At 59.1% G+C, this 113,776-nt stretch carries 107 protein-coding genes and 8 pseudogenes (2 of these 115 cut by a window edge); 64 read left to right on the top strand and 51 right to left on the bottom strand.

Going from position 1 to position 113,776, the window contains the following annotated elements:
* The 5 genes and pseudogenes from ACZ9DP_RS04215 to ACZ9DP_RS04195 all read left to right on the top strand — a co-directional run.
* Positions 1-468: the 3' portion of a LysR family transcriptional regulator gene (locus tag ACZ9DP_RS04215; protein ID WP_476200408.1), read on the top strand. Its footprint begins 465 nt before the window's first position; 468 of the gene's 933 nt are visible here — the last part of the coding sequence; the start codon falls outside the window, past its left edge; it ends in the stop codon at positions 466-468.
* Positions 469-612: 144 nt separating this feature from the next.
* Positions 613-1,326 (top strand): SDR family NAD(P)-dependent oxidoreductase, encoded by a 714-nt coding sequence (locus tag ACZ9DP_RS04210; RefSeq protein ID WP_476200407.1) that lies wholly within the window; start codon positions 613-615, stop codon positions 1,324-1,326.
* A 21-nt stretch (positions 1,327-1,347) separates the two neighbouring features.
* Positions 1,348-1,587, top strand: coding sequence for a tautomerase family protein (locus tag ACZ9DP_RS04205; RefSeq protein WP_476200406.1), 240 nt, complete (start codon positions 1,348-1,350; stop codon positions 1,585-1,587).
* A gap of 188 nt (positions 1,588-1,775) precedes the next feature.
* Positions 1,776-2,267 (top strand): annotated as a pseudogene (locus tag ACZ9DP_RS04200) (VOC family protein); the annotation flags it as partial.
* Between the two features lie 161 nt (positions 2,268-2,428).
* A complete protein-coding gene (locus ACZ9DP_RS04195; RefSeq protein WP_476200405.1) occupies positions 2,429-2,830 on the top strand; it encodes a cupin domain-containing protein in 402 nt (133 codons plus the stop codon).
* Between the two features lie 1,178 nt (positions 2,831-4,008).
* Here the strand turns inward: ACZ9DP_RS04195 and ACZ9DP_RS04190 are convergent.
* A complete protein-coding gene (locus tag ACZ9DP_RS04190) occupies positions 4,009-4,446 on the bottom strand; it encodes a response regulator (protein ID WP_476200404.1) in 438 nt (145 codons plus the stop codon).
* 407 nt (positions 4,447-4,853) lie between these two features.
* Here ACZ9DP_RS04190 and ACZ9DP_RS04185 point away from each other — a divergent pair, with 407 nt between their 5' ends.
* The 9 genes and pseudogenes from ACZ9DP_RS04185 to ACZ9DP_RS04145 all read left to right on the top strand — a co-directional run bounded on the left by ACZ9DP_RS04185 (position 4,854) and on the right by ACZ9DP_RS04145 (position 13,855).
* Complete coding sequence (locus ACZ9DP_RS04185; protein WP_476200403.1) at positions 4,854-6,065, top strand: glycosyltransferase family 4 protein; 1,212 nt, start codon at positions 4,854-4,856, stop codon at positions 6,063-6,065.
* Between the two features lie 8 nt (positions 6,066-6,073).
* Complete coding sequence (locus ACZ9DP_RS04180; protein WP_476200402.1) at positions 6,074-7,051, top strand: NAD-dependent epimerase/dehydratase family protein; 978 nt, start codon at positions 6,074-6,076, stop codon at positions 7,049-7,051.
* A 336-nt stretch (positions 7,052-7,387) separates the two neighbouring features.
* Positions 7,388-8,269, top strand: a complete 882-nt coding sequence (locus ACZ9DP_RS04175; RefSeq protein WP_476200400.1) for a dihydrodipicolinate synthase family protein — start codon at positions 7,388-7,390, stop codon at positions 8,267-8,269.
* Between the two features lie 23 nt (positions 8,270-8,292).
* Positions 8,293-8,952: a GntR family transcriptional regulator gene (locus tag ACZ9DP_RS04170; RefSeq protein ID WP_476200399.1), complete on the top strand. Its 660-nt coding sequence runs from the start codon at positions 8,293-8,295 to the stop codon at positions 8,950-8,952.
* 51 nt (positions 8,953-9,003) lie between these two features.
* Positions 9,004-10,335, top strand: coding sequence for an ABC transporter substrate-binding protein (locus ACZ9DP_RS04165; protein ID WP_476200398.1), 1,332 nt, complete (start codon positions 9,004-9,006; stop codon positions 10,333-10,335).
* The gene (locus tag ACZ9DP_RS04160) at positions 10,335-11,270 is read left to right on the top strand and encodes a carbohydrate ABC transporter permease (protein WP_476200397.1); all 936 of its coding nucleotides are present in this window, start codon (positions 10,335-10,337) and stop codon (positions 11,268-11,270) included. Before ACZ9DP_RS04165 ends, ACZ9DP_RS04160 begins: the two co-directional genes overlap by 1 nt.
* A pseudogene (locus tag ACZ9DP_RS04155) lies at positions 11,270-12,092 on the top strand (carbohydrate ABC transporter permease). Before ACZ9DP_RS04160 ends, ACZ9DP_RS04155 begins: the two are co-directional and overlap by 1 nt.
* A 113-nt stretch (positions 12,093-12,205) precedes the next feature.
* Positions 12,206-13,070: pseudogene (locus tag ACZ9DP_RS04150) on the top strand (PfkB family carbohydrate kinase).
* A 338-nt stretch (positions 13,071-13,408) separates the two neighbouring features.
* Positions 13,409-13,855 (top strand): GNAT family N-acetyltransferase, encoded by a 447-nt coding sequence (locus ACZ9DP_RS04145; protein WP_194730613.1) that lies wholly within the window; start codon positions 13,409-13,411, stop codon positions 13,853-13,855.
* Positions 13,856-13,900: 45 nt separating this feature from the next.
* Here ACZ9DP_RS04145 and ACZ9DP_RS04140 read toward each other — a convergent pair whose 3' ends face one another.
* From ACZ9DP_RS04140 to ACZ9DP_RS04115, 6 genes are all read right to left on the bottom strand, one after another.
* Positions 13,901-14,158: a hypothetical protein gene (locus ACZ9DP_RS04140; protein WP_194730612.1), complete on the bottom strand. Its 258-nt coding sequence runs from the start codon at positions 14,156-14,158 to the stop codon at positions 13,901-13,903.
* Positions 14,159-14,262: 104 nt separating this feature from the next.
* Positions 14,263-14,961 carry a TfuA-like protein gene (locus ACZ9DP_RS04135; protein WP_476200395.1) on the bottom strand — a complete coding sequence of 233 codons (699 nt, stop codon included), beginning with the start codon at positions 14,959-14,961 and terminating at the stop codon, positions 14,263-14,265.
* Complete coding sequence (locus ACZ9DP_RS04130) at positions 14,958-16,109, bottom strand: YcaO-like family protein (protein ID WP_476200393.1); 1,152 nt, start codon at positions 16,107-16,109, stop codon at positions 14,958-14,960. Before ACZ9DP_RS04130 ends, ACZ9DP_RS04135 begins: the two co-directional genes overlap by 4 nt.
* A 51-nt stretch (positions 16,110-16,160) precedes the next feature.
* Positions 16,161-16,379: a hypothetical protein gene (locus tag ACZ9DP_RS04125; protein ID WP_194730610.1), complete on the bottom strand. Its 219-nt coding sequence runs from the start codon at positions 16,377-16,379 to the stop codon at positions 16,161-16,163.
* A 23-nt stretch (positions 16,380-16,402) separates the two neighbouring features.
* On the bottom strand, positions 16,403-18,247 hold the full coding sequence (locus ACZ9DP_RS04120) for a peptide antibiotic resistance protein (RefSeq protein ID WP_476200392.1): 1,845 nt from the start codon (positions 18,245-18,247) through the stop codon (positions 16,403-16,405).
* Positions 18,248-18,255: 8 nt separating this feature from the next.
* Complete coding sequence (locus ACZ9DP_RS04115) at positions 18,256-18,699, bottom strand: helix-turn-helix domain-containing protein (protein ID WP_476200391.1); 444 nt, start codon at positions 18,697-18,699, stop codon at positions 18,256-18,258.
* Positions 18,700-19,100: 401 nt separating this feature from the next.
* Here ACZ9DP_RS04115 and ACZ9DP_RS04110 point away from each other — a divergent pair, with 401 nt between their 5' ends.
* The gene (locus ACZ9DP_RS04110) at positions 19,101-19,298 is read left to right on the top strand and encodes a hypothetical protein (RefSeq protein ID WP_022712721.1); all 198 of its coding nucleotides are present in this window, start codon (positions 19,101-19,103) and stop codon (positions 19,296-19,298) included.
* Between the two features lie 73 nt (positions 19,299-19,371).
* Here ACZ9DP_RS04110 and ACZ9DP_RS04105 read toward each other — a convergent pair whose 3' ends face one another.
* The 5 genes from ACZ9DP_RS04105 to ACZ9DP_RS04085 all read right to left on the bottom strand — a co-directional run bounded on the left by ACZ9DP_RS04105 (position 19,372) and on the right by ACZ9DP_RS04085 (position 24,536).
* Positions 19,372-19,656: an acylphosphatase gene (locus tag ACZ9DP_RS04105; protein WP_476200390.1), complete on the bottom strand. Its 285-nt coding sequence runs from the start codon at positions 19,654-19,656 to the stop codon at positions 19,372-19,374.
* Positions 19,657-19,748: 92 nt separating this feature from the next.
* Entirely contained in the window at positions 19,749-21,491 is a 1,743-nt protein-coding gene (locus ACZ9DP_RS04100; RefSeq protein ID WP_476200388.1) for a TRAP transporter large permease, read from the bottom strand.
* Positions 21,488-22,195, bottom strand: coding sequence for a TRAP transporter small permease subunit (locus tag ACZ9DP_RS04095; protein ID WP_074072604.1), 708 nt, complete (start codon positions 22,193-22,195; stop codon positions 21,488-21,490). The genes ACZ9DP_RS04100 and ACZ9DP_RS04095 overlap by 4 nt, the downstream gene beginning before the upstream one ends.
* Before the next feature lie 37 nt (positions 22,196-22,232).
* Positions 22,233-23,375, bottom strand: a complete 1,143-nt coding sequence (locus tag ACZ9DP_RS04090; protein WP_476200386.1) for a TRAP transporter substrate-binding protein — start codon at positions 23,373-23,375, stop codon at positions 22,233-22,235.
* A 237-nt stretch (positions 23,376-23,612) separates the two neighbouring features.
* Positions 23,613-24,536 (bottom strand): DMT family transporter, encoded by a 924-nt coding sequence (locus ACZ9DP_RS04085; protein ID WP_476200384.1) that lies wholly within the window; start codon positions 24,534-24,536, stop codon positions 23,613-23,615.
* Positions 24,537-24,647: 111 nt separating this feature from the next.
* Between ACZ9DP_RS04085 and ACZ9DP_RS04080 the strand changes: the two genes are divergently transcribed.
* Positions 24,648-25,523: a LysR substrate-binding domain-containing protein gene (locus ACZ9DP_RS04080; protein WP_476200383.1), complete on the top strand. Its 876-nt coding sequence runs from the start codon at positions 24,648-24,650 to the stop codon at positions 25,521-25,523.
* Here the strand turns inward: ACZ9DP_RS04080 and ACZ9DP_RS04075 are convergent.
* Positions 25,498-26,490, bottom strand: a complete 993-nt coding sequence (locus tag ACZ9DP_RS04075) for a GlxA family transcriptional regulator (RefSeq protein ID WP_476200381.1) — start codon at positions 26,488-26,490, stop codon at positions 25,498-25,500. The genes ACZ9DP_RS04080 and ACZ9DP_RS04075 overlap by 26 nt on opposite strands.
* Before the next feature lie 101 nt (positions 26,491-26,591).
* On the opposite strand from ACZ9DP_RS04075, the gene bcoG reads away from it, so the two are divergent.
* From bcoG to ACZ9DP_RS04025, 10 genes are all read left to right on the top strand, one after another.
* On the top strand, positions 26,592-27,494 hold the full coding sequence (gene bcoG / locus ACZ9DP_RS04070) for a 3-dehydrocarnitine:acetyl-CoA trimethylamine transferase BcoG (RefSeq protein ID WP_476200380.1): 903 nt from the start codon (positions 26,592-26,594) through the stop codon (positions 27,492-27,494).
* A 7-nt stretch (positions 27,495-27,501) separates the two neighbouring features.
* Positions 27,502-29,004: a carnitine 3-dehydrogenase gene (locus ACZ9DP_RS04065; protein ID WP_476200378.1), complete on the top strand. Its 1,503-nt coding sequence runs from the start codon at positions 27,502-27,504 to the stop codon at positions 29,002-29,004.
* On the top strand, positions 29,001-30,161 hold the full coding sequence (locus ACZ9DP_RS04060; RefSeq protein WP_074072610.1) for an acyl-CoA dehydrogenase family protein: 1,161 nt from the start codon (positions 29,001-29,003) through the stop codon (positions 30,159-30,161). Before ACZ9DP_RS04065 ends, ACZ9DP_RS04060 begins: the two co-directional genes overlap by 4 nt.
* 4 nt (positions 30,162-30,165) lie before the next feature.
* Positions 30,166-32,220, top strand: coding sequence for an acetate--CoA ligase family protein (locus ACZ9DP_RS04055; protein ID WP_476200377.1), 2,055 nt, complete (start codon positions 30,166-30,168; stop codon positions 32,218-32,220).
* Positions 32,221-32,226: 6 nt separating this feature from the next.
* Positions 32,227-33,009: a carnitinyl-CoA dehydratase gene (locus ACZ9DP_RS04050; protein WP_476200375.1), complete on the top strand. Its 783-nt coding sequence runs from the start codon at positions 32,227-32,229 to the stop codon at positions 33,007-33,009.
* Between the two features lie 121 nt (positions 33,010-33,130).
* A complete protein-coding gene (locus ACZ9DP_RS04045) occupies positions 33,131-34,720 on the top strand; it encodes an ABC transporter substrate-binding protein (protein ID WP_476200374.1) in 1,590 nt (529 codons plus the stop codon).
* Positions 34,721-34,816: 96 nt separating this feature from the next.
* Positions 34,817-35,824: an ABC transporter permease gene (locus ACZ9DP_RS04040; protein WP_194731886.1), complete on the top strand. Its 1,008-nt coding sequence runs from the start codon at positions 34,817-34,819 to the stop codon at positions 35,822-35,824.
* Positions 35,821-36,648, top strand: coding sequence for an ABC transporter permease (locus ACZ9DP_RS04035; RefSeq protein ID WP_074072614.1), 828 nt, complete (start codon positions 35,821-35,823; stop codon positions 36,646-36,648). Before ACZ9DP_RS04040 ends, ACZ9DP_RS04035 begins: the two co-directional genes overlap by 4 nt.
* A complete protein-coding gene (locus tag ACZ9DP_RS04030; protein ID WP_476200373.1) occupies positions 36,641-38,272 on the top strand; it encodes an ABC transporter ATP-binding protein in 1,632 nt (543 codons plus the stop codon). The genes ACZ9DP_RS04035 and ACZ9DP_RS04030 overlap by 8 nt, the downstream gene beginning before the upstream one ends.
* Before the next feature lie 46 nt (positions 38,273-38,318).
* On the top strand, positions 38,319-40,322 hold the full coding sequence (locus ACZ9DP_RS04025) for a CocE/NonD family hydrolase (RefSeq protein WP_476200372.1): 2,004 nt from the start codon (positions 38,319-38,321) through the stop codon (positions 40,320-40,322).
* A 2-nt stretch (positions 40,323-40,324) separates the two neighbouring features.
* Here the strand turns inward: ACZ9DP_RS04025 and ACZ9DP_RS04020 are convergent, their stop codons facing one another.
* Together ACZ9DP_RS04020 and ACZ9DP_RS04015 are read right to left on the bottom strand one after the other, a co-directional pair.
* Positions 40,325-41,221: an alpha/beta hydrolase gene (locus ACZ9DP_RS04020; protein WP_074072617.1), complete on the bottom strand. Its 897-nt coding sequence runs from the start codon at positions 41,219-41,221 to the stop codon at positions 40,325-40,327.
* Positions 41,222-41,312: 91 nt separating this feature from the next.
* A complete protein-coding gene (locus ACZ9DP_RS04015) occupies positions 41,313-41,789 on the bottom strand; it encodes an Lrp/AsnC family transcriptional regulator (RefSeq protein WP_194730591.1) in 477 nt (158 codons plus the stop codon).
* Positions 41,790-41,891: 102 nt separating this feature from the next.
* Between ACZ9DP_RS04015 and ACZ9DP_RS04010 the strand changes: the two genes are divergently transcribed.
* Entirely contained in the window at positions 41,892-42,437 is a 546-nt protein-coding gene (locus ACZ9DP_RS04010; RefSeq protein ID WP_476200370.1) for an RBBP9/YdeN family alpha/beta hydrolase, read from the top strand.
* 89 nt (positions 42,438-42,526) lie between these two features.
* Here the strand turns inward: ACZ9DP_RS04010 and ACZ9DP_RS04005 are convergent, their stop codons facing one another.
* Positions 42,527-43,231, bottom strand: a complete 705-nt coding sequence (locus tag ACZ9DP_RS04005) for a transcriptional regulator NanR (protein WP_074072620.1) — start codon at positions 43,229-43,231, stop codon at positions 42,527-42,529.
* A 176-nt stretch (positions 43,232-43,407) separates the two neighbouring features.
* Between ACZ9DP_RS04005 and oiaX the strand changes: the two genes are divergently transcribed.
* The 12 genes and pseudogenes from oiaX (at position 43,408) to dhaL (ending at position 56,201) form a co-directional block, all read left to right on the top strand.
* Positions 43,408-44,664, top strand: coding sequence for a 3-oxo-isoapionate-4-phosphate decarboxylase OiaX (oiaX, locus tag ACZ9DP_RS04000; protein WP_476202197.1), 1,257 nt, complete (start codon positions 43,408-43,410; stop codon positions 44,662-44,664).
* 5 nt (positions 44,665-44,669) lie between these two features.
* Positions 44,670-46,007 (top strand): four-carbon acid sugar kinase family protein, encoded by a 1,338-nt coding sequence (locus ACZ9DP_RS03995; RefSeq protein ID WP_476200368.1) that lies wholly within the window; start codon positions 44,670-44,672, stop codon positions 46,005-46,007.
* Positions 46,008-46,016: 9 nt separating this feature from the next.
* A pseudogene (locus ACZ9DP_RS03990) lies at positions 46,017-46,253 on the top strand (triose-phosphate isomerase); the annotation flags it as partial.
* 158 nt (positions 46,254-46,411) lie between these two features.
* Positions 46,412-47,239 (top strand): phosphogluconate dehydrogenase C-terminal domain-containing protein, encoded by an 828-nt coding sequence (locus ACZ9DP_RS03985; RefSeq protein ID WP_476200366.1) that lies wholly within the window; start codon positions 46,412-46,414, stop codon positions 47,237-47,239.
* An 82-nt stretch (positions 47,240-47,321) separates the two neighbouring features.
* Positions 47,322-48,263, top strand: a complete 942-nt coding sequence (locus tag ACZ9DP_RS03980) for a D-ribose ABC transporter substrate-binding protein (protein WP_074072624.1) — start codon at positions 47,322-47,324, stop codon at positions 48,261-48,263.
* A gap of 75 nt (positions 48,264-48,338) precedes the next feature.
* On the top strand, positions 48,339-48,983 hold the full coding sequence (locus tag ACZ9DP_RS03975) for a DUF2291 family protein (RefSeq protein ID WP_476200364.1): 645 nt from the start codon (positions 48,339-48,341) through the stop codon (positions 48,981-48,983).
* Complete coding sequence (locus ACZ9DP_RS03970) at positions 48,980-50,530, top strand: sugar ABC transporter ATP-binding protein (protein ID WP_283072950.1); 1,551 nt, start codon at positions 48,980-48,982, stop codon at positions 50,528-50,530. Before ACZ9DP_RS03975 ends, ACZ9DP_RS03970 begins: the two co-directional genes overlap by 4 nt.
* Positions 50,527-51,591, top strand: a complete 1,065-nt coding sequence (locus ACZ9DP_RS03965; RefSeq protein ID WP_074072626.1) for an ABC transporter permease — start codon at positions 50,527-50,529, stop codon at positions 51,589-51,591. Before ACZ9DP_RS03970 ends, ACZ9DP_RS03965 begins: the two co-directional genes overlap by 4 nt.
* A gap of 1 nt (position 51,592) precedes the next feature.
* The gene (locus ACZ9DP_RS03960) at positions 51,593-52,627 is read left to right on the top strand and encodes a Gfo/Idh/MocA family protein (protein WP_476200363.1); all 1,035 of its coding nucleotides are present in this window, start codon (positions 51,593-51,595) and stop codon (positions 52,625-52,627) included.
* Positions 52,624-54,489, top strand: coding sequence for a D-apionate lactonase (apnL, locus tag ACZ9DP_RS03955; protein WP_476200361.1), 1,866 nt, complete (start codon positions 52,624-52,626; stop codon positions 54,487-54,489). Before ACZ9DP_RS03960 ends, apnL begins: the two co-directional genes overlap by 4 nt.
* 56 nt (positions 54,490-54,545) lie before the next feature.
* Positions 54,546-55,550: a dihydroxyacetone kinase subunit DhaK gene (locus tag ACZ9DP_RS03950; RefSeq protein ID WP_476200360.1), complete on the top strand. Its 1,005-nt coding sequence runs from the start codon at positions 54,546-54,548 to the stop codon at positions 55,548-55,550.
* A 3-nt stretch (positions 55,551-55,553) separates the two neighbouring features.
* On the top strand, positions 55,554-56,201 hold the full coding sequence (dhaL, locus tag ACZ9DP_RS03945) for a dihydroxyacetone kinase subunit DhaL (RefSeq protein WP_476200359.1): 648 nt from the start codon (positions 55,554-55,556) through the stop codon (positions 56,199-56,201).
* Between the two features lie 4 nt (positions 56,202-56,205).
* Here the strand turns inward: dhaL and ACZ9DP_RS03940 are convergent, their stop codons facing one another.
* From ACZ9DP_RS03940 to ACZ9DP_RS03925, 4 genes are all read right to left on the bottom strand, one after another.
* Positions 56,206-56,331, bottom strand: coding sequence for an ATP-binding protein (locus ACZ9DP_RS03940; protein ID WP_372416907.1), 126 nt, complete (start codon positions 56,329-56,331; stop codon positions 56,206-56,208).
* 355 nt (positions 56,332-56,686) lie between these two features.
* Complete coding sequence (locus tag ACZ9DP_RS03935) at positions 56,687-57,805, bottom strand: site-2 protease family protein (RefSeq protein WP_074072631.1); 1,119 nt, start codon at positions 57,803-57,805, stop codon at positions 56,687-56,689.
* Positions 57,806-57,808: 3 nt separating this feature from the next.
* Positions 57,809-58,594: a slipin family protein gene (locus tag ACZ9DP_RS03930; RefSeq protein ID WP_194730581.1), complete on the bottom strand. Its 786-nt coding sequence runs from the start codon at positions 58,592-58,594 to the stop codon at positions 57,809-57,811.
* A 28-nt stretch (positions 58,595-58,622) separates the two neighbouring features.
* Positions 58,623-59,981 (bottom strand): NfeD family protein, encoded by a 1,359-nt coding sequence (locus ACZ9DP_RS03925; protein WP_476200358.1) that lies wholly within the window; start codon positions 59,979-59,981, stop codon positions 58,623-58,625.
* Between the two features lie 207 nt (positions 59,982-60,188).
* On the opposite strand from ACZ9DP_RS03925, the gene ACZ9DP_RS03920 reads away from it, so the two are divergent.
* Together ACZ9DP_RS03920 and ACZ9DP_RS03915 are read left to right on the top strand one after the other, a co-directional pair.
* Positions 60,189-60,317 (top strand): hypothetical protein, encoded by a 129-nt coding sequence (locus ACZ9DP_RS03920; RefSeq protein WP_476200356.1) that lies wholly within the window; start codon positions 60,189-60,191, stop codon positions 60,315-60,317.
* A gap of 470 nt (positions 60,318-60,787) precedes the next feature.
* Complete coding sequence (locus ACZ9DP_RS03915; protein WP_476200355.1) at positions 60,788-60,916, top strand: hypothetical protein; 129 nt, start codon at positions 60,788-60,790, stop codon at positions 60,914-60,916.
* Positions 60,917-60,927: 11 nt separating this feature from the next.
* Here ACZ9DP_RS03915 and ACZ9DP_RS03910 read toward each other — a convergent pair whose 3' ends face one another.
* The gene (locus ACZ9DP_RS03910; protein WP_372430890.1) at positions 60,928-61,134 is read right to left on the bottom strand and encodes a hypothetical protein; all 207 of its coding nucleotides are present in this window, start codon (positions 61,132-61,134) and stop codon (positions 60,928-60,930) included.
* Positions 61,135-61,510: 376 nt separating this feature from the next.
* Here ACZ9DP_RS03910 and ACZ9DP_RS03905 point away from each other — a divergent pair.
* Together ACZ9DP_RS03905 and ACZ9DP_RS03900 are read left to right on the top strand one after the other, a co-directional pair.
* Positions 61,511-61,860 (top strand): annotated as a pseudogene (locus ACZ9DP_RS03905) (antitoxin Xre/MbcA/ParS toxin-binding domain-containing protein).
* Between the two features lie 9 nt (positions 61,861-61,869).
* Positions 61,870-61,967, top strand: a pseudogene (locus tag ACZ9DP_RS03900) (RES family NAD+ phosphorylase); the annotation flags it as partial.
* A 335-nt stretch (positions 61,968-62,302) separates the two neighbouring features.
* On the opposite strand, the gene ACZ9DP_RS03895 reads toward ACZ9DP_RS03900, so the two are convergent.
* Complete coding sequence (locus ACZ9DP_RS03895; protein ID WP_476200353.1) at positions 62,303-63,586, bottom strand: ABC transporter substrate-binding protein; 1,284 nt, start codon at positions 63,584-63,586, stop codon at positions 62,303-62,305.
* Positions 63,587-63,778: 192 nt separating this feature from the next.
* Here ACZ9DP_RS03895 and ACZ9DP_RS03890 point away from each other — a divergent pair, with 192 nt between their 5' ends.
* From ACZ9DP_RS03890 to ACZ9DP_RS03865, 6 genes are read left to right on the top strand one after another with little or no spacing between them, the layout of a single operon-like run.
* Positions 63,779-66,289: a hypothetical protein gene (locus ACZ9DP_RS03890; protein ID WP_476200351.1), complete on the top strand. Its 2,511-nt coding sequence runs from the start codon at positions 63,779-63,781 to the stop codon at positions 66,287-66,289.
* A gap of 14 nt (positions 66,290-66,303) precedes the next feature.
* Complete coding sequence (bglB, locus tag ACZ9DP_RS03885) at positions 66,304-67,398, top strand: beta-galactosidase BglB (RefSeq protein ID WP_476200350.1); 1,095 nt, start codon at positions 66,304-66,306, stop codon at positions 67,396-67,398.
* Positions 67,395-68,759 (top strand): polygalacturonase PglB, encoded by a 1,365-nt coding sequence (pglB, locus tag ACZ9DP_RS03880; protein ID WP_476200348.1) that lies wholly within the window; start codon positions 67,395-67,397, stop codon positions 68,757-68,759. The genes bglB and pglB overlap by 4 nt, the downstream gene beginning before the upstream one ends.
* Positions 68,747-69,853, top strand: a complete 1,107-nt coding sequence (locus ACZ9DP_RS03875; protein WP_372416876.1) for an ABC transporter ATP-binding protein — start codon at positions 68,747-68,749, stop codon at positions 69,851-69,853. The genes pglB and ACZ9DP_RS03875 overlap by 13 nt, the downstream gene beginning before the upstream one ends.
* Before the next feature lies 1 nt (position 69,854).
* Positions 69,855-70,850, top strand: coding sequence for a carbohydrate ABC transporter permease (locus ACZ9DP_RS03870; RefSeq protein WP_194730569.1), 996 nt, complete (start codon positions 69,855-69,857; stop codon positions 70,848-70,850).
* 13 nt (positions 70,851-70,863) lie between these two features.
* Complete coding sequence (locus ACZ9DP_RS03865) at positions 70,864-71,910, top strand: carbohydrate ABC transporter permease (protein ID WP_194731884.1); 1,047 nt, start codon at positions 70,864-70,866, stop codon at positions 71,908-71,910.
* Positions 71,911-71,916: 6 nt separating this feature from the next.
* Here ACZ9DP_RS03865 and ACZ9DP_RS03860 read toward each other — a convergent pair whose 3' ends face one another.
* The 7 genes from ACZ9DP_RS03860 to ACZ9DP_RS03830 all read right to left on the bottom strand — a co-directional run bounded on the left by ACZ9DP_RS03860 (position 71,917) and on the right by ACZ9DP_RS03830 (position 79,089).
* On the bottom strand, positions 71,917-72,954 hold the full coding sequence (locus tag ACZ9DP_RS03860) for a LacI family DNA-binding transcriptional regulator (protein WP_476200346.1): 1,038 nt from the start codon (positions 72,952-72,954) through the stop codon (positions 71,917-71,919).
* A 179-nt stretch (positions 72,955-73,133) separates the two neighbouring features.
* The gene (locus ACZ9DP_RS03855; RefSeq protein ID WP_476200344.1) at positions 73,134-73,964 is read right to left on the bottom strand and encodes an inositol monophosphatase family protein; all 831 of its coding nucleotides are present in this window, start codon (positions 73,962-73,964) and stop codon (positions 73,134-73,136) included.
* Positions 73,961-74,788: a glycerophosphodiester phosphodiesterase family protein gene (locus ACZ9DP_RS03850; protein ID WP_194730567.1), complete on the bottom strand. Its 828-nt coding sequence runs from the start codon at positions 74,786-74,788 to the stop codon at positions 73,961-73,963. Before ACZ9DP_RS03850 ends, ACZ9DP_RS03855 begins: the two co-directional genes overlap by 4 nt.
* A 14-nt stretch (positions 74,789-74,802) precedes the next feature.
* The gene (locus ACZ9DP_RS03845; protein ID WP_476200343.1) at positions 74,803-75,906 is read right to left on the bottom strand and encodes an ABC transporter ATP-binding protein; all 1,104 of its coding nucleotides are present in this window, start codon (positions 75,904-75,906) and stop codon (positions 74,803-74,805) included.
* 2 nt (positions 75,907-75,908) lie between these two features.
* Positions 75,909-76,826 (bottom strand): carbohydrate ABC transporter permease, encoded by a 918-nt coding sequence (locus tag ACZ9DP_RS03840; RefSeq protein WP_194730565.1) that lies wholly within the window; start codon positions 76,824-76,826, stop codon positions 75,909-75,911.
* Between the two features lie 3 nt (positions 76,827-76,829).
* A complete protein-coding gene (locus ACZ9DP_RS03835; RefSeq protein ID WP_476200342.1) occupies positions 76,830-77,720 on the bottom strand; it encodes a carbohydrate ABC transporter permease in 891 nt (296 codons plus the stop codon).
* A gap of 61 nt (positions 77,721-77,781) precedes the next feature.
* The gene (locus tag ACZ9DP_RS03830; RefSeq protein ID WP_476202195.1) at positions 77,782-79,089 is read right to left on the bottom strand and encodes an extracellular solute-binding protein; all 1,308 of its coding nucleotides are present in this window, start codon (positions 79,087-79,089) and stop codon (positions 77,782-77,784) included.
* Between the two features lie 217 nt (positions 79,090-79,306).
* On the opposite strand from ACZ9DP_RS03830, the gene ACZ9DP_RS03825 reads away from it, so the two are divergent.
* On the top strand, positions 79,307-80,461 hold the full coding sequence (locus tag ACZ9DP_RS03825) for an ROK family transcriptional regulator (RefSeq protein ID WP_194730564.1): 1,155 nt from the start codon (positions 79,307-79,309) through the stop codon (positions 80,459-80,461).
* Between the two features lie 19 nt (positions 80,462-80,480).
* On the opposite strand, the gene ACZ9DP_RS03820 is transcribed toward ACZ9DP_RS03825, so the two are convergent.
* Positions 80,481-81,560, bottom strand: coding sequence for a D-TA family PLP-dependent enzyme (locus ACZ9DP_RS03820; RefSeq protein WP_476200339.1), 1,080 nt, complete (start codon positions 81,558-81,560; stop codon positions 80,481-80,483).
* A gap of 186 nt (positions 81,561-81,746) precedes the next feature.
* On the opposite strand from ACZ9DP_RS03820, the gene ACZ9DP_RS03815 reads away from it, so the two are divergent.
* The 7 genes from ACZ9DP_RS03815 to ACZ9DP_RS03785 all read left to right on the top strand — a co-directional run bounded on the left by ACZ9DP_RS03815 (position 81,747) and on the right by ACZ9DP_RS03785 (position 86,622).
* Positions 81,747-82,589 (top strand): transporter substrate-binding domain-containing protein, encoded by an 843-nt coding sequence (locus ACZ9DP_RS03815; RefSeq protein ID WP_476200338.1) that lies wholly within the window; start codon positions 81,747-81,749, stop codon positions 82,587-82,589.
* Between the two features lie 57 nt (positions 82,590-82,646).
* Entirely contained in the window at positions 82,647-83,309 is a 663-nt protein-coding gene (locus tag ACZ9DP_RS03810; protein ID WP_476200337.1) for an amino acid ABC transporter permease, read from the top strand.
* Between the two features lie 6 nt (positions 83,310-83,315).
* Positions 83,316-83,975 carry an amino acid ABC transporter permease gene (locus ACZ9DP_RS03805; protein ID WP_074072655.1) on the top strand — a complete coding sequence of 220 codons (660 nt, stop codon included), beginning with the start codon at positions 83,316-83,318 and terminating at the stop codon, positions 83,973-83,975.
* A 13-nt stretch (positions 83,976-83,988) separates the two neighbouring features.
* Entirely contained in the window at positions 83,989-84,759 is a 771-nt protein-coding gene (locus ACZ9DP_RS03800; RefSeq protein ID WP_194730560.1) for an amino acid ABC transporter ATP-binding protein, read from the top strand.
* A gap of 12 nt (positions 84,760-84,771) precedes the next feature.
* The gene (locus ACZ9DP_RS03795) at positions 84,772-85,161 is read left to right on the top strand and encodes a RidA family protein (protein WP_074072657.1); all 390 of its coding nucleotides are present in this window, start codon (positions 84,772-84,774) and stop codon (positions 85,159-85,161) included.
* A 20-nt stretch (positions 85,162-85,181) separates the two neighbouring features.
* On the top strand, positions 85,182-85,991 hold the full coding sequence (locus ACZ9DP_RS03790) for an IclR family transcriptional regulator (protein ID WP_074072658.1): 810 nt from the start codon (positions 85,182-85,184) through the stop codon (positions 85,989-85,991).
* 229 nt (positions 85,992-86,220) lie between these two features.
* Positions 86,221-86,622 carry a hypothetical protein gene (locus ACZ9DP_RS03785; protein WP_476200335.1) on the top strand — a complete coding sequence of 134 codons (402 nt, stop codon included), beginning with the start codon at positions 86,221-86,223 and terminating at the stop codon, positions 86,620-86,622.
* 95 nt (positions 86,623-86,717) lie between these two features.
* Here the strand turns inward: ACZ9DP_RS03785 and ACZ9DP_RS03780 are convergent, their stop codons facing one another.
* The 6 genes from ACZ9DP_RS03780 to ACZ9DP_RS03755 form a co-directional block, all read right to left on the bottom strand.
* A complete protein-coding gene (locus ACZ9DP_RS03780) occupies positions 86,718-87,392 on the bottom strand; it encodes a 4-carboxy-4-hydroxy-2-oxoadipate aldolase/oxaloacetate decarboxylase (protein ID WP_476200333.1) in 675 nt (224 codons plus the stop codon).
* Positions 87,393-87,493: 101 nt separating this feature from the next.
* Positions 87,494-88,324, bottom strand: a complete 831-nt coding sequence (locus tag ACZ9DP_RS03775) for an ABC transporter substrate-binding protein (RefSeq protein ID WP_074072660.1) — start codon at positions 88,322-88,324, stop codon at positions 87,494-87,496.
* Positions 88,325-88,353: 29 nt separating this feature from the next.
* On the bottom strand, positions 88,354-89,121 hold the full coding sequence (locus ACZ9DP_RS03770; protein WP_476200331.1) for an amino acid ABC transporter ATP-binding protein: 768 nt from the start codon (positions 89,119-89,121) through the stop codon (positions 88,354-88,356).
* Positions 89,118-89,876, bottom strand: a complete 759-nt coding sequence (locus ACZ9DP_RS03765; RefSeq protein ID WP_074072662.1) for an amino acid ABC transporter permease — start codon at positions 89,874-89,876, stop codon at positions 89,118-89,120. Before ACZ9DP_RS03765 ends, ACZ9DP_RS03770 begins: the two co-directional genes overlap by 4 nt.
* Complete coding sequence (locus tag ACZ9DP_RS03760; RefSeq protein WP_283072977.1) at positions 89,873-90,580, bottom strand: amino acid ABC transporter permease; 708 nt, start codon at positions 90,578-90,580, stop codon at positions 89,873-89,875. The genes ACZ9DP_RS03765 and ACZ9DP_RS03760 overlap by 4 nt, the downstream gene beginning before the upstream one ends.
* Complete coding sequence (locus ACZ9DP_RS03755) at positions 90,577-91,359, bottom strand: SDR family oxidoreductase (RefSeq protein WP_476200330.1); 783 nt, start codon at positions 91,357-91,359, stop codon at positions 90,577-90,579. Before ACZ9DP_RS03755 ends, ACZ9DP_RS03760 begins: the two co-directional genes overlap by 4 nt.
* Before the next feature lie 240 nt (positions 91,360-91,599).
* Here ACZ9DP_RS03755 and nac point away from each other — a divergent pair, with 240 nt between their 5' ends.
* Positions 91,600-92,505 (top strand): nitrogen assimilation transcriptional regulator NAC, encoded by a 906-nt coding sequence (gene nac / locus ACZ9DP_RS03750; RefSeq protein WP_194730551.1) that lies wholly within the window; start codon positions 91,600-91,602, stop codon positions 92,503-92,505.
* A gap of 63 nt (positions 92,506-92,568) precedes the next feature.
* Here nac and ACZ9DP_RS03745 read toward each other — a convergent pair whose 3' ends face one another.
* From ACZ9DP_RS03745 to ACZ9DP_RS03715, 7 genes are read right to left on the bottom strand one after another with little or no spacing between them, the layout of a single operon-like run.
* Positions 92,569-93,780 carry a pyridoxal phosphate-dependent aminotransferase gene (locus ACZ9DP_RS03745; protein ID WP_476200329.1) on the bottom strand — a complete coding sequence of 404 codons (1,212 nt, stop codon included), beginning with the start codon at positions 93,778-93,780 and terminating at the stop codon, positions 92,569-92,571.
* A 39-nt stretch (positions 93,781-93,819) separates the two neighbouring features.
* Positions 93,820-94,587: a 5-oxoprolinase subunit PxpA gene (locus tag ACZ9DP_RS03740; protein ID WP_476200328.1), complete on the bottom strand. Its 768-nt coding sequence runs from the start codon at positions 94,585-94,587 to the stop codon at positions 93,820-93,822.
* 31 nt (positions 94,588-94,618) lie between these two features.
* Positions 94,619-95,614 carry a 5-oxoprolinase subunit C family protein gene (locus tag ACZ9DP_RS03735; protein ID WP_476200327.1) on the bottom strand — a complete coding sequence of 332 codons (996 nt, stop codon included), beginning with the start codon at positions 95,612-95,614 and terminating at the stop codon, positions 94,619-94,621.
* Positions 95,611-96,318 carry a 5-oxoprolinase subunit PxpB gene (pxpB, locus tag ACZ9DP_RS03730; protein ID WP_476200326.1) on the bottom strand — a complete coding sequence of 236 codons (708 nt, stop codon included), beginning with the start codon at positions 96,316-96,318 and terminating at the stop codon, positions 95,611-95,613. The genes ACZ9DP_RS03735 and pxpB overlap by 4 nt, the downstream gene beginning before the upstream one ends.
* On the bottom strand, positions 96,315-96,743 hold the full coding sequence (locus ACZ9DP_RS03725; protein WP_476200325.1) for an acetyl-CoA carboxylase: 429 nt from the start codon (positions 96,741-96,743) through the stop codon (positions 96,315-96,317). The genes pxpB and ACZ9DP_RS03725 overlap by 4 nt, the downstream gene beginning before the upstream one ends.
* Entirely contained in the window at positions 96,740-98,131 is a 1,392-nt protein-coding gene (gene accC, locus ACZ9DP_RS03720; protein WP_476200324.1) for an acetyl-CoA carboxylase biotin carboxylase subunit, read from the bottom strand. The genes ACZ9DP_RS03725 and accC overlap by 4 nt, the downstream gene beginning before the upstream one ends.
* On the bottom strand, positions 98,131-98,574 hold the full coding sequence (locus ACZ9DP_RS03715; protein ID WP_476200322.1) for an acetyl-CoA carboxylase biotin carboxyl carrier protein: 444 nt from the start codon (positions 98,572-98,574) through the stop codon (positions 98,131-98,133). Before ACZ9DP_RS03715 ends, accC begins: the two co-directional genes overlap by 1 nt.
* A gap of 658 nt (positions 98,575-99,232) precedes the next feature.
* Between ACZ9DP_RS03715 and ACZ9DP_RS03710 the strand changes: the two genes are divergently transcribed.
* Entirely contained in the window at positions 99,233-99,433 is a 201-nt protein-coding gene (locus ACZ9DP_RS03710; RefSeq protein WP_476200320.1) for a type II toxin-antitoxin system VapB family antitoxin, read from the top strand.
* A pseudogene (locus ACZ9DP_RS03705) lies at positions 99,430-99,600 on the top strand (type II toxin-antitoxin system VapC family toxin); the annotation flags it as partial. The gene ACZ9DP_RS03710 and the pseudogene ACZ9DP_RS03705, both read left to right, overlap by 4 nt.
* 297 nt (positions 99,601-99,897) lie before the next feature.
* Here the strand turns inward: ACZ9DP_RS03705 and ACZ9DP_RS03700 are convergent.
* From ACZ9DP_RS03700 to ACZ9DP_RS03675, 6 genes are all read right to left on the bottom strand, one after another.
* Positions 99,898-102,099: an amylo-alpha-1,6-glucosidase gene (locus ACZ9DP_RS03700; RefSeq protein ID WP_476200319.1), complete on the bottom strand. Its 2,202-nt coding sequence runs from the start codon at positions 102,097-102,099 to the stop codon at positions 99,898-99,900.
* An 11-nt stretch (positions 102,100-102,110) separates the two neighbouring features.
* Complete coding sequence (locus ACZ9DP_RS03695; protein WP_476200318.1) at positions 102,111-103,205, bottom strand: glycosyltransferase family 4 protein; 1,095 nt, start codon at positions 103,203-103,205, stop codon at positions 102,111-102,113.
* An 886-nt stretch (positions 103,206-104,091) separates the two neighbouring features.
* The gene (locus tag ACZ9DP_RS03690) at positions 104,092-105,438 is read right to left on the bottom strand and encodes a Do family serine endopeptidase (protein WP_476200316.1); all 1,347 of its coding nucleotides are present in this window, start codon (positions 105,436-105,438) and stop codon (positions 104,092-104,094) included.
* Between the two features lie 685 nt (positions 105,439-106,123).
* Positions 106,124-106,522 carry an NADH dehydrogenase ubiquinone Fe-S protein 4 gene (locus ACZ9DP_RS03685; protein ID WP_476200314.1) on the bottom strand — a complete coding sequence of 133 codons (399 nt, stop codon included), beginning with the start codon at positions 106,520-106,522 and terminating at the stop codon, positions 106,124-106,126.
* Between the two features lie 63 nt (positions 106,523-106,585).
* A complete protein-coding gene (locus ACZ9DP_RS03680; RefSeq protein ID WP_476200312.1) occupies positions 106,586-107,092 on the bottom strand; it encodes an Hsp20/alpha crystallin family protein in 507 nt (168 codons plus the stop codon).
* 86 nt (positions 107,093-107,178) lie between these two features.
* Positions 107,179-107,652, bottom strand: coding sequence for an Hsp20 family protein (locus ACZ9DP_RS03675; protein ID WP_476200310.1), 474 nt, complete (start codon positions 107,650-107,652; stop codon positions 107,179-107,181).
* A 476-nt stretch (positions 107,653-108,128) separates the two neighbouring features.
* Here ACZ9DP_RS03675 and tauA point away from each other — a divergent pair, with 476 nt between their 5' ends.
* From tauA to ACZ9DP_RS03660, 3 genes are all read left to right on the top strand, one after another.
* Positions 108,129-109,145 carry a taurine ABC transporter substrate-binding protein gene (gene tauA / locus ACZ9DP_RS03670; RefSeq protein ID WP_476200308.1) on the top strand — a complete coding sequence of 339 codons (1,017 nt, stop codon included), beginning with the start codon at positions 108,129-108,131 and terminating at the stop codon, positions 109,143-109,145.
* Between the two features lie 61 nt (positions 109,146-109,206).
* Positions 109,207-109,995 (top strand): taurine ABC transporter ATP-binding protein, encoded by a 789-nt coding sequence (locus ACZ9DP_RS03665; protein ID WP_476200306.1) that lies wholly within the window; start codon positions 109,207-109,209, stop codon positions 109,993-109,995.
* A gap of 65 nt (positions 109,996-110,060) precedes the next feature.
* Complete coding sequence (locus ACZ9DP_RS03660; protein WP_476202193.1) at positions 110,061-110,846, top strand: ABC transporter permease subunit; 786 nt, start codon at positions 110,061-110,063, stop codon at positions 110,844-110,846.
* A gap of 381 nt (positions 110,847-111,227) precedes the next feature.
* Here ACZ9DP_RS03660 and ACZ9DP_RS03655 read toward each other — a convergent pair.
* A pseudogene (locus tag ACZ9DP_RS03655) lies at positions 111,228-111,392 on the bottom strand (IS110 family transposase); the annotation flags it as partial.
* Positions 111,393-111,530: 138 nt separating this feature from the next.
* On the opposite strand from ACZ9DP_RS03655, the gene ACZ9DP_RS03650 reads away from it, so the two are divergent.
* On the top strand, positions 111,531-111,764 hold the full coding sequence (locus ACZ9DP_RS03650) for a hypothetical protein (RefSeq protein WP_476200304.1): 234 nt from the start codon (positions 111,531-111,533) through the stop codon (positions 111,762-111,764).
* Between the two features lie 1,450 nt (positions 111,765-113,214).
* Here the strand turns inward: ACZ9DP_RS03650 and ACZ9DP_RS03645 are convergent.
* Positions 113,215-113,776: the 3' portion of a BA14K family protein gene (locus tag ACZ9DP_RS03645; protein ID WP_476200302.1), read on the bottom strand. The gene runs 20 nt beyond the window's last position; the window shows 562 of its 582 coding nt (coding positions 21-582); its start codon lies beyond the right edge, outside the window; the stop codon is at positions 113,215-113,217.

Genomic DNA, 113,776 nt, shown 5'->3' with positions numbered 1-113,776 from the left:
ACCCGGCTCGGCGGCGATGTGCGGCGCGTAGTCGTTGCATCCCCTCACTATCTAGCCACTCATCCCCGCGTCGAAGAACCCGCAGATCTCACGAAGCACCAAATCGTCGCCTTTACCAATTTCGGTCTCGACTCGTGGAGCTTCACGCCGGCACAGGGCTCATCCATTCCCCGGACAGTCCAGTTCACGCCGAGGTGCATCGTCAACAGCGTGCGGGCTGCAGCCGCTTCGGCCGCTGCCGGGCGCGGTTTGACCAGGCTCTATTCGTATCATGTCGCAAACTATGTGAGGGACGGCCGGCTGACGATCGTGCTCGCAGATGCCGAGCACCCGCCGCTGCCGGTTCATCTCCTCGCACCACAGGGCCGCATGTCCGTCCCGAAGGTCCGCTCCTTTGTCGATTTCGCCACGCCGCGACTGCGCTCGGAATTTGCACGCTTGGCATCGCAGGCAGGTACGCTTGGCTAATTATGCCGATTTCCGGAGGAGTGTCACGCAAACGGCGGCAATTCTCCCGGAGCCCGGATGGATCTAAATCAATTGCACCAACGCCGAGGGCGAAGGGCCGGCGCAGATGAAGCGCCCGCTGCAATCGAAAAAGGATCCACGTCCATGAGTACTGAACGAAAAGTCGTCATCATCACCGGGGCATCACAAGGGATTGGCGCTGATTTGGTTCGCGCCTACCGCGACCGGAACTTCCGTGTCATCGCCACGTCCCGCTCGATCAAGCCCAGCACGGACCCGGATGTTCACGCCGTGCCCGGCGACATCAGTCAGCCGGCGACTGCCGAACGGATCGTGCGCGAAGGGATTGAGCGCTTTGGCCGCATCGATTCCCTGGTAAACAATGCCGGCGTCTTCCTCGCCAAGCCCTTCATCGAAATGACACAGGAAGACTATGACCACAACCTCGGTGTCAATGTGGCCGGCTTCTTTCACATTACCCAGCGCGCAGCCGCCTGGATGCTGAAGCAGGGTTCGGGCCATATCGTCAGCATCACCACGAGCCTTGCCGATCAGCCAATGGTCGGGATGCCCTCGGCGCTCGCCTCCTTGACCAAGGGCGGCCTGAACGCCGTGACCCGGTCTCTGGCGATGGAGTTCTCGAAGAGCGGCGTTCGCGTCAACGCGGTGTCTCCAGGCGTGATCAAAACGCCCATGCATCCGGTGGAGACGCACTCGGCGCTCGCCGAATTGCATCCAGTTGGCCGAATGGGTGAAATCCGCGACATCATCGATGCCGTCCTTTATCTCGAAACCGCTGGTTTCGTGACCGGCGAAATCCTCCACGTCGACGGCGGCCAGAACGCCGGTCGCTGGTGAACTTCTCGAAGGGAGATCACAATGCCTATCGTCACCGTACAGATTACCCGCGAGGGGACCACTCCTGACCGCAATTCGGTCACCGCCGAGGAAAAGGCCGCCATTATCAAGGGCGTCAGCGAGGTGCTGCTCAACGTGCTGAACAAACCCCTTGAGTCGACCTACGTTGTGATTGAGGAGGTCGATCTCGACAATTGGGGCTGGGGTGGCCTTCCGACCGTACAGTATCGCGGCATGCGTGCCGCGGCAGCAAAATCCTGAGCCGCCGGCAGGAAGCTTCGTACGCGAGGGTCGCGCTTTCGCCCAGGAACTCACGACACGATTGAGGTCGCTGCGTTCGTCAATCTGATGATCTACAAAGGGCGCGTGCTAGGCGCCGCCCTTTTTCAAACCAAAGGAAAACATGACACTCGTATCCAATAGCGAGTGGCCGCAAAAGGTCTATCTGCCTCGGCCGGAGGCTCGACGCCGACTTTGTTGTCGATGACACCTTTCGGGTCGCGCAGTTCACACCTTAAGGCTCGCCGTCCTCGATCCACTTCGGCACGGGGCTAATATCGGCTGCGCCCGGCTCGTCAAGCGGTCTCGATCTCGTCGTCTCGGGCGTCGAGGCGGCCCGCGGCCAACTCATCGGCCACGGCGTCGAGGTAAGCGAAATCTTCCACGGTGCCGGTCCGGGGCAGCCTCCGGTCAGCGGCCTGCATCCTGAGCAGCGCAGCTACTTCTCGTACGCGACGTTCAGCGATCCAGAGGTCACCGAACGATTCCGGGATTCGTCGACACGGACGTTATGTCACCGGCCGACCTCACGAGCGCCTTGCGTCGTGCGATAGGTCGCCCACGGCGCTTACGAAAAGCAGCTCGGCCACAGGCGGGGACTAGCTTACCTGTACGCCGAATACATGGTCCGGGAGCAAGCCGGCGAGCCGTTGCTGTCATGAAGAATGGCGCTGCAGTCCCTCGACATGAAAGCCCTTTATTCCTCTACATGGCGTTACAAAAGCGCAGCCCAGCGGACACATCGACGATACATGCTCTCGGTCAAATTGGCGGTGCCGTCCTCGAAGGTGACGGCTTGGTCTCAGCATGAAAGGATGACCATATGAAAACGATCAAACTCGTAGCAGCTGCCCTGCTGATCGCCGGGAGCGGAGTGACGCTGCACATGGCGCAGGCTCAACAACTGGGAATTCAGCGCACCGATCTTCTGCAGCACGATCTCGACGTGCCCGGACGCGAGCTTGTTCAGGTGCGCGTCGACTTCGAGCCTGGCGCAGTTGCCGCTAAGCATTCTCATCCAGGCGAAGAGATCGCCTATGTCCTTAAAGGCTCGCTGGAATACCAGCTCGGGGATGGGAGGCCCGTCACGCTCAAGGCCGGCGAAACTTTGTTCATTCCCGCCGGAGTGGCCCACACGGCGAAAAACGTCGGCAACGGCAAGGCCTCGGAACTCGCCACATATATCGTCACGAAAGGGACCCCACTCGTCGTACCGGTCAAGTAGATTTCAGATGCGGCTCAGCGCGCTGTCGCTGTCCGGGACGGATGCCCATTCCTCCGGGAAGCAGAACCGAGCCGCATTGGTCTCCCCGCCCCGGCTGCATCAATCACATACCGGGTCGTGGATTCAATCTGGTTTCTGCAATCAAGGCGTTCGGGCGCAGCAATCCGCCGGATTCCCCGGGTGATGCTTGACTTCGCTCCGCGTCCCCGCGGCGCCCTGCAGGACGGTAGTAGGCGAGATCGGCCAGTTGGATATTACTGGCTGTCGCCGTCACCGCAACGGCAGGCTTTTCTTGGATGGATCCGACTTCGAAGTCACTCGGCTACAAGTGAGTAAGGCCCACCGGGGCCTCGCATCCCGTTAGCCTTGCCGTGCTTCATTCTTTGAGCTGCTTGAGCAGGTCTAGTCAATGAGGAGGAGTAAGAACAAGGCCGCCTGCCCGAAGCTGCCGGCTAAGCAATCGCGGGTTGCTCAATGCTGTCTTTGGCCCTATATAGAAACAGCTGCCGCGTGTACCTATTCCTCCCGGTGCCGCCAGCTGTTCCCCTCTGGAGGTTCACCCCTTCACATCTCATGGGCCGCAACTACCAGCGGCCCATTTTTTGCGACACTCCGGCTCCATTACCGGCCAGCCTCCAGCAAGCCATCTACTCTTGAGGTGTCGTTTTTGCTCCGCGAGGAAACTGCCCGAGCGGGGTCGGCCGAGTGACGAACGGTGTTTCCGCAAGCCGAACAGGTCTTTCAAGCGAGCCGTTGTCCCCTTGCCACTCTGGCCGGTACCCAGTTCATGCGATGCGACAAGGGCTCGCCCCGGAGGGTCTGGGGGTCGAGGCGAGCCCCGTCGCATCTCGCGCCGCAGGAGGTTAATCTACGGCACGTCGGAAGCTTGAGCGGACTGCCGCTGCGGAAGCAATGGCGTATCCGTCCAAGGCAAAAAATGCCAGATAGCCGCGCCATGGCGATCTCGGAAATAAGGTGCTCCAACCACCTGCGGCAAACTCTAGTGCGACCGCGTAGAAAAATGCCCCGCAAGCGGCGGGGCATTGAGAAATGCGAAATCGCCGCAGAGTGGACGACTAAACCTAGTTTAGCTTGGAGGGGCTTGCCGTCAACTTGGACTAAGGTCCCAACCCGGCGCAAGGCACTCTGGTTGTACTTGGATTCAGCTGGCCGCGTCATCATAAACCGGTGGTCCGGTTGGTGCCCTTTTTCAACGGGAGCCGCGTAGGTCGACCCTTGCGGGCGGAGTGTTTAAACGACCCGATAGCCGCCCGCGAGAGAGCGGCGATCAGTCTGTCGGGCTCACATGGCTTATAAAGCAGCTGGCCTGCGGAGAAGGCGGGTTCGCTCTCGATCGCCGCATCTGGTTCGCCAGAATAGAGAATGAAGGGGACACTGCGCTCTGCAAGGGTCTTCACCGCAAACGAGCAGACTCCATCGCTGAGACGCGGATCGACGATGGCGATATTCGGGGTGTTGACACCCAGCCACCCGATAGCCTCGGCACAGGTCGACAGGGTGACGACCTTGTCGGCGCCGTTTTCCTGGAGAAGCTTCTCGATGTCGAGAGCGATGATCGGCTCGTCCTCAAGAAGCAGAACAGTTCCAATTGTCATCTTGCACCCTTTGCTCTCGCAATTGTGCGCTATCAAATAGCGTACATCCGACACGGCTCGGAGTCACTTCACATTGTGAAGCGTCGAATGCGGCGCGCAGTCACAACTTACGTGTCATGTCATTCAGGCTTGCGTCTACGCAACGTTGCTTTTGTCCACCGCTGGCCGCCAGCAATACCCGGTCGGCGCGTTGAAGAAACTTCCAGCGGAGGTGATTACTTTATGTGGGTCGCGCACCAGCAGATTGTTTTTAAATAGCAATCCCGCCGGCACTCTTTCCGGACTAATGCCATTGGGTGAATTGCAATCGGGCGTGATACATCGCCTCATTGAAAGCGGGGATTTTGTATTTCCTTTGCCGATGCTGGTCCCCGCTTGGCCCCTGCGTAAATTTGGGCGATTCGACCATGCGTCTCATTGTTGTGAACGACGTTTCCGTTGTCCGAGGTGGAGCCACGAAAGTCGCGATCCAGTGTCTGCAGGCTTGTGTGCAAGCCGCCGTGGATTGCACTTTCTTCGTCGGCGACGACGGGACCGGCCTGGAAGAGTCCGGTCTGCGCGTACCCGCGATCGCGCTTGGCGAGAAGCCGCTTCGAGATGGGCCTGTTATCGCCAATGTCTTCGACCGTCACTTCAACAAGCGGGCATACGAGGCGCTGGCGACGCTGTTGGGCCAATCCCGCGAAGAGACCGTCGTTCATGTGCACGGCTGGAACCAGATCCTATCGCCTTCGATCTTCCATGCATTGGCCGAGAGCCCGGCCCGCGTCATTATAACAGCCCACGACTTTTTCCTGAACTGCCCGAATGGCGGCCGCCTCAATTACAAGAGCGGCGAAATCTGCCCCGTCAAACCGATGTCATTCGAGTGCCTGGCAACCAACTGCGATAAGCGAAACTATCTGCACAAGCTCTGGCGCTTCCGCCGCATGCTGGGGCAGGTTGGCGTGGGCGACGCCTTCTGGGAGCGCATCGAGGTGATCCTCGCGCATGAGAAGATGGAAGCCTATTTGACCCCCGGGCCAATCAGGAACTTCCAGACCTTGCGCACACCCACCGAGCCTCTCACGTGGCGGCCGACGGAACCTTGGCGGCGCCAACGCATCATGTTCCTCGGCCGCATGACCTGGGAAAAGGGCGTGCGTACGCTGGGCGAAGCGCTGCGCATGACCGGTCAGGCAGCAACGCTGATCGGCCGCGGGCCGCTTCTCGAAGAAATGCAGGTGACGCTTCCCCATTGCTGGGTACCCGGCTGGCTCGATGATGCAACCGTGTCCGAGCTTGCCGACCAGGCACGGATATTCGTGATGCCGTCTCGGATGCCGGAGCCTTACGGGCTGGTGGCCGCCGAGGCGATCATGAGCGGAATCCCGGTAATCATAAGCAGCAACGCCCTCATGGCTGACGAGGTTGAGCAAAACGGCGCAGGGCTGGTGTTCAAGAGCGGCGATGCCGCCTCACTCGCCGAAGCGTTGTTGAAGGTCAAGAGCGACAGCCTTGTGCAAAAGCTCGCCGAAGGCGCCCGCGCCTTTGGCAAGAAGATTGCGCCCAGCCGCCCAGAATGGGAACGCCGGATGATCGCGATCTATACAGGGGGGCCTGCATTTCTTGCTGCTTAGGGGGGATCATGACGCGTGCACTCGTAACTGGCGGATGCGGCTTTGTCGGCCGGCATCTCTGTGACCGGCTTTTGGCCGAGGGCTTCGATGTGGTCTGCGTCGATTTGATGAAACCGGGAACGGGCGCAAGACCAGCGGTTTCAAGACAGCGCCTGCATCGTCAGTTCACCTTGAATGAACAGGATTGCCGGGCATTTTTCGAAAGCGCTGACGAGCATTTCGACTATGTGTTTCACCTCGCGGCGCTCGTCGGCGGGCGCATGACGCTCGAGAACCAGACGCTACTCGTTGCCGAAGATCTCGCCGTCGACGCAGCGCTCTGGCGGTGGGCAGGCGAATGCCGCCCCGGAACCGTCGTCTATTTCAGCTCCAGTGCGGCCTATCCCGTGGCGTTGCAGACTGAGGCGATGCAGACGAGGCTCTCCGAAGACATGATCTCTTTCGAGCGCCCGCTCGGCGTGCCTGACCTCAGCTACGGCTGGACCAAGCTCACCGGCGAGTACTTGATGAAGCTTTATGTCGAGCGCTATGGCGGCCGGGCCGTTGCCTACCGGCCATTCAGCGGCTACGGCGAGGACCAGGACCTCGCCTATCCCTTCCCCGCCATCTGCAGCAGGCTTCTCAAGGAGCGCGGCGCGCCGGAAGTCTCCGTCTGGGGGAGCGGACACCAATGCCGCGACTTCATCCACATTTCCGATTGCGTCGATTTCATCTGGGAAACGATGGACGCGCTGCCGTCAGGCGCAAGCCTCAACCTCTCGACGGGCAAGGCAACCTCTTTCATTGCGCTTGCCGAGCTTGTCAGCCGCGAGCTCGGCTGGGCACCGCAGGTGCGAGGAACGGCAAACCGTCCAGAGGGCGTATTCTTCCGCTGCGGCGACGTTGCGCTTCAAAAGTCGTTCGGACTCACGCCGAAGATCGGTATCGAAGAAGGCGTGCGGCGCTGCCTTGAGCATCACCACCGCCTCGAAGGTGCCTGCGTCTGACCCCCGAACCTTATTGCGCAGGCGGGAAACTGACCTGAACCTGCGGGCTTGGCAGAATGCAGCCGCTGTTTCGAAAAGCGCAAGACGCGGCGCAGCCTCTTGGAACTGACGGCTGCGCATCTGAACGATATCGGTCACGTCACAAGAGGCCCGGGCCGAAGCGTCGAAATCCTGGTTTTGGTAGTAGCGTTCCCGGCCTCACCCCATGACGCTGCCTTCGAAGCACACCGCTCTCTGATAGCCATAGCTCTCCAGAGGCGAGATTCCCACTTGCTCGGCTATAACTAACATGTTAGTCAATCTATACTGAATAGTCAGATCGCGGGATGTAGGTTCGTGGGGCGTTTTGGATTATCGGTCGCGCTGGCGACACCTTTCGACGGCGACGATAACATTGCAGTTTCCGCGATGATCGCTCAGGCAAAGCGCAGCCTTGCGGCCGGCTGCTCCAGCGTCACGCTGTTTGGGACGACCGGCGAAGGATCGTCGATCGGCAGCGCGGAGCGCCAGAGGGTGCTTGCGGCATTCATCGAGGCCGGTATTGATCCCTCCCAAATCGTCGTGGGCGTCCTGGTCGATGCCGCCGAGGATGCTGCCGCCCAGACGGGCTATGCCCTGTCCATGGGTGTCCGAAACATTCTCCTCGCCCCGCCTTGCTATTTCAAGAATGTCAGCGACGAAGGCATTTTCCGCTGGTTTTGTGCGGTATTCCGCATTCTCGGGGACCAGGCCCGCGACATCATCGTCTATAACATTCCCTCCGTCACGATGGTGCCCTTGAGCGTTGCGCTGATCGGCCGCCTGCGTCAGGCGTTTCCCAAAATTGTCACGGGCGTCAAGGATTCCTCCGGCGATTGGGCCTTTACCGAAAAGCTGCTCGAGGCCCATCACGATCTCATCATCCTGATCGGCGATGAGCGTCATCTGGCACAAGGCACGCGCCTGGGCGGCCAGGGCGCAATCTCCGGCATGGCGAATTTCATCGCCCCCGAGATCAAGCGCATGGCCGAAGAGGGAAAGGATGATCCGCGCGTGGTCGCTTTCGTAGCCGAGCTCCTGAAGTATCCCGTGACCCCCGCCGTAAAGGTGATGATCGCACATTTGAGCGACGATGAAATGTGGCTTGCGGTCCGCCCGCCGCTCGTTTCAATATCCGGCGAAGGATGCAACACGCTTGCCCTCGCCTTTGACGCCCTGTTTCGAAAAAAGGCCGCTTAATCGTCATGTACGAAGGGGGAACCATGGATGGACCGGACGAACAGCCGACCTTGCGGGAAAGAGCTTATGAGAGCTTTACCCGGCACTTGCTGGCGCGTGATGTCCGCCCTGGTCAGTTCGTCTCCCAACGCCGCCTCGTCGAACTGACCGGACTGACGCTCGGCGCAATTCGTGAACTCATTCCAAGGCTCGAAGCCGAAGGCCTCATCAAGACGGTGCCGCAGCGCGGCCTGCAGATTGCTCATATCGATCTCAACCTGATCCGCGAAGCCTTTCAGCTTCGCGTGTTCCTGGAGAAGGAGGCGGTTGCGCTTTTTACGCGGTCGGCCTCCGACGAAACGATCGCGGGCCTCCTGAAAATGCACCGGGACATCGCCGACGCCATCAATGGCGGCAACAATTCGCATGAACTTGAGCTTCACGCCCAGGCTGTGGACTGGGGAATGCATGACGCCTTCATCGACGCGCTCGGCAACACCATCATCTCGAATGTCTACCGGGTGAATTCAATCAAGATGCGCCTTATAAGCCAGGAACGCTTTCGTATCGACGGCCGTGTCGGGCCGGTCATGGGAGAACATCTGAAGGTTCTCGAAGCCATCGAGCGACGGTCTGCGGAAGATGCGGTCAGCGCGCTCGTCGCACATATCCATCACGCGAGGGACCGCGCACTCAGATTATAGGCAAAGCAAGCCGGCGGTGAGGAGATCTCCGGCAAGAAGAGGAGGAATGGCATGTCATCTTCAATTTGGAATCCAACTCGCCGGGGCTTTCTGGCTGGTTCTGCCGCTCTCGGCGCCGCCGGCTTTCTTGGCGTCCGGGCGGCTTCGGCCGCCCTTGACTGGAAACGGTTTTCCGGCACGACGCTCGAAGTCAATCTCGTCAAGAGCCCACGCAGTGAAATCATCCTCAAATATCTCGGCGAGTTCGAAGAGCTGACCGGTATAAAGGTCAATGCCGAGGCGACGCCCGAGCAGCAGCAGCGCCAGAAGACGACGATCGAACTCAGCTCCGGAAAGCCGAGCTTCGACGTTGTTCACATGAGCTATCATGTGCAGAAACGACAGTTCGAAAAGGGTGGCTGGCTTGCCGATATAAGCGGATTTCTCAAGGATCCGTCCCTTACCGATCCGTCTCTGGTCGAGGGCGACTTCGCCGATGCGGGCCTGCAGTTCGCCAAGGATTCCGACGGCCTCCTGCGCTCCCTGCCCTTCTCCGTCGACTACTGGATTGTCTACTGGAACAAGCAGCTCTTCGAGAAGAAAGGCCTTTCGTACCCGGCAACCTTCGAAGAGATGGCGAACGCGGCAGAGGCCCTGACCGACGCGTCGAGCAACACTTACGGCTTCGTTGCCCGCGGACTGAAAAACGCCAATGTCCCCGTCTGGACGGCCCTCATGCTCGGTTATGGCATGACCCCCCTCGGGCCCGACGGCAAACTGCGCACCACCTCCGACGAGGCCATCCAGGCGGCAACGCTCTACCAGCGTCTGATGACCAAGGCAGCGCCTGTCGGCGTCTCCGGATTCAATTGGGCAGAAGCGCAATCGGCATTCCTGCAGGGCAAGATCGGCATGTGGCTCGATGGCGTCGGCTTTGCACCGCCGATCGAAGACCCGGAAAAATCCCGCGTCGTCGGCCAGGTGGGTTACGGGATCATGCCGAAGGGCCCGAAAGCGCAGGCAGCCGCAACATTTGGCGACGGTATCGGCGTAACGGCAGCAAGCAAGAACAAGGAAGCGGCCTACCTCTTCTGCCAATGGGTGGTTTCCCATGACATGGGTGCCCGGCTTCTGCAGGCCGGTGCCGGCGTTCCCTTCCGCCAGTCTATCCTTGAAGATCCCAAGGTCCGCGAAGGCGTCACCATGCCGAGCGCATGGGTCGACGCGGTCGTCGGCTCCGGCAAGATTTCGAAGCTCGCCCTGCCGGTCATCATCCCGGTCACCGAATTCCGGGACATCTATGGCGTCGGCCTGACGAACATGATCGGCGGCGCAGATCCGGCCGACGAGCTCAAGTCCGCCACGGCCCAGTTCGAGCCGGTGCTGGCGCGAAGCGAGGGATGATGTCTTCGGTGAGCATTGAAGCCGCCAAAGCGACGGCAACCAGTGCGAGGAGCAAGCCCAGTGGGCTTGCTCCGAACTACTGGCCCTTCGTCGTTCCAGCCCTGATCGTGATCGCGGCCGTCATCGTTTTTCCATGGGTTTTCACCCTGTGGATGAGCGTAAACAGCTGGACGCTTGGCCAGGCACAGGCCTTTTCAGGCTGGGACAACTATCTCCGTCTCGCGACCGACACGCGTTTTTGGGATTCTCTTTGGCATACCGTCCTTTATACGGTGCTTGCGGTGATCGGACCTCTGTTTCTGGGAACGCTCGCCGCCCTCATCTTTGACGCGCAGTTCCCGTTGCGCGGACTCCTGCGCGGCATATTCGTCATGCCGATGATGGCGACACCTGTTGCCATCGCGCTCGTCTGGACGATGATGTTTCATCCGCAGCTCGGCGTCCTCAATTATCTTCTCTCATTGGTGGGAATTGCGCCTCAGGAATGGATCTACAATCAGACGAGCGTCATTCCCTCGCTGGTTCTGGTTGAAACCTGGCAGTGGACGCCGCTGATCATGCTGATCGTGCTTGGCGGTCTTGCGGCTCTGCCGCGTGAGCCGTATGAAAGCGCGGAAATCGATGGTGCCAATGCCTGGCAGAAGTTCCGTTATCTAACGCTGCCGATGATTGCGCCCTTCCTGATGGTCGGCGTCATCATCCGCAGCATCGATGCCGTAAAGAGCTTCGACATCATCTATGCGATGACGCAAGGCGGACCGGGCACGGCCTCGGAGACGATCAATATCTATCTCTACAATACGGCCTTTTCCTATTACGACATCGGTTACGGATCTGCGATGGCCGTCGTCTTCTTCGTCGTCATCGTCGCGCTCTCCTTCGTTTTAATGATGGTGCGCGCGCGGACGAACTGGTCAGACACGGAGACACGCTGATGAAGCGCAAGACGCTCGATCGCATCGGGTCTTTTCTTCGTCGCGCTGGTGATGGTCTCGCCGGTCATCCTCTTCTTTCTGTGGATGATCTCGCTGTCCCTGAAATACGAAATCGACAATGGAGCCTATCCGCCGATCTTCATCCCAGAGCGATTTGCCTGGTCGAACTACGTCAAAGTCTTCGAGGAAAACAATTTCTTCCTGTATTTCTGGAATTCCATTCTTGTGACGGGGGCGGCGACATTTCTGGCGCTTTTGATTGGCGTGCCGGCAGGCTACGGCATTGCCAGGCTCAAGGCCGAGCGTTCGGCAATGGTCATCATGATCGCGCGAATGACACCCGGGCTTTCCTTTCTGATCCCGCTCTTCTTGCTGTTCCAATGGCTGGATCTCCTCGGCACACTCTGGCCACAGATCATCATCCATCTCGTGGTGACTGTGCCGATCGTCGTCTGGATCATGATCGGCTATTTCGAAACGACGCCGATGGAGCTCGAAGAGGCGGCAAGTATCGACGGGGCAACGCCATGGCAGGTCTTCCGCCTGGTGGCGCTGCCGATCGCCAAGCCCGGCATTGTCGTCGCCTTCATTCTCTCCGTCATCTTCTCGTGGAACAATTTCGTGTTCGGTATCGTGCTCGCGAGCCGCGAAACCCGGACGTTGCCGGTGGCAGTCTACAACATGCTTTCCTTCGAGCAGGTCAGTTGGGGACCGCTTGCGGCGGCAGCGCTGATCGTCACGCTGCCGGTGCTGGTGCTGACAATGTTTGCCCAGAAGCAGATCGTTGCTGGTTTGACGGCCGGCGCCGTCAAAGGCAGCTGAATGGCGGGCATGCTGTTTTGACGAGGGAGAGGGTTTCAAAGGCAAAAGACCGGCAGCCGCACGTCTTGTGCGTCGGCGCAGCTGTGCTGGATACTCTGTTTCGCGTTCGTAAAATGCCGACGGGACAAGGCAAGGTTCTGCCATATGACATGCTGCAGATCGCCGAGGGTATGGCCTCGAGCGCGGCTTACGCTGTTGTCAGGCTTGGGGGCAAGGCAAGCCTGTGGGGTGCTGTTGGGGATGACGAAACAGGCAAACGCATTATCGCGGATCTCTCTCTAGCTGGCATCGACATAAGCGGAATGCATATCGTGCAAGGCGCGAGATCTGCAGTTTCGACCATCCTGGTTGACGACGACGGCGAGCGCCTCATTGTCCCCTTTTACGACCCCGAACTGCATCGCTCCGTCAAACACATTTCGACAACTGAAATCGCCACTTTCGACGCCGTTTTAGTTGATGTTCGATGGCCAGAACTTGCTCTCAAGGTCCTGGAAACGGCGCAGAGCCTTGGCAAGCCGGCGATCTTGGATGGCGACATCGCCGCCGATGGGGATCGAGCGGCTGGGGCCGGCAGCGAGCCACATCGTCTTTTCGCACCCTGCAGCAGGCAAGCTGGCAGCGACGGAAGATTGTGCTGCGGCCATTGGCGTGCTCAAGCAGCGTTTCCCGCTGGCATTTATCAGCGTCACGGCCGGTGAAAACGGCGCCTATTGGTATGACGATGTCAACGATTGCGTGATGCATATGACCGCGCGACCCGCCAAAACGGTCGATACGCTTGCGGCGGGCGACATCTTCCATGGCGCCTTTGCCTTTGCCGTCGCACAGCAATTGCAAATCGAAGATGCCATGCGCATGTCATCGGCAGCGGCAGCGCTTAAGTGTCAGGTCTTCGGCGGACGCACGGGTGCACCCGACAGCGATGAGCTTGCCGCCTGTCTGGCACAATGGACGCCGCAGATCTCGCGGGTGTAACTGCGCTTGGAGCGCTCCTCAAGGATCAACCGTCTGGTTCGGCCGCCATGAAACAGCGTCCTTCCAATTCACTTCTTTTAATTGTATATTTTCATTTCGACTCCCTCATTGAGGGTGTCACGATAAAGTCACGACATCTTTGTGCAAGCCTGTGCTTAGTTCTCTCGGAGGCGCCATGGAGCGGATCCAACGCAAACAGGATCGCCGATGGAGCGCATCATTTCGCGGTTTGGAGAACATTGCAGGAAATGAGATTGCAGGCAGCCTTGATGCTCTCCAAGCAGGATTTAGTCGACGAGCAGGTTTCTTCTCTGCGAGCGTTTCAATAGCAGGTGTGGATGCCCATCGAATTCAGACGAATAACGCATGTCGAAGCGGCGCAAAGCGCAGCCATTATGGTGCAGGCTTACGCCGAGCCCCCTTGGAATGAAGAGTGGTCGATCGAGAATGCAGCTTGGCGTCTGGATGAACTGGCCACAACACCTGGCTGCCTTGGTGTGGCAGCGTTCGAGGCGAAAGAAGCCATCGGATTCGCCTTTGCCCTTCCGCATACCTCGGTGATCGGCCGCGGCCTGCACCTTGCTGAAATAGCCGTATTGCCCAAGCATCAAGGAAAGGGAGTTGGCTCGGGTCTGCTGGGCCGCCTCCAAATCGAAGCCCGAACTATGGGTTATCTGCAGATCTGGCTCGTTTCCCAGCAGAGCGGCCGTGTTGCGGACTATTACACGGGTAATGGGTATGAGCCGTCGAACAGGCTTGGCGTTTATTCCAAACGACTTCGCTAGCCGCGATGATGAAGCAATGAGCCATGGCCGAGCTTGTCGGCCCGGCTAGTGCTTGTGCAGATTAATGGCGTCCACCGACAGTGTCAGGTCGGGCAGCCCCGTTTCAGCGCCATCCCCGATCTCGCGGGTAACGGCCTTCAGGGCCAGGTCGAGCCAATGCGTCGCGTTGACAAGCTCAACGTCCTGCGCCGCGTATCTTGCGTAAGTGATCATTCGGGCGAGCGCGATGAGCTCATCCAATTCCTCAATGGATCTTGCATTGTGGCTTGAGCCATCTGGATTCCCTGCAGAAGTGGCGCTCATCTCGATCTCCAAAATCTCTGGAGAACATATTGGGGATGACGGCGAAGAGCCCGTGAAAAACGCGTGACACAATCCGTAATTGCACTGAGCGGCGCATACGCTTGTTAAATAGGCGAAACAAATGTCTCGTTCATATGCCAGGCAATCTCTCTATCAAGGGGGAAGTCACTGATGGTGCGAACAGCTTCCAGAAGAGCAAGAGCATCAATCCGTTTCTGATCGACGGCGTTTGAGACCAGCAGCGAAAGCAACTCCCGCGGTGCCGCAATGTTGGCCGTGCCACAATTGGCGATGATCGATTGCCAGGTCCGTTCCTTGAAGAAGATTCGAGCAGCACTCTCCTCAAGCCTTACCCGCATTGCAGATGCAAGTTGCTTCTCGCTTTCCAACTTGTCGAGCGTTGCCCTGACATTCACGAGCGGCACCGTCAGGGATTTGTATCCATATTCCATTGGGCCGTGGAGCAAAGCGACGTCAGCGTCATCGACGGTTGCGCCCTTCTCGTATCCACGGAAGATCCGGCCGATGCCAATCATTCCAAAGAGCTGGCATTCTGCAGCGCGCAGTGCTCCCATGCTGGCCGCGCCTAATACAGCCACATTCTGAGAAAGCGCGTAGAGGATCTCCTTGTGCCAGACCGGCGCCGTATATTCGAACCCACCGTCGATTAGCCCGATGACACTCGCGCCACGCCTCACGGCGGCAAGAACATCCCCCTGAACCGCAGGTGGGCAGACGAACACCTCATCTCCAGCCAAGGATGCCGCATCTGGAAGGCTCGGACCGACAAAGATCACCTTCATGACATGATAGCCTTTGAAACCGCCCGATTTCCAAAGCGGCGTGCGCGCCCGCCCTCCGGATTTTCAAGAGCAGGGATAAAGATTTTCGCGACGCTAAAGGGAAGTGCGGGATCGCTGAGGGCCAGGACGATGACTTGATCTATTTGCTTTTCCCGCAAGGCACTCAGTGTGTAGTCGAGATGTTGAGGGAGAGATTGCGGATACGCCGGCGCAATCGTCGCCGGCATCGCCGGAACGGCCTGGAAAAGAGTGCGCGTCTGCAACGGGAGAGGTGCAAGGAAGGTTTCGGGCAAAATGTCGTCCCGTGCACCGCTGATATAGGTCAACCGGGATTGAGCTGCTTCGGTTACAGCCCGAATGGCCGCGCGCGCGGGCGATGGATGAGCGCCGCTTCCTGCCGTCACTTCGACAAAACGGACATTTGCGTCGTCATGAATATCGCCTGGGCCTAAAATTGCGGTGAAGCACGGAACGGCGATATCGCTCGCCATGTCGAAGAGCCGAAGTACCAACCCGGCGGTTTCGATCTTTTCGATCAATTGATCCAAGGCCGCGTCCTGGAGACCGCGTGGATCGATGCAACGCGAGTGGCGGTCTCTGTCATTGCCTATCTGCCAAAGGACATAGGCATCCCGTTCTATGCGCTCGAGAATGCCATGTAGCATTGCCTCCTCGAGCGTGTTTCCGGACGCCAAGCCATCGGAGGACATCCAGAAGCGGCAATCGCGTGTCCGGTCAAGGATCGCAGCCTCGAAAGGGACATAGATCTCGGTCCCCGACAAGAGTTCCCTGCCGAGCGCCCATTCGATCTCTTCGTCATTGCCTATGTCGTTCTTGTGGCGACCGATCAGACAGTTCAGCTTTTCGACTCTGTAGCCGGCTTCTTGAAGGTGACGCGCGCTTGCTTGGACAGTATTGACGGAAGGATTGCCGGCAACGGCCCGTTCCAGGGCCTCCATGACGGCCGATACCTTCGCATCGTCGTCGCTCAGGCCCTTGCCTTGAGCGACGACGATCGAGCGGGCGTTGGGAGAATAGGCACACCAGACGGGTATCCCGATGCGATCGAGACCGGTGTGACGTGCGACACGGGTAACGCCGAAGTCAACCAGAAACGGCGCGACACGCGTGAGCGTCTCTGACGGCACGGTGGTCCGATCAGAATATGAAAAGACTTGAGCGGCTGTCAGAGCAGCATCTCAACCGTCGACGTGACCGGAAAACACCGTTTGCGCCGAAGAAACCGCGATGGCGAAGTCCACCTTCTTCACAAAGGCGCCTCCTGTCTTGCGGACATCCGCGACAACTTGTGCCAGCTCTCCAACCGGCGATCCAAGCGGCTTCACCGTGCCTGCGTCAAGATCCGCAATCCAGAGATCCGCTTGTCCTGCAACACCGAATACGACAGCTTTTTCCATGAATTTTCTCCATAAGGGTTGTTTTAAAATCCGGCCTTTAAAAGGCCTTCCCGATAAAGGTCCTTCTGCCATTGCTCCTTGAAAGGAACGACAGAGAGCCATTTCTCGACATCGAAAACTGGATTCAGTGCTTCGGCGCGTTGCCGGTAAAACTGTGACCGCTTTCGATCGCCGATCATCGCACAGCTCGCCGCCGCGATCCGGTGAGCCGGTGCTTTGTCTTTCATTGCCTCCACGTAATCGATTGCGTCTTCATACTGCTCAAGAAAGTAACATGCCCCTGCGGCGCACCAGAGATAGGCGTCGGGCGATATCGGGTTGAGCGAGATCGCTTTTTTGATCTTCGACAGCGCGTCCCCCGGGCGAGACGCATGTACGAGCGTGTCAGCATGGCTGTAGATGACGTCGGCAAAATGCGGACTCAATTCCTCCGCCAGGCTGAGGGCGGAAACGCTGTGATCGACGTCGCCGAGATAAAGCTTGGCGACCCCCAATTCTCGATGTCCGCCGGCAAATATCGAATCCCCTTCGATGGCCTTCTCAGCGCTCGTTTCCGCAAGGCGCAGCAGCTCTTCGTTTCCCTGCGCGGTCACAAGCCACTCGCTCGTATAGGTGCGGGCAAGACCGGCAAATGCTGGCGAGAAGTTGGGATTGTACCGAAGAGCCTCCTTGAAGGCGCCACGTGCCTTGCGGATATGAGGCAACGTCAGTTTGCCCATCAAGCTCGCGCCAACAAGATAGGAATGATACGCTTGAGGATCGGCCTCGATGTTCAATCTGGCCTGCTCGTTCTTCGCCAGCTCCTGTACAAGGGAAAAGGTCAGCCTCTGAGCAATGAGCCGCCTTTGTGTCGGCAGTGCATCCGATGTCATCGTAAAGCGCGTTGCCCAGATGACCTCGTCGGTGGGAAAATAGATAAGCTGGGCATAGAGCCCCTCAGTCGAAAGCCGCGTTTCAAGGAGATAAGAGATCGAATGCCGCGCAACGACCTGGGCTTTGTCGGAGTCGCGACGAATTTGCTCGGCCGTGTGCGGTGCGACGATAGAAATGTTGCGAAGCGCGCAAAGCTCGATGGTGACGTCTTCGATCAGGGCGTTGGCAATAGCGAGCCCGGCAACATGTCCCTGTGGGATTGGCGGAAGCAGCACGACTCGAGGAAGGACTGACGACGAAGGCTTGCCAGGCTCGATGCGAACGAGCGCGTCTTGCGGGCTCGATGGCAGGGCGTCGATTTTTGGCCTGCTTGCCTTTTCACGCCTATTCCCGTCAGCCAGACTGGTTCCAGATAGTTGGCGAAGCATTTCCCTGATTTCTTCATCGCCCGGATCTTTCTCCAGAAGATAAAGGCCCGCGGTGGATATTGCCCGTACATCATCGTTGCTTTGGGCATGTGGCAGGGCGTCAAAGAGCACTTCGCGCAGCTTCAATCTGTGATTCCGACGCTCTCCCGTGATCCAGTTGTCAATCGACCTGGTTGAGGGTTTCACGCTTGCCATGAAATCCCGCTGAAGCAGGTCGCTGATCGCTCTCAATCGCGCCAACGGGGGCATTGCGCTGTCGAGAGCCTGAAGATCGACGGCAAGAGCCTCCGTGCGAAGCCGGATCGAACTGGAGGTGATCTGAAGCAGCCCCGCGTTCGTATCGTCGTCGATCTGTCGAATACGTGAGATCAATTTGCGCAGGTTAAGTCCCGACACCTCAGCCTCCGCGTCGGCCCATAGAAACTCCGAGAGCTCATGACGGCTCAGTTCATGGGTCTTGCGGCTGAAGAGATAGGCGACCATCACCAGGCCTTTGGCCGGATAGCGAATGGCGTTGCCATTCGCATCGGACAGTCGCAGATCGCCAAATGTCTGCAGATACAGCATCAAAGTGTTTATCCTCGCTCGGGCTCTATCTGACTGGAACTGTCGCGATGGTTCTCGACCGGGTTTGCAGAGCCAAGGCTTCTGGTAAGGGCAAGCAATTTTTGACGGACGTTAGGATCGTCGATTGCCAGAAATGCCCTGCTGAGTGCCACTCCCTCCTTTGACGTCATAAACAGCGTGACATCATCCGTCTCGCGCCGCGGCGCGACATCGGGTGACGCGCTCGCATTGTTTTCGAAAAAGTACCCGACGGGGACTCTGAGAATTTCCGCAATCCTCTGGAGCCTGCTGGCACCAATTCGGTTCATACCCTTCTCGTATTTTTGCACCTGCTGAAATGTAATACCCAAGGCTTCCGCTAAACTGCCCTGGCTCAAGCCAAGAACCTTGCGCCGGAGCCGCAGACGCCCGCCTACATATACATCAATAGCATTTGGAGATTTCGCCTTCATGGGGCCCCTCATGGCTCATGCGACGTGCATCATGATGCATTCCGTCAAAAATGCAACTAAAGGTGATCTTTTATCGAACGATATTCTTGCTGTCCCACCACGGATCGTCTTAATGTTATGCAACCAAGTCTAACTGGTTTCAATTTAAGGTACCTGACTTAGGAATAAACCTGCGACGAGTCCCGGGGCAGCGTGTTTTAGCATGAAATACTATACTGCTATTTAAAATTGTGTCACGTCGATTTCACGCATCCCCGGCAATTTTTACAGTTATGCTTCCTCCGTCAATATTGGGGGCTTTCGGCCGGTGGGAGCGAGCAATCGCAGTGTCAGCGAGCTTTTCTATTGGGTCGATGCGTCGTCGGTGATCACCACCGCTAAAGATCGGAGTTATGAGAACTATGGAATTACCTTCTATACAGGTCAATCATGCCGATCGCCTTTTTGCCTGCCGGCAGAAGATCGAAGAGGCCGTTCACGAGATCATTTTCAGCGAGAGGCTAATGGAGTTTTCGGCAGCAGAGATCGCCATGGCGGTCGCTGATATCGCCGACGATTATATCCTGACGATTGCCAAGCAGAAATCGGCAACGCACTAGCCGGGCTTGTCATCGGATCCAGCGTTTGACGTCTGGGGCGCCATAACAAATGCCTCTCCGAAGGCCGTCAACCTCAGCTCGTGATTCGGAAGTCCGATCGCGCCTCATCCAAGGAGGCCTGTTCGGTCACGACACTGGAAACGGACGCGCCGACGGGTCCCTTCCAAAACTGTTTCAACATTGCGGAAACCGCCGCATCCTGGCCGGCGATCAATGCGGTCACAGATCCGTCATCTTCGTTTCGCACCCAGCCGGTCAAGCCGAACCGCTGTGCCTGGGTCTTTGTCCATATGCGGAAGCTGACGCCCTGGACCCTTCCCGATATGTGCACGAGCGTCGCCTTGCGATCATCCGTCATGACCACCTCCCTCAATGCCTTTTCGTGAATGTGAAGTGCATGAAAGGAAATGCAAGCGCCTTCTGTGCACGCAGTACGGCGCAAAGCATCTTTCAGCCGTAGAGATAGTTCGGAAGCCAAAGTGCCATTCCCGGCCAAACATACATGATGACCATGCAAAGGATGACGATCAGCATGTAGGGCATCATACCTGCGAAGATCTGGTTGAGCGTGACGTGCGGCGGTGAAACGCCCTTGAGATAGTAAGCCGACATCGCCACCGGCGGCGACAGGAAGGCTGCCTGCAGATTGACGAAGACGAGGACGCCCCAAAGGATGGGGTCGATATCGAAGTGTCTCAGCATCGGCAGGAAGATGGGCACGAAGATAATGATGATCTCGGTCCATTCCAGCGGCCAACCAAGAATGAAGATGATCGCCTGCGACAGGATCATGAACTGCACCGGTGTCAACTCAAGCGCCAAGACCCATTCTTCGATCAGCGCCTGCCCTCCCAGGATGGCGAAAACGGCGGAGAAAAGCGCGGAGCCGACGAAGAGCCAACAGACCATCGCCGTCGTCTTCGCCGTCAGGAATACTGCCTCCTTGGTGCGTTTCCAGTTGAGCGTTCTGGCCTGGAATGCCAACAGGAAGGCGCCGGCTGCGCCGACTGCGGCAGACTCGGTTGCCGTCGTGATACCGAACAGGATGACGGCGAGCACGACGACAGTGAGGAGCGCGAGCGGCATGACGGAGGACACCAGAAGCTTTATCACCTGAAGCCGCTCCGCACCCATGTTGTAGTAGTAGCGGGAAAGGGCCGCAGCAGCGATTGCTGCAACGAGTGCGAACGACACGTAGAAGCTCGTCGCCGGGCCATTGACCATGGCCGCGCCCGCATCCGCCGCAGGCGCTCCGAGCTGCTCCAGCCCTTCGGGGGCTTCCGCCTCGCCTAAGGCCTGCGGATGAATAACAACATACCACCACACCAGCAGCAGCGTGAATGCAGTCAAGGAGAAGGGCACGAGGGCTGCACAGAAATTCTTGAAGAGCGTCCAGTAGGTGAGCCGTCCCTCAGCCGTTTCGAGTGCCATCGCCTTTGATGGCGAGGTCAATGCACGCAAAAGACCGAGCATCATGTTTTGCGAATAGGCCGCCTGAAGACTGCGCATCCAGCTTGCCACCGGAACCCGCGTCTGCTCCTCCGGCAAGGCGGGCGCGACTTTCGGGTTGATCGCCGCCCAGGTGAGAATATAGGCGAGATAGAGGAACGCGAGGAAGAAACCTGGAAACATCGTCGCAGCGTAGAGCTTGACCACGGACTGCCCAGCAACCGCCGCATAGACAATGATCATCACCGAGGGCGGGATCAGGATGCCCAGCGTACCGCCCGCGGTTATGACGCCGGAGGCAAGCTTCACGTCATAGCCCGCTCGCAACATCGGGCTCATAGCGATCACCCCCATCAGCACGACGACGGCGCCGACGAGACCGCTCGCAATCCCCCAGAACGTGCACACGATCAGCGTTGCCACGGCAAGCGACGCAGGAACGCGCCGGAACGACAGCTGGATGCTGTAGAACATCTTGTCGACCAGCGCGCCGCGCTCCATCACGTAGCCCATCAATACGAAGAGCGGGATGGAGATCAAGACGTCGTTGGTCATTGCCCCGTAGGTGCGCTGAACCATCAGGTCGAAGACGCGATTGTCGATCCAGTGTTCGGCGGGATTATAAAAGGCGTAGAAGCCGAAGAGCATGCCGAGCCCCATCAGCGTGAAGGCCGTCGGGAACCCCATCATGATGACAACCACGATGAGCATCAGCATCATCAGTCCGAGGAACGGATCGCTCACGTTTCGATATCTCCCCCCATTCCCCGTTGACGCGCTGCCCTGTCTAGGTCGTGGGCACGCTCGATGGCTGCCTCGCGCGTCTTTGCGTCTACGTGCTCGCTTTGCGCAAGCTGCTCGGCAACAACGTCAATCTCCTCCACGTCCTTGAGCCGGGCCGGCCAAGCGCCGGTCCTCAGGCAGACGATGCAGCGAAGGATTTCGGCAAGCCCCTGCAGCATGACGAGCGCGCCTGCCACCGGAATGACCGTCTTGAAGTAATAGATCGGCGGGCCTTCTGCGGTCACCGTCGAATGCTCGCCGATCCGCCAGGAAAGCGCCGCATAGTCATAGCCGGCGTAAACAAGTGCAGCGACGCCAGGCAGGAAGAAGAGGACGTAAAGGACGAGATCGAGCCCAGCCTGGATCCGGGGCCTTAGCGAGCTATAAAGAAAATCGCCGCGCACATGCGCATTCTGCGCCAGCGCGTAGGCTCCGGCGAGCATGAACAGGGTGCCATAGAACATGTTGCTGGCGTCAAAGATCCACGCCGTCGGCATGTTCAGGATGTAACGCTTGAACACCTCGACGCAAACCAGCGTCATCAGGCCGATGATGAGCCAGGCCGAAGCTTTTCCGACCCACACGCTGACGGCATCCACCCTGAGCAGAAAATGCTGAACGTTCACGCGTGCCCCCGGGAAAGAGCATATCCTCACTGCAAGCATCACCGGGGCTCCTGCCCGGTGATGCTTGAATCATACCTCAGAGTTCCTTTGCCACCCCGTTCGGTCCGAAGTAGTGATCAAAGGCGAGCCGCCGGCCGACGACGGTGTCCTGCTCCCATCGCGTTGCCCGCTCTGCGAAGGCGATCTGCGATTGAAGAATCTCCTTGAACAGCGGGTTTTCGCCGGCCTTCTTCTTCACCACCTCGTCGTAGACCTCCAGTTGCCTTTTCAGGATCGCCTCCGGAGTCTTATAGAACTTCACCTTGTCGGTCGTCTGCATCTCGACATAGTCTTTCGAATAGCGGTCGATCGCCTTCCAGGCCATGTCCTGAGACGCCGCCTCGACGGCATTGGTGATGATTGCCTTCATCTGTTCGGGCAGGCCGTCATACTTGGTCTTGTTGAACATGATTTCGAATTGCTCGGCATTCTGGTGATAGCCTTGCAGCATGCAGATCTTCGAAACGTCTGGAAAACCGAGGACCCGGTCGGATGAGGCATTGTTGAACTCGGCCGCATCAAGCAGCCCGCGGTCGAGCGCCGCAACGATTTCTCCAGCGGGCAGCGCGTTGACCGCGGCCCCAAGAGCCGTGAAGACGTCGATCGAAATGCCGACGGTGCGGAACTTCAGGCCCTGGATATCCTCGATTTTGGCGACCGGCTTCTTGAACCAGCCGAGCGGTTGTGTCGGCATTGGGCCATAGGGGAACGAGACGACGTTCGCGCCGATCGATTCGTAAAGCTTGGCGAGCAGCTCCTTGCCGCCGCCATATTTATGCCAGGCAAGCAGCATGTTGGCATCCATCGCAAAGCCTGGACCCGAGCCCCAGAGCGCCAGTGCCGTCTGTTTGCCGTAATGATAGACAAGCACGCCGTGGCCGCCGTCGAGCGTCCCCTGGGAGACCGCATCGAGCAGGCCGAAGGCCGGCACAACGGCACCCGCCGGCAGTACCTCGATCTTGAGATCACCGCCAGTCATGTCGTTGACCTTCTGTGCAAAATCGAGTGCGAACTCGTGAAAGATATCCTTGGAAGGCCAGGTGCTCTGCCAGCGCATGTTGACCGGCCCCTGCGCCTTGACGACGCTTGGCGCCGCCATCATCGCCGCGCCGGCCATGGCTGCGCCGCTTAGGAATTTACGGCGCGACGTTTTCCTCTCGACCTGGGTTCTGCGTTTCATTTCTTCCTCCCGAAAGCATGGGCTTTTCTCGCCCATTGATGGGCGGGATGAGGAAAGGGCATGCCGTGCCCGCCCGCATCCCGCTCATGATCTAGGTTCTTAACTTCAGAGGATACTCCTCAACGAGCCCCAAGCAAAGATTGCAGAAATGGACACTTGAGCATTTCCTTAAATCCGCAGGACTCATCGAAGGAAAACAGGCGATCGGGAAGGTGGTTTGTGAATATCCGCCCAATTCTAGAAAGGAGAATTCTCAGCCTTTGCGAGCATCCGGCGGCAACGGCGGAAATCGATGATCGTATGCCAGAGCACGGCAGCCAGGATGATTGCACCGCCCAAGAACGTGGCGGCCGGCGGTTGTTCGGCAAAGAACAGCCAGACCCAGAAAGGTGTCAGAATGATTTCCATGGTGCCGAGAAGGGCAGCTTCCGCCGGCGCCATACGTCGTGCACCCGCAAGGAACAGAACCAGCGCAATGGAGAAATTCGTAGCCCCGAATGCCGCAAGCACGACCCAGTTGTGAAGATCAAGGGAACCGATCGAACCAAAAGGTGCAAAGAGGACAAGGGTGAGAAACGCACTGACGATAGTCGGGGGAAGGCTTGGCACATCGGGGTTGATGCGGGGAATGATGATGACAAGGGCAAATGAGACGGTCATTCCGAGCGCCAGAAGGTCGCCAGATCCTGTGCCGCCGCCGATTGAAGAGGCCACGATGACCGCCACTCCCGAGAAACAGACGCCTCCGGCAACGAGGGTTCGCCTTGCGACTTTCTCCTTCAGGATCAGCCAGCCGAAGAGGGCGGCAATGAAGGGGGCGGTGGCGTAGATCATCGTGACGTTCGCAACGCTGGTCATATAGAGTGCGCCGATAAAGCAGGCCTGACTGAAGGTCTGACATCCAATCATCGCAAGACCCGAGGGATGGAAGACCGAGCGCCATTGACGCCTGGAAAAGCCGCCTTCCAGGAAGAGGCTCGGAACCAGGAGAAAAAGACCGCCAAACAGCGAGCGCCAGGCGATCGTCGTCCACACATCGACAGTCAAGAGCCGCGAATAGAGGCCACTGGCGCTCCAGGCAAGAGTTGCGGCGACCACAAGAGCAATGCCTTTTTCGTGCTCGCTGAGCGCGAAGGAACGTGCCTGAAGATGGATGGTCATACGGGCTGCCTTGGGACAAGACTGAAGCGACACGATCTGTGTGCGCCCGTAATTGACATCAGGCAAACGAATAGTAGAGATGTCTGCCATCGGATTTCTTTGTGGCTGCCCATGCGTGAACCAATTGAAAGCGACCTGCTGCGGACCTTTCTGGTTGTGACCGAAACGTCGAACTTTTCGGCCGCCGCCCAGCGCATCGGCCGAACCCAGTCGGCTGTCAGCGCTCAGGTGAAACGACTAGAGGACACGATCGGCGAAACGCTTTTCGAAAGAGGCGCGCGCGGCGTTGCTCTGACAGGCGCTGGAACGCAGCTCCTTCCCTATGCCCGACGGGTGATCGACCTTCTGAACGAGGCAACGGCGACGATCCGGACCAAGCCGCTGGACGGGCCTGTTCGCATCGGTATCCCCGAAGAATATAGTCAGACCGTATTGCCGGCCGCACTTGCTGCATTCTCCGTGCGCCACCCGGCCGTCGAGGTGACGATCTCTTGCGATTACACATCCCATAATCTCGCAGCGCTCGAACGCGACGACCTGGACCTCGCCGTCGTCTTCGACTGGAGCAATCAGATCAACGGCGAGGTACTTTGCATCGACCCTACGGTTTGGGTGACCTCGCTGGTGCATCGGTTACACGACGCCGATCCGCTGCCGATCGCAATTTACAGAAATTCAACCTGGTGCCGCGATTTTGCACTTCGTTCGCTGGAGCAGCACGGCCGCAGATATCGCATTGCCTTCATTGCCGATACTAGTTCCGGACTGAAGAACGCGGTCGCCGCCGGGCTTGCGGTGACCACGCTCTCCCGCAGCAACATCCCGCCCGGATGCCGGGAACTGACGAGTGCTGATGGCTTTCCGCTGGTCGATTCATCCCGGGTCGTATTGCGCCGCAGCCGGCATCATTCCACCGCGGCAATCCAGGAACTGGCCGAAAGGGTGCGGGAGGCCTTCCAGCCTATGGCCGCTCTTGCGCCAACATGATGCGACGGCGAAGGCGTCGCCGGGTGTCGGAGGGGCTCTCGGAGAAGCTTGCCCGGTAGCTCCGGGCAAAGGCAGAAGCCGAATTGAAGCCGGTTGCGGCTGCGATATCGGCAAAAGATGCCTTGGTCTCGATCACCTTGCGACGGGCAGCATTCAACCGCAACGCCAGATAGTGCACATGCGGCGGCGCCCCAATGCTCTCCTGAAAGAGCCCCTGCAGGTGACGCGCGCTGATGCCGACGCGGCGCGCAAGCCTGGCCAGAACCAAAGGCTGCTCGATGTTGTCTTCCATCAACCGGATCGCGTGAGCGACACGCGGATCGCGCATCCGCAAACTGACAGTCGATGGAGAAAGCTCGTGCTCGGAATGGAAATTTGCTTGTTCGTAGCTGAAGAGCCGGCTGACCTCCAGCGCCAGAGAATAACCTTGCCGCTGCCGGATCACCTCGAGCATCAGATCGACGGTCGGCAATGAGCCGGCAGTGGTCAGCCGCTTGCCATCGATGACGAAGCGGTCCCTTGAGGCCCGAACGTGCGGGTAGGCGAGTGCGAAATCTTCGAAATCCTCCCAATGGATAGTCGCAGAAGACCCATCAAGAAGGCTTGCTTCGGCAAGCAGCCACGTGCCGGATTCGATGCCCGCAATCATCCTTCGGTAGCGAGCAGCCTGCGAAAGCTGCATCTTCAGGGCCGGAGTGGCACTTTGCCGCCAGTTGTAGCTCGCGAGCACGAAGAGTGGCGCCGTATCGGCCGAAGCCTTGAAGGGCGCGCAGGCGGGAACCGGGATGTCGCTGGTGGTCGGAGCCGGATCGCCATCCGGGGTCAATAGACGCCAGCGATAGATCTCGTTGCCGGCAATGCGGTTGGCGCCTCGCAACGGCTCGATCACCGAGGCGATCAGGATCAGGTTCGTTTCCGGCAATATCAGAAGGTCTATATCGAGCCGTTCTGTCGATCGCGTCAGCATGGACTCTCCACGATTTCCAAAACTGTATCATCTAGTTCCGTTTATGCAAAGCAATGGCCGGGGCTTTGCCGCGTAATGGCCTCAATACGAGGGAGAACAAAATGCCTCTTGTGATGAACCGCGATGTCTTCATCACCTGTGCCGTGACCGGCGCCGGCGATACGGTCTCGAAATCCAGCCACGTTCCCATCACTCCCAAGCAGATCGCGGATTCCGCGATCGACGCCGCCAAGGCTGGGGCGGCAGTCGTTCACTGCCATGTCCGCGATCCGGACACCGGTGCCGCAAGCCGGCGCAACGACCTCTACAAGGAAGTCACCGATCGCATCCGCTCCGCCGAGATCGATGTCGTGCTCAATCTGACGGCCGGCATGGGCGGCGACCTGATTTTCGGCAATGTCGAAACGCCTCTGCCCCTGAACCCAAAAGGGACCGACATGGCGGGCGCCAGCGAGCGTGTCAGCCATGTCGGCGAATGCCTGCCGGAAATCTGCACGCTCGACTGCGGTACCATGAACTTCAGTCTCGGCGACTATGTCATGACCAATACGCCAGGCATGCTGCGCGCGATGGCGAAAAAGATGACCGATCTCGGTGTGCGGCCAGAAATCGAGGCGTTCGATACCGGCCATCTCTGGTTCGCCAAACAGCTTGCCGAAGAACGCCTGATCGAGGACCCGGTGCTGATCCAGCTCTGCATGGGTATCCCGTGGGGGGCGCCGGACGATCTCAATACCTTCATGGCGATGGTCAACAACGTGCCGCAGAGCTGGACCTTTTCGGCCTTCTCGATCGGCCGCAACGCCATGGCCTATCCGGCAGCGGCTATTCTCGCCGGCGGAAACGTCCGTGTCGGCCTGGAGGACAATCTCTATGCCGGCAAGGGCACGCTTGCCACCAATGCCCAGCTTGTCGAAAAGGCAGTCCAGGTGGTCGAAGGCATGGGCGCGCGCATCATCGGGCCGGAAGCGGTCCGAAAGAAGCTGAAACTGACGAAGCGCTGAGGGCCGGATGATCAAGATCAACAAGGCAGCCTGCATAGGCGGCGGCGTCATCGGCGGCGGATGGATTGCTCGCTTCCTTCTGGCCGGTATCGACGTTGACGTCTTCGATCCACATCCTGACGCGCGCCGCATCATCGGCGAGGTCCTCACCAATGCCGAACGGGCCTATGCGATGCTGACAGGCGCACCGCTGCCAAAACGCGGCAAGTTGACCTTCTGCGGCAGCTTGGAAGAAGCCGTCATCGATGCCGACTGGATCCAGGAAAGCGTGCCCGAACGGCTCGACTTGAAGCGTCGCGTGTTAGCCCAGATCGACGCGGCAGCGCGACCGGACGCCTTAATTGGCTCCTCGACGTCGGGCCTGCTGCCGACCGATCTTCAGCAGGACATGCAGTATCCGGAACGCCTCTTCGTCGCCCATCCCTATAATCCGGTCTATCTTCTGCCGCTGGTCGAGATCGTCGGCGGCGAGAAGACGGCGATGGCGACGATCAAGGCCGCGATGGAAAAATTGCCGCCGATTGGCATGAAGGGCGTTCACATCGCCAAGGAGATCGAGGCTTTTGTCGGCGACCGCCTTCTCGAGGCGCTCTGGCGCGAAGCCCTCTGGTTGATCCATGACGATATCTGCACAGTCGAGACGCTTGACGACGTGATCCGCTATTCCTTCGGCCTGCGCTGGGCACAGATGGGTCTCTTCGAGACCTATCGGATTGCAGGTGGCGAGGCTGGCATGCGCCACTTCCTCCAACAGTTCGGTCCCTGCCTCGCATGGCCCTGGACGAAGCTCACCAATGTGGTCGATCTTGACGACGCACTCGTCGAAAAGATCGGCCAGCAGTCCGATGAGCAGGCAGCCGGCCGTTCCATTCGTGAGCTCGAACGAATTCGCGACGAGAATCTCGTCGGTATCCTTCAGGCCCTGAAGGGGTCCAATGGCGGCAAGGGCTGGGGTGCTGGAAAGCTGCTTAAGGATTTCGAGCACGCGCTTTGGGCAGCGAGCGGAAAGACGAAGGCATCATCGGATCTCTCGCAACCGCTGCGACTGGTCGAAACCAAGGTCAGCCCCGCCTGGGTCGACTATAATGGCCATATGACCGAGCACCGTTACCTGCAGGTTTTCGGCGACACTTCGGATGCCCTCTTGCGCCTCATCGGTGTTGATCTCGCTTATGTTGAGGCGGGGCAAAGCTATTATACGGTGGAGACCCATATCCGCCATCTCGGAGAGGCCAAGCTCGGTCAGGCGATCCACGCAACCTGTCAGGTGCTTTGCGTCGATGAAAAGCGGTTGCAGGTGTTCCACACGATCCATGACACGGCGGCTGGCGAGGCGATTGCGACCGCCGAGCACATGTTGCTGCATGTCGACACAAGGGCCGGCAAAGCGATACCCGCCGCAGCTGGGGTGCTCGAGAAAGCCGGGTCCATCGCCGCTGCCCATGCGGCTCTCCCCCGTCCTGAAGGAGCCGGCCGCCACGTCGGTCAGAAGCGTTGGGGTTCGTCATGAATTTTGCTCTCAACGAAGAACAGGAGATGATCGTCAAAACGGTCCGCGGCTTCGTCGAAACGGAAATCTATCCGCACGAAAACGCCGTCGAGCGCACCGGCGTCGTCGCGCCTGAACTTGGCCAGGCGATCCGGCGCAAGTGTATCGAACTCGGCTTTTACGCCTGCAATTTCCCTGAAGAGGTTGGCGGCGCCGGGCTCGACCATACCACTTTTACTCTGGTGGAGCGGGAGCTTGGCCGCGGCTCGATGGCACTGACTGTCTTCTTCGGTCGTCCCTCGGGTATTCTCATGGCCTGCGAAGGTGACCAACGGGACCGGTATCTGCTGCCGGCTGTGCGCGGCGAGCGGATCGACGCGCTTGCAATTACCGAGCCGGATGCCGGCTCAGACATGCGCGGCATGAAGTGTGCGGCCCGCCGCCATGGGAGCGATTTCATTCTCAATGGCACGAAGCATTTCATCTCGCATGCCGACGTCGCCGATTTCGTCATCGTCTTTGCCGCAACCGGCGAGGAGGCGACACAGAAGGGAACGAAGAAGAAAATTACGGCCTTCCTCGTCGACCGCGGCACGCCGGGCTTCGAGATCCTCAAGGGATATGATTCCATATCGCACCGCGGCTACCACAATTGCATCTTGAACTTCACCGATTGCCGGCTTCCCGAGAGCCAGGTGCTGGGCGGGATCCATCGCGGATTCGATATTGCCAATGAATGGCTCTACGGCACGCGACTGACAGTTGCCGCCACCTGCGTCGGAAGGGCCCGGCGCGTCTTCGACATGGCCCTTCCCTACGCTGCCGAGCGCAGGCAGTTCGGCAAGCCGATCGGGGCCAATCAGGGCGTTTCTTTCAAGCTCGCGGATATGATCACCGAGATCGATGCGGCCGATTGGCTGACGCTTGCTGCAGCCTGGCGGCTCGATCAAGGTATTGGCGCCAACCGCGAGATCGCCTCGGCAAAGCTCTACGCTTCCGAAATGCTTGCGCGCGTAACTGACGAGGCGATCCAGATCTTCGGCGGGATGGGTCTGATGGACGATCTGCCGATTGCCCGGTTCTGGCGGGATGCGCGGGTCGAGCGCATCTGGGACGGCACTTCCGAGATCCAGCGCCACATCATCAGCCGTGAGCTGCTGCGGCCATTCGGAGCATGAAACGATGACCCAGCGCTCGCTCGACCGCCTGCTCAGACCTCAAACCATCGCTGTCTTCGGCGGTCGCGAGGCGCATCGGGTTATCGAGCAGTGCGACCGAATGGGGTTCGGTGGAGACGTCTGGCCCGTCCATCCAAAACTCGAAGAGGTTCATGGACGGCGCTGTTATCGTTCGATCCTGGAAATGCCCGCCGCGCCAGATGCCGCTTTCGTCGGCGTCAACAGGATGCTGACACTCGACATCGTCAGAGATCTTGCTGCAAGAGGAGCAGGCGGTGCGGTCTGTTACGCATCGGGCTTTAGCGAGGCGGCCGGCGAATTGGCCGACGGTGCCGATCTTCAAAGGCGCCTGCTGGACGCGGCGGGCGACATGCCGATCCTCGGGCCGAACTGCTATGGTTTGATCAACGGTCTCGATGGCGCATTGCTCTGGCCCGACCAGCATGGGATGCAACGTGTCAACCGCGGCGTTGCGATCCTTACCCAGTCCTCAAATATCGCGCTCAACCTGACCATGCAGACGCGCGGCCTGCCCATCGCCTATCTGGTCACGGTCGGCAACCAGGCGCAGACGTCACTTTCAGACGTCGCCTACGCGCTGCTCGAGGACCCTCGCGTCACGGCAGTCGGGCTTCACGTAGAGGGTTTCGGAAACCTGCCGGCGCTCCAGGAGCTCGCGCTGCGAGCACGCGAGCTGAAAAAGCCGGTCGTTGCGCTAAAGGTCGGGAAATCCGAGCAGGCGAAACGAGCGACGATTTCTCATACGGCCTCGCTTTCCGGCAGCGACGCGGTCGCCGATGCCGTTCTTGGCCGTCTGGGGATCGGCCGTGTCGGCTCATTACCGGAGTTGCTGGAAACGCTAAAACTCCTGCATGTTGCCGGACCGCTTACCGGCAATGCGATTTCCTCGATGAGCTGTTCAGGTGGTGAAGCGTCGCTGATGGCGGATGCCGCCGTCGGTCGCGCCGTAGAATTTCGCGCCTTGCGGCCTGGGCAGCTGGCGCCCCTTCGCCTCGCGCTCGGGCAAATGGTCACCCTTTCCAATCCCTTGGACTACCATACGTTTGCGTGGGGCGATCTCGGTCGCCAGACGGAGGCTTTTACGGCAATGTTTGAGGGCGGCTATGCGCTCAACCTCGTCGTGCTTGATTTCCCGCGGACCGACCGATGCGATGCTGCCGACTGGACGACGACGGTCGATGCGATCGTTGCCGCTTCAGCCTCCACCGGTGGGCTTGCAGGCGTTGTCGCGACGCTGCCCGAAAATATGCCTGAAGATCGTGCCGTCAGCCTGATGAAAAGAGGCGTCGTGCCTTTTTGCGGCATATTCGAAACGCTTGCAGCAACCGAAATCGCAAGCCGCATCGGTCGGGAATGGAGCGTTCCACCAGGGCTACGCCTTCTCGACGTGCCACAAGTCGAAGGCGAGATCGAAACGTTAGATGAGGTCGATGCAAAGGCAGCGCTCTCGGCCTTTGGCGTTCCCGTCCCTGCCGGTTTCGTTGCGAATTCTCCGCAAGAGGCGATGAAGCGCTCGGACGAGCTCGGCTATCCCGTCGCGCTCAAGGGGCTCGCCATTGAGCACAAGACGGAGGCGGGTGCGGTGGCGCTCAACTTAAAGGACGCAACGGCGGTATTCGAAGCAGCCACATCGATGAACGGCACCAAGGCATTCCTGGTCGAAAAGATGGTGGAGCACAGCGTCGCAGAGCTGATCATTGGAGCAGCACGCGATCCTGTCTTCGGATTGACACTCACAGTCGGTTCGGGCGGAATTTTGGTGGAATTGCTTGAAGATTCCGCCATTTTGTCGCTTCCAACGACAAGAACGGCGATAACGGAGACGATTTCGCGTCTGAGGATCGGAAAATTGATCAACGGCTATCGTGGCCGTCCAAAAGGCGACCTCGAAGCGGTTGTCTTCGCTGTCGCAGCAGCGGCAGATTATGTCGTAAAGAATGCCGCGCGTCTGGAGGAACTGGACATTAATCCATTGATGGTTCTTCCTGAAAACAAAGGCGTTGTCGCAGTCGACGCCCTTATACGGCGAAGGAGGTAGCAGAAGTTGAGCAGCTCCATTCGCACGAGACGCGACGGCGGTATTTTCGAGGTCATCATAGACCGGCCGAAAGCGAACGCCATCGATCTTGCAACGAGCCGCGAGATGGGCGTTCTTTTCCGCGACTTTCGAGACGATTCATCCCTGCGCGTAGCAATCATTTCCGGAGCCGGCGAAAAATTCTTTTCCGCAGGCTGGGATCTCAAGGCGGCAGCGGCAGGCGATGCCGTCGATGGCGACTACGGCATCGGAGGCTTCGGCGGGATGCAGGAACTGCGCGATCTTAACAAGCCGATCATCTGTGCTGTCAACGGCATCTGTTGCGGCGGCGGACTGGAGATTGCCCTTTCAGCGGATTTGATCGTCGCGGCTGAACATGCGACCTTCGCGCTGCCGGAAATCCGCTCGGGAACGGTTGCGGATGCAGCTTCCGTCAAGCTTCCCAAGCGCATTCCCTACCATATCGCAATGGAGATGCTCCTGACGGGACGCTGGCTCGACGTCCACGAGGCCCATCGCTGGGGCTTCGTAAACGAGGTCGTCGCGGCCGGCAAATTGATGGACCGTGCATGGGAAATTGGCCGGCTGCTCGAAAGCGGACCGCCGCTTGTCTATGCCGCAATCAAGGAAATCGTGCGCGAAGCGGAGGGAACAACGTTTCAGACTGCCATGAACAAGATCACAAAACGGCAGCTGGCAACCGTCGATACCCTCTATTCGAGCGAAGACCAATTGGAAGGCGCGCGGGCTTTCGCGGAGAAGCGAACCCCAATGTGGAAAGGAAAGTGACGAGGCGGCGGCAACCGCCATTTTTCCCGCATGATCTCGGGCGGCGCAGGCGGAAGAGGAAACCGCATGCCGCCAATTGCCCGAAAGTTCTGTCAACGCATCAAGAAGAAGGAACAGGGGAATGAACGGCTATACGAAATATCTCACAAGTCGCGTAACCGCCGGTGGACTGAGCCGCCGTGAATTCATCGGACGTGCCATGGCAGCAGGCATCACGCTGGCGGTTGCCGATAAACTCTTTACTGAAAGCGCAAAGGCGGCGGAGCCGAAGCGTGGCGGTCATCTGAAGCTCGGCCTCGAAGGTGGGGCAGCAACCGATTCCAAGGATCCGGCAAAATTCCTGTCGCAGTTCATGTTCTGCGTCGGCCGCTGCTGGGGCGATATGCTCGTTGAATCCGATCCGCTGACGGGGGCTGCAGTCCCTGCGCTTGCCGAATCCTGGGAGCCGTCGAAGGATGCGGCGACCTGGACCTTCAAGATCCGCAAGGGCGTCAAATTCCACGACGGCAAGGAATTGACAATCGACGACGTCGTCGCGACGCTGAAGCGCCACACGGACGCCAAGTCCGAATCCGGCGCCCTTGGCGTGCTGGGATCGATCAAGGACATCAAGGCGGATGGCGGCAATCTCGTATTGACGCTGAGCGAAGGCAATGCCGATATGCCACTTTTGCTCACCGACTATCACCTGGTGATCCAGCCCAATGGCGGCAATGACGATCCGCTCGCCTCGATCGGCACCGGCCCCTACAGGCTCACGAGCTTCGAACCGGGTGTTCGCGCAACTTTCGAGAAGAACAAGGACGACTGGCGCTCCGACCGCGGTTATGTCGATTCTATCGAAATCATCGGCATGAATGATGCTACCGCCCGTATCGCAGCGCTGTCATCCGGCCAGGTACACTACATCAATCGCGTCGATCCGAAGACGGTCGATCTTTTGAAGCGCGCACCGAACGTGGAGATCCTGTCCACCTCCGGCCGCGGCCACTACGTCTTCATCATGCATTGCGATACCGCGCCGTTCGACAACAATGACCTGCGCCTTGCCCTGAAATACGCCATGGATCGTGAAGCCATGGTCAAGAAGATCCTTGGCGGTTATGGCAAGGTCGGCAACGATTTCCCGATCAACAATACCTATGCGCTGTTTCCCGAGGGCATCGAGCAACGTGCGTATGATCCCGACAAGGCGGCATTCCATTACAAGAAGTCCGGTCACAGTGGCTCTGTTCTGTTGCGCACCTCCGAGGTGGCCTTCCCGGGTGGAGTCGATGCGGCCGTTCTCTATCAGGAAAGCTGCAAGAAGGCGGGCATCGAGATCGAGGTCAAGCGCGAGCCCGGCGACGGTTATTGGACCAACGTCTGGAACGTCCAGCCCTTCTCGACGTCTTATTGGGGCGGGCGGCCGACGCAGGACCAGATGTATTCCACCGCCTATCTGTCGACAGCCGACTGGAACGACACACGCTTCAAGCGACCGGATTTCGACAAGCTGCTGTTACAGGCGCGCGCCGAACTCGATGAGACCAAGCGCAAGGACATGTACCGGACGATGGCGATGATGGTGCGTGACGAAGGCGGGCTCATCCTGCCGATGTTCAACGACTTCGTGAATGCTTCCACCAAGCAGGTAAAGGGCTATGTTCACGATATCGGCAACGACATGTCGAACGGTTACGTCGCGACCCGCGTCTGGCTGGACGCCTAGCACGTGAAGGGGTTAACGCCCCTCATCTCTAACGCAGCCAGGACCGTGGGAATGCTCCCCGCGGTCCTCCCGACGTTTCAGCACGAGGCCTTTGCCATGTCCAATCCTCCGTCAGGTCACATCTTGCCCGGCCTGAGGTTCAAGCAGCGTTTTCCTCTGCTTGCCCTTATTCTCGAGCGCTTCGTGCTCAGCATCATCCTGCTCTTTGCCGTCTCCGTCGTGATCTTCGGAGGCCTGGAAGCACTGCCCGGCGATTTCGCGACAACCTATCTCGGCCAGTCCGCTACCCCTCAAGCCGTCGCCAATATCCGTCAGGAACTCGGGCTGAACCGTCCGGTAACGACGCGCTATTTCGAATGGCTCGGAGATGCCCTACGGGGTGACTTCGGCTCGTCGTGGGCCAGTAAAAATTCCGTCGGCGAGCAGATCGGCAAGCGTCTTGGCAATTCACTCTTCCTTGCGGGCTTCGCTGCCGTTATCTCGGTACCGCTTGCCGTCGGTCTCGGTATGCTCGCCGTCCATTTCCGCAACCGTCTGCCGGACAAGATCATCAACATCATCTCGCTGGCGGCGATTTCGCTGCCTGAATTCTTCATCGGCTATCTCCTGATCCTTTTCTTCGCCGTCAAACTCGGTGTCGCGACCTTTCCGGCGACCGTCTATGAAAGCATGGGTCTCGTCGACCGACTGAAGGCGATCGCTCTGCCCACGGCAACCCTCGTTCTCGTCGTCCTGGCGCATATGATGCGAATGACGCGCGCTGCCATCCTTTCCGTTATGTCTTCAGCCTATATGGAAACTGCCGAGCTCAAGGGGCTCGGTGCCTTCCGATCAATCGTCAAGCACGCAGCCCCCAACGCGCTGGCGCCGATCATCAATGTGGTGGCGCTCAACCTTGCCTATCTCGTCGTCGGCGTCGTAGTTGTCGAGGTCGTCTTCGTCTATCCCGGCATGGGTCAGTATATGGTCGACGCTGTCACGGTTCGCGACATGCCGGTCGTGCAGGCCTGCGGTCTCATCTTCGCTGCTGTCTATATCTTCCTGAACATGGTGGCCGACATCCTCGCCATCATCGCCAATCCGCGACTGAGGCACCCGCGATGAGATTGCGAAATGTTCCCATCACGGCCTGGATCGGTATGTTCGGCATTGCAGCCGCCTTCATCTGCGCGATCTTTGCGCCCTTGCTTGCCCCCTATGGCGAAACGGAAGTGGTCGGCAACGTCTGGCAGATAGCCGATGGCCAGTATTTCTTTGGGCTCGACAATCTCGGACGCGACATCCTCTCACGTCTGATCTTTGGCGCCCGCACGACGCTGTTTGTCGCCCTTGCCGCGACGATCATCTCCTTTTCGCTCGGCATCATCTTGAGCTTCACAGCGGCCGTCTCGCGCGGATGGATCGATATGGTCTTCTCACGATTCAACGATCTGATGATGTCGATCCCGACGCTGATCTTCGCGCTCGTCGTTCTCGCCGTGTTGCCACAAAACCTGATCGTGCTGATTCTCGTGATGGCGATTCTCGATTCCACCCGCGTTTACCGTCTCGGTCGGGCGGTCGCGCTCGATGTCGCCGTCATGGAGTTCGTCGAAGCCGCGAAACTGCGCGGCGAAGGCAAGACCTGGATCATCTTCCGCGAGATCCTGCCAAATACGCTGACACCACTGCTTGCCGAATTTGGCTTGCGCTTCGCCTTCTCGATCCTGTTCTTGTCGACGCTTTCTTTCCTCGGTCTCGGCATTCAGCCGCCAGCCGCCGATTGGGGCGGCATGGTCAAGGATAACAAGGACGGCATCATCTTCGGAATTTCCGCAGCCCTTGTTCCCGGTTCGGCGATCGCAGCCCTTGCCGTCTGCGTCAATCTCGTGGTGGACTGGCTGTTGAAACGTACGTCCAGCCTCAAGGGAGGGCGCGGCGATGCCTGAGCTTCTTTGCGTCCGCAATCTGAAAATCGAAGCGACCAGCTATCCCCCCGGCGAGCCGCCGAAGCGCGTGACGATCGTCGATGACGTGTCCTTCGACCTGAAAAGGGGCAAGGTTCTTGGCCTCATCGGCGAATCCGGCGCAGGCAAATCGACGATCGGGCTTTCTGCCCTGGCCTATGGTCGAGGCGGTGCCGAAATTACAGGCGGCGAGGTTCGTCTCGACGGCCAGAATATTCTCGCACTCAACAGGGACGGTATCCGCCGGATCCGCGGTGCGCGCGTCTGCTATGTCGCGCAGTCGGCGGCAGCCGCTTTCAATCCCGCACACCGGCTTGGCGATCAGGTGATCGAGGCCTCAGTGAAACATGGGCTCATGACCAAAGAGGAAGCGAAGGAAAGGGCAACGGAGCTGTTTCGGGTGCTTGGCCTGCCGAACCCCGAGACCTTTGGAGATCGCTTTCCCCATCAGGTCTCCGGCGGCCAGCTGCAGCGCGCCATGACGGCCATGGCGCTCTGCCCCAATCCCGAACTCATCGTCTTTGACGAGCCGACGACAGCGCTTGACGTCACGACCCAGATCGATGTCCTTGCCGCTATCAAGCATGCGATCGAAAAGACACGCACGGCAGCACTCTATATCACCCACGACCTCGCCGTGGTTGCTCAGATTTCCGACGACATCATGGTGCTGCGCTACGGAAAGCAGGTTGAGTATGGCAGCGTGCAGCAGATCATCGAGGCGCCGCGGCAAGAGTATACGCGTGCCCTCGTCAATGTGCGTCAGGCTGTTCGAGAAGAAGCACCCGACCAGTCCGATACGCTCTTGAAGGTCGACCATGTCAGCGCTGAATATTCCAACGGCCTCAAGGTACTGCACGGTGTCTCGCTGCATGTTCCTAGGGGCCAGACGCTTGCCGTCGTCGGCGAATCCGGTTCCGGAAAGTCGACGCTTGCGCGCGTCATCACCGGTCTTCTGCCGCCGAGCGAGGGCAAGGTGTTTTTCAACGGCAATCCTTTGACGTCGAATGTCAAAAGTCGCTCGCATGACGATCTGAGGCGCATCCAGCTAATCTACCAGATGGCCGACACGGCGATGAACCCGCGCCAGACCGTGCGCGACATCATCGGCCGGCCACTTACGTTCTATTACGGCCTGCGCGGGGCAGCCAAGACCGCTCGGGTCAAGGAACTGCTCGATCAGATCGAGATGGGCAACGGCTTCATCGATCGCTACCCGGCGGAGCTTTCAGGGGGGCAGAAGCAACGTGTCGCCATTGCGCGGGCACTTGCCGCAAAACCGCAACTCATTCTCTGTGACGAACCCACTTCAGCGCTCGATCCACTGGTCGCAGAAGGCATCCTGAACCTTCTTCTGCGGCTGCAGGAAGATACGCAGCTTTCCTACATCTTCATCACCCACGATATCGCCATCGTGCGGGCGATCGCCGACAGCGTTGCAGTGATGCATCGCGGCAAGCTCGTCCGCTTCGGACCAAAATCCAAGGTGCTCTCCCCGCCATTCGACGACTATACCGATCTCTTGCTCAAATCCGTACCCGAGATGGAGATCGGCTGGCTTGAGCGGGTGCTCACCACACGTAGGATGGAGAGCGCTGGCAACTGAATTCCCATCGGTTCGCTATTCCTCCGCATTTGCTGACCAGGACACCATGACCGAACGCGGCTTCACGACCATCGAAAACCATTGGATCGCCCTGAAAGACGGTACGCAGCTTGCAGCGCGCATCTGGATGCCTGACGACGCGGTGGCCGATCCCGTCCCGGCGGTCTTCGAGTTCTTGCCTTACCGCAAGCGCGACGGAACCAGCCTTCGTGATGAATCGACCTATCCCGTCTTCGCCGCTGCAGGGATTGCAGGGGTGCGCGTCGACATCAGAGGGTCAGGCGAATCCGACGATGTCATTGACGGCGAATATACCGAGCTCGAACTCGCCAACGCCTGCGAACTGATCGCCTGGATCGCTGCTCAGCCCTGGTCGAACGGTTCTGTCGGCATGATGGGTATCTCCTGGGGCGGTTTCAACAGTCTTCAGGTCGCAGCCCTTCGCCCGCCGGCTCTTAAAGCGATCATCTCCATCGCTTCGACGGTCGATCGTTTTAACGATGACATCCATTACAAAAACGGATGCCATCTTTCGGCTCAGCTTTCCTGGGCTGCAACCATGCTCGGTTATCAGTCACGCCCGCCGGACCCTGCAATCGTCGGCGACCGCTGGAAGGAAATGTGGCTGCAGCGCCTTAAGCGCGAACCCTTCTTCATGGAAGAGTGGCTCAAGCATCAGCGCAAGGATGACTTCTGGCGTCATGGCTCGATTTCGGAAGATTTTTCCCGCGTCGACATTCCCGCACTTGTCATCGCCGGTTGGGCCGATGGCTACCGCAATACGCCGCTGATGGCGGTGGAAGGTCTCGGCGGCAAGGCGAAGGCGCTCATCGGGCCCTGGGTTCACAAATACCCGCATTTCGCCTGGCCAAAGCCACGCACCGACTTTCACGGGGAGGCAATCGCCTGGTGGAACCGCTGGCTGCGTGGCGACAAAAACGGCGCCGATGCGCTGCCGCAGGTGCGCGCCTATATCCTCGACGCCATCCGGCCGGCGCCGTGCCGCGATTTCGACCCCGGCTTCTGGATCGCCAAGGATGTCTGGGAGCCGCCGAAGATGCAGTGCTTTTATGTCGAGCAGTTCGGCCGGCTGACTGAGGGGATGCCGATCCCCCAGGCGCCGGAGCATCGCCTCTATCTCCGTTCACCGCTCGATACCGGCACTGCGTCGGGCGAATATTTCACGCTGAAGCCGGATGCGGAGATGGCTCTCGACCAGCGCGGCGACGATGCCGGGTCTCTCGTTTTCGACACCGTGCCGATTGCCGAAGACCATGACTATCTCGGCCGGCCGGAACTCACTCTCTCTCTTCGCTCAGAGGCGGCGAGCGCCAATCTTTGCGTGCGCCTGGTCGATGTTCATCCCGATGGGACAGCAACACGCATCTCCTTCGGCGTGCTCAACCTTGCTCATCGCGACAGCAATGCCGCGCCGGAACCGCTGAAGACGGGAGAACGGACCACGGTGCGCGTCGTCCTTGATGCCTGCGGCTATCGCGTCCGCCGCGGTCACCGCATCCGCCTTTCACTCTCGACTGCCTATTGGCCGCTGATACTGCCGCCTCCGGAAGACGCTGGCGTGAGCATCGATATAGCCTCGATCGGCCTTGCGCTTCCCAAACTCGGCGACCATCAACAGATCGAGATGAAGGCGCCTGAGGATCCTGATCCTCTGCCGAAGTATATCGAGCACGCTCCTGCTGCCACGAAAAGACAGGTCGTCCGTGATCTGTGCGGCAATTTCACCCACTATCAGATCCATGAGGACACCGGTCTTTTCGAGCATCCCGAGACTGGGCTTTCGACACGGCAGCTGAGGCAAGAAGTCTGGTCGATCGCACCCGACGATCCTCTCTCGATGACCGGCACTTCGACGTGGACATGCGACATGCAGCGCCCCGGCTGGTCTATCCGCACCGTGTCGACGGCCAGGATCTCCTGCACTAAGACGAGTTGGATGATCAGCGCCGTTGTCACGGCCTATGAAGGCGAGACTCAGGTCTTTGAAAAGATCTTCGCTGAAAAGCAGATCCCGCGGGACCTGATGTAATGTCATGGTCCAGCAAAGCGGCTGGCGGCCTCGCACACTGCCCGAAAGCCGATGCGAGCTCCATCGCTCATATGACGCGCTCTTAGCCAGGCGTGCAGCAATTGCGGCTCTTCGCGGAACCAGACCTCCACACCGGCCCTCGCAAGCTTGGCCGCGTAGTGGCGGCCATCGTCGCGCAGCGGATCGAAATGAGCGACGGTGATGAAGGCCGGCGGCAGCTCCGCATATGAGGCGGCGGCAAGGGGCTCGGCGACGGGATCGCCTGGCGGAGCCTTCAGGCTTGCGCGGTAATAGGCGACGTCCGACGTTTTCAACCCCGGTGCATTTTCCATTTCACTGTAGGACCCGGATACAAGATCTCCACCAAGCGTCGGATAGATCAGCACCTGGCCAGCAATGCCGAGCAATCGCTGCTGCTGCGCTCTGATCGCCAATCCAGCGGCAAGATTGCCGCCAGCACTGTCGCCGATCAGCACGACCTGCCTGCCTGAGACGAGCAGGTGTTTCAACACCTCGAAACAATCATCCGTTTGCGCCGGCCATCGATATTCGGGCGCAAGGCGATAATCGACCGAAATGAGCTCGGCACCGGCAAAATCGGCAATCTCGGCGCAGATCGCGTGATGGCTCTCAAGCGATCCCACGACAAAGCCGCCGCCATGCAGATAAAGCAGGGCAGTTTCTGTCCTGATCGCCTTTGGCCGATAATGCCGTGTTGCTATCCTGTCGAGAACGAGGGCATCCTCAGTCGTCAGTCCCTCCGGCAGGGGCTGGTCGAAACGCGCACAAAGAGCATCGTACCATTGCCTTTGCTGGGAAATGGGAGCAGCCACCGCATCAGCGGGATAGAAGCTGTCACAAATTGCAAGGAACTGCAGAATCCCTGTCTCTGTCGGCATCGGATGATGCACAGGCGTACCTCTTTTTGGTCGACGTTGCGTCCGTTTTTTTCCTCGTAAAAACCGCTGGGTCGGCTTTGTTCTGGAATTCCTAAACCTGCTGGATCAGCGTGCGCCCGATGAATTTCGGCGGCTCACCGCGCAAAACGAGGGACGTTGTTACGGCCCCGAACCTCGCGATCGAATCCACGATCGTCTCGAGGTCTCCCGGGGACGGGACCAGAACCTTCAAGAAAAAGCAGTCCTCTCCCGTCAGCCGCAGCACTTCTATGACATGCGGCATTTCGGAAAATTGCTTCAAACATGCACGGATGTGCTCGTGCGTCGTGCGAAGGCGCACGACCGCCATCATTCCCAATCCTAGTCGGGTGGCATCGATACGTGCTCCGTATCCGGCGATGATGCCACGTTCTTCCAGCCGCTTTACCCTCTCCGACGTCGCCGGTTGAGACAATCCAATCTTGCGCCCAAGTTCCGAAATCGCAATCCGTCCGTCCTCCTGCAATGCTTCAATGATGGCGATATCGGTCGGATCGAGCAGGAAGCGGCCGTTTTGGGCAGGTGTCATGCTTTGACCTTTAGTTCATCGGAAATCGGATGTGTTTTCCGATGATTGCCTATTCCAGAGACAGATGGAAGACGCCATTTTCCCGACGTGAAAGGAGAAAGCATGGCCGACATCATCATTCTGCCCGGTATTGGAGGATCAGGGGAGACACATTGGCAAACGCATTGGGAGCGGACGAATCCCCGAGCGATCCGTTTTCAACCGAAGAGCTGGGATAGGCCGGATTTACCGGACTGGGCCGAAGCGCTGGAGCGAACCGTCGCCGCCACGAAAAATGCGCCGCTGCTGGTGGCGCACAGCCTGGCGTGCCTTCTGGTCGTCCATTGGCAGCGCATTTCTTCTCTTCCCGTCGCAGGCGCCTTCCTTGTGGCGGTTCCCGATCCACGGTCCGATGCCTATCCGGTGGAGGCTGCCGGTTTCGCCGACCCGCCGGAAGGCAAGCTCCGTTTTCCCTCTCTCGTCATTGCAAGTTCCGACGATCCTTATGGGAAAATTGAATATGCCCGCATGCGGGCGGCCGAATGGGGCAGCCACATTGTCGAGGTCGGAGCGGTCGGCCATATCAACGGCCGCAGTGGGCTTGAGGACTGGCCGAGTGGGCTAGCCTTGTTCCAGGCCTTTGCCGAAAGCATTTCCAAGAGAGCATGAGCAAGCGACTGCTGCCGAGCGGCGGCGCGAACGAACCTTCATCCGGAAAGCCGCTCGGATATCCGTAGTGATGGAGCCGCGTGAGTGAACTACTTCGTGTAGAGCGCCCGCGAGCGTTCGAGATGCTTCAGAACCGCTGCCTCGGCACCATCGGCGTCGTTTGCGGCAAGCCGCTCAAGAATTTCCTCGTGCTCGACCAGTGTAAGCTTTTCCTTGCCGGTCCAGATGAGCATTTCGGTGTGATATTCCTTCAGCCATGCGAGCATTGCCTCACTCACTGCGACGAATATCGGATTGCCGGAAATCTGAGCGATGCGCGTATGAAACTGCATATCCGCGGCGATGAATTCTTCTGCGTGTCCCAATGCGCGGCGCTGGCGGTCGATAATGTCGCGAAGCGCGTCGACGTCGCTCTGCTTGGTACGTTGGGCGGCCTCCCGCGCCATGCCCCGTTCGAAGAAAATTCGGGCGCTCTTCAGATGCTCCAGAGAATCGGCCGACTGGGACAGCATGATCTTCGCTGTCAAATCGACCTGACGGAAGATCGATTGAGCCGTCAGTTGCAGTACCTTGGCACGTTCACCATGGGAAATGTTCACGAGCCCCTTATTGGCAAGTGACTGCATCGCTTCGCGGATTGCAGGACGACCAACGCCAAAGCGCTCCATGAGAACGCGTTCGGACGGCATTTCGTCGCCAGGCTGAAGTTCGCCTGACGTAATCATCCGCTCGAGTCGATCAAACACTTCGTCGGACAGTTTCCGGCGGACGATTTGTTCGATGGGTTGTGTCATAAGATCTCGCTGGCTCAAAATGTCTCCTCCTACCATCTTCCATGCCGAGAACAAAGCTCAGCCGAAATGCGCCGCATCGAAAGATTCCACTTTTCATCGAATGGAATACTGATTATACCAGATCATAAGTTGACGCCATGACAATCTTTCGTGGCGACAGGAGCAACCTGCACGTCATGATGATTACGCTGACCTACCGCATCGAGACGCCTGGGAGCGTCGAATCAATGGCGGACAAGATCGCAAGCGACCAGTCGACCGGAACCTTCGTGCCCGTTCCGGGCGAAACCGAGGAGCTGAAATCGCGTGTCGCCGCCCGAGTGCTGGCGATCCGCCGCCTCGGCGATGCAGGCCGTCCAACATGGCCGGAGGTTGGGCCCGGCACTCTGCTCCACCGCGCCGATGTCGACATCGCCTTTCCGCTGGACGCGATCGGCACAGATCTTTCAGCCCTGATGACCATCGCGATCGGCGGCGTCTATTCCATCAAGGGCATGACCGGCATTCGCATCGTCGACATGAAGCTGCCGGACGCCTTCAAGGGTGCCCATCCGGGACCGCAGTTCGGCATTCCCGGAAGTCGCCGCCTGACCGGGGTAGAGGCCCGTCCGATCATCGGAACGATCGTCAAGCCGGCCCTTGGCCTGCGGCCGTATGAAACGGCGGAGCTTGTCGGCGAACTCATCAAGTCCGGCGTCGACTTCATTAAGGATGACGAGAAGCTGATGAGCCCGGCCTATTCGCCGCTCGAGGAGCGTGTCGCAGCGATCATGCCGCGTATTCTGGACCACGAACAGAAGACCGGCAAGAAGGTCATGTATGCGTTCGGCATCTCGCATGCCGACCCCGACGAAATGATGCGCAACCACGACATCGTCGCCAAGGCCGGCGGCAACTGCGCCGTCGTCAACATCAACTCGATAGGCTTCGGCGGTATGAGTTTTCTTCGAAAGCGTTCCAATCTGGTGCTGCATGCGCATCGCAACGGTTGGGACCTGCTGACGCGCGACCCTGGCGCCGGCATGGACTTCAAGGTCTATCAGCAATTTTGGCGGCTGCTCGGCGTCGACCAGTTCCAGATCAACGGCATCCGGGTAAAGTACTGGGAACCGGACGAAAGCTTCATCGCATCGTTCAAGGCCGTCACCACGCCGCTCTTCGACGCCTCCGACTGCCCGCTTCCGGTTGCGGGATCCGGTCAGTGGGGAGGACAGGCCCCGGAGACCTACCAACGAACCGGCCGTACCACCGACCTTCTCTACCTTTGCGGCGGCGGCATCGTCAGTCATCCCGGCGGACCGGCCGCCGGGGTTCGGGCGGTACAGCAGGCCTGGCAGGCCGCAGTCGCCGGTATACCATTGGAGGCCTACGCTAAGGATCATCCGGAGCTTGCCGCTTCCATTGCAAAGTTCAGCGACGGAAAAGGCGCCTGATCGCGATGGACAAGCTCCTCGTCAGCTACTACGGCGATGACTTTACCGGCTCCACCGATGTCATGGAGGCCTTGGCGTCGAACGGCATTGCGACTGCGCTCTTTCTCGACATCCCTACGCCCGAAATTCTCGCCCGCTTCAAGGGTTGCCAGGCGATCGGTATTGCGGGAACAAGCCGCAGCGAGACACCCGCATGGATGCAACAGCACCTGACGCCCGCTTTCGAATGGCTGAAGTCGCTGGGCGCCGAGATATGCCATTACAAGGTCTGCTCGACCTTCGATTCCAGTGCTGAGATCGGCAGCATCGGCAAGGCGATCGAAATCGGCCGGACGACGTTCGCTCAGTCCATTGTGCCTGTCATCGTTGGTGCGCCGCAATTGAAGCGTTATACCGCCTTCGGCAACCTCTTTGCCGCCTACCAGGGCCGTATCTATCGCATCGACCGGCACCCGGTGATGCGCTGCCATCCGGTAACTCCGATGGATGAGGCCGACCTTGCCGTCCACCTGGCAAAGCAGACCCGGGTTCCCGTTGCAGTCGCCGACCTTGTTGCGCTCACATCCGCAAACGCCGACGCGCGTATCGACGAACTCGCGTCGATTTCAGACGGGATTGTGCTCATCGATGTCGAATCCGAGGCGACGCAGGTGGCTGCAGGTAAACAGCTACTCCGTCTTACCAGCAAATCCTCGAGTTTCGTTGCCGGCTCGTCGGGGGTCGAATACGCGCTTCTCAGTGCCTGGCGGCGAAACGGCATTATCGGCGAAAGCAGCATCGAGTTTGCCGATGTCGGCCCGGTTGACCGCCTCGCCGTCGTCTCCGGCAGCGTATCTCCGACGACCGAGCGTCAAATCCGAAATGCGGTCCATGACGGCTTTGAAAGCATTGCACTCGACCCTCTTGCACTGGTGTCGGAGGATAGCGAACGCTCGGCGGATGAGGCGGTACAGGCCGGCACCCGAAAGCTGAAGGAGGGAAAGAGCGTCATTTTCTATACCGCCCTTGGCCCATCGGCGGACGTTGGCGTCCACATCGACATGGTCCCGGGCGCTCGTCACAAGCTCGGAAGCGTGCTCGGCTCGGTCTTGCGCCGTTTGATCGAGAGCGAAGGGCTTTCGCGTGCGGTCATTGCCGGTGGCGATACCTCCAGTCATGCACTCAGGCAGTTGAAGATCGACGCTCTGACGACGCTACTTCCGCTTCCCCACACACCGGGTTCTCCGCTTTGCCTCGCGCATGGCAGCTATGAGCCGACGAATGGCCTGCAGATCGCTCTTAAGGGTGGCCAGGTTGGATCCGACGGCTATTTCGCGCAGATCCGCGATGGAAGGAAAGACTGAGATGAGCTTCTGGGTCGGCACCACAAAACCGTCGACGAAGCGCTCGCCTTCGTGCACCGCCTCGCCGATGCCGACCGTGAACGTGACATTCGCATCCAGCGGTTCGTCATCCCTTCCTTCATCGCTATTTGCAAAGTCGGCGCCTAGAACATGCACTGGGAGGTCTCCGGCGCGTGGACGGGCGAAGTCTCGCCGATGATGTTGAAAGAGTGCCAGCGCGAGCATTTCGGGGAGACCGATAAAACGTCGGAATTCGATCCTTCTGGCCCTTCGGCTGAAAATGTGCGGGCGATTGATCGGCTCGACGAAGAAAACCATGCATCGTGATGTTTTACTGGTGATATGGTGATTGACTCATTATACCAGTATATGATCCTATCGGACTGAGAAAAGGTGAGGGAAATATGACTAGAATTGCCCTATTCGGCGCAGGCGGAAAAATGGGATATCGGCTTGCCAAGAACCTCAAGGGTTCGCGTTTCGACGTGCGCCATGTCGAGGTTAGCGACGCCGGTAAAGTCCGACTGAAGAATGACCTCAACCTCGAATGCATGCCGGTCGATGCCGCCCTTGATGGCGCGGAAGTGGTCATCCTTGCCGTGCCGGACACGGCGATCGGAAAACTCGCGGCAGGCATCGTCGACAAGCTCAAGCCCGCCACCATGGTCGTGGCCCTGGACGCTGCGGCTCCCTTTGCCGGTCATCTGCCAAAGCGCGACGATCTCACCTATTTTGTCACCCATCCCTGCCATCCGCCAATCTTCAATGACGAGACGGAGATGCAGGCGAAGAAGGACCATTTCGGGGGGTTGTTCGCCAAGCAACACATTGTTTCGGCGCTGATGCAAGGACCAGAAAGCGCATACGCGCTCGGCGAGGAGATCGCCAAGGTCATCTGGGCGCCCGTCATGCGCTCGCACCGGGTTACGGTCGACCAACTTGCAATGCTCGAACCTGGCTTGTCCGAAACCGTCTGCGCATCGCTCCTCGTCGTCATGCGACAGGCCATGGACGAATGCGTCGCGCGCGGCGTGCCTGAGGAAGCGGCCCGCGACTTCCTGCTCGGCCATATGAACGTGCTCGGCGCGGTCATCTTCAAGGAAGTTGACGGCGTCTTTTCGGATGCCTGCAACAAGGCGATCGAGTTCGGCATCCCTGCGCTGATGCGCGAAGATTGGAAGAAGGTATTCGAACCACAGGAGATCGCCGAAAGCATCCGGCGTATCACCTGAACTGGCCTGGGGAGGCAACGCCTCCCTTCAACCGCCCCAAGGGAGACGGGGCGCTATTTACATTCACACCCGGGAGGAGAAAATGAGACTAACACGTAAATTGACAATTGCGGCCTTCGCCGGCGCAATGGCGCTCGCAACGGCCATTCCGGCATATTCGGCCGACCTTATCGCCATCATCACGCCGGCCCATGACAATCCCTTCTTCAAGGCCGAAGCCGTCGGTGCCGAGGCCAAGGCGAAGGAACTTGGCTACGAAGCCCTCGTCATGACGCATGACGATGACGCCAACAAGCAGTCCGAAATGATCGACACCGCAATCGGAAGGGGCGCCAAGGCCATCATCCTCGATAATGCCGGCGCAGACGCCTCTGTCGCGGCCGTCAAGAAGGCCAAGGATGCGGGCATCCCCTCTTTCCTGATCGACCGCGAAATCAATGCGACGGGGGTCGCCGTTGCCCAGATCGTTTCCAACAACTACCAGGGTGCCCAGCTTGGCGCGCAGGAGTTCGTCAAGTTGATGGGTGAAAAGGGCAATTATGTCGAGCTAGTGGGCAAGGAGTCCGACACCAATGCCGGCATCCGCTCCCAGGGATACCATGACGTTATCGACGACTATCCGGACCTGAAACTGGTCGCCAAGCAGTCGGCGAACTGGAGCCAGACGGAAGCCTATTCGAAGATGGAGACAATCCTCCAGGCCAATCCCGACATCAAGGGCGTGATTTCGGGCAACGACACGATGGCCATGGGCGCGATCGCAGCCCTCCAGGCTGCCGGTCGCAAGGACGTGATCGTCGTCGGCTTTGACGGTTCCAACGATGTCCGCGACTCCATCAAATCCGGCGGCATCAAGGCGACCGTCCTGCAGCCGGCCTATGCCCAGGCGCAATTGGCCGTCGAACAGGCAGACGCCTACATCAAGAACAAGACGACACCCAAAGAAGAAAAGCAGCTCATGGACTGCGTTCTCGTTAACGCCGACAATGCTGACAAGCTCGAGACCTTCGCGCTCACGAACTAACCGCAGCCGTGTCTTGCAGAGGGCGCAGCACTGCGCCCTCTGCAGTGCATATTGTATGACGTCGAGGTTCATTGCATGTTGAGAATGAAGGGCGCTCTGCTCGCTGCTGTCGTGGCGGCGGCCTTGCCCGGTTGCAAGATCATCAAGACACCGACCGCAGAGGAAAAGGCGGCGGCAGCGGCCAAGACCGCCTTCGACCCGAATGCAAAGGTCGAGGCAATCTGGCAGCCCCAGGTCGTACCCTATTTCGAGAAGCGCGCAGGCGAACTGAAAGAAGTCTTGCAGCTGGCCACCTCCAGCCCAGACCAGGCGGGAGAGAGATATGGCAACCCGCGCAAGCAGAGCAGCTCGCCGTGGACCTATGCGGTGAAATTCACCGGCAAGGTCATTGCCGCCGACACGGCATCGCGTGCAGCAACGCTCGATGTCGACGCCGATGGCGACGGAAAAGCCGATGCAAAGGTCCAGATCGGGCCGGCTCTGCGCGGCACGGCGTTGCGCGACACGCTCGACTTCGTCAATTTCAACGAATTCAAGAACCAGATCGAGTGGGCGCAGTTTGGCAAGGCGTTCAACGAGAAGGCCAATACCGCCTTCCTGTCCGCTATCTTCCGCGACGGCCTAGCCGGCAAAACAGTGACCGTCATCGGGGCCTTCCCTGTGCCAAACAGCGGACAGCTTCCACTTGTTACGCCTTGCCAACTGACGGTGGCATCATGACGGCGATCGCCACACCGAAGGACGACATTATCCTGCGCCTCGACGACGTGTCGAAGGTCTATTCCGGCATCGTCGCGGTCAAGCGCGCCAATCTCGAGCTGCACCGAGGTGCCGTTAACGTCCTGGTCGGCGAAAACGGCGCGGGCAAATCGACGCTCATGAAGATTATCGCCGGGGTCGAGCGCCCGACACTCGGCCGCATCATCCTGGATGGTGAGCCGGTCTCGTTCGCCAGCCCGGCCGATGCGCAAGCCTACGGAATCGGCATGATCTTTCAAGAGCTCAATCTCTTCGCCAACATGTCGGTCGCGGAGAACATCTTCGCCACTCGCGAGATCACACGCGGCCTGTTCGGCATCGACCACAAGGCACAGGCCGCGAAAGCCAATGAATTTCTGAAGCGTCTGGATGCCGGAATCGAGGCCGAAGCGATGGTCGAGGATCTGCCGATTGGCCAGCAGCAGCTCGTCGAAATCGCCAAGGCGATGTCGCTGAATGCGCGCATCCTGATCATGGACGAACCAACCTCTGCCCTCTCGGCCGCCGAAGTCGAAGTCCTCTTTAAGGTGATTGCGGAGTTGAAGGCTCAGGGGGTGGCGATCGTCTACATTTCACACCGGCTTGAAGAGCTGATGCGCATCGGCGATTACATCACTGTGCTGCGCGACGGCCAGATTACCGGCCAGGCGATGGTTCGCGATATCGATACACGCTGGATCGTGCGCTCCATGATCGGCTCTGATGCTAAGGATTTCGCAAAGTCGGCAGATCACGCCGTCGGAGACGAGGTCTTCCGTGCCGAAAACATCAGCCTGCCGCGACCGACGGGCGGGCTTGCGGTCGACAATGTCTCGCTTTCCGTCAAAGCGGGCGAAATTCTCGGCATCTATGGTCTCATGGGCGCCGGGCGCAGCGAATTCTTCGAATGCGTGATCGGACGTCACCTGCACTCGACGGGCAAGATCTTCATCGAAGGCAAGGAAGTACGCGCCCGCGATACCACCAGGCGTATCCGCCGCGGGCTTGCGCTCATTCCGGAAGACCGGCAGCGGGAGGGACTGGTCCAGGTGCTCTCCATCGCCTCCAACCTGACCTTGGCAAGCCTTGGTCGCTTTACCCGCCTCTTCCATATCGACAGCGGCGCCGAGAAGAACGCCATTCGCGATGCGATCCGGGACCTCTCGATCAAGGCGCCCAACCCGGATTTCGAAGTGACCTCGATGTCGGGCGGCAACCAGCAGAAGGTGGTCATCGGCAAGGCGCTGATGACAAACCCAAAAGTGCTTTTGATGGACGAGCCAAGCCGCGGCATCGATGTAGGCGCCAAGGCCGATGTCTTCCGCACCATGCGCCGGCTGGCGGCAAACGGGCTCGCCATTCTGTTTTCGACTTCTGACCTCGAAGAGGTCATGGCGCTTTCCGATCGCATCGCGGTCTTGAGCAACGGCCAACTGGTGGCCGTTTTCGATCGCAGCGAGGCAAAGGAAGAAGCCATCGTCCAGGCTTCAGCCAAGGGACATGGACATCAAGGGAAACACGCGTCATGACGGCCGCTACTTCATCCACCTCATCGCCGGCGAGCGCGAACGGCTCTTTCCTCCTGACGCTGATGAAGCTCAGAACCTTCATCGCGCTCTTCGCCGTCATCGTCTTCTTCGCGATCTTCGCACCGAACTTCACCTCGACTGCGAACATGATCCTGATGTCAAAACACGTCGCGCTCAATGCCTTTCTGGCGATGGGCATGACGTTCGTCATCATCACCGGCGGCATCGACCTGTCGGTCGGATCGATCGTCGGGCTTTGCGGCATGGTCGCCGGCGGTTTGATCCTTTACGGCATCGAGCTGCCAATCGGCTACACCATCTATTTCAACCTGTTCGAGATCGTTTTGATCACGCTCTCGATTGGCCTGATTATCGGGCTGATCAACGGGCTGCTCATTACGAAGCTCAACGTTGCCCCGTTCATTGCGACGCTCGGCACCCTGTATATCGCCCGCGGTCTCGCGCTGCTTTCCTCAGACGGCCAGACCTTTCCGAACCTTGTCGGCCGGCCTGAATATGCCACGACCGGCTTCGACTTCTTTGGCGCAGGTCGGGTGCTCGGCTTGCCGGTATCGATCTGGATCCTCATCGCGCTCGCCTTGCTTGCAGCTTATGTCGCGCGCTCGACGCCGATCGGCCGTCATATCTTCGCCGTCGGTGGCAACGAGCGCGCAGCGCGCATGTCGGGGATCCGCGTCGATCTCGTGAAGATCTTCGTTTATATGTTCTCCGGCCTTTGCGCGGCCATCGTCGGCGTCATCATCTCATCGGAACTTATGGCCTCGCACCCGGCGACGGGTGAGAGCTTCGAACTCAACGCGATCGCTGCGGCGGTTCTTGGCGGAACATCGATGTCGGGCGGCCGCGGGACGATCGGCGGAACGATTATTGGCGCCTTCGTCATAGGCATCCTGTCGGACGGGCTGGTGATGATGGGCGTCTCGTCCTTCTGGCAGATGGTCATCAAGGGACTGGTGATTATCATTGCCGTGGTTGTCGATCAGGCCCAGCGTCGACTGCAGCAACGCGTTACTCTCATGCAGATGGCAAAGGCGGGTTGAAATGACCGAATTGAAAGGTGCATTGATCGGCTGCGGCTTTTTCGCGATCAACCAGATGCACGCATGGAACGATGTCGAAGGCGCCAGGATCGTCGCGATCTGTGACCGCGATCCGGCAAGGTTGAGGGTCGTCGGAGATCAGTTCGGCATCGATCGTCGCTATAGCGATGCCGAAGCACTGTTTGCAGACGGCGGTTTCGATTTCGTCGATATTGCCACGACGGTAGAGAGCCACCGCGCCCTGGTGGAAATGGCGGCCCGGCACAAGGTGCCGGCCATCTGCCAGAAGCCGTTTGCCAAGACGCTGTCGGATGCAAAGATCATGGTCGAGACGTGCCGCAATGCCGGCGTGGCGCTGATGGTGCACGAGAATTTCCGCTGGCAGACGCCGATCCAGGCGGTTCGAAAGGCGCTGGAGGCGGGCGCAATCGGCACACCCTTCTGGGGACGTTTCTCCTTCCGTTCCGGCTATGACGTCTTCTCGGGACAGCCGTATCTGGTAGGAGGTGAGCGGTTCATCATCGAGGACCTCGGCATCCATGCACTCGACATTGCGCGCTACATCCTCGGCGACGTCTCGGCAGTCACGGCCCGCACGAAGCGGATCAACCCCAAGATCAAGGGCGAGGACGTCGCGACTATCCTGCTTGACCACAAAAACGGCGCCACATCGGTCGTCGACGTCAGCTATGCCACGAAACTTTCGACCGAACCGTTCCCCGAGACGTTGGTCGAGCTTGATGGATCCGAGGGCACGATCCGGCTCACCCAAGGTTACGGCCTCAAAGTGACCAACGCGCAGGGCACCACCACCACGAACGTGTCTCCGAAGCTGCTGCCATGGGCGTCACGGCCCTGGCATAACATTCAGGAGAGCGTGTACGCGATCCAGCAGCACTGGGTCGACCAGTTGAAGCGCGGCATGGAACACTCGACCTCCGGCGCCGACAATCTGAGGACATTCGCACTCGTGGAGGCAGCCTATGAAAGCGCGGCGAAGGGTCAGACGATCGATGTCGGAGCGATGCTGCAATGACGGTCGATCCATTTCTGCTCTACGGCACCCGCCTCGTCGAACCGAAGCCGGTCCGACTGCGTGCCGGAAAACTGGAGGCCGATCTTGCCAATGGCAGCCTCCGCACCATTACCTATGACGGAAGCGAGGTGCTGAGAGCAATCTCCTACCTTGTGCGCGACCGGGACTGGGGCACCTTGAGCCCGGAGATCTCCGACCTCAAGATCAGCCAGAAGGACGATCGTTTCGAGGTCGGCTACCGGGCTCGGTGCGACGGACCGCAGAACACGACGCTCGTCATCGACGTTCGCATCGTTGGAAGCACCGACCGGCTCGACTTCGAGGCCGAAGCTGTCTCGGAAACAGGCTTCGAGACCAACCGCTGCGGCTTCTGTATCCTGCATCCGATCGTTGGAATAGCCGGAACGCGGGCTGCCGTCGAGCACGTCGACGGCAGGATCGTCGCGACAAGGTTTCCTGATTTGATCGAACCGTGGCAACCGTTCAAGGAGATGCGCGCCATCAGCCATGACGTCATGCCTGCCGTCAAGGCCGAATGCAGGATGGAGGGCGACAGCTTTGAAATGGAAGACCAGAGAAACTGGTCGGATGCCTCATTCAAGACTTACGTCAGACCACTCGCCCTTCCGTGGCCTTATGCAATTCCAAATAATCAGCCCGTCCGGCAGAAAGCATCGCTCATCATCAGGGATGGCCGCCGCGGCCAACGCACCTCGGCTGCGGCCTTCGGCAAAACTATAAAACTCAACCTCGGAGCGCGGACCGGTACGATGCCGGCAATCGGTCTAATCATTACGCCCGAGGAAGCTGATGCGACGCTGTCGTCAAAGACGATACTATCGGAAATCGCTCCCCAGGAACTCCTCTTCCATTTCGATCCCGGTTCTGGACATGGCGTCGAAGCGCTCAACCGGTTCGCCGCAATCGCCGCCATTCACCGCGGACGCTCGACGCTGGAGATCGCACTTCCCTGCAAGCAATCCCCAGCATTCGAGGCGGCCGAGGTTGCCCGACAGATGCAGTCGGCGGAATTCAAACCGGATGCGATCATGATCTCGCCATCGGTCGACCGGCAATCAACACCGCCCGGCAGCAAATGGCCCGACTGCCCACCCCTTGAAGAGGTCTACGCGGGAGCCCGCTCGGCCTTTTCGGGCATTCGCATCGGCGGCGGCATGCTGAGCTATTTTACTGAACTCAACCGCAAACAGGTACCGGACGGACCCCTTGACTTCATCAGCCACTGCACCAACCCCATCGTGCATGCGGCCGACGATCTCAGCGTCATGCAGACATTGGAGGCCCTGCCTTTCATCACACGCTCCGTGCGTGCCATCTACGGCCGGAAGCCCTACCGGATCGGCCCGTCGACCATCGCGATGCGACAGAACCCCTATGGCAGCCGCACGATGGATAATCCGTCGGGTGCACGCATCCCCATGGCCAACCGCGACCCGCGGCATAACGGACGTTTCGCGGAGGCCTTTGCCCTTGGTTACGTCATCCGAGTGCTGGATGCCGATCTCGAATGCCTGACGCTATCGGCGTTGACCGGTCCGTTTGGTTTGATCGCCGGTCCGACTGAACCGATCGAGGAAGGTGGCCGGCGCCCGCTGTTCAATACGGTGCGGACGCTGTCTGCATTGGCTGGTTCATCCTGGCAGGAGTGCCTGTCCTCCTCCCCCTCCGAGGTCCTGGCATTTGTCGTTAACGGCACCAGAGCGGCAAGGCTTCACATTGTCAACCTGACGGGCAGCGAACAAACCATCGATCGTGGCGCGTGCACGAAAGTGTCAGGAGATGCGAGCGCAATCCTTCAACTTGCCCCGCTCGCGACAGCGGTCTTGCCACTTGCGGATTGACCTTCAGCGTCGCAACTGCATCTATGACATCGTGCCTCGATCAGGGGAGGATCGGCGTGAAGACCAAGAAGCTTATCAATTCCGGTGCAAACGTCGTCGATGAGATGCTGCAAGGTGTCCTGGCGGCTCATCCGGACCATCTTTATGCGGCCGAGGACATGCCACGGGCGATCATTGCCAAAAACGGGCCTCGCAAAGGCAAGGTCGGGGTGGTCATCGGCGGCGGATCCGGGCACGAACCGACATTCCTCGGTTTTGTCGGCAAAGGGCTCGCAGACGCTGCTGCTGTAGGCAATGTATTCGCATCGCCGCCGCCCGATCCCATTATCGCGTGTGCCAAAGCCGTCGACGGCGGTGCCGGTGTTCTTTTCATGTATGGCAATTATGCCGGCGACGTCATGAACTTCGATATGGCCGCCGAAATGCTTGCCCTGGACGACATAGAAGTGCGGACCGTTCTGACAACGGACGACGTTGCCTCGGCCCCTTCGGATCAAATGCACAAGCGACGCGGCGTGGCGGGCAACGTTTTCATATTCAAGGCCGCTGGTGCGGCATGCGATCTTCTGTATTCCCTCGACGACGTCGAGCGCGCCGCGCGGCACGCCAATTCGCGGACCTACACGATGGGCGTCGCGCTCTCGCCGTGCTCGCTGCCTCAGACGCTCAGACCGAACTTCCTGATCGGCGAAGACGAGATGGAGATCGGGATGGGAATTCACGGAGAGCCCGGCGTGGCTCGCGGGCCGCTGAAAACGGCCGACGAGGTGACCGACGAACTCATGGACAGCATTCTTCGGGAGATGAATGCCAGTCCCGGCGATCGTGTCGCAGTCCTGGTCAACTCTTTGGGTTCGACGCCGATGATGGAACTCTACATCATGATGCGTCGCGTGAAGTCCCGGCTTGATGATACCGGACTTGTCATCCACACGTCACTCGTCGGAAATTACTGCACGTCGCTTGAGATGGCCGGCGCGTCGATCACCGTCATGCACCTCGATGGGGAGCTTCAGCGCTTGATCGACCATCCCTGCGATTGCGCCATGTTTACGAGGTGACCAATGGCGATCACAACCAGGGACCTGCAGCACCTGTTTGCGCGCATCGCCGAGGAGATGGCGAAGAACCGCGACCGTCTTTGCGAGTTGGACGGTGTCATCGGCGATGGGGACCATGGCCTCGCGATGGACGCTGGTTGCCAGGCAGTCGCGAAGGCCGTTGGCGAACTCGACTCCACCCAGACTGCGCCGACGCCTGTGTTCAACACCGCCGCCAAGGCATTTTTGAACGCGGTCGGCGCTTCCTCGGGGCCCTTGTATGCCACGGCATTCATGCGCGCCGGAACTGCCGCGAAGGAAAAGCAGATATTGAGCGACGACGACTTCCTATCTGTTGTCGCGGCGATGGTTCAAGGCATCCATGAGCGCGGCAAGGCAGAGCTCGGCGAGAAAACAATGATGGACGCCTGGGGGCCGGCGGCAAACGCTGCGCTGGATGCCCGGCGTCGGGGAGCTTCCCTTTCCCAATGCTTGGTGGCGGCCGTTCAAGCGGCGCGCGACGGCTGTGAGGCGACGAGCGGCATGATCGCGGGCAAGGGTCGCGCAGCCCGGCTGGGTGATCGGGCAGTGGGACACGTCGATCCGGGCGCGGCGTCGGCCGTCATCATGATTGAAGCGATGGCGCGGTTCGCATCTACGCGTGATGGTTAGCTCATCATTGCTCGGGATGCTCGAGATCCTGACCGAAAAGGCGAAGATGCCACTCATCCGGCATCAGCCGAACGGCCGGCAATGCCCCTTCCATCTCTTTCGCTCGCGTCGGCTTGCCGGAGCCCGGCAACCCCAACCATCAGATGAAGCGTCGCCCGCTCGCAGTCGGCTCGGAGGACATTACTCTGACAAATAAAGCGGATGACCACTCTGGCACGTCGGGGCAGTTCTCGAGGCGGCGAAAAAGGATGCCGGACAACGACGCCCGAAGACGAATTCGACAGACCCGCCCCAGACCCGCCCATGGTTGTTCGCGTACGGCTCGCCATCGCCGGCCGTCCCAATCGCGTCGAGGAGGCGCGCCGTTCATCGAGAAGCTCCGGCGGCAACGTGGCGCTCGCCGACGCGATGTCAGGGCTGCCTCACGATCAAAGCCGGCACATGACATTGGGATTGGCCGGACTGCGCGTCTTCTTGCGCGGGACCTACAAGGACTTGGATCTGCGCAGGCGGCCGAAGCGGAAACCGTCGGCTACGGCTGCACGAACCATCATCATTTCTCCGATCGTTTCATGCGTCAGAAGACCGATGAGATGATCGGCACCGTCCACGACCGCGATCGCCGGCACATTTCCCTGTTGCATCAAACGCAAGCTATCTTCGAGGCTTTTGCGATGATGGATTCTCGGAATGTCGGTACGCATCGCGCTTGCAACCGGCGTGTCCGGACCTTTGTCCTTCAAGGCGCGTATCATGTCGTCGCGCGTCAGCAGCCCTTCAAAGCGGCCGGCGGAATCGGTTACCGGAAATTCGCGCTGGGTTGTCGCAAGCAGCATCTCGATCGCCTCGTCGATACTTGCCGAGCGTTCAAGTTCTACGAATTTAGTGACCATCACGTCGCTGATGAGAACTCTGCTGGAGAGCTCGCGGATCTGTGCATTCTGCGCTTCAGCCGTTGCTGCGAGGTAAACGAAGATGCCGATGAAAATCAGCAGTGGATTGTAAAGAAGGCCGACGAAACCAAAAACAAAGGCTAGGCCTTGGCCGATCGTAGCGGCTATCTGCGTCGCGCGTGACCAGGTGAAGCGCGATGCGAGGGCAGCCCGCAGCACCCGTCCTCCATCCATCGGGAAGGCGGGGATCATGTTGAAAAGTACGAGGAAGATATTGACGCCGGCAAGCCTAGCCAGGAAACCGCCCCCAGGATCCTCGACATCGGCCATCTGCTCGATGCCCGCTGACGCGCCGATGGCAAGAATGATCAGCGCCGCAATCGCGACGTTGACGAGCGGGCCGGCGATGGCAATCAGCAGCTCCTGATGAGGCACCTCGGGCATGCGTTCAAGACGGGCGACGCCGCCGATCGGTAGCAGTGTGATATCAGGCGTCTTGATCCCGAAGTAGCGCGCAACGGCAATGTGACCGAACTCGTGCAGCACGACGCAGACGAAGACGGCGATGATGAAGGCGATGCCGCCCCAGGCCGCCTGCATGCCTCCGATCCGGTAATGCGTCATCCAAATCCAGACGAGCAGCAGCGCAAAGGTAATGTGAACCCGTACGGCCGTGCCGGCGATCGTACCCATCTTGAAGGACCAACCCATCGATCATCCCCTTGAGCTTTGCGAAGCTTGGGCCGATTTTAACGGCATCAGATTGCCGAGCTCCATCGGAAAAGGAAATATGATCGTCGAGGTCTTCTCGCCAGCGATCACGTTTAGCGTACTTAGATAGCGAAGCTGCATGGCCTCCGGCTGCCTGGCGAGGATTTCGGCGGCTTCAAGCAGCTTTGCTGCAGCCTGCTGCTCACCTTCGGCATTGATGACCTTGGCGCGCCGTTCGCGTTCGGCCTCCGCCTGCCGGGCGATCGCACGGACCATGGATTCATTGATGTCCACATGCTTGATCTCGACATTGGCGACCTTGATGCCCCATGCGTCGGTCTGGGCATCCAGGATTTCCTGAATGTCGCTGTTGAGCTTGTCGCGTTCGGCCAGCATCTCGTCAAGATCATGCTTGCCGAGGACCGAACGCAGCGTTGTTTGAGCGAGCTGGCTCGTTGCCGCCATGAAATCCTCGACCTGGATCGTCGATCTTTCCGGATCGATGACCCTGAAATAAATGACAGCGCTGACGCGGACAGAGACATTGTCATGTGAGATAACGTCCTGACCGGGCACATCGAGCACCCGCGTGCGCAAGTCCACCCGGATCATTTGCTGGACATAGGGGATCAACAGGATCAAGCCGGGGCCTTTGACGCCGGTGAAGCGGCCGAGCGTGAACACGACGCCGCGCTCATATTCGCGCAGGATTTTGATCGCCGATGCGATCACGAGCAGCAAAACGAGGATGACCACAAGATAAAATGCGAGTTCTGCAAAAATGCCCATGACGCTTCCTCCTGCTTTCTGAAAGCCGCTAAGTCTCCTGCGCCCGGCGGACGACGTCTAAAGTCAGCCCGTTTCGACCGGTCACCCTAACGCTATCGCCGGCGACGAGCGGTTCGCTGGAGGTTGCCCTCCAGCGTTCGCCATGCGCGATGACATATCCCGAGGCGCCCTTCCAACTGTCGACTTTGCCCGAAATACCGATCATCTGCTCGGTGCCGGTGCCGACGTTGCGCCGATGCGAAACGATTGCGAGCCGGGCAACGATGAGACTGAAAGCGAAACAGGCAATGGCGATGCCGGCCAGTACGGACGAGGAGACTTCGAGCTCGGGGAGATCCGTGTCGAACAGAAGAGCCGCGCCGAGCACCAGTGCAATCCCGCCGCTGATGCCGAGGGCACCAAAAGAGGGCGCGTGCGCCTCGGCCACTGTCAAGCCGGCACCAAGGGCGAGCAATCCAACGCCGGCGTAGCTGACCGGCAGCAATGCCAGGGCATAGAGTCCAAGCAGCAGGCAGATACTGCCGATTGTACCGGGCATCAATGTTCCCGGGGCAAGAAATTCGAAGATCAGCCCGTATATGCCAACCACCATGAGGATAAGGGCAATGTTCGGATCGGTAATCACGGAAAGCAGACGCGTTCGCCAATCCGGTTCGAGTACGTGAACAGCAAGCCCGGCGGTTTGGAGCGGGATATCCCTTTGGCCGACCCGCACCATGCGCCCTTGAGCCTGCCTCAGGAGATCCTCGATGGTGGCTGCGGTATAGTCGATGACATGCTCTCGTGCGGCGGCGGCTGATGAAAGGCTTGCAGCTTCGCGCACGGCGCGCTCTGCCCAGTCGGCATTGCGATTGCGCAGTTCGGCAAGTCCGCGAATATAGGCGACAGCATCGTTGACGGCTTTCGCTTCACTGGCATTACGTGGTGACTGCGGCTGCCTGCCCGGCTCCTTCGGTTCATCCTTGCCCGGTTCCGTGTCGCCATCGAAAGGGCTTCCACCAAGCGAAATCGGTGTCGCTGCGCCCAGATTGGTGCCCGGGGCCATGGCTGCAATGTGGCTGGCGTAGAGAATATAAGTACCGGCACTGGCAGCACGTGCGCCACTCGGTGCCACAAAACTTGCCACAGGCACTGGCGAGGCGATGATCGCGCGGATGATGTCCCGCATCGAAGTGTCGAGGCCGCCCGGCGTGTCGATCTGCAGGACGACCAGGCTCGCACTGATTTCATCGGCATGTTGAAGACCGCGTTTCACATAGTCAGCCATCGCTGGTCCGACAGCACCGTTCAACTTCAGCACGATGGCAACGCGCTCTGCTGCAGACGCAGAAGCTGTGGAAGCGAACGGCGAAATCAGGATCAACGACAAGGCGAGTATCGACGACATTCGCCGCCAAATCCCTAAGCGCCTTGGCCTCTTCCATAGGATATTCATATTCGAGAATATATGGCGCGGCGGCCAAATGGTAAGGCGAACCTCTTTTCCGCCACGCACGAAGCTAACGACGGGTCCTAGGCTCCGTTCGTCTTTGATCGCTTTACGCTGAGAAGACCACCCGTCGAATACAACGATCGGCTCAAGGGCATTGTCTGGGTGAGGCCGACGCCGATTGCCGAAATCGAATCTCGGGCATGGACGCATGATGGGACGCTACGGCAACCGCCATCAAGGGACTGCGCGAGATGCAGGAAACGCCGCATCATCCAACGGGCGGCGCGTTGAAGCCATACGCCTCGCGCACATTAGGTTCCCATATTTGGGCGTTCATGCAACCTTTCTAAAGCATTAAATATGGCGTCAAACAACGCCCAACAGTAGGGAGCGCGAATAATTGAGCGAGTTCGAGTGTACGCGTGGCAACAGTGCGTTGCGGACCTTATCGAGCAAAATTTGTTACCTGATCATTGCCGTCATTTTGCTGGCCTTGTGGGGAGGGACGGCTAAAAGGCACGAGGCGCATCAGTCGGCAGTTGCTGAGATTAACGGTCAACGGAACTAGGGGCGGAAGGATCGTTCTTTCCGGTCGAGTTCAGGGATGAGCTCACCACGCCGCTTCTCGAAACTTGCGTGCTTCGGATCGAGAAGAAGATCATTGCTGAGTTGCCGCAGGTCTCATCCGTTTTCGTACGGCCGCAAGCACCGCTCGATCTCAGGCAGGAACCGCCTTTGGATTTCTTCAAGAATGAGCCTTGATGGACATTATGCTCGTCGATGAAGTTCACGACGGCAGCGATTTGTACGAGGCTGCCGTCAAAGAAGCCACCAAGACCGTGGCTGAACATAATGCCTGCAGTCCAGGGAAAGCTTTGGCCGGCTTTTGAACCGGCCATCATCATGCGGCTAGCAGGATAGCAGCCATCGCGACCGCGGAGATGACGCCGACAAGATTTAGGCCCAGCGAGACGACCTCGCTTATTCGCTGCTTATCGTGCTGGCCAAGTCCATCGCCTGTACCCATGACGGCCACAGCGCCCGCAACGATCCAACATATCAACGTCAGCGAGCCGAGAAGGAGTGCCAAATTCGTCGGGTCATTCATTCGAACATCCTCATTTGGTGCTTACCCAACCGCATCAGCATCCAATTGTTCCGGCCCTCAAAGAAAGAGTCACCGGCGGAGCACTGGCCTCGCGAGTTGCCTTGAATGCCGCGCCATCTCGCGCTGCACGATGCCGACGGCTTGATGGTCGCTCGCAGCAGCGCATCGGCCAGCAGAGCTTGAAGCTCTGCTAAGGACCGGGGTCGGGATTGCGGCAAGCCGCGGTTGGGCGGCGCAAGGGCCCGCCCGGCGAGCCGATTTGCGACCGGCTCCCCTTCCCTTCCGTCTTCCCTGGTTCCATTTTCGGACTAAATGACGCTGTTTCTGACGCCATATATCGTCAGTGCGTTTGGCGCTCTGGAGCGGAGGTCATAAAATGGGTCTCGCCCAATATGTGGATACGGGTTGTTTGCACCGCGCAAGATCGCGGACGCTTTCCTCACGACCAGAGAGGAGATCGCCCGCACGGCCGGACTCGGCAAGGACGCAACCCAGCGCAAGGACCGTATCCGCTCCGTCAAGACGCAGCGGCGTCTGCGCCAGATGATCGAGGTCGTCAACAAGGTCGAGCCGCGTTTCGGCTCGGCTCTGATGGCCTATGCCTGGTACCGCTCCGAGCCTCTGGCCGGCTTTTCGGGCCAGACTGCCATGCAGCTGGTGCGAGACGGCCATTCGGATAAGGTCCTCGACTATATTGACGCGGTTGACGCCGGCATACATGCATAGTTCCAGCCGATGCGATATAAGCTCTACCGGGCGCTGAATCCGATCTATGCTCGCCAGCCACGCTCGGGTCGGGGAGCCGGCCTCATGGCGGCCGGTTCGAAGCGAGGTTGACCGTTGAGGTCCGGGAAAACGATCTGGAACGACTGCAGAAACAGACAAAACAGCAGGGTCACGATCGTCGCCGAACGCTGCCTCTTCTTAGGAGGAACTTCGTTTCCTGATTGAGGAGGCTGCGCTTCTGCACCTCTTTGGGCAATTGCTCGAAGAGCGTCGTGAACAGCATGATGAACAGCGAAAGGCCGAACGCAGTCCTTAGAAGGATCATCGCCAAAAAACTGTCGAGTATTCGCACAGCCTGCACCGACCGTTTGCGCGCTGCTATCCACGGCCTTCGGTCAAGGCCGTGGATGGTTGGCATTCTGCCGAGATTAAGTGTGGCCAGCTATTTGGCAGCGATTGCCTGGTTGGTCTTGTCGACATCGGCGCTCATCGCCGCATAGGTTTCGTCGAGCGAGAGTTCGCCGACGATCAACTGGCTCATTCTCTGGACGATCAACTGGTAGATCGCTGAGGATCCCTTCATGCGCTCCATGTCGCGCGCTGCCTGCGGCACGTTCTTGCGGCTCGCCAGGAAGACGGCCATCGCATCCTTGGCATTGTTGCTCGCGAGCTTGTACTGCGGGTCCTTGATGTCGGCGCCTGTCAGAATGACGTAATTCTCGGCGACCTCACGCTGGATTTTTTCGGAACCCAGAAACTCGATGAAGGCGGCGACGGCCTCCGGATACTTGGTGCGCTTGAAGCCAACAACCGCGGTGCCGCCCGGCATGGCGTAGCAGCCGGCATCGCCGCACGGCGCGCTGATCGCGGTCCAATCGAAAGCATCGCCAATCTTCTGCTGGAACGGGTTCACCATCCAGTTGCCGGCAAGATAGGTCACGACGTTACCGTTGACGAATTCGTCGCCCATGTTCTTGTACTGGGATCCGCCGGCCGCTCCCCACATTTCCTTCGGGAAGGAACCGTCCTGTGTCCAGCTGTAAAGATCCGCAATGTAACGCTTGGCGGCATCGTCCGGAAACGAGAACTTGCCGTCCTTGACGTAGGTCGCTCCATACGAGAATGCGGCGCCGGAAAAGCGATGCCCCGATCGATCCATCGTGAAGGGAATTTGGGCACCTGTGGCCTTGGCAACACGCGCGGACGCTTCCACGATTTCCTTCAACGTGGCGTCGGACTTCGGAAGCGGTTCGCCTGCCTGTTCGAAAAGCGTTTTGTTTACAAACGGCAGATTGAATGTCTGCGACGCGACATATCCGTTGATCGACTGCGGATCATTGACGCCCAGGAAGCGAAGAATGTTGAGACTGTCGCCATGCAGCTTGGCGAAACCTTCGGGGTCTTTCATGTAAGGACGCATGTCGAGGTAATATGGCGCAAGCTGCCAGTCGGAAATCTTGGCGACATCCGGCCCCTCGCCGACGGCAAGCTGCACAGGCAGTTGCTTGGAAACGGCGTCATAACCGGACGACACAAAGTTGACCTTGACGTCGGGATGTGCGGCCTCGAATTCCTTGCTGAGTGCTTCCATTCGCTCGACGTAAGCCTGGTCGTCGTCGGTGAACAGGAAAGTAATCGTCTTGGTTTCCGCCATGGCCATGCTGGACCACGCGAATGAACCGGCCGTCAGAGCGAGCGCGAATGCTGCCGAAAGAGAGTGCTTCATTTTCATCCTCCCATGAAAATATTTTCATAAATCGCGATTGAGATCGTCGATAAACGAATTTCATATACTTGACATTCCTGCCGTCAAGCTATTTTCTGCGGCAGTTGCGCGGATATTTGAGCAAAACTCGAAAAGAACTCGCACAAAACCGGAAATGAAAAAATTTTCACTCGATTGCGGAGGAGGCGATCTGTGAACGAAGGGCCGGGCCTCGAGGCGGCTGCATACTATGTTGGCCAAGGTCAGACCGTGACGGCTTGGGCGGTTTCTGATCTCATCGCCAGCTATTTTCCTGGCATCGCTGCGCCGGCGGAAGATCGCGTCGACTATCGTTTCATCAATGGATTTGTCGACGTTGGGGATCTGCCGTGCCGCAAGGCTTTCTGGTCAACAATGGTCGGGCGGGAACTCGTTGCCGATACGTCGTGGCCGACAAAGAGCCTCTACCTACCTGGCTCAAACCGCCGCGTCGAGTTCACCGGATTCTGGCACGTGCCGACCCATCTGCGTCGATGGCTGAGGGGCACCTTCAGGACGGCGTCGCCCCGTCTCCTGCATCTCAGGCTCAAGACCTGCGGCGGGGTTCGCATATGGGTCAATGGGCAGGAAGCGGTGCGTTTCGAACCGTTCAGGCGCAATCTGGAAAGTTCAACGGACATCGCGCTGTCGCTGGAAGCCGGCGACAACCAGATTCTCGTTCACTCCGAGGACCTTGCCGAACGCGACACGACCTGGTTCTTCGAACTTGAAGTGCTGGACAAGGAGCCGCTATGCGTGCTGTTGCCTGTGGCGCTGGATCAGGACGAAGTCCGCGAACTGGAAAACCTTGCGCGCGGCGTGCGCCCTGCACGCGACGTCTTCGTCAACCAGCCATTGGAACTGGTATTCGATACGGCGCCCCAGCGCGACGTGCCGGTGGAGCTGAAGGTCATCGGCCACGGCCATGAGCGGCCTATTCTCGCACACTCTCTCTTGACCCTGCGTGCCCATCAAAGCCGTCTGATAGCCGAAAATGTGTGTCGCATTGCAGACGGCTATCATGGCGTGCATCTGACGATCGGCAGCGGGCCGGGATCGGTCACGCGCGTCATCGATGCCGGCTTTCTTGCAAACATTTCTCCATCGTCACTCAAGGCGACACTGAAGGATCGCAAGCGGCAAGCGCTCGAATACAGCGCCCGCTTCGGTGCTGATCGTGTGGCGCGCATCGTTGCAATGATGGAAACCGGCTACCAAGACCAGGCGAGCTTTGACCGCATCATGGAAGCAACGCTCGCCTCTATCGATGCGCGTGAAGATTGCTCGGATTTCATCATGGTGCCGCTTCTTTGGCTGCTTGGCGCCTATGCCGCTCAAATGCCGGCCGGCACCGTCGATCGCATAAAGCACTCCGTTCTGTCTTACCGCTATTGGGTCGACGAGCCGGGCAATGACGCAATGTGGTTTTGGAGCGAAAACCACGTGCTGTGCTTTCACACAAGCCAACTGTTGGCGGGGCTTTTCTTGCCGGAGAAGATCTTTTCAGCTTCGGGCAGGACAGGAAGACAGCAGGCAGAGCTCGCCGCCGCGCGCCTGGCGCACTGGTTCGACAGTGTGGAAGCACACGGCCTTGCGGAATGGAATTCGGCTGCATACTACCCGGTCGACTTCATCGGGCTGCTGGCGCTGGAGCGCTGGGCTGAGGCGTCCATTGCCGAGCGCGCGCGTGCGCAGCTCGATCTCATTTTCCGGATGATCGCTCTGCACACGCTTTCGGGTGTTCCGGCCGGATCGCAGGGCCGCGCCTATGACAAAGAGCTGCGCGCCGGCCCTCTGACCGAGCTCGCACCCTTCGCACAAGTCGCTTTCGGAACCGGTTGGCTCAACAGTGGGGTGGCGTCGTTACCGTTGTTTTGCGCGGGCAGCTACGAACCGCCTGCCGATCTCGCCGATCTTGCAAACCTGGTTCCGGGCAGAAGTGTGGAGGCTCGCTATAGTCAGGGCCTGGAGAGCGCAAAGCTCGTCCTCTTCAAGAACGAAGCGGCACAGCTTTCGACCGTCATCGATCACAAGACCGGGCAGAAGGGACATCAGCAGCATGTCATCGATGTGCGCCTGGCTGGCCATCCCATGGCAAGGCTCTGGATCAACCATCCTGGCGAGGATGATCCATGGGGCAATCAAAGGCCGTCCTATTGGGCCGGCAACGGCATTCTGCCGCGCGTCACCCAGCATCGTGACGTCGCCCTTCTGATCGAGGAAACCCGCGACGCACGGCATGCATGGACGCACGCCTATATCGGCCGCGACGGTCTGGACGATCTCGTCATCGACGCCAATTGGCTGATGGCGCGCTCGGGCAACGGTTTTTCTGCCATCTACGCATCAAACGGTCTGGACCTGATCTCGGACGGTCCAACGGCTGGCCGCGAAGTGCGTTCCTATGGGTCGCTTTGTGGCTGGGCAGCAATTGTCGGATGCGGCGATGGCGACGCGTTCACCACCTTCGTCGAGCGCATCCGTCAGACGGCGGTCTCCTTCGACCGCGAGCGTCGACGTCTTGTGCTGACGCCAGGGGGCGGTCCGGCCATCAGCTTGTCTTATGCCGACGGGCTGTCGCTCGGTGGGCAGGCCATGCCCTTCGCTTACGATCAACCGCACCCAATCCTTACCTACGACAGTGCGGCATCCGACGCTGACACTGAAAGACCGTTCTACTCTTGAATATAGGTGCCAGCATGAACCCAACCTCTGTCGACAATACCGCCCTTCTTTCGACCATCGATCGGGTCGCGATGGCTTTCAGCCGTCTCAAGGGTATCAGGGAAGGCCTGGCGACCGCCGAGTCCACCTCGGGGATCCAGTTCGACGAATGGGATTGGGAAGTCGGCGTTGGTCTTTACGGCTTCCTAAGACGCGCGATTTCCACCAATGATCAAAAAGCGCTTCAGGACCTTGTGGCCTGGTACAGCAGCCAGATCGAGCGGGGCCTACCGCCACGCCAGATCAACAGCACGGCTCCGATGCTGCCGCTTGCCATCCTCGTTCAGCATGTCGATCGTCCCGATTTTGTCGCCCTTGTCGAAGACTGGGCCGAATGGTTGGTAAAGGAACTGCCAAAAACCGAGGACGGTGGCTTTCAACACGTTGTCAAGGAACGCCTCAACGAGGGCGAGCTTTGGGACGACACGCTGTTCATGGCCTGCCTCTTTCTCGCGCGCGCTGGCGTGCTTTGCAAACGCGACGAATGGATCGACGAAGCTGTCTATCAGTTCGTGATCCACACGCGCTACCTGTCGGATCCGGTGAGTGGGCTATGGTATCATGGCTGGACTTTCAATGGACGGCACAATTTTGCCAATGCCTTTTGGGCTCGCGGCAATGCCTGGATCACGGTGGCCATCCCGGAGCTGTTCGAGCTTGTGCCGATGCTGGGGGAGAAGGACCGGCGTTACCTTTCCAATGTTCTTGCGAGCCAGGTACGCTCGCTCAAGGCGTGCCAGAGGCCGGACGGAATGTTCACAACCTTGTTGGACGACCCCTCGTCGCCACTGGAGACGTCAGCCACCGCCGGAATTGCCTACGGCATCCTGCGTGGCGTAGATGCCGGCATTCTGGATAGCAGCGACCGGATCTACGCCGAGCGGGCGCTTTCGGCCGTGCTGGCACGCATCGACGAGGAAGGCGTGGTCCATGGTGTTTCGGACGGCACACCGATGGGCCACGACCTCGATTTCTATAGGCGCATACCGAATGTGCCGACGCCTTACGGCCAGGCGCTCACCATGCTGCTCCTGACGGAAGTCCTTCTGGAGCGCGGTCACCTGCAATGAGCGCGGCGTCTCCAATCTCGATCGATGCGGCCGGCAGCGACGATACCGCTCGATTGCAAGCAGCGATCGACCAAGCGTCGGCTTCAGGCGGCGGGCGCGTGGTACTTGAGGCGGGTATCCATATTTGCCGGGGGCTCCAGCTCAAATCCGACGTCGATCTTCATCTGGCCGCCGGCGCGATCCTGCGTCCGGTCCCGGACTATGACGCGTATGCACATACGACCGTTTCGGTCATTGCCGAAAAATCAAACCGCGGCATGATCGTCGCCAAAAATGCGCGGCGGATAAGCCTGACGGGCTTCGGCCGCCTCGAAGCCGGTTGCGACGACTTCATCGTCGGTGACGACAAGACGGTAGGGACATTCATCCCGGCCGATTTTCGACCGCGCGTTGTCGTCTTCGAGGCGTGTGACGGGGTTGAGATCAGTTCCATCCATATATCCCGCTCGCCGATGTGGACGCTGCATTTTGTCGACTGCACGGATGTTGCGGTCAGGGGAGTGAGGATCGAGAACGACCATCGTCTTCCCAATACGGACGGTATCGTTCTCGATGCATGCCGCGGCGCCATCATCGAAGATTGCCTGATATCGACCGCTGACGACGGCGTTTGCCTGAAGACGAGTATGGGTCCGGCGGGTGGCGCCATAGGGCAATGCGAAAATATTCTCGTCCGCCGATGCTCGATCCAAAGCTTGAGTTGCGCCCTTAAGATCGGAACGGAAACGCATGGCGATATCACAAATGCCGTATTCGAGGATTGCAATGTCTCGGCCTCCAACCGTGCGCTCGGAGTTTTCTCGCGCGACGGCGGTCGGATATCGAACGTCAGATTTTCGAGAATTGGAGTAGAGTGCCACGAAACGCTCGACGGCTTCTGGGGTTCGGGAGAAGCGTTGACGATCAATGTCGTCGACCGCGTCGCGGCGCGGACTGCCGGGGCGATCGAGAACCTGATCGTCGAAGACATAACCGGCCGAATGGAGGGGGCGATCAGTTTGATTTCGACGTCTTCCGCCGGCATTCGAAACATCCGGATGGCGCGCATAAACCTGGTCCAGCAGCCCGGGCAACTGGGCACAGGACAATTCTATGACCTGCGCCCGACGAATGCGGATTTGGCGCCGCGCGCCGATGGAGGCGGCCGCGCCAATGCCTGGACGCGCGGTTCAGACGGACGGGTGATCGGTCTTGAGCGCTATCCGGGAGGAATGCCAGCCGCCTACGTGGCCGGGGTCAGGGGTATCTTTCTGGAAGAGGTGCTGATCAAAAGGCCAGCACCCCTGCCGCAGGGATGGAACAAGATAGACGTCGCCTTCGAAACGGCGACACCTGATGGGAGCAGGGCATGGCAGAACTGAAGCTTTCCACCGTCAACAAGTCATATGGCGCCATCAAGGTCCTGCATGATGTCGAACTTGATATCAAGGATGGCGAGTTCGTCGTTTTTGTTGGTCCCTCCGGATGCGGCAAGTCGACTTTGCTGCGCATCATCGCGGGTCTCGAAGACATAACATCCGGCGCAATCTCTATCGGTGGGCGGGATGTAGGCCAGCTTTCGCCCGCCGAACGCAAGATCGCCATGGTCTTCCAGTCCTACGCGCTTTATCCGCATATGAGCGTTCGCAAGAACCTCGCTTTCGGCTTGGAGAACCTCAAGTTCAAGCGCGCCGAGATCGAGGCGCGGATTGCCGAAGCGGCCAGGATGCTGGCAATCGAGCCCTATCTCGACCGGCGTCCGAAGCAACTTTCAGGCGGGCAGCGCCAGCGCGTGGCGATCGGCCGGGCAATCGTGCGCGAACCGGATATCTTTCTCTTCGACGAGCCGCTTTCGAACCTCGACGCCGCACTGCGCGTCCAGACGCGAGCCGAAATCACAAAACTCCATCGTGAGATCAAAACCACGATGATCTACGTCACCCATGACCAGGTCGAGGCGATGACAATGGCCGACAAGATCGTCGTGCTGCGCAGCGGACAGGTAGAGCAGGTGGGCGCTCCGCTGGAATTGTTTGATTATCCGCGAAATCTTTTTGTGGCAGGCTTTCTCGGTTCTCCACGCATGAACATCATAAAGGGTAAAGTCGCCGGTATCGGTGAAAGCGGCGTTATCGTCGATGTCGGCAACGGCGGCAAGCTGATCAGTGACGTGGATCTTTCCGGGATTCAGGTTGGCCAGGCAGTGCTTGCCGGCGTCAGGCCTGCGCACTTTTCACGCTCCGGTCAAGATGGGTTGCCGTTCGTCGTCCAGTATCATGAGGGGCTTGGAACCGAAACCTATGTCTACGGCAACCTGGAGGGGCAGGACGAGCAGATCATCATTCACGAGCCAGGTCATTTCGCGCCGTCACCAGGTGACCGCGTCCTGATCAACTCTATGCCTGTGCGCGTTCATCTCTTCGATCCCGAAAGCGGCCTGGCGTTTGGCCGGCGGCAAGGCCAAGGGAGGCTCTGATATGACGACGCTCAAGAAAGGTGCGGTCCTTTATCAGGCAGGCGAAACGATCATGCGAGTGGTCGAGGCCCCCGTGAACGGGATGGAGCGCGTCCTCGGCCGGAAACGCATGCCATGGCTGTTTCTGGCACCGAATTTGGTTCTGTTCGGCATATTCACGTTCCTCCCCATCGCAATCGCCGTGGGTTACGCCTTTACGGGCGGGACGAATCTTTTCGTGTCGGACCGGCCGTTTGTCGGCTTGGACAATTTTCGCACCCTGCTTGCCTGCGATGACTATCTGAGGCCCGGAACTTGCCGGGAATCGCTTTTCTGGACGGCTGTGTGGAATACGCTTTGGTTCGTGGCATTCAACGTCGTCGCCACATTGCTCGTCGCCCTGATCACCGCACTGATACTTAATCGAGCAATTGCCGCGCGAGGCTTCTTCAGAGCAATCTTCTTCTATCCGGTATTGCTGTCTCCCGTCGTCATCGGCCTGATCTGGAAATGGTTCCTTGATCGAAATGGTCTGCTTAACGCCTTCCTGCAGATGCTCGGCGTACCCCCGGAAATCTTCCTTCTGGATGTCGGTTGGTCGCGCTTCTTCGTCGTGGTCGTCTCCGTCTGGTTTCACATGGGTTTTTACACGCTCATCCTCCTGGCCGGTCTCCAGGCCATCCCGAAGGAGCTTTATGAAGCCGCCTCAATCGATGCAGCCTCGCCTCGCCGCACGCTTTTCAGGATCACGCTGCCCCTGTTGGGGCCGAACCTTCTGGTCGTTCTGATTCTTCTGATGATCCGGTCCGTCCAGATCTTCGACGAAGCCTGGGTTCTTACGAACGGCGGTGGCCCGGGCACAGCCAACAGCTTTATCGTGCAATACATCTACCAGATGGCTTTCAGCAGCGATCTGCGTCTCTTCGGCCTTGCATCCGCGGCATCGGTTCTCATGGGATTGGTGCTCTTGGTACTGACGCTGATACAGCTGCGCCTTGGCCGGCGAATGGAGTCATAAAATGGATAACCTTATGAACCCCATCAGGTTTCTCACGCGCACGCGCCGGGCCGGACGCATCGATATGACCGACATATTGTCATGGATCTGGCTATTTGCCGGAACCCTTGCGGTGCTTGTTCCCGTTGTCTGGGCGGGCCTTTCCTCGCTGAAGCCGGCGGCTGAAATCACCCGGTTTCCGCCGACGCTGCTTCCCCGCGCTGCCGTCGAGCAGACTGTACCCGGATTCGACAAGCCGCTTAGCCTTTGGCAGGTCACCATTGATGGTGAGAAGCGCGAAATGGCGATGGTCCGCCGTATCGGCCTCAAAGCCCAAATGGTTGACCCTGTCAGTCCGGAAAAGCCCGTCAGCGTCGATGTAAAGAGTATCACACCCGTGCAGCGGTTGACCGTGGCCACACAAAACTACGCCGATCCATTGACGCGTTTCAATTTCCTGACCTTCCTCAAGAACTCGGTGTTTGTCACGTTCGTCGCAACGGTTTTGACACTCCTGGTCAATGCCATGGCAGCTTTCGCATTGTCGAAATACCGGTTTCGCGGCGACAAGACGGTTTTCGTGATCATCATTTCAACCTTGATGATCCCGCTCGCCGTCGTCATGGTCCCGGCATATCTGGTGGTCGTTGGCGTTGGTCTTGCCGACAACCTCTGGGGCGTCATCCTTCCGACGATCGCCTCTCCGACAGCCGTGTTTTTGCTGCGACAATATATGCTGACGATTCCCGACGAACTCATTGAGGCTGCACGCGTTGATGCGGCCAGCGAATTTTGCATCTTCTGGCGTATCATTCTGCCGCTGACGGCGCCTGCCTTGGCGGTGCTGGCGATCTTCTCCGTCCTTTGGCGCTGGAATGATTTCCTCTGGCCGCTTATCGTCCTCAACAGCCGCGAGAATTTTACGCTGCAGGTCGGCCTGAATGCATTTCAGGGAGAATTCTCGGTGCAGTGGCATTACATCCTTGCGATGACTTTTCTCAGCCTGCTGCCTGTGACGATCGTGTTCGTGTTTCTGCAGAAATACATCACCACAGGTATTGCCGGAACAGGGATGAAGTGATCCCGGTCAGCGTGGCGGCGCAATGCTGCCACGCAAAACGAGATGGCATCCCAGTTCCAGGCGGTGGGCCGGCCGGTGCGGATCATTGGCGATCAGCCGCTGTTCGATCAGGGACAAGGCAGCAGCGCCGAGCCTGTCGGCCGGAACACTGATTGTCGACAATGGTGGACGGCTGAACTCGCCTCGGACGATATCATCGAATCCCAGCACGGAAATCGCCTCCGGCACGCGAATGTCGCGATCAGCCAATGCCTTCAGGCATCCAAGCGCCAGGTTGTCGGCGGCGCAAAAGATGGCGGTCGCCCCTCGCATTTCAGGATCCTGATCAAGCAGCGCATTGATGGCAGCCTCGCCATGTCTGGGTTCATATCCTTCAGCCTCAAGGATCATGCCGTCCAAAACAGGAAGCTGCGCGGCAAGAAACGCGTCGGAAAAGCCGTCATATCGGCGCTGGATCGTCGTTCGGCCCTTCCAGGTCAGGTGCAGAATTTGACGATGTCCGAGCGCCAGCAGATGTTCGATACCCAACCGCGCTCCGAAGCGGTTTTCCGGCGTGACCGTATCGACCAGCATGGCCGGATCTTCGCCGTTTATGATGACGACGGGCATGCCGGCAGAAGCAAGACTTCGGATGAGTTCCGGCTGATCGTCATTCAAGATCACGATACCATCAGCGCGCTCCGAAAGCGCAATCTGCCTTACCTGATTACCATCGATTCTCCGGCCGGTGCTGACGAAGGGTACGGTTCTTATCCCGCGTCGCTCACATTCCTTCCGAAGGCCGTTGAGGATCGTCCAGCTCACCAAGTTGAGGTCACTTTGCGGAGCGGCATCGTCGGGAATTGCAAGCAGCAAGACACGCAACGTCGCAATTGTCGCCCTCTTCCTTCGGCGCTCGAGATAACCCAGACGTTTTGCTGAATTCAAAACCCTCTCACGCACTTCGATCGTGAGTGGGGCGGTTCCGTTCAGGGCGTGCGAGGCCGTGCTGAGGGACACATCCGCATCGCGCGCGACATCTTTGAGATTGACTTTGCGTTCCACTTTTCCGTCACGAGTTCTAATCGCGCCTTCGAAGGCATGTGAGCTAACTCGATGTTTTTACATAAAAACTTTCAAAACGCCATGTGTATTATGCCAATAATTTGCGAGATCTTCGCCGAAGATCGACCGCAAAGCTGCCGCAACGGATCTCTGGTCGCGGCGGCCTTTGCGAAAAGACGTCATTCCGTCGACAAGACTGCCCTGATTTCCTCCCAGCTGCTCAGGTCCGGCGCCAGCAGCAGCCGACCCTTCGACATCCCCGGTCGATACGGCTCGCGGTTCAGCAAAGCCCCATAGCCGCCCGCTTCGCGGTGGATCAGAACGCCTGCCGCATGGTCCCAGGGCATCAATTCGGCATTCAGGGAAAAGCTCATCGCGCCGGTGGCGACCATCCGGTATTCGAAAGCCGAGCAGCGCCACGTGGTCGTGCGGCCGAAATGGCGCAGGCGCGGAGCCAAAGCCCCCTGCTCCTCAGGCAAGAACACATGCAGCGGCACGAATCCATGCATTTCGCCGACAGGACCGGGCGCGGCAACGCTGAGGCGGGTCGGCCTTCCGTTCCGAGCGACATGCCAGGCACCTTTGCCCGGCCGCGCGACAAGAAAGTCGCCGGTCAGGGGATAGTGGATCAGCCCGGCCACGGTTTCGCCGCCGGAAACGATGGCAACGATCATGCCGAACAAAGGGACGCCATGGGCGAAATTCCATGTTCCGTCGACAGGGTCGATGATCACGGCGAGATCAGTATTCGTCAGGCGCGCAAGCAGCTCCGGATCGGCCGAAACCGCCTCTTCGCCCACCAGCAGTGCCTCAGGGAAGTGTGCCGAAAGCGCCTCGGACAATCGGCGTTCCGCACCGATATCGGCATCTGTTACCAGATCGTCCGGTGCAGTCTTCGTGCGGATGCCATCTGCGGTCACGCCGAGAAACCGGGGCAGGATCTCCGCCTCGCCTGCCTGGCGCATATCCTCCATCAGAACGGAGATCACGGCATCGGAAATCATGGTCATGCCTTGCGAACTTCCAGGTAAGATTTCAGGGCGGCGGGCTGGTCGGTCTGGATAACGCTGATGCCGGCATCGATCAACCGGCCCCAGATAGAATCCGGATCGGCAAGCGCAGCGCTATCGGTCCATTCGCCGCTACCCGGCTGATCGAGCGTGTTGACCCAAAGCGCCATGCCCGCCTTGACGAAGGATTCGCGGTTGCGTGCGATCGTCTCCAGGCTGTCGAAGCGGATCTCGCACATGAAGGGCGAAAGTTCGGCGAGCACAGCAAGCGTGTCTTTCGTGCCTTCGGCGGTAAAGAGCGCCATGCCCATGAACGGTACGCCGTCGAGATTTTGGGCACGAACCCATGCGACATCGGCGCTGGTGTGTATCGTGGTCTTCAGATCGACATCGTTACTCGCAGCCTCTGCGCGCGCCAAGGCCGCGACTTCCGGAAAAAGCGCCCTGTCCTTGAGGTCGAGGTCGGCGAAGATGCGGCCGCGGACGACCTCCAAAGCCTGTTTCAGCGTCGGAATGCGCTGATCCGTGAGCGCACGGATTTCACCGCCGTCTCCATCACGCAAGGCAATCGACCGGAGTTCCGCCATCGTGAGACTCTCGGCCACCCGGTCGATACCGGCCATGCGCTCGAGGGTATCGTCATGCATCAGGAAAAGCTCGCCATCAGCACTTTTGCGGACATCGAGTTCCACTATTTCACAGCCGAGCGCGATGGCCTTTTCGATGGCAGCCAGACTGTTTTCCGGCGCACCATGCCAGGCACCGCGGTGAGCAACGACGGCACAGGAACGCGCCGGATCGGCGATAAAGTCTTTGTAGGTCATGAGGCTTTCTTTCTTTAGGCGCCGAAGGCACCGGCTATGGCCCGGCCTGTCTGCGCATCGAAAAGATGCAGCCGGGAAGGAGGGAAATTCAGGGAGAGCTCAACGAGGTCGGCAGTGTCGACGCCGAAGGGTGTCGCGATGCGGACTACCAATCCGGCCAGCTCGGCCGCCAGTACCGAATGGGAGCCAAGGTCTTCGCGAAAACGCAGCATTGCCTTGAGAAGCCGTCCGGCGCCGTGGCCACTGGCGACGATGTCTTCTGGACGAATGCCAAGCTGATAATTGCCGGTCAAAGAGGCTTCGGCCACGACTTGCCCGTCAGCCAGCCGCAATGCGGAACCGTCGCCGGTCACCGGCAGAATATTCATTGGCGGAGCGCCGATGAACTTTGCGACAAAGACCGAAGCTGGATGGTGGTAAATAGCCTTCGGTGTATCAAATTGTTCGATGCGCCCTCTGTTGAGGATCAGGATGCGGTCGGCGAGTGTCATCGCTTCCACCTGGTCATGGGTGACGAAAATGGTTGTGGCGCCGATGCGCCGATGGAGTTCGGCAAGTTCAACGCGCATATCGTGCCTGAGCTGCGCATCGAGGTTTGAAAGCGGCTCGTCGAAGAGCAGTACGCCTGGTTCGCGCACGATGGCGCGGCCGATCGCAACGCGCTGGCGCTGGCCGCCCGACAATTGCCCCGGCTTGCGATGAAGATAATCAGAAAGGCCGAGCATCTTCGCGACCGCCTCTACCCGCTCGGCACGCTCCACCTTCGATAGGCCTGCGACTTTAAGGCTATAGGCCATATTCTCGAGCACGGTCATATGTGGATAGAGCGCGTAATTCTGGAAGACCATGGCACAGCCGCGCTGCTTCGGCTCGAGGTCCTGCACTTCCCGATCGCCGATGACGATCTTCCCTCCACTGACGCGTTCAAGCCCGGCGATCATCTGCAGAAGCGTGGATTTGCCGCAGCCGGAAGGGCCGAGCACGACGGTGAATTCACCTGCCTTGAGTTGCACATCCATCGGCGGAATAACGACGGTCTGGGCGTCATAAGCCTTCGCAACGCCTGCGAGCTTGATATCGGCAGCTGCGGCTCGGATGGCCGTATCGATGGCGTTCATTGCTATTTCTCCGAAAGGACGAGACCCTGCACGAGATAGCGTTGCAGAAGCGCGATCATTGCGAGGGGAATGATGGAAACGATCACGGCACCGGCCATGATCATCGGAAAGTCCGGCACGGTGCCCTCGGCGTCCGGGACGAGCCGCGCAAGCCCCACCACGGCAGTCTGCATGTCAGGTGTCGATGCACCGACGAGCGGCCACAGATATTGCGTCCAGCCGCTGAGGAACGTCAGTACGAAAAGTGCTGCGAAGCTGGTGCGTGATAGAGGCAGAATAATATCGAAGAGAAACCGGATCGGCCCGGCGCCGTCCATGCGTGCAGCCTTGAACAGATCCGTCGGCAACGTGCGGAAGAACTGCCGGAAGAGGAAGGTTCCTGTGCCATGGGCGACAAGCGGCGCGATCAGGCCAAAATGTGTGTTGAGCACGCTCCATTCGAGATGAACGGGAGCTCCGGCGATTTGTGCGATCAGATCGTTGAGACCGGTGACGTCAAGCAACCCGTTCAGCGGGGAAAAGACGTTCGACGCCACCTGATAGGTGGTGATGACGCGGATCTCCAGCGGCAGCATGATTGTGGCAAGGATCAGCGCGAAGGCAACACCGGCCCATCGCACCCGGAAATAGACGATCGCATAGGCAGACAGAAGCGACAGGACACAGGTCGCCGCCGCATTGCCGAGCGCCACCAGAAAGCTGTTGAGCATCTGGATCGGGATGTGCGTCTCCGAAAAGACGCGCGCCATATTGGCAAGAAGCTCGTCGCCCGGGTACCAGGCTAGTCCGTTGCGCAGCATGAATTCGTAGGAATGCGAGGCTGTCGCAAGCGTCATATAGAGCGGCCCGGATATATAGAGTATGCCGATCAAAAGGATGAGGCTGGCAGCGAAATTGAGCGAACGCGCGTCTTCAACCATGGCTCACCTCTCGTAATTGATGCGCCGGCCGACAAACATGAACTGGGCGGCAGCAAGGGCGATGACGAAGACCATCAGGATCACGGTCTGCGTCGAGGCGCCGGAAAGATCGTATCCACTGAAACCGTCCACATAGATCTTGTAGACGAGCAGCGTGGTCGCCCCGCCCGGACCGCCATCGGTGATCGTATCGATGAGTGCGAAGGCAGACGTTACGCTTTCGGTGAACTCCAGAACCAGCGTCAGGAAAAGCTGCGGCATGATCAGGGGCAATTGCACGTCAAGGATGCGCCGCCAGGGCCCTGCCCCGTCCATCGCCGCAGCCTGGTGCATGGTGCGTGGGATTGATTGCAATCCTGCCAGGATGATGACGAAGTTGAACGGAATGCCGCCCCAGACATGCGCGGCGACAAGCGTGATGAAGGCATCCGTACCGTCTATGCCGGGCGCCCAGATGCCCGGAAAAGCATGGTTGAGCGGCGCGAGGACACCGACGAACGGATTGAATATGAAGGCGAAGACCACGCCGATAGAGGCACCCGCTATCCCTTTCGGCCAGACCAGCACGTTGCGGGCCGGCAGCGCCAGGCGGATTTTCCGGTCGGCGGCGACGGCCAGGATCAACGGAACGAGCACGGCCAATGACGAGGCGGTCACCATGAAGACGATGGTGCGCCAACCGGCTTCCCAGAATTCCGGGTCGGAAAGCACCCGGGCAAAATTCTCCCAGCCGACGAATATCGAACCACCGCCGAAGGGCTGTTCCAAGAAGAAGGACCAGTAGAACGCCTGAAAGACCGGCGCATAAAAGAAGACGGCGATCAACAGCATGAACGGTGCCACCAGGAGTACCGGCAGCCAGCGATTGCTGAAAAGATTGGAATCCGAGGACATGGGGGAGCCTGCAATGATGAGGGCCGGCACGGGGTCGACCGCCGCGCCGGCGGTGGCCGGATCAGGGCAGTTTTGCGCCTTTGTAGGTCTTCTCGAAGCGGCGCAGCAGCTCGTCACCGCGAGCCTTGGTACGATCAAGCGCGGCCTGCATGGTTTGCTCGCCGGCAAAGGCCTTTTGGGTTTCTTCCATGAAAACCTCGCGGAACTGGACGTAGAAGCCAAGGCGGATGCCGCGGCTGTCTTCGGTGCGCGGCTGGTTCATCGAACCGATGCCGATCGCGGCAGTCGCATATTTGGGCGAGCTCGCCGCGCCGCTTCTGGCGATGGCATCAAGCACGTCGTTGGTGACAGGCACGTAACCGGTAGCGGCGGTGAAGGCCATCTGCTGCTCTGGCTGGCGAAGGAAGTCGAGGAAAGCCTTGGCGCCTTCGACCTCTGATTGGTCACGACCCTTCATGACATAGATCGAAGCGCCGCCGACCAGCGTGTTGTGGCGCTCGTAGCCCCGATACATTGGCGCCATGCCGACGGTGATTTCGTATTTCCCTTCGAAAGCCTTGGCCGAGGCGGCATAGGAGCCGGAGGAGCCTTCCATCATCGCGCATTCGCCGGCATTGAAGGCTGCCGTGTAATTGCCGGCCTTGGTATCGGCATTGAGCTTCACCAGCCCGTCCTTGCGCCATTCGACCAGATTGGCGAGGTGCGTGGCAGCGAAGGTCGTGTTGAAGACATATTCTGCCTCGAGACCGTCATAGCCATTGTGCTTCGAAGCGATCGGCAGGCCGTGGCGGGCGGAGAACTGCTCGAGCACGCGCCAGGTGTCGCCATCGGTGACGAACGGGCAGGCATGACCTGCGGCCTTCAGCTTACGCGCTGCATCGATGATTTCTTCCCAGGTTGTGGGAGGTTCGGCAATGCCGGCTTTCTCGAGCTCCGTCTTGTTGGTGTAAAAAAGCAGCGTCGAGGCATTGTAGGGCTGCGAATAGAGCCGGCCGTCGGAGGTTTCGTAGTAGGCCCGGGCGCCGGCGATATAGTTGTCCCACGTGACATCGGGAAGAATGTCCTGGACGGGGACGACAGCATCCGACAGCATCAAGTCGAGCGTGCCGGCATCGAAGAACTGGATCAACACCGGATGGTTGTGCGCGCGATAGGCGGCGATCGCTTTTTGCATCGACACTTCGTAGCTGCCCTGGCCAACGCAGGTGACGCGGTGTTTTTTCTGGGCCGCGTTGAATGCATCGCATTCAGCCTTGATTGCGGTTTCGACATTGCCCGTGTTGCCGTACCAGAATTCTATATCGGCCGCCTGTGCAGCATGGGCACCTGCCATCAAGGCGGCCGCAGCCGCCAGCGTCGAAATCTTCATCATCGCTCTCACCTGTCCTGAAAAATACGGTCGAACTTAATCCAGACCATGAACGTGGCGATTTCTACACTTTGCGTGTAACAATTGGATGACGGTTTTGAAAAGCTTGCCGCGGCCGATATTTCTCGATATTGCAAGATGCAACTGAGCCATTTCGACGTTGAGACAGGCCAGAATTATTACACTTGCATAGTAATTACCGACCGGTGTGTAAGAGATGCCCTATTTCCCCGAAGCGATCATTGCCCGCCGATTTCTAAGGGCAACTGAGGAAGGCGTCGTCTCGCCCAACGAGCGCAATCTCCTGCGACTTATCTGGCGCCATCCTGGACTGTCGCGCTCGGAAGTGACGGCTCATACCGATCTCACCCAGCAATCGGTATACCGCATCATCGACCAGCTGGCAGAACGCGGTATCGTCGGCTTCGGCTCTCCGAAACCCGGTGTCGGCCGCGGTCAGCCGAGCCCCACACTGAGGCTGGAAGGCCGCTATGCCTATTCGTGCGGGATATCCGTCAATACCGACGTGATCGGCCTCTGTTTGATGGATCTGGCAGGCAATATCCTCGCCGAGACCAGCGTGACGCTGCGCGAACACACGATGGCGCAGTCTCTCGACCTGATCCGTGAGCAACTTGCCGAACAGCAGAAAATCAAGGAATTGTCGCCGGACGCTTTCTTCGGCATCGGTTTTGCCATTGCCGGCTATCACGTGGGGGGGACCCGTTATAATGCGCCGCTGCCGCTCCACGAATGGTCGCTGATCGAACTTGGGCCGCTGCTTGCCGAATTCTTCGGTAAGCCGGTCTGGGTGCATAACGGCGCCAATACCGGTGCTGTCGCCGAATCCATGTTCGGCGTCGGCCGTTACATCAAGCACTTCGCCTATCTAAGCTTCAACTACGGCTTCGGCGGCGGATTGATCAGCGACGGAGAACTGCTTCTGGGCGGAAATGGCAATGCCGGAGAGTTCTCCGGCATCTATGACAATCAAGAAAACCAGCGCCGGCCGGCTCTGCAGCTTCTGATCGAACGGCTCAGCCGGAACGGCATCCATGTCCCTTCCATCACCTACATGCGCAAATATTTCAATCCGCAATGGCCGGGCGTCGTCGAATGGGTGGATGAGATTACCCCGGCCTACAACCGCCTTGTCAACGCAATATGGGCGATCTTCGACCCCCAGGCGATCGTCTTCGGCGGACAGGTCCCCTCGGACCTGGCCCAGATGATGATCGATCGCACCGAGTTGTTTGGCCGCCCGCGTTATGGTGTGGATCGTCCGCGCCCAAAACTCATTGTTTCCGAGATCGGCAGCGACGCCTCGGCCATGGGGGCTGCGATTACGCCTTTTCGATCAACCTTTTACTAGACAACAGGCAACTTCATCGTCAAACAATTTTTCCACGCGCGACGACGGGCCAGATTTCCGCTCCAGTCCGATCGCCACTCGTCACCATGACCGCGTCAACCATATTGGTGACGACGCAGACATGATTTGGCACGATCCGCACCTTGTCCCCGACCGTAAGGCCGATCGCGCCCGTGCTGACCAGCCTTCCATGCTCTTCCGAAAGCTGGTCGATCGTAACGTCGTCGCGTCCGAGCACATGACCGTAACCCACAAGGCCGAGCAAGTCTGAGGTCAGCGTCTTGGATCCGGCGTCGATCACTGCTCGATCCGGTGCGGGAACGGAGACGACGGTGGCGAGCACGTTCAGTGCACAGTCCTCCCAGCCGCAGACGCCGCGCGCCACGAGCGATCGGTCATTGTAGACATAGGTTCCGGGACGATACTCCGTCGTTATCGGGGACTTTGCCGCATGCATCATGGACGGCGTACCGCCTGAGGAAACAACCGGAACGGTGAGTCCCCGCGCATTGATGCGGGTAGTGGCCTGCCTCATGAAACGTTCGACCTGCGCCTCGCCGCCTGCCGGCGGATAAGTCATTAGCCCGCCGAAAACGAGGCCGGGTGCCGCCTGGATCGCGACAGCCAAGTTCTCGGCCTCCTCGACCGTCGCGACGCCGCAGCGGTTCGCGCCCGTATTACATTCCACGAGCACCACCAACGGCGCAGGCGCGGCATGGAAAGCCGCCGACAGCCCGTCGACGACCGCGCGGCTATCGGCGACGACCGACAGATTTACTTTTCCGGCCAACGCCTTTAGGCGCTCCAGCTTGGCAGCACCCATGATGTTGTAGGTGATCAGGACGTCGCGTATGGCGTTGCTGCCGGAAACCATCGCCTCGGCTTCCGAAACCTTCTGGCAGGTGACGCCGATTGCGCCCGCTGCAAGCTGCATCTCTGCGACGGCTGGCAGCTTGTGTGTCTTGATGTGCGGGCGCACACAAAGACCGTGCCTGTCTGCATAATCCTGGAAGCGCTGGATGTTCCGCTTCGCGATGTCGAGATCGATAAGCACCGCCGGCGTGTCGATCGCCGTCAAATCTTTAGATGAGAAGGGCATGGGAGCCTCTGAAAACGGTATGGGGAATGCTGCACTGCCGGAAACCTGTCGTCAATCGACGCTGCATCTTTATGGCAGAGCCTATTGACAAGTCATTCCTCATACCTCTTGATATGTCAATCCAATAACACAGACATATGTCCGCTATATTGGATTATCAGAAAACGGTCAATCAAGGGGAACACGATGACCACTTCCTTCCTCGCCGGCACGATGTCGCTGGCCGTCGCCACAGCTCTGTTTTCTACGCCCGTCCTCGCCGATGGCAGCAAGCTCGACGAAGTGCTTGCCCGCGGCCATCTTGTCCTTGGCACAGGCAGCACCAATGCGCCCTGGCACTTCAAGAGCGCAGACGACAAGCTTCAGGGCTTCGACGTCGATATGGGTCATATCATCGCCAAGGCACTCTTCGGCGATCCCGAAAAAATTGAGTATGTGAACCAGTCCTCCGACGCCCGCATCCCAAACATAACGACGGGCAAGGTCGACATCACCTGCCAATTCATGACGGTTACTGGCGAACGCGCTCAGCAGATTGCCTTCACCATTCCTTACTATCGCGAAGGTGTGGGTCTGATGCTCAAAGCGGACGGAAAATATGCCGATTATGCCGCACTGAAGGCGGCTGGCTCGTCCGTCACCGTCTCGGTCCTGCAAAATGTCTATGCCGAGGCCATGGTGCATGCTGCTCTGCCGGAGGCGAAGGTGGACCAGTATGAATCCGTGGACCTCATTTATCAGGCGCTGGAATCTGGACGCGCTGATACAGTTGCGACAGACCAGTCGTCGCTCGCCTGGTACATGACGCAGAGCCCGGGCCGCTACAAGGATGCCGGCTACGGCTGGAACCCGCAAACCTACGCCTGCGGCGTCAAGCGCGGCGATCAGGATTGGCTGAACTTCGTCAACACCGCTCTGCACGAAGCCATGACCGGCGTTGAGTTCGACACCTACGCCAAATCTTTCAAAACCTGGTTCGGCAAAGATCTAACCCCGCCTCAGATCGGCTTCCCGGTCGAATTCAAATAACAGCCGTGTGGAGCGGGACCTGTTTCCCGCTCCCTCAGCCTCAGGGGAAGGCACGCCATGGGTTACACTCTGAATTTCGCGGCCGTTTGGCGTAATTTCGATTTCCTGTTGAGCGGGCTCGCGCTTAGCCTTGGCCTTGCGGCGATCTCGATCCTGATTGGAGCGGTGATCGGACTTTTTTCGGCCTTCGCACTGACGTCGAAGAACCGCTACGGGGTCGCAGCAGCGCAGCTCTATGTCACGGTGATCCGCAACCTGCCGATCCTCGTTCTGGTGCTATTTGCCTATTTCGCGCTGCCGCAGATGGGCGTCCGCCTCGATAAATTGGAAAGCTTCGTGCTGGTTTTGTCCCTATATTCGGGTGCTTATCTCGCCGAAGTGTTTCGGGCCGGATTATTGTCAATTCCGGGAGGTCTGACGGAAGCCGGGCTCGCCATCGGCCTGACGGGGATGCAAATCCGCAGCTCCATCATCGCTCCACTGATGCTGCGTAACGTGCTGCCGTCGCTGTCTTCAACGATCATTTCGCTTTTCAAGGACACTTCGCTCGCCGCCGCCATCGCCGTGCCCGAGCTGACATTTGCGGCCCGCAAGATCAACGTCGAGAGCTTCCGCGTCGTAGAGACCTGGATGGTCACGTCCGCCTTCTATGTCGCAACCTGTTTCCTCATCGCCGCCTTGATGCGTTTCGTCGAGGGCCGTCTGGCCCTGCCGAGGTAAGCCCGGATGTCCCACACCTTTCTCGAACAACTCTGGATCGCCCGATACGTCATCATGAACGGCCTCGCCATGACTGTATCGATCTCTCTGCTGGCCATCCTCGCGGGTTCCGTACTCGGCATTTTCGTCGGCTTGGCGCTCGTCTACGGCGGCGCAGTTTTGCGCTTAACGGTCCGCGCCTATACGGACGTTATTCGCGGCACGCCGGTGCTCGTGCTCGTACTGGCGAGCTATTACGTCTCCTCCGCCGCCGGAGTTGATCTCGGGCCGTTTTCGGCAGGTGTCCTCGCACTTGCGATCTTCTGCTCCTCGCATGTCGGCGAAATCGTGCGCGGAGCCCTTCAGGCAATCCCCAAGGGACAGACCGAAGCCGCCAAGGCGATCGGCCTGACCTTCATCCAGACCTTCACTTCCGTGCTATGGCCGCAGGCCATGCGCCAGTGCTTGCCGTCGTGGGTGAACACGGCGGCCGAGATGGTAAAGGCCTCAACCCTGCTCTCTGTCATCGGTGTGGCGGAGCTTCTCCTGCGCACGCAGGAGATCATCTCCCGCAATTTCATGAGCCTGCAGTTCTATTTCCTGGCTGGCGCTCTTTATTTCATTGTCAACTACGGCATCGAGCAGTTCGGCAAATATGTCGAGCGCAAGACCGCCCTGCCGTCCTGAAGAGGCTCCCCCAATGGTCAAGACCATTCTCGACATCAAGGGTCTGCGTAAGACCTACGGCATCCACGAAGTCCTCAAGGGCGTCGATTGTAGCGTCCAGGAAGGTGAAGTCATTTCTATCATCGGCTCGTCCGGCTCTGGCAAGACGACTTTGCTTCGCTGCATCAACATGCTCGAAGAATTCCAGAGCGGCACGATTAGCCTGGACGGTGAGGAGATCGGCTATCGCGTCGAAGGCGTGACCCGGCGCCGCAAGAGCGAGAAAGAAATTGCACGCCAGCGTGCGCTGACCGGCATGGCGTTTCAGCAGTTCAATCTCTTCCCCCACATGAGTGCGGCTGAAAACATTATGCTTGGCCTCGTCAAGGTGAAGAAAATGACGAAGCCGGAAGCCCGCGCCATTGCCGAAAAATGGCTCGACCGCGTTGGCCTCGCCGCTCGCATGGACCAATATCCCGGTCAGTTGTCCGGCGGCCAACAGCAGCGCGTCGCGATCGCCCGTGCCATCGCCATGTCGCCGCGGCTGATGCTGTTTGATGAAGTGACCTCTGCGCTCGACCCCGAACTCGTGGGTGAAGTGCTCCAGGTCATCAAGGGGCTTGCCGCCGACGGCATGACCATGCTGCTCGTCACCCACGAGATGCGCTTTGCCTACGAAGTTTCGTCGCGTGTCATCTTCATGAACCAAGGCGTCATCTGCGAGGAAGGCGACCCGAAGAAAATGTTCGTCAGTCCGAAGACAGAGCGGCTCGCTGAGTTTCTCAAAACCTCAAGTTTCAACTAGAAGAGAGATCCCATGACAATCAAGCGTTACGGTGCTGGCGAAACCGGGGCCGGCGGACAACCGCTGCCCTTTGCCCGGGCGACGGAAGCAGCAGGCTGGCTCTATGTCTCGGGCCAGGTTCCTATGGAAAAGGGTGAAATCGTGTCCGGCGGTATTGTCGCACAGAGTCGCAAGGCGATCGAGAACATGATCAGTATTCTCGACGAAGCCGGCTACGGTCTGGAAGATGTCGTGCGCGTTGGGGTATGGCTCGATGACCCCCGCGATTTCTGGAGCTTCAATGGCGTCTATGCTGAATTTTTTGGCGGGAATGCACCGGCACGTGCTTGTGTTCAGTCGCGGATGATGGTCGATTGCAAGGTGGAAGTCGATTGCGTGGCCTATCGCGCCGATCGCGCCTGACAGCAACTCCGGAGAAGAACATGACCGAAGCCTCCGGCGACACGGTATCACGACGGACGCGAGGACTGGATCGCGCCTTCGAGATACTTGAGTTCCTGCGTGTGAAGCGTCGGCCGATGCGCCCGAATGAGATCGCTGCGGAAATCGGCGCGCCGCGCTCCTCAATCTACGAACTCGTCAACCTGCTGCTCAACCACGGAATGTTGGATTATCAGGGCGGCGACGGCCGGATCTTTCTCGGCCGCCGCCTCTATTTCCTCGGCACCGCATATGCCGAGCAGTTCGACCTTATGCGCGAGTGCGACCGTATGCTGGTCCATCTCGCCGAGGAAACGCGTGAGACGGCGCAGATGTGTCTGCTCGAGGGCAACAAATATACGGTTGCGATGATGCGCGAGGGCATCCGACCGTTCCGAATCTCCTCGAATGTCGGTGAACTCGTTTCCATTCCCTGGACCGCGTCAGGCCGCCTCCTCGTGTCAAACCTTTCGGATCAGGAAATCCTTGAACTTATCCCGCCGGAGGATTTCGTTTTGCCAAACGGCCGGCGGCTGGAGCCGGCGGATTTCATCGCCCAAGCAAGGCAGGCAGCACGCGATGGATATTTCACCTTCAATAGTGAAGTGGAGAATTTTACCCATTGTTTGGCTGTCCCGATTTATCAGGCTGATGGTGCCTGCATCGCCACGCTGTGCCTGGTTGCCCCGCGCGAGGACGGGCTGCGCAATCGCGCTGCCTATCTCGATAGCCTGTTGAACGCGGCACAAGAGATTTCCGAAAAGCTCGGATTCAATTCACTTTCAAGACGCGCTTCCACATCGCGCGTTTGAAGAGTAACAGCACTCCGGCCTCGATTTCGCGAAGGCCGCACCGGTTGCGCTGAAGAGTGTGATACCTAAGCCCGGGTTCCTAACCCTTGCGGTTGAGATGGAAGATGGGCTAGAGACTACAATGCGTTTCGACCACAAACGTGCCGATTGCGCATGAATTGGGCAAGCGCGGCACCCGCCCGCCCGCGAAAGAAAGCTGGGGCGAGGAAGACCTCGCTGACATGTAGATTTGTTGCAGATCGAAAAGCTGTTTTACCGAACGGAAGTGGCCTTGTGGCGCATTAAGGCCGTCTTGGGGCGGGACGGCACGGCTTGGCCTATGACGGTGGAAGTATCGCATCACATCGATGCATCCGAGCCTGACGCTGATGGGTTTTGCGACTACCACTACGAGTACGATGTGTTTGAGTTCACAGATGGGTCCGTGACCTTTCTGGCGCGTGCATATAGCGACGAGCCTGAAAAGGCGGCAATGATGGCGCGGATCGAAGGGCAAGACCATCATCTTCTGACAAAGCGGGATCTGCGTCATCCGCTGTTTCTTGAGGCCGCAGCCTATCTGCGCGCAGGCGGCAAAACCGACCTCGATTGGCTTGACAGAAGGAGCCGCGCCTATGTCCCGTTGACGTAGGAGATTGGGGTGTGTCGCGGCAATAATTGGATCCGCCGCGGCACTACAAAATAAAGCCGCAGCAACAAGCAGCTGGACTTCGGCGCGGGCCGGTTTCAGATGTCGACGACCAGCCCCTTGGCTTTCAAAACGGGTTCAAGCTTGCTGACTTCGATCACCGACTTGCCCTGCTTGTAGGCGTCGATATAGCCGGCTTCGGCATCCTCGCGGGCCTGCGATAGCCGGGCTGCATCCTGGACTTCAGCGCGCCGGACAACGACCAGGCCATCGGCATCCCCCACGATGACATCGCCGGGATGAATGATCTCCCCACCGACGATGATCGGATCATTCACGGCGGCGATCGTTTCTTTGACAGTGCCCTTGATGCAAACGCTGAGCGAGAAAACCGGGAAGCCGAGTTCCCTCAGCTGAAGCGTATCGCGCACTCCGGTATCGGTCACCAGTCCGCCGATGCCCTTGGCAAGGCAGGCATTGGCCAGAACGTCGCCGAAAGAGCCGGCCTCCTCGTATTCGCCGGCCGACACGACGATGATATCGCCTGGCTTTGCGTAGTTGATGGCGAGCTGCAGCATGATGTTGTCACGCGGCGCGCATTTTACGGTGAAGGCCGGACCGCACAGCTTCATGCGATAATCAACCGGCTTAAGGCGAGAGGAAAGCGCTCCCCTGCGTCCTTGAGCTTCGTGGATTGTTGCCGGCGAGAATTTGGAAAGTGCCTCGACATCAGCCTTGCTTGGCCGTTCAGCGATGTCTCTGATGTGGATCATAAAAAACCCCCTAGGTAAAGACCGACGGCGAGCATGTCCTCGCCGCCTGCAGTCTTCAGTGTTTTGAGATTAAGTTTTGGCCGCACCGAGCGAGTGGTGACTTACGGAATGGGATCGAACTTCAGCTCGGAGAGCGATACGACCTTGTCGGTCCGCGTCATCTTGTACTCGGTGTTCTGGCCAAGCCACTTGTCCCAGATCTTGTTGAGCTCGCCCGACGTATCGAGCTTGCGAAGCACCTCGTTGATCTTGGCGGTCAGGTCCGGATTGTCCTTGGCCATACCGATGCCGATCGGCTGGAACAACATCGGTTCCTCGATCATCCGCATTTCTTTGCCCTTGGTCTTCGATTCGTTGACGAACTTGGTCGTCGTCATGGTATTGGCCACCATGCCCCTCGCCTTGCCCTGCTGAACGGCAAGATAGGCCGAAGCCGTGTCCTGGAATGTCAGGGGCTCGGACTTGTTGAGCTTGATCGACATTTCGGATGTGGAGCCCTTGGTCGAGGCAATTCTCTGACCCGCGAAATCCGCCTTGCTTTTGCCAGGATCGGAGGCCGGGACGATGAGCATTTCCTTCGCGAGATAGTAGGGATCACTGAACTGAATCTGCTCGGCCCGGCTCAATGTATAAGCAAGATTGGCAACCGTAATGTCGACACGGCCAAGCTTGACCTCCGGCACGCGCGCTTCAACCGAGACCGGCTTAATCTCGGCCTTGACGCCCAGTTCCTTGGCGATGGCGTTGCAAAGATCGACGTCGAAGCCGGCCATTTGACGCGTCTTCAGATCGGGGGACGCAAAGGGTGGGACGTCGGCAAAGGTCGCGCAGCGCAAAGTCCCTGCGGATTTGATTTTCTCCAGCTGATCCGCTTTCGCCGGCGAGATCGCGCCAGCTAAGACGACACCCAGGATAAGGTATTTCCAGTTCATTGCTGTTCTCCTTTGTTATGATGATTAGGTCAATGCCGTAGATCGGCCAGGAAGCGCTGGGCGCGAGGATGGCGCGGGCTCTTGAAGAAGTCTTCGGGAGACGCCGTTTCAAGGATCTGCCCCGCATCGATAAACCAGATGCGGTCTGCGACATCGCGGGCGAAGCCCATTTCGTGGGTGACGCAGAGCATGGTCATGCCCTCGGCCGCCAGGCTTTTCATCACGCTCAGCACTTCGCCAACCATTTCCGGATCGAGCGCGCTCGTGGGTTCATCGAAGAGCATCACCGGCGGCTCCATGGCGAGTGCGCGGGCAATGGCGACGCGCTGCTGCTGTCCGCCAGACAACTGACCTGGATAGGAATGGGCCTTGTCGGCCAGACCAACGCGGTCGAGAAGCTTGTTCGCCTTGTCGCGCGCCGCGTCGGGCGCAACACCCTTCACTCTGATCGGCGACATCGACACGTTGTCGAGCACCGACAGATGCGGAAAAAGATTGAAGCTCTGGAACACGAAGCCGATGCGGCTACGAAGAAGATTGAGTTCTTTCGCACGCATTGGCGCGTGAATATTGTGGCCGTCGAGTGTTATCGATCCACTGCTGATCTCCTCAAGCCGGTTGATGGTGCGGATCAGTGTGGACTTTCCCGAACCGGACGGTCCGCATATGACCACGACCTGTCCCTGGGACACTTCGGCATCAATGTCCTTCAAGACCGGATAGTCGCCATAGCTCTTGCAGACATTCGACAGGCGGATCGTCTGCAATTCCCGCGTCGATGGAATTGAAGTGCTCATAGCTGCTCCGATACGATTTTTGAGGTCGCAACCAAGGGTGTTGCGCGCAGGCTGGATGGACCGGCGCGCCGGCGCGCGATGCGCCGCTCGAGACGATTTGCGACGTGGGTCAGGCTCCAGCAGATTGCGTAGTAGACAATCGCGAGGATGAGGAACACCTGGAAAGGCTGCGTCAGAAGCTGGTTGTTGACCTGACTGGCCGCGAAGGTGAGATCCGGCACGTTGATCACATATCCGAGCGTCGTGTCCTTGATTGTCGAGACAAACGTCGAGATGATGCTCGGTATCATATTGTAGAGCGCCTGCGGCAGGATGATGTAGCGCATCGCACCAAGGTAACTGTGTCCGAGCGCTCGAGCGGCTTCCATTTGGCCGTGCCCGAGCGCGACAATCCCCGCACGGACCACTTCACTTAAGAAAGCGCCCTGATAGACCACCAGCGTCGTGAGCATGGTCACGAAACTCGGAACATCCGCCCCAGTCCAGAGCGGGACGAGGAAATAGCTCCAAAGGATGAGCATCAACAAAGGTACGCCGCGGGTGACATAGACGAGAGCGGTGACTGGCCAGCGCAGCATTGGCCATTTCGACAACCTGGCCAATGCGAAAAGAATGCTGACAGGAAAAGCGAGAGCGATGCTGAGTGCCGAAAGGATGAGTGTGTTGGCGAGCCCGCCCAGCGGCCCGTTTGGATACTGGCCGATCAACAGCAGCAGCCAGTAGTCTTTGATGATCGCGATGATGTCGTTGATCATGCGCGTGCACTCCTTGCCGGGTCTGCGCGCATCGAGAGGTAGGCGCCGCCGGTCATGATCAGGAGCGAGAAAAAGAGATAGAGGACTGTGCCGACCAGGTAGATTTCGAAGGTCCTGAAGCTCAAGTTCTCGATTTCCTTAACGGCATGCGTGAGCTCCGATGCGCCGATGACGAGAGCAAGGCTGCTATTCTTGAAGAGGGAAACGCTGTGGTTTATGAGCGGCGGCAGCGCATTGCGAACGCCCTGCGGCATGATCACGAAACGCATCGCCGAGATATAACTGTGCCCAAGGGCCTTGGCGGCTTCCATCTGACCAGGATTGACGGAGCGCAGGCCCGAGCGCAGATCCTCGCTGAAATAGGCGGCCTGGCAAAGTCCCAGTCCGATAATCGCAAAGATGGCTTCGGCATTGTGGCCGGCGAGCCAGGTTGTCCACCCCTGCGGCATCAGCGTGAATATGCCGAAATACCAAAGCATGAGCTGGACAAGAGTAGGAACGTTCCGATGATACGAAACATAGGCGGCGACAATCGGATTACCGAAACGCAGCGGGGAAAAACGCAGACCCAGGAACACAAGCGCGAGCGTCATCGCCAGCAGCCACGAACCTATATAGATGACAAACGTCATTTCGATGCCGTGCAGAAGCATCTCGACGTATTCCGGATTGCTCAAGATTGCCGAGAGATCGAAGCCGCTCACCGCTTCGGCTCCCCGGATTGGCCGGCCTCGGAAAAAGTCTTCTCCGGCTTGGCCGTCTGCAAGCCGCCCATCACCTGAAGCGTCGGCGTGATCTCCATGTGGCCGATATTCACCGCGCCAGGCGCGGCGATTGCGAATGCGATTGCCTCCGCGATGTCAGCGGCCTGAGGCAACTCGAAACCGTCGATGAAGCGTTCGCGGACGCTCGGATCATTGCCGTGGACGTGGTTAAAGATATCCGTTGCGACGCGGCCGGGACAGATTTCCGTCACCCGCACGTGCTTGCCGAACACGTCGATCCGCAACTGGTTCGACAACATGGCAACGCCTGCCTTGACGGCATGATACGTTGAATTGCCGCCGAAATTGTAGTTGCCGGCGATCGAGGAGATGTTGATGACGTGTCCGCAATCGCGCGCCACCATTCCAGGCACGATCAGACGGCACAGGTGCAGGACGGCGCGAAGATTGACGTCGACCAGGAGATCGATATCTCCTTCGTCCGCTTCGAGGAACTTCTTCGGCCGGTCGACGCCGGCATTGTTGACCAGAATGTCGAATTGCACGCGGTTCGCGAGATCGGCAATTGCCGCGCGATCAGTCACATCAATGACGTGCGCAATGCAGCCCGTACGCTCGGCCAGCTCCTTCAGGGCGCCGGTGCTGCGAGCGATCGCATGCACTTCGAGATTCTCTCGGCAAAGCCGCTCTACGACTGCGGCACCGATGCCGGAGGAAGCGCCGGTGACCAATGCGGTCTTGTAATCGGAGAATGGCATTTTGATCCCCTTGTTGTTGCTGTGGACAATAACGGAGCTTTAACGCTCTGCCTAAGACCGATTACTTTTGGAGTAATAAGCAACTTTTATGGAGATTGGCGGGCGACGGACGGACGGTCCAAAACCCAGGAATTCTCGCCTTTATTGAGGGTGAAGACGGCTTTCGGCCAGGGTCGCTTTGCAAAACAGGGGCGCGTCTGTAAACATGCTCCAGCGAAGATCACATAATGCCAATTCCCCATGGATATAAGACGCCTCAAATCCTTCATCGTCATCGTGGACAGCGGCAGCATCACGCGTGCGGCGGACATCCTGCATCTTGCCCAGCCGGCACTGAGCCAGCAACTGGCGGCACTTGAGGAACATTTCGGCCAGAAACTGCTGATCCGCAGCCAGCAGGGTGTCACCATGACCGACGCAGGACATGCGGTCTACCGGCATGCCCAGATCATCCTGCGCCAGATGGAGCAGGCGCAGGCAGACGCCGCGGCCGCGGGTAATTCGCTTGCAGGGCGTGTTTCCGTGGGGCTCGTGCCGTTCAGCAGCGCCGCCACGCTGTCTGTCGAACTCCTGGCCGAGACAAGAAAACGGCATCCCGGTATTCTGCTTCACCTGACCGAAAGCGTCGGCCAGACCTATAGTCAGATGATCATGAACGGCAGGCTGGAAATGGCCCTGATCCACGGCGTCGGCCCGATCAAGGGCGTCCGGTTCGAACCGATTCTGAGTGAAGAATTCTACCTCGTGGCACATCGCGACTTCGCCATAGAAGCGGATTCCAAACCCATTCCGGTTGGAGCGCTCGACGGATTACCGATGCTGTTGCCGCCGACCTACAATTTCGTGCGCCGCGCGGTGGATACCGCATTCACGCGCAGTCGAATCAATCTCAAGGTCGTGGCGGAGGTCGAAATCGTGCGGACGCTCGCCCGCGCTGTAGGAACGGGCCTCGGAGCGACCATCATGCCGAAGGCCATTGCCGATCGCATCGTGTCAGAATCGAGCGAGCCTCTCGTTTGCCGGCTGCTCTCCCCCAGGCTCGAGGAAACGCTGTCACTTTGCACGTCCGATCAGAGTTCGCTCTCAGAGCCGGCATTCGCCGTCAAGGACATTCTCGTCGAACTGACCGAGCGGCTGAAACTTTAGAGCCTGCGAGCAGGACGAATGCCCTCCGGCGCGGCAACCGGACCGGAAGGCTGCGGTCATGAGTTAGCGCATATCCCCGCAGAACTGGGCGATGCGTGCGCAGCCCTCGTTGAGCATTTCCATGCGTGTCGCGTAGGAAATGCGGAAATAGGGGCTCATGCCATAGGCGGCACCCTGTACCGTCGCGACGTGATGCTCGTCCACGAGCGCCATGACGAAATCGACGTCGGTCTCGATCTTGCGCCCACCCTTCGTGGTCTTGCCGATCAGGCCGGAGATGTTGGGATAGATGTAGAAGGCGCCGTCGGGCTTGTGGCAGCGCAGCCCTTCGATCTTCGCCAGTTGGCCGAGGACGAAATCGCGCCTTTCCCTGTAGATAGCCGCCCGCTCCTTGAGGAGATCTTGAGGCCCGTCCAGCGCCGCAATGGCCGCGGCCTGCGTGACGGTGGTGATGCCGCCACCATTCTGACCGTTGACGTTGCTGATCGCGGCGATCAGTTCCTTCGAACCGCTGGCGCAATACCCCAACCGCCAGCCTGTCATAGCATAGGCCTTGGAAACACCATTCATCGTCAGGACGCGATCGTAGAGCCTGGGGTCAGCATCGGCGATCGTGCAAAACTCGAACCCATCATAGACCAGGTGCTCGTAGATGTCGTCGGTTAGAATCCAGACGTGCGGATGACGGTGCATGACCTCCGCGATCGCGGCCATGTCTGCACGCGAGCAGGCCGCCCCCGTCGGATTGTTCGGGAAGTTCAGGATAAGCCACTTGGTGCGCGGCGTGATCGCCGCTTCGAGATCTTCGGGGCGCAGCTTGAAGCCGGCCTGTTCGAAACACGGCACGGCCACCGGAACACCGCCGGCGAACTTGACGATATCGGCGTAGCTGACCCACGACGGTGTGGGAATGACGACTTCATCGCCCGGATTGCAGGTCGCGAGCATCGCATTGAAGATCACCTGCTTGCCGCCGCCGGAAACGACGATCTGGCTGGCATTGTAATCGAGATTGTTGTCCCGCTTGAACTTCCTGCTGACCGCGGCCTTGAGCGCCGGCGTTCCATCCATCGGTGGATACTTGGTGTCGCCGCCGAGTGCTGCTGCATGGGCCGCCTCGACTGCATGAGCCGGCGTCGGAAAGTCCGGCTCCCCGGAGGAAAGGCTGACAACCTTGATGCCCTTGGCGGCCAGTTCCCTGGCACGTTGGGTCATGGCTGCGGAAGCGGAGATGGAAACGTTTTTCAGACGGTCGGCTATGGAAGACATCGACATGATCTTTCGGTGAGATGAACCGTGACGGTTAGGGCTCAATCAGGAAGCAAGTTCGGCCGCAGGCGCGAGGGTGGCGCCGGAAGCCTCGATTTGGCTGCGGACGATGCGGGCAAGCTCCAGCGCGCCGGGCGTATCGCTATGGACGAGGATCGACCGGGCCGGAATCGCGATGACAGTGCCGTCGATGGCCTCGACGGTACCGTCGGTCAGGAACTGGCGAACGCGCACCCGCACCGAGGCCTCGTCCTTGACCAGGGCGCCCGGCAGACCGCGCGCCACCAGCTTGCCACCGCCGTCATAGGCGCGGTCTGCCAAAAACAGCGCCAGCGTCTTGAGCCCGGCGCGTTTCGCCGCCCTTTCGATTTCGCTCTCAGGAGAAACGAATACCACGAGGCCTGGGTCTACAGTGGAAATGGCATCCATCATCAGATCGGCGAGCACGGGATCGCGATTGACCATATTGCCCATGGCTGCATGAAAGCTGAAATGGCCGACGGTCACGCCCTCGTTCTTGGCGATCGCGATCAGCGCACCGAGCTGGTAGAGCATCTGCTGGCGAAGTTCATCCGGATGGAATGGAATCTCGCGCCGGCCGAAACCGGCCCGATCCGGCAGGCCTGGATGCGCACCGATGCCGACGCCGTTTTGTTTCGCAAGACGCACCATGCGTGCCATCGTGTCCGGGTCACCGCCATGAAAGCCGCAGGCGATGTTGGCGGATGATACGACCTTCATCATCGCCTCGTCATCGCATAGCCGGTAAGGACCGAAACCTTCGCCCATGTCGGAATTCAGATCGAACTTCACCGCCTCCTCCTTTTGAGCCGTTGAACTATCGTCATGCCATCGCCCTCAAAGCGCGCTTGACCATTTGTGACGTTCGCTGGACATCCTCGACATACCGGGCAACGGCCTGCTCAACGGCACGCGCTTCAGCATGCGTCGAACGCACGAACCGCAGCCGGCTGCCAACGCGCGCCTGGCCGAGCCGCCACAGATCGCATTCGATGACTCCGGCGATTTTCGGATAGCCACCCGCCGTATTGGCGTCGCTCATCTGAATGATCGGCTCCCCTCCAGGCGGCACCTGGATCACGCCCGGAACGACGCCATGGGAGCGCATCTCGATCGTCTTCGTGGGCTTGATTGGCTCCCCGGACAGACGATAGCCGGTGCGGTCGCTGCGAGATGAAATGCGCCAGATCTGGCTCCAGAAGGCCTCGCCATCTGAGACAAACAACTCTTGCTCGCCGGCGGCTATGGCACGGACCGGCAACGCGCCGTCGATGAGGGCGGGAAAGACATCGCCGAGCGCGACGGCCGGCTCGACGACGGCGATACCGTTGGCCGGCAGCGGGAGTTCATCAAGTGTTGAGCCGATTTCTATCCTGTCTCCGTTGATGAGAGGACGCCCGGCATTGCCGCCGAATCCGCCGCGAAGCGCCGTGCTTCGCGAGCCCATGAGAACCGGCACATCCAGCCCTCCCCCGAGCGCGATATAAGCGCGCGCCAGCGTCGGCGGTTGCTTCAGTTCGAGAACCTGGCCCGCCTCAGCGACATGCGTGCACCACGCAAGCAGTTCTCTGCCATCGAGCACCGGTTGGCCGTCGGCGCCTGTTACGGCGAAGACAGTGTGCATGTCGAAGCGCAATTTGAATGGAAAGGTCTGCACCTCTATTGCCGCCGCATCTTCATCGTTGCCAACGAGGATGTTGCCGATCCTGACAGCGAACGGATCCATGGCGCCGCCGGCAGACACACCGATATCGCGATAGCCGGGGCGGCCAAGATCCTGCACCGTATTGAATGGGCCGGTTTCGACGATCTCGATCATAGCTCGATCCTTGCCGGCACGAAGCGCACGGTATCGCCCGGCGCCATCAGGGCCGGTATCGAGGAAGCCGGATCGAACATCTGCAGTTCCGAATAGCCTATGGAGTTCCATCCATTCGGTCCGGTCAGCATCGCAACGCCCGTCTGCATTCCGCCAATCGTCACGCAGCCTTTCTCCATTCTCAGCGATGGGACTGTCTTTCTGGGCATGTATATCCGGGGATCGAGGCCCTGCAGATAGCCAAAGCCCGGGGCGCTGCCCAAGGCGAATACGCGATAGGTCGCTTCATAGTGAATGCGTACGACGTCCCGGTCGCTTAGTCCGGAAAGGTCGCAGAGGGCGGGAAGATCAGTCGCATATGGCCCGCCGTAGTGGACCGGAATTTCGATCGTCTTCCCTGCCAGATCGAGGCTTTGGGCGTTATTCCATGCCTCCAGCAATCGGCTGACGACGATTTCGGGATCCTCGGGCGTCTCCTTGCAGATAGCCAGCAGATTGGTCATGCCGGGTATCACTTCCGCGATGTCCACCCAACCCTTTACTGTTTGCGACAAGGCCCAGATCCATCGCTGGGAGGGAAGATCGAAATCGCCTGAGGTTTCAAGCAGAAAGGACCGCCCCCCAATGAAGGAGACCCGCGCCCGGCCTTTGGCGGCCGGGACGATTTCGCGTTGCGGCGCAAGGATGTTCAAAGTGGCAATCATGATTGCTGCTCGATTTCAAACAGGGGATCACCGAATCCGACCAGGGCATCGCGCTCAGCCACCAGCCTCGTCAGCAAACCAGACCGGCCAGCGGTAATGGGAAGCAGGACGGAACCGATGCGGATGAAACCGATCACGTCCTTGTCGGAAACCTCATGCGGCAGTTGTTTGACGTCGACCGGTGCTGCGGGATGCGAGACGCAAAAGCGGCCCGCCATCGGCGCCTTCACGATCGCTGACAGTGCCGCCATCAAACCCGGCTGCGCGTTTCGGCTCCGGGCGACTTGGGCACCCCCTTCCTTCGAAACGACGATGCGCAGCTGTCCGCCCGGCCTGGAGATTTCCAGGCCATCCACGCCGGCTGCCGTCAGCGCGTCCGTTAGGACTGCAATGGTCGCAGGATCGCTGAAGTCGATCGCGCTCATGCCGCCCTCCGCTGCTTGAGCCATTGCTCGAGATAGTGGATATCCGTCTCGCCACGGACGAAGGTTTCGTCCTCGAACAGCGCGCGCAGGAGTGGAAGGTTGGTAGCAATCCCTTCTACGCGTGTGGCAGCCAGCGCCTCTCGCATTTTCGCCATCGCTTCCGCCCGGATCGGCGCATGAACGATGAGTTTGGCGATCAACGAGTCGTAATAGGGCGAAACCCGGTAGCCGGCATGGATATGGGTGTCGACGCGAATGCCCGGTCCTTCAGGCAACGCGAGATCAGCGATAATGCCGGCCGAAGGCAGGAAGCTGTCCGGATTCTCGGCGTTGATGCGGCATTCGAAGGAATGCCCCTCGCATCTCATGTCGTCCTGAAGCAAATCCAGGGGTTCACCCTGCGCGACCCTTATCTGGGCATGGACGATATCGATGCCGCTGGTCATTTCTGTGACCGGATGTTCCACCTGCAGGCGCGTATTCATCTCGATGAAATAGAAGGCGCCATTTTCGTAGAGGAATTCGAAGGTTCCGATGCCTCGGTAGCCGATCTGCCGACAGGCTTCCGCGCAAGCCATCCCGACAGGCCGGATCGCATCCGGCGAAATCCCTGGCGCCGGCGCCTCCTCCACCACCTTCTGGTGACGGCGCTGCATCGAACAATCGCGGTGCCCGAGCCAGACAGCATTGCCATGGGTGTCGCAAAGCACCTGTATCTCGATATGGCGCGGATGCTGGAGGTACTTCTCCATGTAGAGCACTGGGGATCCGAAGGCCTGACGGGCTTCCTCCCTGGTCAAGGTGATCGCCTCGTGCAGCGAGCAGGCCCCCGGTACGACGCGCATGCCTCTTCCGCCTCCGCCGCCGGCGGCCTTGATGATCACGGGATATCCGATCTCCTGCGCAATGCGCTCGATGGAAGCGGGATCGTCGGGAAGCGACGCATCCGGACCGGGCACGCAGGGCACGCCGGCGGCGATCATCGCCCGCTTAGCCGATATCTTGTCGCCCATGGTGGCAATCGATGAAGCTTCCGGACCGATGAAAACAAAGCCCGCCTTCTCGACAGCTTCGGAGAACGCAGCGTTTTCCGACAGGAAGCCATAGCCCGGATGGATGGCCCCCGCGCCGGTCAGACGCGCTGCCAGGAGGATCGCATCCTGATTGAGATAGCTCTTGGCCGCATTCGCGGGACCGATGCATAGAAAGCTCTCGGCAGTCTTGCCGTAAAGCGCCTGCCTGTCTGCCTCGGAACAGATGGCCACAGTCTTTAGGCCGAGTTCACGGCAGGCGCGCTGGATCCGTGCGGCGATCTCGCCCCGATTGGCGATCAGAACCGTATCGAAACGTTGCTTAGGCGATGCAATGTTATCAAGAGGCTCGGCCATTATGCAATCTCCGCCAGCACGTCGCCTGTCTCGACGTCTCCGCCGTCGACTTCGGTCAGTCGCGCAATGCGGCCGGCATGCGGCGCGGCAATTTTGTTGAAGACCTTCATCGCTTCGATGATGAAAAGGGTTTGTCCTTCCTCCACCACGTCGCCGACTTTGACGAACGGCTCCTGGCCTGGTGCAGGCGCCCGATGCAAGACGCCGAAGACAGGCGCCTTCACGGGGAAAGCCGGCCTCTCGACAGTTGCCGAAGACGCATCGCGAGCGGACTCGATAAAACCAGCTGCTACCGCCTTCGGCGCTTGCGCCGCGCCCTGTGATGCTGCCTGATCGGGCGTCCGGAAGATCCGAACCGTGACGCCCTTTTCCGTCACCGTCAGCTCGCTAATGTTCGATCGCCCGACAAAAGCAATTAGCGTCTTTATCTTCGACAGGTCCATAAGCACACTCGGTATTCGAATTGCCTCATCACGGTCCGGACAATTCGGACCGCGTTCGGCTGAATTCTCCGTAACACGATGACCTGCACGATGGGGTCAGAAGAACTTTTGATGGACGGCCTCAATTCGCAAAGAAAGGCATTCAAGAGTCTTCCCCGTCACGACCGACCTGTCGGCGTTGTTGCCGTTCTCCATGTGCGGCTGACGGCATTTAGCTCGGCCGGACAGCCGCCTGGGGGAACGTCGAGCGACCGTCGATCGATGAGCACGCCAACACGGACATTTTTGCGTGCAACCAACACGGGATTCCCGATGTAGATCAGCACATGGATCAAGGCCAAAGCGCGAATCAGAAAGGGAGGCGGCCGACCGCCATACCCTTGCGCAAAAGGCCATCGCATCCTTTCTGGAATCGGGCTCAAAGTTTTCGCCTTGAACAGATTCGGACCGTGGGCCCGCAATTTATTCGGGTTGAGAGGCATCATTTCATACGCATATGGCAGGCCAAATAGCGCTCGCTTCAGCTTCGGGCGGGTACCCGGCTGTCCAAGAAATAAAGTGGAGTGCTGCTTCAGTTATAGGACTGCGCTGGATATAACGGGGCGTGGATTTTGCTCACCAAATGGTGCTAGTTTGCATGCTGCCAAGGAGCCAGATCATGCGATCGACTATTAACCTCGACGACGCGCTTTTGGAAAAGGCTAGGTCCTTAACCGGCACAAAGGAAACCGCTGCACTCGTCCGCCAGGCGTTGGAGACGCTTGTTCGTGTGGAGTCCGGAAAACGCCTCATCGCGCTCGGAGGAACCATGCCCGATGCCGAGGCAGCCCCGCGCCGCCGGAGCACAGCAGCCAAGTGATCCTAGCGGACACCTCGATCTGGATTGATCATTTCCGCCATGTCGATGCCGAGCTGCGCAGGATTATTGAGGATGATCGCACTTCGTTGCCACCCGACCGTGTCGGCGAGCTTGCGCTTGGCAGTCTTCGGGATGGCGGCAGTGTAATTGCTTTTCTGGCGGCGCAATAGCGGCGCAAATTTTGTAAAATCTACGACAACCTACGAATATCCTCTGCGGCCGGCGCATCCTATCATCACTGTGCGCCGGCTAACGGCTGATAACCGCGGCGCAGGGGTCTCGCTCCTTGGCCGGGGTAAGGTGTGAAATAGTCCCGGCCTTAACGTTCAAAAAGCTGATCGCGAGGCCGTTCATGGGCGCAGTTGCCTGATGAGCACGACACGGGTCGCGCGGGCCATCGGTTCAACTCGAGCCCTTCGCACCGCGCGAGAGGGCGACTCTACCGTCTTTGCCGTCGGCCTCTCTCATGCAGCCGTTAAGATCTTGACATCGCCTTTTCTGTCAAGCACATCGACCACCACATTCTCCCTGGACCGGCGAATTGCGACGTCGATTGTTCCTTTGGGAATCGAAAGGTTCCTGAGGATCACTTCGTCGAGGAACGCCGGCAGAACTGGTTCATCGAAGGTCACCTGGTCTTCGATCGGATCGAAGAGAATGCCGAGGCACGACTGTATTAACGACAGGGGGGCTGCCGCCGCCCAGGCCTGCGGCGCGCAAGCTACCGGATAGAAGGTCGGTCCTTGAGCGCGCCGACGAGGGAAGCCGCAGATCAGTTCGGGCAATCGCCTGAGATCGATGTAGCTCGCCGCGGCAAACAGCCCCTCGAGAATTTTGGCCGCCTCCCGCTTAAGTCCGTAACGCGCCATTCCGATCCCGATCAGCGCATTGTCGTGGGGCCAGATAGACCCGTTGTGATAGCTCATGGGATTGTAGCGCGCCTCAGTCGAAGCCACTGTGCGTATTCCCCAACCAGGAAACGAAGTGCCACTCAAAAGCGTGCGGACGACGGCCGCGGCACGTCCCGGAAGCGCAAGGCCTGTCAGCAGGACATGTCCGGCATTGGACGTACGCACGCGGCAGGGCCGTTTCGACCCATCGAGGGCCAGAACATACGTTTCCAATTCCTCGTCATAGAATGCAATGTCGAAGCTCTTCTGCAGGGCAACTGCGCGTGCTGTGAAGGCAACGGCGCGCGGACGTTCGCCAAGTTTGCGGCATAGCTCTGCTGCTGCCATAAAGGCACCATACGCATAGGCCTGCACTTCGGCGAGCGCGATCGGGCCAGTTGCCAAGGAGCCGTCGGCATGAAAAATGCTGTCTTGGCTGTCCTTCCAACCTTGGTTGATCAGCCCTTCGTGCGTCTGTCGGCCATATTCAACGAAGCCGTCACCATCGCGGTCGCCGTGCTCAACGATCCAATCAAGAGCCGCCCGAATGTTTGGCCAGATACTTCTTATTGTTTCCAGGTCGCCGGTCCTTTTGAAGTACTCGCCAGCCAGGATTACAAACAGCGGTGTTGCGTCGACGCTGCCGTAATAGCGCCGAAACGGCACCTCCTTCAGCTCCGCCATTTCGCCATAGCGTACTTCATGAAGAATTTTTCCCGGTTCGGCGTCGGCGATCGGATCAAAATCGGTGGCCTGATTGGCAGCGAGATGCCGCAGGACCCCATTGGCAATTGCCGGATCCAGCCATAATGTCTCGAGCGCCGTGATCAACGCGTCGCGTCCGAACACGGTGCTGAACCAAGGAATTCCGGCGTATGGATAAGGTCCTTCCGCCGTATCCGTGACGAGCATGTAGAGATCCGACATGCTCCGTTGGACCATTTCATTGAAAATCTCGTTTGATGAAATGATTGAAGCCGCTCGCTTCGATGACGCGCGCAGCGCACGGCGGGCGTCACGCATGGCGATAAAGAATGGTTTCAAACCCGCTTTATCCTCATCTGCCGGATTGCAATCAATGCGCAGAAAAAAGGTCTGAGTCCTCTGCGGCTGCAGATCGAGCTCAAAACGGACTTTTCCTGCGCTCAGTTCGGCAGGCGGAGGCGAGAAGCTGATGCGTGTGGCCCTTTTCCCGCCATCGAGACCGTCATAGCTCAGGAAAATGGAATCACTGTTGATGATCGGGCTGCCGATCTTTCCCCGCCGGGCTCGGCTTGTACCACGCACTTCGAAAAGATCGGCAAAGTCGGCGCCAAAGGCGATCTCCAGGGAAACCGTATGTAGCGCATCATCAAAATTGCGCACCGTCATTCGTTCATGCAGGCTCCCTTGCCACAGGAACCGCGATCTGCGGACATGGATCAGATCATGGGCGATTACCAAGCGGTCGTGGTCGTAGAGATCTGTATTGGTTAGATCGCAAGTCAACGTCGCATTGTCGTCCCTGAGCGACGACGACAGGAGAAGCGGTCGCTGTCCACCGACCGTCAGGTAGAGGTGGGAAAGATGCCGCGTATCGCGATGAAACAGTCCTTCTGGACTCCCTGGGCCTGACAGAGCATCTCCGTTATGGTCGAATACGCAAAACGTATCGCCATGTTTCAACGTGCGCGGCCGCCTCTCCTGCAAAGACGCAGCCGCGGGAATGAAGAACTGGACCGGAGGCCCGCCGCCCCGAACAGCGGGCGAAGCGATCTCCTGGCTATGCATCGGCATGACCGATCCTCCTATGCGACAACCTGTAGTTCGGTAGTCCCTCCGGCAGCCCGGCGTAGCGGCGCAGCTTTCAAGCGCACACCAGGCAATCCTCGATAGATTGCCAGATAATCCCTGGCCATGCGTTCTGCAGTGAAACGGCGCTCGAATGCTGCGCGGACCTGCCGACGATCAAGCTTCAAAAGCCACTCAATATTTTCAATGGCTTCCGCAACGCTATCGACGGCAATCCCCGAAACGCCATCTTCGATTATCTCCGGAACCGACCCGCGACGGAAGGCCAGCACCGGCGTCCCGCAGGCCATGGCTTCGATCATGACCAGCCCAAAGGGCTCCGGCCAGTCGATCGGGAAAAGAAGAGCACTGGCGTTGCCGAGGAAGCTAGCCTTCTGATGCTCGTTGATTTCGCCGATGAATTCCACATTTGGATGCATCTCGACCATCGGCTTGATGACGCCGTCCCAATAGACGTGGTCGACGGTATCCACCTTGGCGGCGATCTTGAGCGGCATACCCACGCGCGCTGCAATCTCGATTGCGATGTCAGGACGCTTTTCAGGTGAAATTCGCCCGAGGAAAGCGAGATATCCGCCGCATGGACGTTCGGCGAACGGAAGGACATCGGTGGGCAACCCGTGATAGACGGTCCCTGCCCAATCAACGGCGGGCATTGGCAGGCGTTGATCGTTTGAGATCGACACAAGCGGAATGTCGGGGAACGTTCTGTACAAGGGCTTCAGGTCGGGCAGATCCAGTCTACCGTGGAGCGTTGTGACCGTCCGATCAGCAAATTCCCGGATCACCGGAAAATGCAGGAAATCAATGTGGAAATGCAACACATCGAAATCCTGAGCGCGCCGGCGGATTTCTTCCAACATCACTACCTGGTACGGCAAAGGGTCTTTGATGCTGGTATGGAGACGAAGAGCGACGTCGGAGCAGGAAACGAGTTTAGCGGACGTAAGGGAATCGCCGCTGGCGAACAAGGTCACGTCATGTCCCTGCCGGACGAGTTCCTCTGTCAGGTACGAGACGATCCGTTCCGTTCCTCCGTAGAATTTCGGCGGAACTCGTTCTGCAAGTGGTGCTATCTGAGCGATCTTCATCGACAAAACCTCCTCATGTGAGCAGAGAATCGGCGGTAAAAACCACGCCCGCAGACGCGCGGCGTATATGTCAGTGGCAGCAGTTCAGGGTGGTTGGCAGGCACGATCTCCTTTCTCGTGTTGGTGGTTGTGGCGACATTGCATAGCGTCAGCCGAGACGGCATCGAAAATGCCGGCAAGGGCGTGATGAGACTGTGGTCGTTTCGGTGCAGATTTCACAGCCGCGTGACGCGCGCTTTTCGGATCTATGTCACTGTCGAGCAATTTGAGCGCTGACTTGACTTCATCATAGCTTAGGGGCCGCGGACCGCTCGGAAGCCAGCGCCGCGCCGGGTTCGATTCAATAGCAAACCTGTCTGATGCCCAAGAAGCGAGGATTGCGCGCTTATCGGCGTGAGTGAGACCCGGTGCTCTCAATACGTCACCAGGATCGGAAAAATGTACCCGAAGATGCAGCAGACGGGGCGGACCGATTTCTGCTGCGTGCTCGAATCCTGAAGCTGATATTTCGCCGTTATCCTTCCTCATCATCAACTCCAACCTATCCGTTGGAACCAATGCCGCCGCCTTGTGAGCGCCATTTCGAAAAAATGTCATGCGCGAAACGGCAATTCAAGAACCGCAGCGCTAATTTTTAGCACTCTCATGCCAAGAGTGCTAATTCTTTGTCTGAGTGCTCTTGAACCTGGAAACGCGGCCGGGCGGATCGACTGCTCCGGTGCACCGTTGTCAGCCAAAAGCCAGTCAGGCCGACAAACGATCGCCGAGAAAGCGCCGGAACTGACGCCAGACTGGACACTACCGTTCCAACTTGCAATCATCCGTCGAGCAGATCTTCTCATCTCTTTCCAACCGATGAACATGTCGCACGAACCCTTGTGATCTCTCAGCGGATCACGAGGAAGAGTTTTTGACCGCCGCGAACGAGTTCGAGCGCAATCGTTTCAGTCGCTCCTTCCATCGCCGCGTTCAAATCGGTGATTGTCGAGACCGGCTTGCGATTGATGGCAACGACCAGATCGCCGGGGCGAAGTCCGGCACGCGCGGCTGGGCTGCCTTCCTCGACACTGGCCACCGAGACACTGCCGGACCCTTCGTCAAATCGCGCGCCTTCCAACCGATCAGGCATCTGGGCTTTTGCTGCGCCGCGCTCGGCTTCGATGCGCAACCTTGCGGTGTTGCGCGCGCCGTCGCGCAGATAGGTAAGTGCGATCTCGGAGCCTACCTCGGCAAGGCCAATCCGGTTGCGAAGATCGGTTGAGCCAGCGATTGCGTGATCGCCGACATTGGTTATCACATCGCCGGCCTGCAACCCGGCAGCCGCAGCCGGCGAGCGCTCCTCGACGCTGCTGACAACTGCGCCCTTGGTGTCGGCAATTCCAAGCGCCTGTGCAAGATCAGGGGTCAAATCCTGGATGGCAACGCCGATGCGGCCACGGCGCACCTCGCCGTGCTCGATGAGCTGTTTCATCACCGCTGAGGCCATCGCAATCGGGACGGCAAACCCGATGCCGACGTTTCCGCCGGCCGGCGCGATGATTGCAGTATTGATCCCGACCAGGCGGCCCTCGGCGCTCACCAAGGCTCCCCCGGAATTCCCCGGGTTGATTGATGCGTCCGTTTGTATGAAGTCTTCATAACCCTCGATATTGATGCCGCTTCGTCCAAGTGCGCTCACGATCCCTGACGTGACGGTTTGGCCAAGCCCGAACGGATTGCCGATTGCAACGACGGTGTCGCCGACCCGCAGTTTGTCGGATTCGCCAAAGGGCAGCGCCGTCAAATTGTCACCGCTAATCTTCAGCAGCGCGATATCGGTCGCCTTGTCGCTCCCGATCAGCTCTGCAGAAAGCCGGCGGCGGTCCTTCAGCGTTACCATGATCTGGTCGGCGTCCGCGACGACGTGGTGGTTGGTAAGGATATAGCCTTTTGCAGCGTCGACGATGACGCCGGAGCCGGCGCTCATCCGCGGCTGCGCGTCGGGAAGGTTGAAGTAGCGGCGAAAAAAAGGATCATTGTAAAGAGGATTGGCTTCCCCGGGGGTTCCAGATCTTACGGCGATGTTGACGACGGCCGGCGTCACTTCATCGAGTACATCGGCAAGACTGCCCGCCTTGGCGGCAACGGACCCCGTTTGCGGCTCGGCCGGCAAGGCCGGCAGTGGGACCAAAACCATTAAGAATGAAACGAACGCACCAATTGCCGGTGCTGCAAAGGTCGAATACGCAGTCATCCTCGTCCCTCGCCTCTCTCGTATCCTCCTGTTGGCGCCGCCACCGACTGTTGTCGTCCCGGCGCGAGGCGACAATCGGGGTCAGGCCGCCCCCGCCCTAACGGAACGCCATCTCGCTCCGTTTAGACAAAACTGCCTTCAAGGTTGACCTTCTCGGCCATGCGGAAAAACGATTTGGTTTGGGATCAAATCGGTTTCAAGAGGCTGAGATGAAAAATTTAGCACTCGATACTGCCGAGTGCCAAATCTTGCTTTCGTTGACTTATCTGCTCAGGCAGGCCCTGGGGAAATCCGGGCCTGTCAGCATGCTACGCAGTGGACCAGGGCAATGGCTGCACAACCACAGCGCCGCACCGGCCGCAGTGCCGGCGACGACGCGGCAACAACATGAACCAAACGCCGTGGTCGTCAGCGCTGAAAAGCCAAGAACCCGAGGCTCACCGCGGAGCCCAAATACCAAATGAGGATCGCCCATTCCGCTGCTTGATGAACGACTTGACCGCAAGCGCAACAAGGGCGATGACAGCGCCGACGATGCACGACACGCTGCATAGATCTCGACGCAATAGCCAAGATGTCGGGTGACAGGGCAAGACCGACAACGGCAATGCTGTTGACGATGTCGAATGCCGATCGCCTGTTGAAAGGCTGCGCGTTTAGCATCGCTCCTTTACGGATGGTTTCATCAATGGATGCTCGAACTCGTTGAGACAAGAGGGCCTGGAGTCTCCCGGAAACCCCGCACATAGCGTATGGCCGACTGCAATGTCGGGAAGTGGAGTTCGACTTGCGTCAGCGGATCGTTATCGCCCGTCCGGCCCATCAACGGTTCGATGAAGCGCGCCCGTCGGCGTTCGAACGCAAGGCACCAGCCCTTGGCGGGGGCCGAACCAGACGTCATCACACTGCGGCCCGGCTTGAAGATGTGCGCAAGGGCATCATCTGGAAACAGCGAGAGCCCCGCTGCCCGGGTGTCTGTTTGGACATCGGTTGAGGGGATGGCGGCCAGGCCATCATCAGGCAGCGCCTGTTTTAGCGCGGATTTTTGTTGGCGAGTTGCGAGGTAAGGTCCTGCATCGTTCATCCCTCCCAGTTGGCGAAGGACAGCCAGCGGCCCCTTAGGATGCCGCTGGCTTTGAAGCGTGCTTTAGCTGTTGATCGCAATGCGCTTGACCTGCGACTGCACCTTTTCGGTCTTTGGCAGCGTAACGCTCAACACGCCATTGCGGAAGCTTGCGTCGACCTTGTCCTCCTCGACCTCACAGCCGAGCGGTATCCGACGTTCGAAGCGGCCGTAGTAGCGCTCCGAGAATTGCCGTTCTCCAACTTCGGTTTCCGAGCGCTTTTCGCCCTTCAGCGTCAGCACGCCGTTGTCCAGCAGGACCTCGACGTCCTTTTTCTCAAGACCGGGCAGCTCGGCCGCCACCTTGATCTTCTCATCCGTCTCGAAGATCTCGACATTCGGCCAGCCGCCGTTGAGGGATGGTAAGCTGCCAAAGCCGGAACGGCTGTCGAAGGAACGGAACACGTCATCGAACAGCCGGTTCATTTCACGGTGCAGCGACGGGAATGGATTGTGCGCTTTGTCGCCAATCAGTGAGGGAAACTTAGAGCCATTGTTACGGCTCCACGGGATCAAGTCACGGACGGTCATATCCAATTCTCCTTTCTGTTCGCAGAAATCACTCTTGGTGCCGGGCGATTGCCCGGCACCTGCCTGCAACGCTGGATTTGGGGTGCTTAAGCAGCCGCCTCGGCGTCGATCTGATGCACCTTCCCCTGCTGGAGTGCCGTTTCGTCTGCGATCTCGATGCGGCGCGGCTTCATCTCCTCGGGGATTTCGCGGTTCAGGTCTATCGTCAGCAGACCATTGACAAGCTTGGCTACCGTGACCTTGACATAGTCGGCAAGCTCGAAGCGACGCTCGAACATATGGCTTGGTATGCCGCGATGCAGGTACTGGATAGCATCGTTGTCAGCCTTTTCGCCCGACACGATCAGCATATTCTGCTCATGAGTGATGCTCAGATCGTCTTGCGAGAAGCCGGCCACTGCCATGACGATACGATAGTCGTCCTCGCCGGACTTCACGATGTCGTACGGGGGCCAGTTTTCTGCTGGCACCGTTTGGCTCGCAGCCTCAAGCGCGTTCAACATTCGGTCGAAGCCGACGCTCGACCGGAAGAGCGGGGAGAAATCGAAAGTGCTTCTCATAGCCATATCCTCCTTCGAAGCAACATGGATACAAGACAGCGCCAAGCCGAAGACGTCTTGACGCCTCCTTGACTCAGCCGGCCCCATTACTGGGCGACCGGGCATCTATAAATTTAATTCGAAGACAAGGGCATGCAAGAGGAAGTGTGATATTTTTGTCGCACGGCCTGCGGCGGCGACCAAGTTTGGAAGAGTTTTGGCCCGGTCGTGGGGGACGCTACACCCATAGAACAATCCGCAAAGCCTGCGGTTACATCGGTTACGACGGAGTATTTGACCGAATGCAAGCGAGTCGCGGCATGGCGCCAACGCGCAACTCACATGAAGAATGTTAGCAGGCGCCAAAACGACGATAAATATTTATCCCCATAATCTATAATTATAGTTTGGTATTTCTCTTCCTTGCCTTTCTCCGACGCTACGCTTTGAGCGTGAATTTCTTCGGCGCGAAGGCCAGGGCAAAAAGGGGCATCAACATGAATATCAAAAATCTACTGACCGCAGTCGTGATCGGCGTTGGCAGCCTGACCATCGCAGCTGCCGCTGCTGATGCAGCGGACAGGAAGGTTGTCGTGGCTTATCAGACCGACGCCCTTCCCTCGTCCGTGGCCATCGCCAATGGCGACTTTGCGAAGGAGACCGGATACGAAATCGACTTCCGCAAATTCAATTCCGGCGCCGAGATCTTCGCCGCCATCGCCTCCGGTGACGTACAGATCGGCTATGTCGGCTCGAGCCCGTTTGCAGCCGCGGCCTCACGCGGGCTGGAGGTCAAGGCCTTCTACCTCTCGTCGATCTCGGGCATCGACGAAGCGCTGGTCGTGCGCAACGACGCGGGCATTGAGAGCCTCGATGATCTGAGGGGCAAGAAGCTTGCAGCAGCGCCGGTTTCCACCGATCACTATCAACTGCTCGCGCTTATCAAATCACTTGGCCTGTCCGAGAGGGATGTTCAGGTCTTCGCAATTCCTCAGCCTGAGATCGTTGCGAGCTATAACCGCGGCGACATCGACGGCGGCTTCGTCTGGGATCCGGCGCTGACCGAACTCAAGAAGAACGGCAAGGTGCTCGTTACATCCAAGGATGTCGCCGACAAGGGCGCGCCGACTTTCTCCGCCTGGGTGGCGACATCGCAATTTGCGGCAGACAATCCCAAATTCCTGAAGAGCTTCGCTTCGGTCATCACTAAGAACTATGCGTCGTTCGCAGCCGACAAGGCGGCATGGGGTCCAGATAGCGACAATGCCAAGTCGCTTGCCAAGCTCCTGGGGGGCACCGCTGAACAGCAGGCTGCGGCTCTCAAGAACCTGACGCTCTTGACGCCAGAGGTGCAGGCGTCCGACGCCTGGCTTGGCGGCGGCGAGAAGTCTGGCGCGGCGAAGATCCTCAAGGACACCGCAACCTTCCTGAAAGAACAGGGCAAAGTGTCGGAGGTCCTGCCGAACTACAACAACTTTGTCACCGCCGACGCGCTGAACAACGCCACGAACTGATCCCTCCCTGACGCTGGCGCGCAATCCGGTGCGCCGGCGTCGAACCTTATGGAAATGACCGATGCTGAAAGTCGATCGTGCCAGCGTTTTCTTTGCCGCCCGCGATGGCCGAACCGTTCATGCGCTGGATCGGGTATCGTTCGATATCCCCGAGAGCGGTTTCGTCGTCGCGCTCGGCGCTTCGGGGTGCGGCAAGTCCACCCTTCTCAACGCCATCGCAGGGTTCCTTCCGCTCTCGGAAGGAGCGATCACACTCGATGGCCGCGCCGTCCAGCGCCCTGGCGCCGATCGCGGCGTCGTATTCCAAAAGGATTCGCTTCTTCCATGGACGTCCGTCGTCGAAAACGTGGCTCTCGGTTTGAAGTTCGCTGGCGTCAAGAGGCAGGCGCGAAATGACCTGGCATTGGAATTGCTCCGCCTCGTCGGCCTTGCCGAATTCGCCAAATCCTTTCCCTACGAGCTTTCCGGCGGCATGCGCCAGCGCGTCGGAATCGCGCGTGCTCTCGCGACCGATCCGGACATCCTGTTGATGGACGAGCCCTTCGGCGCGCTCGACAGCCTGACGCGGGAGCAGATGCAGGAACTATTGGTTTCTGTCTGGGCGAAAACGGCCAAAAAAGTCTTCTTCATCACCCATTCGATCGAAGAAGCGCTGTTTCTCGGCACTCAGGTGCTCTTGATGTCGCCGCGGCCGGGCCGCGTCATAGCGCATTTCGATCTCGACTTCGTAAAGCGCTTTGCCGAAACCGGCGATGCCCGCTCCATCAAGGCCTCGCCGGAGTTCGCGGAGTTACGCGAGGAGATCCGCAGCATTCTTCATCGAAGCGACGATTTCAGGAGCGCCGCGTGAGCGAGATAACAGATACGTCATCACTCGCCACTGTGCTTGCGAGGCCGCAGGTCAAGGTCGTGAAAATGGCGAGTTTCGGCGTCGGCGAACAGCCGACGGTTTCGATCAGCATCGCAACGGGAGTGGCGATTGTCGTTCTCTGGTGGCTCGTCTCAGAACTCGGTCTCGTTCCACATCTTTTCCTTCCGCGGCCTGACGAGGTCCTCACTCAGATCAGCGTCGTCTATCGCGATGGTTATGCGGGTGCGTCTCTGTTCGAGCATATTCGCGCCAGCCTGTTCCGCATCGTCGTTGCCGGGATCGTCGCGGTTGCCGCGGGCATTCCGCTGGGGCTACTGATGGGGCTCAATCGTTGGGCAAAGGGCATTCTCGATACGCCAATCGAGTTCTACTGGCCGCTTCCTCCCCTCTCCTATCTACCTTTAATGATCATCTGGCTCGGCATTGGCGAAACATCGAAAATCACGTTGCTGGTGCTCGCGATGTTCGCTCCCATCTGCCTATCGGCCCAGGCCGGTGTCCGCTCCTTGCCGATCGAGCGCGTCAACGCGGCCCGCTCGCTGGGTGCAAGCCGCCTGCAGCTTTTCATAGATATCGTACTGCCATCGGCACTGCCTGAAATCTTGACTGGAGTGCGAATCGCCGTCGGCATCGGCTGGGGAACCCTTGTCGCTGCCGAGTTGATCGCCTCCACACGCGGTATCGGCTTCATGATCATGTCGGCCTCCCAATTCCTCGCAACCGACGTCGTCTTCGTTGGCATCGGCATTATCGCCATCTGCGCTTTCGCATTTTCCGCCGCGATCCGGTTTTTGGAGGCTCTGCTCGTGCCTTGGAAGGGGAAACTTTGATGAAGCATAGACGGACAGCGGGTGAGAAAGCCACGGAATGACAGACGATATTCCGGATCATTCGGACCGCCCGTCACAAAAACGCTGGCCACGAGCGTTCTGGCTCGCTTGGGCGGCATTGATTGCGTTGCCGGTCGTTTTCATCTGGATCTGGGCGGATTAGTTTTCAGAGAGCTTACTGCCTTGGCGGCGCTTCCACCTTAACCGACCTCAAAAACGCAGGAATTGACTGATGGTTCACAGGGGTCAGATTGTATCCGCCGAGAGCTGCAGCAGGACGCTTGCCGGGTCTGCATCGCTCACGCTGCCGCTGGAAATATGAATGCGGATAACCGGAACTTGTGGGCAATCTTCGCAAGGAACGCCGGTGGTCGCCGGATCGACGGTGCTGCGTAGCCGCACGTAACATCCGCTCACGGAGCGCGGCGCGAAGCTCTCGGGCCTTCGCTCGGTGCCCAGGCTTCCGGGACCAGGCCGGCTCGAAGCAGATGCGCCAGCACCGTCGCATCGATCTTGTCCGTCTTTGATCTTGGCGTTGGCGATCGCCCAGGCATCAACGCCGATGACAGCCGAGGGATCCTCATGTATGGTCACCGCCCGGTGGGGTACCGGCACTCAGTAGGACTTCGGCCCGGTGCACGGTTCAATGGTAGCATGCGAGTTGGGCAATGTGGGAGTTCGCGGATGCTTGAGTTGTTGGCCTTGGAGCCCGAATGCTTCTACTGGGCGAGACGCAGGGAAACCGGAGGCGCCTGGGAAGTCGTGCAAATTTCAACAGTTTTCGGCGCCGGCCGCGACTATTGGACGGTCGCCAGAACCGGATCGGATGTCCACCACATGGTGGACGACTTCGAATTTCTGGCGCGGGTTGCCTTACCGGAAGCCGATATCATTTCTCTATCGCAGGCCGCCGAGTGAGCATCGAATCGTAGCAAGGCGACGGCGGCCGGCGTTGGCTCCATCCGAATTTCGTCCGCCCCCCAGCGTCTATTGCATGCCGAGCCTACCGAACTGGCCGGCCGGCGCTTGGCTGCGATCGGCGACGTGAGCGATGATGGGCAACGAAACCGATCTTCCCGCCGCGAAAAAGGGTACGCTTGCTTGGCGTATCGCTGTCCTCGCCGGAACGGCGGGCTTCTCGCCCTCGCAAAGCGCGCAGACGAGCCGCTGCTCTTCATCGGCGAGGATTTTTCGCAGACCGATATCGAGGCTGCATAGTGAGGTGAAGCTACTGGGGTTTCCGATCAAGACCTGCCTGAGATCGTCCCTCCCGGCACCGGCGCATTTGGATCTTACCAATAGCACGCGCGGATATCTGGAGGCGGCGAGCTCCGCCACGACCCGCAAGGCCTGAGCCAGCGACTGGAAGCATTTTGGAGTCTGGCGCCGCGTTCGGACCTCTCTCCCTCTCGCCATCCTCAAAGGATCGGCCTCGATATCGCCGGCTGCGCCTCCGGCACGGCCGGGCACGGCGCCACAGCGAATTTCTGTGTTAACAATCGAACGTCGCTCTTCTCGCTGTCCCGGCTTCCTCGAAGAAGCGTAGGATCGCATTCGATGGCTGATCAGCGAGAACATCGGCTTGTTCCGAACATCACATCCGAATTGAGCATCAGACGAGGAGCGGCGCCAGCGCGTACGGAAGTGAAAACGACTTCGTCGGCTCGTCTTGACGCGCAACGGCAGGAGCATCAACGCGAGTGGTGCATCATTCCGAGGGCCACTTTCTTGGTCATGGCCGGGTAAGTGACGTGTAACTATGGGCTCGCCCCGTGCGGTTGCGTTGTCGGCACGCGTCACAGGATCGATGATGGAACAGACAGCGCTGACTGACGTTTGGCAGCGTGACCGATCACGGTCTCGATGGAGGAAACACCTAATGGCATCAACTGAAAAGAAGCAGGGAAGTAGCTCAGGCAAGGGCGAAAAGAGCGCATCCAGCTCCTCGCCCTCGAAGTCTTCTTCGTCCGGAAAGCAGGGCGGTTCTCGCGAACAGCATGTCAAAGCGGGTCAGCAGAGCCACAAGACCTCAAAGTAGCCACTCACCCGATGGAGTGGAGCCCGCGGTTGATCCGCGGGCTCCCAGCGCCAGCCTGCAACAATTTCTATACCGACGATAGGCACGCGGCGGCCACTTCGCCATGTCGCCGGTTGAGGTGAGCGGCTCGACCATCGCCCAGTTGAACGGCACCTGCGGCATTCGTCGAACGGCTGCACGTTCCAGCCACCGTAAAGATTTGGCTTTCAGGCTGCATTTTACAGCAGCTCTTCGACGCCGGATCGACTGACCCCATGACGAGCGGGCCTCTGGACCTCTTTATTATCGAGCACGCAACCGCCCTCCACACCCCGCTATCACCGCCGGTGATCAGTTGCTCGTCGCGACGAGGTCCGACGCGTCGCAGCTGCGCCGCGGCCCTTCCCATGGTTGATACGTATTGTCTTCCGGTCGATACGACTTGTATCGAGCGGCGCACCGGGCTGCCGCCTGTGTATTCATTTTCGTGCCGACGCGTTCATTAGCTTCGGCGACAATTCGATGGAACGGCGAAAAGCACTCGCGGGTCTCACCGCTATAGGATCGATAGCTATTGGTCGCGGGATTGAAGGAGCGGTAGCGTTCCGCACACCAAGCAAGGTGTTCGGTCGAAAGTTTTGGTTGCGTTGTCTGACGTTCGGTTGACGGGCGAGCGGAATCCGGCCTCGCTCTTGAGGTCATAGTCGCCGACGCTTCGGTGACATAGCTCGAATAGAGAGGCGGAATTCGTTCATAGCGCTGCTGCCGAGGATCGACTTTCACCGGCCTCGTCGTCCATAGATCACCGGCTGCAAGGTCATTGAAAGCATGAGGTTCGGCACCCCCCACGACGTGTGACGCGACAGATGCGGCGGCTACGCACGCCCCGACCGAGCTGACGATTCCGAAAACA

This window comes from Rhizobium sp. USDA 4016, assembly GCF_056279705.1.
The sequence above is the reverse complement of the archived record's forward strand: the minus strand, read 5'-3'. Positions and strand labels throughout refer to the sequence as shown.

Coding starts and splice junctions, on each gene's coding strand:
- ACZ9DP_RS03650 (WP_476200304.1), top strand. CDS start 111,531: ATGCTTGAGTTGTTGGCCTTGGAGCCCGAATGCTTCTACTGGGCGAGA.
- ACZ9DP_RS03870 (WP_194730569.1), top strand. CDS start 69,855: ATGACGACGCTCAAGAAAGGTGCGGTCCTTTATCAGGCAGGCGAAACG.
- ACZ9DP_RS03930 (WP_194730581.1), bottom strand. CDS start 58,594: ATGGGCATTTTTGCAGAACTCGCATTTTATCTTGTGGTCATCCTCGTT.
- ACZ9DP_RS03910 (WP_372430890.1), bottom strand. CDS start 61,134: ATGAATGACCCGACGAATTTGGCACTCCTTCTCGGCTCGCTGACGTTG.
- ACZ9DP_RS04120 (WP_476200392.1), bottom strand. CDS start 18,247: ATGCTGTATCTGCAGACATTTGGCGATCTGCGACTGTCCGATGCGAAT.
- ACZ9DP_RS04090 (WP_476200386.1), bottom strand. CDS start 23,375: ATGAAACGCAGAACCCAGGTCGAGAGGAAAACGTCGCGCCGTAAATTC.
- ACZ9DP_RS04165 (WP_476200398.1), top strand. CDS start 9,004: ATGTCATCTTCAATTTGGAATCCAACTCGCCGGGGCTTTCTGGCTGGT.
- ACZ9DP_RS04015 (WP_194730591.1), bottom strand. CDS start 41,789: ATGACACCTGCCCAAAACGGCCGCTTCCTGCTCGATCCGACCGATATC.
- ACZ9DP_RS03755 (WP_476200330.1), bottom strand. CDS start 91,359: ATGCCATTCTCCGATTACAAGACCGCATTGGTCACCGGCGCTTCCTCC.
- ACZ9DP_RS03840 (WP_194730565.1), bottom strand. CDS start 76,826: ATGGTTGAAGACGCGCGTTCGCTCAATTTCGCTGCCAGCCTCATCCTT.
- ACZ9DP_RS04205 (WP_476200406.1), top strand. CDS start 1,348: ATGCCTATCGTCACCGTACAGATTACCCGCGAGGGGACCACTCCTGAC.
- ACZ9DP_RS03790 (WP_074072658.1), top strand. CDS start 85,182: ATGACCGAAGCCTCCGGCGACACGGTATCACGACGGACGCGAGGACTG.
- ACZ9DP_RS03690 (WP_476200316.1), bottom strand. CDS start 105,438: ATGACTGCGTATTCGACCTTTGCAGCACCGGCAATTGGTGCGTTCGTT.
- bglB (WP_476200350.1), top strand. CDS start 66,304: ATGAACCCAACCTCTGTCGACAATACCGCCCTTCTTTCGACCATCGAT.
- ACZ9DP_RS03965 (WP_074072626.1), top strand. CDS start 50,527: ATGACGGCCGCTACTTCATCCACCTCATCGCCGGCGAGCGCGAACGGC.
- ACZ9DP_RS04005 (WP_074072620.1), bottom strand. CDS start 43,231: ATGACACAACCCATCGAACAAATCGTCCGCCGGAAACTGTCCGACGAA.
- pglB (WP_476200348.1), top strand. CDS start 67,395: ATGAGCGCGGCGTCTCCAATCTCGATCGATGCGGCCGGCAGCGACGAT.
- ACZ9DP_RS04025 (WP_476200372.1), top strand. CDS start 38,319: ATGACCGAACGCGGCTTCACGACCATCGAAAACCATTGGATCGCCCTG.
- ACZ9DP_RS03675 (WP_476200310.1), bottom strand. CDS start 107,652: ATGAGAAGCACTTTCGATTTCTCCCCGCTCTTCCGGTCGAGCGTCGGC.
- ACZ9DP_RS03925 (WP_476200358.1), bottom strand. CDS start 59,981: ATGTCGTCGATACTCGCCTTGTCGTTGATCCTGATTTCGCCGTTCGCT.
- ACZ9DP_RS04135 (WP_476200395.1), bottom strand. CDS start 14,961: ATGAAGGTGATCTTTGTCGGTCCGAGCCTTCCAGATGCGGCATCCTTG.
- ACZ9DP_RS03745 (WP_476200329.1), bottom strand. CDS start 93,780: ATGTCGATGTCTTCCATAGCCGACCGTCTGAAAAACGTTTCCATCTCC.
- ACZ9DP_RS04170 (WP_476200399.1), top strand. CDS start 8,293: ATGGATGGACCGGACGAACAGCCGACCTTGCGGGAAAGAGCTTATGAG.
- ACZ9DP_RS04020 (WP_074072617.1), bottom strand. CDS start 41,221: ATGCCGACAGAGACAGGGATTCTGCAGTTCCTTGCAATTTGTGACAGC.
- ACZ9DP_RS03850 (WP_194730567.1), bottom strand. CDS start 74,788: ATGACCTACAAAGACTTTATCGCCGATCCGGCGCGTTCCTGTGCCGTC.
- accC (WP_476200324.1), bottom strand. CDS start 98,131: ATGGCCGAGCCTCTTGATAACATTGCATCGCCTAAGCAACGTTTCGAT.
- ACZ9DP_RS04080 (WP_476200383.1), top strand. CDS start 24,648: ATGCGTGAACCAATTGAAAGCGACCTGCTGCGGACCTTTCTGGTTGTG.
- ACZ9DP_RS04085 (WP_476200384.1), bottom strand. CDS start 24,536: ATGACCATCCATCTTCAGGCACGTTCCTTCGCGCTCAGCGAGCACGAA.
- ACZ9DP_RS03805 (WP_074072655.1), top strand. CDS start 83,316: ATGTCCCACACCTTTCTCGAACAACTCTGGATCGCCCGATACGTCATC.
- ACZ9DP_RS03700 (WP_476200319.1), bottom strand. CDS start 102,099: ATGCCGATGCATAGCCAGGAGATCGCTTCGCCCGCTGTTCGGGGCGGC.
- ACZ9DP_RS04095 (WP_074072604.1), bottom strand. CDS start 22,195: ATGCTTGCAGTGAGGATATGCTCTTTCCCGGGGGCACGCGTGAACGTT.
- nac (WP_194730551.1), top strand. CDS start 91,600: ATGGATATAAGACGCCTCAAATCCTTCATCGTCATCGTGGACAGCGGC.
- ACZ9DP_RS04055 (WP_476200377.1), top strand. CDS start 30,166: ATGACCCAGCGCTCGCTCGACCGCCTGCTCAGACCTCAAACCATCGCT.
- ACZ9DP_RS04105 (WP_476200390.1), bottom strand. CDS start 19,656: ATGACGGATGATCGCAAGGCGACGCTCGTGCACATATCGGGAAGGGTC.
- ACZ9DP_RS03835 (WP_476200342.1), bottom strand. CDS start 77,720: ATGTCCTCGGATTCCAATCTTTTCAGCAATCGCTGGCTGCCGGTACTC.
- ACZ9DP_RS04145 (WP_194730613.1), top strand. CDS start 13,409: ATGCCCATCGAATTCAGACGAATAACGCATGTCGAAGCGGCGCAAAGC.
- ACZ9DP_RS03985 (WP_476200366.1), top strand. CDS start 46,412: ATGACTAGAATTGCCCTATTCGGCGCAGGCGGAAAAATGGGATATCGG.
- ACZ9DP_RS04115 (WP_476200391.1), bottom strand. CDS start 18,699: ATGAAGGCGAAATCTCCAAATGCTATTGATGTATATGTAGGCGGGCGT.
- ACZ9DP_RS04210 (WP_476200407.1), top strand. CDS start 613: ATGAGTACTGAACGAAAAGTCGTCATCATCACCGGGGCATCACAAGGG.
- ACZ9DP_RS04195 (WP_476200405.1), top strand. CDS start 2,429: ATGAAAACGATCAAACTCGTAGCAGCTGCCCTGCTGATCGCCGGGAGC.
- ACZ9DP_RS04040 (WP_194731886.1), top strand. CDS start 34,817: ATGTCCAATCCTCCGTCAGGTCACATCTTGCCCGGCCTGAGGTTCAAG.
- ACZ9DP_RS03995 (WP_476200368.1), top strand. CDS start 44,670: ATGGACAAGCTCCTCGTCAGCTACTACGGCGATGACTTTACCGGCTCC.
- ACZ9DP_RS03710 (WP_476200320.1), top strand. CDS start 99,233: ATGCGATCGACTATTAACCTCGACGACGCGCTTTTGGAAAAGGCTAGG.
- ACZ9DP_RS03665 (WP_476200306.1), top strand. CDS start 109,207: ATGCTGAAAGTCGATCGTGCCAGCGTTTTCTTTGCCGCCCGCGATGGC.
- ACZ9DP_RS03845 (WP_476200343.1), bottom strand. CDS start 75,906: ATGAACGCCATCGATACGGCCATCCGAGCCGCAGCTGCCGATATCAAG.
- ACZ9DP_RS03765 (WP_074072662.1), bottom strand. CDS start 89,876: ATGATCAACGACATCATCGCGATCATCAAAGACTACTGGCTGCTGCTG.
- ACZ9DP_RS03770 (WP_476200331.1), bottom strand. CDS start 89,121: ATGAGCACTTCAATTCCATCGACGCGGGAATTGCAGACGATCCGCCTG.
- ACZ9DP_RS03855 (WP_476200344.1), bottom strand. CDS start 73,964: ATGACCATGATTTCCGATGCCGTGATCTCCGTTCTGATGGAGGATATG.
- ACZ9DP_RS03875 (WP_372416876.1), top strand. CDS start 68,747: ATGGCAGAACTGAAGCTTTCCACCGTCAACAAGTCATATGGCGCCATC.
- ACZ9DP_RS03695 (WP_476200318.1), bottom strand. CDS start 103,205: ATGAAGATCGCTCAGATAGCACCACTTGCAGAACGAGTTCCGCCGAAA.
- ACZ9DP_RS03815 (WP_476200338.1), top strand. CDS start 81,747: ATGACCACTTCCTTCCTCGCCGGCACGATGTCGCTGGCCGTCGCCACA.
- ACZ9DP_RS03935 (WP_074072631.1), bottom strand. CDS start 57,805: ATGGGTTGGTCCTTCAAGATGGGTACGATCGCCGGCACGGCCGTACGG.
- ACZ9DP_RS03725 (WP_476200325.1), bottom strand. CDS start 96,743: ATGAGCGCGATCGACTTCAGCGATCCTGCGACCATTGCAGTCCTAACG.
- oiaX (WP_476202197.1), top strand. CDS start 43,408: ATGATGATTACGCTGACCTACCGCATCGAGACGCCTGGGAGCGTCGAA.
- ACZ9DP_RS03715 (WP_476200322.1), bottom strand. CDS start 98,574: ATGGACCTGTCGAAGATAAAGACGCTAATTGCTTTTGTCGGGCGATCG.
- pxpB (WP_476200326.1), bottom strand. CDS start 96,318: ATGATTGCCACTTTGAACATCCTTGCGCCGCAACGCGAAATCGTCCCG.
- bcoG (WP_476200380.1), top strand. CDS start 26,592: ATGCCTCTTGTGATGAACCGCGATGTCTTCATCACCTGTGCCGTGACC.
- ACZ9DP_RS03915 (WP_476200355.1), top strand. CDS start 60,788: ATGGACATTATGCTCGTCGATGAAGTTCACGACGGCAGCGATTTGTAC.
- dhaL (WP_476200359.1), top strand. CDS start 55,554: ATGGCGATCACAACCAGGGACCTGCAGCACCTGTTTGCGCGCATCGCC.
- ACZ9DP_RS03895 (WP_476200353.1), bottom strand. CDS start 63,586: ATGAAGCACTCTCTTTCGGCAGCATTCGCGCTCGCTCTGACGGCCGGT.
- ACZ9DP_RS03970 (WP_283072950.1), top strand. CDS start 48,980: ATGACGGCGATCGCCACACCGAAGGACGACATTATCCTGCGCCTCGAC.
- ACZ9DP_RS03795 (WP_074072657.1), top strand. CDS start 84,772: ATGACAATCAAGCGTTACGGTGCTGGCGAAACCGGGGCCGGCGGACAA.
- ACZ9DP_RS04180 (WP_476200402.1), top strand. CDS start 6,074: ATGACGCGTGCACTCGTAACTGGCGGATGCGGCTTTGTCGGCCGGCAT.
- ACZ9DP_RS04160 (WP_476200397.1), top strand. CDS start 10,335: ATGTCTTCGGTGAGCATTGAAGCCGCCAAAGCGACGGCAACCAGTGCG.
- ACZ9DP_RS03800 (WP_194730560.1), top strand. CDS start 83,989: ATGGTCAAGACCATTCTCGACATCAAGGGTCTGCGTAAGACCTACGGC.
- ACZ9DP_RS03775 (WP_074072660.1), bottom strand. CDS start 88,324: ATGAACTGGAAATACCTTATCCTGGGTGTCGTCTTAGCTGGCGCGATC.
- ACZ9DP_RS03960 (WP_476200363.1), top strand. CDS start 51,593: ATGACCGAATTGAAAGGTGCATTGATCGGCTGCGGCTTTTTCGCGATC.
- ACZ9DP_RS03865 (WP_194731884.1), top strand. CDS start 70,864: ATGAACCCCATCAGGTTTCTCACGCGCACGCGCCGGGCCGGACGCATC.
- ACZ9DP_RS03825 (WP_194730564.1), top strand. CDS start 79,307: ATGCCCTATTTCCCCGAAGCGATCATTGCCCGCCGATTTCTAAGGGCA.
- tauA (WP_476200308.1), top strand. CDS start 108,129: ATGAATATCAAAAATCTACTGACCGCAGTCGTGATCGGCGTTGGCAGC.
- ACZ9DP_RS03735 (WP_476200327.1), bottom strand. CDS start 95,614: ATGATCGAGATCGTCGAAACCGGCCCATTCAATACGGTGCAGGATCTT.
- ACZ9DP_RS04065 (WP_476200378.1), top strand. CDS start 27,502: ATGATCAAGATCAACAAGGCAGCCTGCATAGGCGGCGGCGTCATCGGC.
- ACZ9DP_RS03780 (WP_476200333.1), bottom strand. CDS start 87,392: ATGATCCACATCAGAGACATCGCTGAACGGCCAAGCAAGGCTGATGTC.
- ACZ9DP_RS04140 (WP_194730612.1), bottom strand. CDS start 14,158: ATGAGCGCCACTTCTGCAGGGAATCCAGATGGCTCAAGCCACAATGCA.
- ACZ9DP_RS04035 (WP_074072614.1), top strand. CDS start 35,821: ATGAGATTGCGAAATGTTCCCATCACGGCCTGGATCGGTATGTTCGGC.
- ACZ9DP_RS04075 (WP_476200381.1), bottom strand. CDS start 26,490: ATGCTGACGCGATCGACAGAACGGCTCGATATAGACCTTCTGATATTG.
- ACZ9DP_RS04190 (WP_476200404.1), bottom strand. CDS start 4,446: ATGACAATTGGAACTGTTCTGCTTCTTGAGGACGAGCCGATCATCGCT.
- ACZ9DP_RS03975 (WP_476200364.1), top strand. CDS start 48,339: ATGTTGAGAATGAAGGGCGCTCTGCTCGCTGCTGTCGTGGCGGCGGCC.
- ACZ9DP_RS04030 (WP_476200373.1), top strand. CDS start 36,641: ATGCCTGAGCTTCTTTGCGTCCGCAATCTGAAAATCGAAGCGACCAGC.
- ACZ9DP_RS04125 (WP_194730610.1), bottom strand. CDS start 16,379: ATGGAAAAAGCTGTCGTATTCGGTGTTGCAGGACAAGCGGATCTCTGG.
- ACZ9DP_RS03660 (WP_476202193.1), top strand. CDS start 110,061: ATGGCGAGTTTCGGCGTCGGCGAACAGCCGACGGTTTCGATCAGCATC.
- ACZ9DP_RS03810 (WP_476200337.1), top strand. CDS start 82,647: ATGGGTTACACTCTGAATTTCGCGGCCGTTTGGCGTAATTTCGATTTC.
- ACZ9DP_RS03685 (WP_476200314.1), bottom strand. CDS start 106,522: ATGAACGATGCAGGACCTTACCTCGCAACTCGCCAACAAAAATCCGCG.
- ACZ9DP_RS03980 (WP_074072624.1), top strand. CDS start 47,322: ATGAGACTAACACGTAAATTGACAATTGCGGCCTTCGCCGGCGCAATG.
- ACZ9DP_RS04045 (WP_476200374.1), top strand. CDS start 33,131: ATGAACGGCTATACGAAATATCTCACAAGTCGCGTAACCGCCGGTGGA.
- ACZ9DP_RS04010 (WP_476200370.1), top strand. CDS start 41,892: ATGGCCGACATCATCATTCTGCCCGGTATTGGAGGATCAGGGGAGACA.
- ACZ9DP_RS03830 (WP_476202195.1), bottom strand. CDS start 79,089: ATGAAGATTTCGACGCTGGCGGCTGCGGCCGCCTTGATGGCAGGTGCC.
- ACZ9DP_RS04060 (WP_074072610.1), top strand. CDS start 29,001: ATGAATTTTGCTCTCAACGAAGAACAGGAGATGATCGTCAAAACGGTC.
- ACZ9DP_RS03680 (WP_476200312.1), bottom strand. CDS start 107,092: ATGACCGTCCGTGACTTGATCCCGTGGAGCCGTAACAATGGCTCTAAG.
- ACZ9DP_RS03820 (WP_476200339.1), bottom strand. CDS start 81,560: ATGCCCTTCTCATCTAAAGATTTGACGGCGATCGACACGCCGGCGGTG.
- ACZ9DP_RS04110 (WP_022712721.1), top strand. CDS start 19,101: ATGGAATTACCTTCTATACAGGTCAATCATGCCGATCGCCTTTTTGCC.
- apnL (WP_476200361.1), top strand. CDS start 52,624: ATGACGGTCGATCCATTTCTGCTCTACGGCACCCGCCTCGTCGAACCG.
- ACZ9DP_RS04185 (WP_476200403.1), top strand. CDS start 4,854: ATGCGTCTCATTGTTGTGAACGACGTTTCCGTTGTCCGAGGTGGAGCC.